Raw genomic sequence first — 111779 nt, forward strand, 5'->3', positions numbered from 1 at the left:
TTCACCTTCGCCTTCACCCGGAACCCACCGCCCGGCCCGGCACCGCGCCCACCGGGGCACCGCCGCCCTCGGCATCGACGTCACACCGCTGTCCGCCCGCTCCACCCGGCTTCCCATCCACTCGACTCTGTCCCCCAAGACGAGCCACCGGGCGAATCAGTTTCCGCATCCCGTCAACGCCCGTCACCTACGCCGGCGGGCAAGCAGTACCGGGCGGCCTCAAGGGCGCGCTTGGTGTAGGGACCATCTCGGCGATCGTGCGGCGTCGGCCTGCTTGGTGCGGACGAAGAGGGTCAGGGTCAGGTGGATGGCGACCACGCGACACCGGCCGCTACGCGACGCCCTCAGCACCTTGGAACCGCCGCACGCAAAGCCTGGGCCGACCGTGTTGCCGGTGATGCCGTGACCGAAGACGCCACCATTCTGGGTGCCGACGACATGCGGTAGGCAGGCGAGGCGGACGGTGCACGACGGGGCGCAGGCCGAGAACCAGCACCGACGAAGCCGTCGCCACCTGGACTCAGCCCCTGGCCTTCCTGGAGGGTACGACCCGTAACCAGACCCACGTCATCCACGGCGCCTGGGAGGAGGCCGCCCGACCTGGAAACAGCCGTATCAAGGATGCTGAAGAATGAAGTTCACCGTAACCCCTCAGAACGTGACCAGTGCCTACGGACTGAACGGCGTCACCTACTTCCCGCACAGCCGCATCGCCGACCTTGACCCGCGCACCGCCGGTTTCCTGAGCACCGTCGGCCTCCCGACCTCCGAGGTGTTCACCTCTCGCATGGACGTCGAAGACCCGTACGGCCCGGACGTGGACTCCATCACACTCGGCAGCCGGTTCGACCACTTCGGGCTGCAGTGCCCCCTCGAGAGTCGCTCGTGGTGGAGCCTGGGTTTCCTGTTCACCTCGCTGCTCGCTCTCGACCCGAAGTCAGGCAAGGTCTATGCCTTCCCCCAGGGCGCGGTCGACTACATCGAACTCCACCGCGATATCGAGTCGCTCGTCTTCGCCCTCATCGAACTCCGGAAGCTCGAGAACGACCACGAAGCCGATGCCGACCCCGAGGAGCTCGCCGCCCGGTTCCGCGAAGTGGTCGAAGCCTTCGACCCCACCCCGTTCGAGAACGAAGACTCCCAGTGGAACCTGTCCCTCGAAGAGCTCGAGCACGGCATCTGGTAGCGCCCCGACCGGTTCGGGGCCGAGCGGACCGAGTCCCGCACCACGTGCCGAGACAGCCACCGCGAGCGCACCCTGGCCGTGCAGCCAGGCCTGGCAGCGAGTGCGGGCGGGGAGGCACTCGGTCGTTGTGGCGATGGCCTCGGACAAGGCGCCGCGGGCGGGCTCGGGCCACCAGGCGTCGGCGTGTCCATCGTGGTGCACGACCGCTGTTCCGCCCACATGGTGGAGGCGGGATGGACTCGCTAGTGCTCTGACCGCATACCTTCGCCGGGTTGGGCGGGTGTGGGTCCATTAATGCCAGCTACCTGGCCGAGGCATCCGCCTATGCTCGGCTCGTGCAGCCGCTTTCCGACCGCAGCAATCCATTGATCACGGCGTTCCCAGCCGAGCTTGCCAGCGATGCCGAGGCAGTCCTGGCGGTGATGCCTGATTCTCGGCTCCAGCCGCCTGCCTCGTTCTCGGTCGCTGTCGAGGGCCAGCGGGTTTTGATCCCCGGGCGTCTCTACAACGACGAGCCGCCAGCTGACAGGGTGGCGTCGCTTTCGTCGCGCCAGCAACAGCTTCTGCACTGCCTGTACTCAAGGCACTGCGACGGCATGGTCAGGCAGCGCCACCTGGAGAAGATCGTTGATTCCACGGACCCATGGGTCGTCCCCTTCGTCGTGCAGCTGGTTGGCGAGTACGTCTTGGAGATCCTGGTTGTCATCTGCGATGAGCTCCGTGATCTCGCCACGCCCGGCACCTGCGGCCACCTCGCTTACGGGCAGTTCCTCGTGGACAACCCTGCTTTCTTCGCGCGCACTCAACGGCGGGTCGTGAGCTACTGGAGCTGCTACTACCGGGGCACCTACGCGAGTTTTCGGGGCTACCCGGGGTGCACGATTCTTGACCTCCTACGGTCCGCTGCCTCCGACAGAGCAGGACAGCCCTGGCCCAACCTCGCTCCAGCCGGCACCAGGGTGGACGGCTACTGCTAGGACCCGGCCGGGCAAGGTCGCCGGGCTGGTCAAGCGGCATCGGCGAGGGGACGTCCGCCCCAGCGGATGCCCTTCTCGCTGCGGATACGAGCGCGCTCGCGGCGCTGGGCTGCCAGCACGTCGGGATGACGGGCATTCGCGTGGCGCCAGCGCAGATAGGCGTGCAGGGCCCGGGTCTGCACGGTGTGGTTGCGGTGGTTGGAGTTGGCGATGGTGAACTGCCGCAGCGGCCCGAAGTGCGCTTCGATTGGGTTGGCCCAGGACGCGTATGTCGGCGTGAAGCACAGCTCGACGCGGTTCTTCTTCGCCCAGCGGCGGATCGTCTCGCCCTTGTGGGCGGACAGGTTGTCCAGGATGACGTAGATGGGGGCGCCGTCCGGTCGGGCGGCCCGGACCGATCTGAGCGCGGCCAGCGTGTTCGCGGCGCCCTTCTTCCGACGGTGGACGCCCCAGAGCGTGTCGTCACCGACCGAATAGCAGCCGTGGAAGTACCTGACGCCATGCGTGCGGTGGTAGGTCGCCGGGTGCCACTCGGGGTGACTGGCCGGGGCCCAGCTCGCACCGCCGGTGGGGCGGATGCCGAGCGGGCCGAACTCGTTGAACGCGAAGACCCGGTCCGGGAAGCGGTCCAGGACCTCCTCGATCCGGTCCAGCTTTGCTTCGCGGTCGGGGTCCGGACTCCTTCCACATCTTGGTGCGCTGGAAGGTGATGCCGCGGCAGGCGAGCAGACGGCGTAACGCCTCGCGGCCGATGCGGATGACCCGCCCATGGACTTTCCGCAGGTGGGCCAGCAGTTTGCGGATGGACCAGCGAGTGAAGGGCTGGCCGAGCTTGGTCGGGCGGGTGGTGGCCGTCTGGACAACGAAGTCCTCGTCGTCAGGACTGATCAGGCGGGGACGGCCTCCCGCCCACCGAGGGTCCAGACAGGCCAGGCCGATCTCGTTGAACCGGTGGATCACATCCCGAACGGTGTCCTCGTCGGCCTGCACCAGCTGGGCGATCACCGGGACCCGGTTCCCGCCGGCCGACGCCAGCAGCATCATCGCGCGTCGGAAGCGGACCGAACTGGTGCTGCCCCGACGCACGATCTGCTGCAGCTTCTGCCCCTCCTGGTCGGTCAACCTGCGCACGCGGACAGGCTCAGCCACCGCACCCCCAGCACTCGGATCGGACGTCACGCAACATCCAACCGCCCCGACCACCAACCCGGCGAACCAATGTGGTCAGAGCACTAACGGATTTCCTGACGACGGTGTGGGGCCACTGAGACGGGCGGGACTGGTGAACGCGTCGTCCTGGGTGGGCTCGCACCACGGAGGCTCCCACCACCACGCCCCGTCGCCCCCCTGACGTCATTCGACAGTGACCGCAGGCACGCTCCCACCGAGTCAGACAACCTCGGTCCGCCGCGGAGTCACGCAGTGGGAGTACTCGCCAACCCGCACGAAGCAGCACCTGTGGCAGCGGCACAGCGCCGAGGGCGCCTCGCACTTCGCCACACACGCAGAACGCTCCCTGCTCGCGAGACTGGGGCGCCGGGCAGGTACGCCGCGCGACACTCCGGCTCCGGAACGGAGCCGCGCGACAGCGCGCTTCGGGGCCGCGTCCACTCCGACGCCGCGTCAGTGGGATGAGTCACCCAGGCGCCGCTGCCACCAGTGGGGGCGGGTGCGAGGGCGGACGATACGTCCCAGCCGCCGGCCGACGAGCACGTAGCCGAGGAGGGCTCCCGTCGTATTGAGGAGGACGTCGTCGATATCGAAGGCGCGTCCTGTGATGAGCGCCCCCTGCACCAGTTCCACGAGCAACATGGTGACCGCAGTGACGAACGCGACCCGAAGGAATCCGCGCGCCTTGAGGGACAGAAGCGGCAGCAGGATCCCGAACGGGACGCCGAGGGCGATGTTTCCACCGAGCTGCTTGACGGTGTCCACGAAGCCCGGCTGGTTGAGGTAGTTCTCGATCGACCGGCCCGGCGTCAGATTGCTGTGGGTGAGGGCTACGGATGCCGGCGAGGACTCCAGGGTGAGTCTGGCCAGGACCACGGCGAACGCCACCATGCCGGCGAGGGCCGTCAGGGTGACCAGCGCCCGCACGAACCTCCCCGGGCCTCGCCGGACCGGGGTCGCTGTCCTCGCTCTCGCCTGCGTCTTCGTCGCACGCGCCCCCGGCTCCTCCCCACCCCGCCCCGTACCGGCCGGCTCGCCATCTCCCCCTCCTGCCTCGGCCGGCTCGGCGCCGTCCCCTGCTCTCCCACCCGACCCGGCCCCGGCCGACTTCGTCTCGGCGGGCGCCGCCGTCTTGCCCTCCGCAACTCCGGCCCGTCCCCGCAACGCTCTCCAATCGATCATGCGCCTTCTCCTCCTCCGAATCACCGCGTACGGACAGGCCCCGCGTACCCGCGACGAGGTGGCGGTATGCCATGCGGTTCATCGAGGTCCGCCCATCTGGCACACGTTCCTCAGGAACACCAACCTGGCGCGGAATAAACCGAGTTGGGAATGGAAGGCGTCGACGCGGGCACCAGGCGACCATGGGAGAAGACACCGAGAACAGGCCCTCGCCGCACCGCCGGACCTGGAAGCGGCCCGGAGGAAGGTGGCGCCTCGTCATCGGCGCTCTGCTCGTGCTTGCCGTCGCCCTCATGCTGATCGGTCAGTTCCTCAGGCTGCCCGGTCTGGACGTCTTCGGGACGCAGGTGAAGGACCGCTCCGGTCCCGCCGTCCTGCAGTCCGTCCAGGACCTGAGCCGGTACGAGGGCGCGGCAGGGACCTACCAGGTTGTGGTCGACCTGGAGCGCGACGCCCGGTTCCTGCCGGACACGATCCGCGGCACCCGCACCCTCTACGTGGCGAACGGCAGCGTCGGCGCCTACGTCGAACTGGGCCGGCTCGGGAACGACGCCGTGACCGTCGACGCGGACCGGACCGAGGCCACCCTGCGCCTCCCACACGCCAGGCTGGCCGCTCCCGCGCTCGATCCCGAGCGCTCGTACACCGTGTCCAAGCAGCGCGGTCTGCTCGACCGGCTGGGCGATCTCTTCTCGGACAACCCGGCGAGCGAGCAGGCTGTCAACGTCCTCGCAGCCCAGCGGATCAGCGACGCCGCCCGCGAGTCCGGCCTGACGTCACGGGCGGAGCGGAACACGACCGAGATGCTTCAGAAACTCCTGCGCGGCCTCGGCTTCGAGCGCGTGACGGTCACCTACGCGTGAGACGCCCACCTACCTATGAGCGGAATCCGCGCGAGCATGCCCTGGAGACGCGCCGCCGGGCGCAGGCGGCGGTCATCCGGAGTCGACAGAATCACGGGGCCGGCGCCCGCGGTGGTTGCTGAACTCGTCGCCCCGCGTGCGGCGTCGTCGCCGCCGCGTCCGAAACAGCCGTCACGGCCGCCGGCGTGCTCGCCAGCCTGCCGACGTACGACGCGAGCATGGCGTTCACGCCGGCGGACTCGGCGCCGGGGTCGTGCGCGGCGTGACAGGGTCCACCGCCACCACTGTCGTACTGCGAGGGGACCGGCACCGCACCGTCGGCCTCGCGTCATCAAGCGGTGGACACACCGCACCAGGAACAGGACGTGAGTTGCTGTTCCTCGTCACTGTGTCGTCGTCGCACCCCGCGTACGCCTCCAGCACCGGGGCGGCTCACAAGCCGCCAGATGGCAGCTCCCGCCGGTGTTCGGCCCGGCCCTGGCCCACGGTCTACCTGCGCTTCGCTCAGTGGAGTGGGAACGGGTCTGGGCCCGGCTCCATCGGGTCGTGCTCGACGAACTCGGTGCCCTGGGTGAGCTGGACTGGTCGCGGTGCGCGATCGACTCGGTCAGCGTCCGGGCTGCAAAAGGGGGCCATTGACGGGACCGAATCCGACCGATCGCGGCAAGCCGGGATCCAAGATCCACCTGATCACCGACCGCAACGGACTGTCGCTGTCCCTGGGTATCTCCGGTGCAAACATGCACGACAGCCTGGGCCTGGAGCCGCTCGTGCGCGGCATCCCGCATATCCGGTCCCGACGTGGCCCGCGCCGTCGGCGCCCGGCGAAACTGCATGCCGACAAGGGCTACGACTATGACCACCTGCGTCGGTGGCTCCGCCGGCGGGGCATCCGCCACCGCATCGCCCGCAAAGGCGTCGAGTCCTCACAAAGACTCGGCCGCCACCAGTGGGGCGTGGAGAGAACCGTGTCCTGGCTGGCCGGCTGCCGGCGGCTCCACCGCCGCTACGCACGCAAGGCCGAACACTTCCTCGCCTTCGTCGGCATGGCCGCAACCCTCATCAGCTACCGCCGGCCGAGACGAACTGCCCGGCCCAGCCACGCGCTACGGGTCGTTCGGTCCGCAGCTAGAGCGGACGATGGGTCTGATACTTGCCTTCCAGCGACGTGGCCGCTGCGTCAGCCACGTCCGTCCGCGGACCTGCCACACACCTCTCCAAGAATGCGCGAACCCGCTCACCTGGCCATCCGGCTGCTGCTGCCGCAGCCCAGAAGCGCAGTCCATCGTGAGGCTGCAGCGGTGCGAGAAAGTCGAGGATGTAGTCGACGGTCTCCGGCTCTGGCACCGCGCGCAGCATGGCGACGGCACGGAGGGCGCCGTCGGCAAGCATGGGTGTTCCACTGTCCAGGCACCAGCGCACAGGGACCGAGATTCCCTCTTCTGCGCCGCGCAGCCGCACAATCGAGTCGCCCAGGGCGACGTACACCATCGTGGCATCCAGGGGCCGCTGAGCCAGATCGCTCAGGAACGGGACCGCTGGCCGGTGATCGCACGCTCCGAGCGCCATGACCATCTGGTACTGAGTTTCCCACGTCCGCTGGTCGAGAACCTCGCGCCGCAGAGCCTCCAGCAGCGACGGGCCGGCGGTCGTGACAGCGAGTCTGCGCAGTCGCTTCGCAGCCGCACGGCGCTTCGCCGAGGACCTGTCGTCAAGCTGGACAACCGCCTCGTCCAATGTCAGCACCGCGTACGCCTCCCGACGAGATCTACTCGAACGCAAGGCTACGCGGTTCGACTGACACTGAACGGCGGGCAAGGTCTTCGGGCACCAGACGGCCATAAGAAACGACGTCTAAAAGAGCGTTTTATCCCGTCCAGGGTTTTTGGCGGTCTTCTGGGTAGCAGGCCGGGCTGGGACTGCCGAGGTCAGGGTCGCTATCCGTGACGTGAGGGGCGGCTGACGCCATTACCGGGCACGTTTCCGCCCTTTCGCTCCTGTCTGATCCCAAGACGCCCCCACTCACTCCCGTTTGCGCCCTGTGGCGGGATGTCGCTCGGCGGAACTATCGAAACATGTCTCGACAGCGCCCGTATCCGAGTGACCTGTCCAATGCCCGATGGGAACTGCTCGAGCCCATTGTGTCGGCCTGGCGGGCCGACCGGCGAGGGAAGGGCCTGGATATCGGGCGGCCGCCCGAGCACGACCTGCGCCGGATCATGGACGCGGTGTTGTATGTGGACCGGACCGGGATCCCCTGGCGCTACCTTCCCCACGACTTCGCTCCGTGGGAAACCGTCTATGGATACTTCGCCGCCTGGCAGAAGGACGGCGTGTTCGACCAGCTCAACGGCCTGCTCCGCCGACTTGTCCGGGAGGCTGCAGGCCGGGACGCCGAACCGAGCGCATGCGTCCTGGACGCCCAGAGCATCAAGACGTCCGCCAACGTCCCGGCCACTGGCCAGGGCATCGACGCGGGTAAGAAAATCGCGGGCCGCAAGCGCCATATCGGCGTCGACACCCTCGGCCTCCTTATCGCGGTCTGGGTCACCGCGGCCAGCGTCTCCGACAACGCCGGCGGTATCCATCTGCTCTCGCACATCGCCAAGGCCCACCCCAGAATCACCAAGGCATGGGCCGACAGCGGTTATCGAACCAAGGCCATCGACCACGGCGCCACCCTCGGCATCGACGTCGAGGTCACCCGCCGCGACCCGGGCCAGAAGGGCTTCAAGGTCATCCCGCGGCGCTGGGTCGTCGAGCGGACGTTCGGCTGGCTTATGAATCACCGCCGCCTCGCCCGCGACTACGAAACCCACCCGCACCGCTCCGAAGCCTTGATCCGCCTCGCGATGATCGACCTGATGAGCCGCAGGCTCACACGAGAGTCGACTCCGAACTGGAAGGACTCATAGCCGCCGGGCCACACTGACCCGCGCGTCCTCGCCCCTCATAGCCTGCGGCCAGCGGTCATCAATGACACCCGCCGCTTCCCGGCAAGCGCGACAGGCATTCCCCAGCTGCGGCAGCCATCCGTAATCAGACGGCGACATGCCGACTTGCTGGACTCCGCACAGCGTCCTGTCGAAGATGCCGAAGGCGTGGGAAACGTCGAGGGGAAGGCCGTCCGCGACCGCCCTTTCCCAGCGCATCTCCACGGGCAAATACGGCTGGAAGCCGATGGCCAGGCCCTCATCGGGCAGGTTCGGGGCGGTGCGGGGGCTCACGTCATCGGCTCCATACGGGTCGCTCGGGCAACAGGTGCCACCCCATCTACGCCCGCCCACAGCCGCCTCGGGCCCCCGGCCGCCGAGGACGCCGTGGGGCGGGAGGATGCGGCGCACAACCAGGCTGCGCCTCCCGCCCCACGGACTGGGCGGCCCCGGGCAGTGCCGCCACGCCGGGCACCGGCCGCCTCCCGGCCGATTCCGCCTGCGGGGAGGGCGGGGGCAAGTCGCGGAGCCAGAAGGTGGGACCGCGGCCACCTGCAGGCCCCGGCACTGCTGTTCCCGCTCTGCGGACCGGCACCCCAAGTTGCCGTTGCAGGCCGCGGGAGCCGGGCGGCCGAGCCGATCACCGGCCGCGACCAGATGCGCAGCTTCGACCCTGCCAGGCCACTTCCGCGCCACATTCCTCGAAAGGCTCCTCGATGATCCGTGCTACGCGCCGCGCCGGTGTGCGGTCCGCCGCCAGTGACACCCCGTGGACCGCGTGCGGTGGTCGGGGCGAGTACCGCTCGCCCCGCCGGTTACGCGCAGTTATGGCCCTCCGGGATGGCGAAGCAGCGGGGCTGCCAGCTGGTCCAGTAGCCGTTGGAGTGGCGCACACGGGCCCAGTCGTCGCCGTCCGAGCCGGTGGCGATGATGTAGAGGAGCGAAGTGCTGTTCTCCTGCTCAGGGGTCGCGTAGATGCGGCTCTGGACCCACCCGCCCATGGACATCCAGCCGTTCCAGGATCCGTCGGACCTGGTCCAGTTCGTCCACACCGCGTGATCGGCACCGACGACGAACTCCTCCTTCGTCCCGTTGGCGAATCTCATGGTCGAGACGCCGTACTCACAGATGTATGTCTGCCCCTTGGTCGAGCAGTAGGTCGCCGCCTGTGCCGGCGACGCCGCGACCCCCACCCCCGCGAAAGCGGCCAAAGCCGCAACTGTCGCGAGGGCACTCTTGAATCCGCGCATGTCCATATTCCTTTGCCGAGTGGCGTGGTCATGTCGGGGAGCGGGAAGAACCAACCCCCCTGCCACCCGACGTGGATATCCTCGCCCTCTCCTCTAACGTCCCACTGGCGCTTCGCTTACGTCCTCGAGATGGAGGGCGGCCTGCCGCAAGCCAGCAAACCGCTTGTGCGATACAGAGCCGGCTACACCCTCGCCGTACTGGACCGCATCCTCAGCGAGGACCCATCACAGCCGGGACTCCTGAAGGCCCAAGACGACAAGGTCACAGACCCCACGGGCCGCATTCCGACGCCGCGAGGGCCCGTGACGGTCGAGTCTCTTCGATCCCCCCGGCCATCAAAGGCTTCCCATCACTGATGACGAAATCGTCGACAGAGCTGTGGCAGCTCAGACATTGGCGGGCAGCCCAGTCACCCTGATCACCTACGACACCGGACAGGCCATGCGAGGACGCGCAGCCGGCCTCAAGGTGTGCAAGCTCAGGCTCGAACTCGGGGAAGAGCCTCCCTCGAACCAGAAGTAGCCAACGCCTGTGGCACGCCGACAGCGTCCTCGTGAGCGGTCACTTTCTCCCCAGTCGGAATCGGTCAGCGATTCCTCCGAAGAGGGCTTCGGCAGCGTCGACGTGGGCGGCGTTGCGCTGGCCCCGCTCTGCCGGGTCGAGCCCAAAACCGTCCCAGGCCGAGCCGTACTGCTCATCCAGGCCCAGCATCACCGCAGGGGGCCGCTCCCGATAAGCGACGAACGATGGCACATTCCGCACCCCCTCAGACGTGTTGCAACTGGTGCACAGCAGGCCCCGCACGAGACCAGTCCGGTGACAGTGGTCGACCAGTAGCCGCTCAGGGTGCGCGCTGCACATCGCGCAGGCGCCAGCTTGCCAACGCCGGACCGCCTGCGTGGCAGAAAGGTGCACTGGCACCTCTTTGCCGGGGACCCTCCATGTGTGGCAAGACGGCACTCCCTGGCGATCGAAGGTCTCGGCTTCCGAGAAGGTCAGCCGGCCCCGCGTTACGCCTCCCAGCCACTCGCGCTCGACTGCTTCTCGACGGCGCATCTCCTTCATCGCCGACTCGTGGTCCTTGCTCATGAACGCTCCAGCTCGGCGCGCGATGCAGTGGTTAGCTGCTGTCGGCGTACTTGCCAAACACCCCAGACGGGATAAAACGCTCTTTAAGGCCAGTTGTAGCCGGTGATGGCGATGTGCATCGTCACCGTCCCGGCCTAGGCTCCCCCTCATGGGACACCCCGTGCGCACCGACGACGGCCGGCTCCTGGTGGCCGAGGACTGGGGCAATCCTTCGGGGACCCCGGTGGTTCTCCTCCACGGGACGCCCGGTACCCGTCTCGGCACCCTGCTGCCCGGGCTCGCCGCCCAGCACCCCGGCTTCCGCTTCCTCTCCTACGACCGTCCCGGCTACGGAGAGTCCCGGCGCGCGCCGGGCCGCCGGGTCGCCGACGCGGCCCGGGACGCGGCGGCTGTCGCCGATGCCTTCGGCGTCGAGCGGTTCGCGGTGGTCGGCCGGTCCGGCGGGGGCCCGCACGCGCTCGCGTGTGCGGCGCTGCTGCCGGGCCGGGTCCGGGCGGCCGCCGTGCTGGTCGGGCTCGCGCCGCCGGACGCGGCCGGTCTCGACTGGTACGCGGGCATGACCCCGTTCAACGTGCGGGAGTACGGCCTGGCGCGCGCTCATCTGGACGGGCGGGACCCCGGTGGGCTCGAACGGGACCTGGCCGCCCGGGCCGTCGCCATCCGGCGGGATCCGGAGCGCCTCCTGGACGACCTGCGTGCCGATCTCTCCCCCCGTGACCTGCCGGTGGTCGAGGACCCCCGGGTGCGCGCGGTACTGCTGCGCACGTATCAGGAGGCCCTGCGGGTCTCGCACCACGGCTGGCTCGACGACTGCCTGGCCTTCGTCCGCCCCTGGGGCTTCGACGTCTCCTCCGTCACCACGCCCGTGCTGCTGTGGCACGGCCTCGACGACGCCTTCTCGCCCGTGGCGCACAGCCGTTGGCTGGCCGAACGGATCCCCGGTGCCGAACCCGTCCTCGTACCGGACGCCGGTCACTTCGCCGCCCAGTTGGCGCTGCCCGACGTGCTGCACTGGCTGGACGGTCAGGGCGTCGGGCGCTGATACGAGGTCGAGCGGGCGCCCTTCAACGCGTCGAGGATCCGCTCGTGGCTGTCCCCGACGACATCGCCGACACGGACCCTGATGTACAGCGCCTCGACCTCGTCGACGAAGCGCTGGGAGAAGGCGCCGAGCATCGTCGTCTCGTAGGAGCCGGTGCCCACCAGCGGGAATCTCCCCATGGTGACCAGTTGGAAGTCCTCCCCGACGGTGAGCCCGGCCCCGGTCAGCACCTCCGCCACGCCCTGGACGTCGGTCCACGGGGCGGCGTGCCGCGGGTCCTCGCCGCGCAGGACTGCCCGGCACTCGTACGCCTCGACCACCACTGTGTGCGAGCCTCCGTTGAGCAGCCCGACCTGCCATTCGGGTACGCCGCCCCGCAGGTGACCGGTCGTCCAGTCGGCGCGCCAGCCCAGCGCCGGCCGTACGGTGCGGGCGTACTGGGCCCTGGCGAGGACCGCGCCGGCCGCGACCGCGAGCAGGCTGCCGAGCGGCTCCATGTCGAGCAGCTGCAGCCGCCACGGCCATTCGGCTCGGGCCGCCGCCGTCATGTTGGCCCGGACGGCCTCCCAGCCGAGCACCGCAGTCAGCAGAACGAGCAGCAGGATCGGCACCGTGAAGAGCAACGGGCTTCGTCTCACCCGCCGTTGAGCGTCCATCTCGATCGTCGGCCTCCCCCGCCTGAACCTGCCCACGACCACTCCCCCGATTCTCGAACAAGGGCCCCCCGGCCGCGCGTACGACCCGGGGGCCTCGACCGGCTCATGGTGCCCGAACCCGCACGCGGCCGACTAGGGCGCGCGCCCGGCACAGCCACACGTTCCGCGGCGGACCCGAGATCGACTGTTTGGACGGGCCTGATGGTGTCCTCGCGGCATGCCCCTCAGTCCCGCCTCCGTTAACCGAAGGCAGCCGGGACAGGGGAGGTCTAGCCTGGCGGCTCTGCACGTCGTGAAGGTCGCGAGGGAGGTTGCGGTGCTTGTCATGCCTGGGCGGCGGACGTCGACGATGGAGCTGTTGGCTGTTGAGGCGGCGGGGCGGGGAATGCTGGTCCTGGCCGCGGAGCAGGCTTCCGCGGCGGTGGGACCGGCGTACTGGTACGGGGGGCCGGCAGCAGGTGCACGGTTGGCCGGACGGCTGGGGTTCGCGTTGCTCGAACCGGCGGATGACTGGCTTGCCGAACTGCCGGAGGAATTCACCGGGCGGGAGGTCCGGGCGGCAACCGTCCTGGACGCATGGGCGATCGACCGGCCGACGTTCGTCAAGCCGCCGCGGGACAAGTCCTTCCCGGCGGACGTCTACGCCGACGGTTCCCGGCTGCCCGCCGATCTGGACCCGGCGACGTCGGTGCTGCTCTCCGAGGTGGTGACCTTCGCCGCCGAGTACCGGCTGTTCCTGCTCGACGGACAGATCGCCGCGGGCAGCCGATACGCGGTCTTCGGCCGGCTCGACCCGCTCCCGCTCGACACGCACGGGCCCATCGCCGCGGAGATCGCCGAATTCGTCGACCGTCTGGTCGCTGCGGCCGGGCCCTCCCTGCCGAGCGCCGTCGTCGTGGACGTCGGACAGTTGCTCGACGCATACCGCCCTGGCCACCGATGGGCCGTGGTGGAAGCCAACATGGCCTGGTTCTCCCACGCGTACGCCGCTGACCCGGCGCGAGTGCTGGACGTGGTGCTGCAGGCGGCGGGGCCGCGCGAGCGGGTGAAACCGGCGGATCTAGCGTTCGTACGGCACTGAACCCTCCGAACTCGTGGGATCCCGCCCCACGGCGACCCGTACGAAAAGCGTCGCCGAAGCCGCTGCCCGCCTCGGCGAGGACGCATGCCGCTCACGAGCGTACGGGTCAGGACTTCCCGGTGCGCGAATGCGCCCGCCCGGTGCAACGTGCGACGGCTTCCCGGGCGGGCTCTGGTCTCATCGTCCGTCAAGGGGGCCCGAAGCGCGCGCCGAGCGGGTGTCAGCCACCTCGATTTCGCCGTCTCCTCGAAACACCAGCAACCGGACACCCAGCGACTGGTATCCCCTCTTCCAGAACCCCGTCGCCGCATCCGGACTGACGCCTGACGAGGAAGCCATCCGACAGGCGCTCAGCAGGTCGGCCCTGTTCGCGGAAGAGCTCGCCTCCGCCCTCATGGTCGCCCTGGGACTGCCCAGCGCGGCCTAGCCCTCAAGCCAGGACCTGGGGAATAGCGCGATCGTCCACAGCCTCGGTCCAGGCGCGAGACATCGCCCCGGGCGGACCGGAGAGCATCCGCCGTGCCTGGCTACGCCCCACGCCCATGCCCGCGGTCCTCTTCACACTCACCATGTTCGAGCGCCAGCAGGGGAAGAGCGACTCTCTCGCCTCCTCGGCGAACGCGGCAAGGCGTTCCGGTGGCTCCTGCTCGCGTACTCGCGATCGCCGACGACGCGAACGCTTCTGCTCCGGCGGGGTATCGCGGACGATTCGGCCGGCGCCGGCCGCGGCCTGCTCGGGGTGTCCCTCGTACCGAGCCGCCGCCCTGCGCCGCCGAGCCCCCGTTGGTCCCGTCGGCGCAGATGTGGAGAAGTTCGGGTCACCGCGTGAGTTTTCGGTTGGCGAATTCCTCTCCCACGCCGCACCGGAAACACTTTCGACCCCTTCCAACTCAATAGTAACCAGCCTCTGAACAGCCAAAATGCCCTCCTTGAGGGGGCGGTCGCGCAAACCCCCGGAATTCCGAAGGGCGGGGTATGGTCGGGCCCGCTCACCTGTCCGAGTATTCGTCGAACGGCGTGGGCGACGAAAAGCGGGGCACATGCAGACCCCACGGGCGAAGACCGACCAAAGACGTTCGAGGCGAGGCAGACCGATGGAAGCTCCGACCACCCCGTCGGCCGACGGCTACGGCCCCCGCGCCGCCGCCGCAGCCGGCGGTCAGGACGGGGGCTGGTTCGGGCGAGGTCCGACGGGAGCGCACGGACCCCAGCCGCCCGGGCAACCGGAGACCGGCCGGCCGGCCCCGGAATCCGCGCGCCCGGCGGCACCCCAACCAGCCCCGGCACCGGCCCCGGCGCGGACACCGGCACCGGCACCGGCACCGGCAGCAGCGGAAGCGGTCCCGTCCGCCACCGAGCTGTTGCGCCGTACCTTGGCCGAGATCGAGCCGATCGCCGACCGGGTCACCTCGTACTTCTACGCGCTGCTCTTCCTCGGCCACCCCGGTCTGCGAGACCTCTTCCCCGCCGCGATGGACGCCCAGCGCGACCGGCTGTTCAAGGCCCTGCTCACCGCCGCGACCCACGCGGACGACCCCGTCACCCTGACCACGTATCTGACCCACCTCGGCCGCGGGCACCGCAAGTACGGCACCCTCCCCGAGCACTATCCGGCCGTCGGCGAAGCCCTGATCGGCGCTCTCGCCCGCCATGCCCCGGAGACCTGGGGGCCACGGACCGAGGCCGCGTGGGTGGGTGCCTACACCACGATCTCCCAGATCATGATCGACGCGGCGACCGAGGACGAACTCCGTGCGCCGGCCTGGTGGCAGGCGGAGGTGGTCGCCCATGTCATGCGTACGAAGGACATCGCGATCGTCACGGTCCGGCCCGACGGGCCGTACCCCTTCCTCGCCGGGCAGTACACGGCCGTGGAGACCCCCTGGTGGCCGAGGGTCTGGCGGCACTACTCCTTCGCCTCCGCGCCCCGTCCCGACGGACTCCTCTCCTTCCACGTCAAAGCCGTACCGGCGGGCTGGGTCTCCAACGCCCTCGTCCACCGCGCCCGCCCGGGAGACGTCATCCGGCTCGGCCCTCCCACCGGTTCCATGACCGTGGACCACACCAGCGACAACGGGCTGCTGTGCCTCGGCGGCGGCACCGGCATCGCGCCCATCAAGGCCCTGGTGGAGGACGTCGCCCAGCACGGTCGGCGCCGCTCAGTCGACGTGTTCTACGGCGCTCGCCGGAACCACGGCCTCTACGACATCGACACGATGCTGCGGCTGCAGCAGTCGCACCCCTGGCTCTCGGTGCGCCCTGTCGTCGACGACGGTCCTGTCGGCCTGCTGTCCGGGGGTATCCCGGAGGCCGTACGCGAGTTCGGCCCGTGGCACACCCACGACGCGTACCTGTCCGGCCCGCCCGGCATGATCCGGCGCAGCGTCGACACCCTCGTGGGCATCGGCATACCCACCCACCGCATACGGCACGACTCCATCGAGGAACTGGTCGGGGCAACGACGTGAGTACTTTCGAACACGCCGGGCAGCAGGGGACGACGACCCTGCGTACCACCCGCCCGGGCAGTGACGGTGAACACCTGGTCCAGCAGCGCATGGGCACCACGGAGCGCGCGGACCGTTTCTACGCCGACCAGGTCCTCGACCGGCTGAACCCCCGGATGCGCGAGTTCGTGAACCGGCAGGAGATGTTCTTCCTGGCCACGGCCGACCGGCACGGCGCGTGCGACAACACCTTCCGGGCCGGCCCGCCCGGCTTCCTCCACGTCCTGGACGACGCGACGCTCGCCTACCCCGAGTACCGGGGCAACGGCGTCCACGCCAGCCTGGGCAACATCGAGGAGAACCCGCAGGTCGGCATCCTCATGGTCGACTTCCTCCGGGACCGCATCGGGCTCCATGTCAACGGCCGTGCCAGGAGCGTGGCCGACGACGAGATGCGCCGCGCCCACCCCTGGCTCCCGGCCGACCAAGTGCCCGGCAGACGGGCCCTGGTGTGGGTGGTGATCACCGTCGAAGAGGCGTACATCCACTGCGCCAAGCACATCCCCCACTTCCAGAAGGTCCCCGCGCGCGGCCACGGCCGCCCGTGGGGAACGGACGACTTCAAGCGCAAGGGGGGTGACTTCTTCGGAGCGGCCTCCGAAGCACCGGAGCGCGGCCCGTTCCTGCCGCCGCCCCGTCCGGACGCGGATGCGGCGACCTGGCGGGCGGAGGCGGAGAGGGTACTGGCGAAGGCCGAGCGGTACGCCCTCGGCGAAGACACCGGGGGCGGAGGCGGCGGGGGGACTGGCAGCGGCGGCGCCGGGGCCGAATCCACGGCGGGGACGCCGCCGTTCAGCGGCTGGTTCAGCAGAAGCGCCTCAGTCTGAGCGCTTCCGTCTGAGCACCTCACACGCACCTTTCCCTACTTGGGACCGGTCGGCTGAAACCTTCCGGCCGTCTTCTCCGTCCTCTCCTCCGGGAGAGCGTAGAGAACCGGCAAGGAGTGGCAGGACATGGGGCTGAAGGGCAAGTACACCGCGCACATAGCCGTGGCGGCTTCGGCGGTAGCGATCAGCCTGGCGGCGTGGGGGGCCACCGCGCTGACGGACACCGAGGCCGCCGCCCGCACGGGGGCGGGCTCACAAGGGACCGGGCCCCAGGGGCAGGCGAAGGGGCCGGAACAGGGCCCGCCTCCGGTGTCGAAGGTGAGGATGCCCCAGGGGATCGCCCATGCCGCCGAGGCGGGCGGGAAGGCCGTGAACATCACCATCGACGACGGGCCCGACCCGCGGTGGACGCCCCAGGTGCTGGAGGTCCTCAAGGAGCACAACGTCAAGGCGGTGTTCTGCATGGTGGGACCGCGGGCGAAGGAGTTCCCCGACCTGGTCAAGAGGGTCGTGGCGGACGGGCACCGCCTCTGCGACCACACGACGTCGCACGACACCACGATGGACAAGAAGTCCGTCGCGTACCAGAAGCAGCAGATCCTCGACGCTAAGCGGATGATCGAGGAAGCCGCGGGGGGTGCGAAGGTGGAGTACTACCGGGCGCCGGGCGGTGCGTTCACCCCCGACAGCCGGCGCATCGCCGCCGAGGCGGGGATGCGGCCGCTGGGGTGGAACGTGGACACCAAGGACTTCGAGCAGCCCGGCACGGGCGCCATCGTCAGTACGGTCAAGAACGAGCTGTCCAACGGGCCGACGATCCTCTTCCACGACGGCGGCGGCGACCGCGGTCAGACCGTCGAGGCCCTCAAGCAGGTTCTGCCGTGGCTGAAGGAACAGGGCCGCACCTTCAGCTTCCCCGTACGAACCGCCCCCTGAGGATCTACCTCCCCGTAGGTGTGTGACCGGCCACCGGCCACCGGCGACCGGCGACCCGGCGACCCGGCGACCCGGCAGCGGATCACTCCTGGCGCGTCAGGGCGAGAGGTTGCGAAAGAGAGCGAGCGCGGTGGAACCGCCGTTGCCCGGGGGTTCCACCGCGCTCAGGGCCGAGCTCACTGGCCCTGCCCCTGGCCCTAGGCGTGGTGTCCGAGTCGCCGGAGGACATGGATGACACGGATGACCGCAAGAACTCCAGCAACCGAGGCCCCGGCGACCAGGAGGAACTTCTCGACCGCAGGAGGAAGGTCCCAGACGGCGGCCGGTCCCGCGATCGTCGCGAACACGACGGCGCCGAGGAAGCACGCGCTCAGCAGCGCATAGCCGATCTCCACCGTGATCGCGTCTCGTTCGGCCTGGCTCCGGCGTCTGGTCGTCATGGCTGAAGAATTGCACTGGGACCGGCCGGGGTCCAAAAGGGGAGCCGGCTTGGCTGACGTTGCGTCGGCTCGGTTGCTCCACGGGGCCGTGAAGGTGGGGGACCCGGGTGGCCGCGAGGTGCGCCTGCCGGTGACCGCCATGGACGCCGGCCTCGTCAAGGATCTGAGGCGAGCCGCTGGGTCAGCGAACCCATTCCTTGAGCGCGTCGGCAACCTGCCGGACATCGGCCCGGCCCTCGGCCACCCGCTCGACGAGGTCGATCGCCTCCTCCGCCGTCACGTCGACCGGATACCCGCAGGCGTGGAGGTAGGCAGCCGCGACGACCACGCCGTACAGCTCGTTCGAGTGCTCCAGGGCCGGGACGCGGACGAGCTGTTCCAGCAGCGCGGCCGCGCGGTGGTGCGGTCGCTCGTAGACCGGGACGTCCATGACGCGGAAGGCGTGGCGGGCGCGGGCGGCTTCCAGTGAGCCCCAGTCGAAGATCTCCGGGTCGCCGGGGATCTCCTGCTGAGCGATTTCGAGCAGCCAGGAGAGATCGACGGTGAGAATCACGCGCAGCCCGGTCTCAGGCCGCGTCGGCGCCGGCGGGGTGGCCGAAGCGCTTCGCGAAGGCCTGGCCGTGCTGGGCGACAAAGGACCGGGCGCCTTCGACGAACCGTGCGCGAGTCAGGTCGGCGTCCAGTACCCGGCCCGCGTAGTCCTCGGCGGGAACGTGCTTCTCGGCTGCGACACGCTCCAGCGCCTCGTACGCCTCGTCGCTGATCTCGATCCTGATTTCCCGCGCCATGAGGACCACGGTAGCGGCTGGCCGCCTGATGCGGCAGAGGAAGCACCAGGTTCCGCCGCGCGGCGGGAGTGTCCGGGTCGATGCCGTCGAAGCCCTTCCAGTCGACCTCGTGGACGGCATCGGCGAACATCTCGAGGTTCAGCGGCCCGTTCGGGTCACCCGGCCACTCGTCCGCCTCACGCAGCACCCACTCCAGGAGGGCGAGTGGCAGGGCACGGCTCTCAGCGAGGAGGGCCGCGTCGTACAGGTCCTTGGCCTGGGGATACATGGCGCAGCTCAGCCACATGAGTTTCCGGGCCAGGAACACCATCCGGTCCGCGGCCGCCAGGCGGACACCGGCGACCTCGGCCGGGCTCCGCGGGGTGGGGAGGCGTTCCTGGAAGACGAAGTCGAGCTGGACCTGGCCGCCGGGCAGGCCGGGGGCTGTCCACGGCAGGACCAGTCGGTTCCCGGGCCCCCTCTTCCAGATGCGCTCGGAGACGGCGCCGGCCGCCGAGATCGACAGCTCCGTGCCGCGCTCCTCGGCCAGGCGCTCCGCCGCCTCGGCGATGCCGTCGAGCATGGCGCGGGTACGCGGCTCCTCGATCCGCCAGGTCTCGGGGACGACGGCGAAGTCGACGTCCTTCGGGGCGCGGGCGGCCTCGCCGAACCAGGCGGTCATCAGCATGCTGCCACGCAGCACGAGGGAGTCGGCCCGCGGCGAGCCGGCGACGGCCGCGAGCACGAGCTCCAGGGCCGCACGCCGTGCCGCCTGCCAGCGGGCTCGTAGCTGCGGGTCCTCGACGACGTCGTCACTGGGCTGGTACGCCTCGTCGAAGTGCTTCAGGGCGGGGTCGAAGACCACGTGCCGGACCGCCGCCTCACCGATGCCGGCGGTCCGAGTGCGTGGGAAGTCGTCCATACGGCGCGCGTAGGCGGCGTGGGCGTCCGTGGTGATGCGGGGCTCCGCGCTGGTACGGAGGTCCGCGCTGGTACCGGACTCCTCGTCGGCCCCCGGCCCGTCCGCCGGCGACGGCGTCCACTGGTTCTCGTTCGTACGGCCTCCTGCAGCCGGCCCTTGCCCAGCCGGCTCTCGCCCAGCTGGTTCTCGTCCAACCCGCCATCGCCCAGCCAGCCGTCGTCCAGCCAGCCGTCGTCCAACGACAGGTCGCTGTCGGAGAGGACAAGCTGCCGCTCCTGCGCGACCAGCTCGTGCCCGGCGGCGATCAGCGTGGCCACGAGCGCGTCGCAGGCGCGTCCCGCCGCGTCCGCGGACCCCGGGTGCCGTTGGGTCACAAAACGCTCGTGCCGCCCGCCGGGGCCCGGCAGAACCCGGCGGGCGTTCCACGAGACGTGGGCGCCGTGCGGCATGACGAGGGCCTCCAGCGCGGCCCGGTCGCACGCGGCGGGCAGCGCCAGCTTGAGGTGGTGCTCGTAGTGGCCCCCGCCGGGGCCCGCGGGCTCCGTGCTCCACGGGACCGTCTCGGCCTTGACCCTCACCGGCTCGAAACCGGCCTCCATCAGCTTGTCCACGATGGTGGTGAGCTTCGGACCCCGCTCCGCCTCCCACGCGCCGAGTCCGGCCCGCTCCCCCACGGTCCGGCACCGGACCGTCACATGCGTCTCGTAGGCGTCGTCCGCCTCGTACCTCTCGAACCCCTCATTCACCGCTGCGGTTCTGGCAGACAGGTGAGTGGGCGGGCACGGCGGGGAGCTGCGGGTGGTGGACTGGACGGCCAGGCCGCGAATCGACGCCACGAACGACGCGGCAGTCCGGCCGGGGGCTCAACGTGGGGGGCCTGGTGTCCTGGCCGGCCCGCCGTATCTCGCAGGGGATGATGGGGGTGGAACGACGGAACACGAGGTCAGGAGCTTCGATGGCAAAACGGGTTCACCAGCCCCGTGAGGACGCGGAGTTCGACTTCATCCTCAGAATGAGCGCGGCCCCGGTCCTCGCGTACTTCACCGGGACATGGCCCAAGGCCATCGAGCCCTGTCGTGCGATGGACCTCGTCGTCGGCGGCATCGCAGACGAGTTCGCGGGCCGTCTGACGGCCGTCCGAACCGACATCACACGCTGTCCGGCGGCAACCGAACGGTACGGGATCACCGCAGCCGCCTCCTATGTCCTGCTGAAGGACGGCGAGCCGGTGGCGCACGGCACGGGGCCCTCGACCACCGCCGAGGTCCGGGAGTTCCTCGACGGCCACCTCTGATACCCGGGAGCTAGCCGAGAGCAAGCGACGTCTGCCGCGCCTTCGCCGGATACAGAAGGCCGGTCTTGCCGGTGCCCGCCAGATCGGTCCACCGGCGGGCCGGGCGGACAACAACCGGCGCGCACCGGTCGGCGGAAACGGGAAGGCCCGGGAGGGCCCCGCGTAGAATGCGTCGGCGGTCACGCCCGCGTCGACAGCTCACGCCGTCGACAGGTCAGCCCGCCTGAACTCGGCCGTTGCCCTCCGGCACAAGTGCCGCCGCCCGGCATCGCCGCTGCCGAGTTATCCGTACCCCTGCCGCACCCAGCCCAGGAGCCCGCCCATGCGCCACTTCGACGTCGAGACGCTGACGCCCGGCCGGTGGCGCAACGGCGGCGGCACAACCAGAGAGATCGCCTCCCGGCCGACAGGCGCCGAAGATTTCGGGTGGCGCGCCAGCGTCGCCGACATCGACCGGGACGGACCGTTCTCGGCGTTCGGCGGGGTCGACCGGACACTCACTCTGCTGGCCGGCAACGGTGTCCTGCTGACCAGTCCCGGGGTGTTCGAACGACTGCCGGCACACGAGGGCCAGCCGGTCACGTTCTCCGGTGACCTCCCGCTCTCCGCCGAACTCCCCGGTGGCGGCTGCCGGGTGCTGAACATCATGGTGCGACGCGGGCACTGGACGGCTCGAGTGGAGCCCGTCACCGATCGGGTCATGCCGCCGTCCGGGCACGCCGGAGTGCTCTACGTCCTGCGCGGCCGTTGGCAGACGGGCCAGGACGGCCATGTCCTGGCATCCGGCCAGGGCCTGTGGTGGGACGAAGGCGACGAGGCGCCGGGGGCAGGGGTCGCGCCGGCCTCGCCCGACGCCGTGGCCCTGTGGGCGGATCTCACGCCGACAAGGTGACAGTCGGCCAGCCCGTCCGAGGCGCGCCTTGAAAGGAAGCTCTGTCCCTCAGGGCGCATGGTGATGATCGCGGCTGGGCAGACCCGGAGCCCCGAACGGGGCCGGTTCAGGAGAAGGACGGCGCCAGAGGAGAATGACTCAGGTGGCGGACGGCTCGATCTCCCCCGCGAAGACGATGACCTGGTCGATGAGGCTCCGCCGCAGATGGACCACGTCCGTTCCCGCCAGGCGGGGGCCTCCATCCGGCGTCGTGAAGACCCACTGGTACCGGGCCCACTCGTCCGGCATGTCCACCGCCGAACAGCGCACCATCGTGCCGGTCCCCGCGGGGTGGCGCCGGATGTCCAGCACGAACCGCTCGACCGCCTCGATCCCCTCACTGCGGCCCAACGGTCCCCAGAAGACCACGTCCGAGGTGAGGGCCTGGGAGAGCAACACAGTCACATGGCTGTCGTCCGAGGCGTTGAACGCGGAGATGAACGTGTCGATCGCGGACCGCGCGGTCTCTTCCTGCATGCACCAGTAATACCAGTCGCGTCGCGGAACGCGCTCGTCCCGTGAGCATTCCTCCGATCACGGTGAACCATCCCGGTCACAGCACCAGCAGGCCCGGGCGGACGAGGCAAGCCTGATCGCGGGGGAGGTCAACGTCGCCTCAACGATCTGCCGGGCCCCTCAGCACGACGCAGGCACGCCGTGACGGACAGGCCCAGAAGGACCGCCGGGCGGAGCCCGCATCGATCGAGCCCGACGACGGCCTGGGCCGGCCCCGAGGAGGGGTCAGCATCAAGATCCATCTAGCTTGCGAACAAGGCGTACCCCTCCCCCGCCGACCGGTTCCAGGCCATGTCGTATGCCTATCGGACATGGCCAGGCGGTGTGACCAGCAGAGTGTTCGGAGGCTCCTTCACCACTGCCGGCGCTGGAGTGCTGATCGTCGCAGGGATCTGACCGCCATGTGCCCGCGCATGGTCTTCGAACCTGCTGGCTGATTTCGCGGGTAGCCGCGCCTGCCCGGCTCCCGCGCGAGCGGGTGGGCCAATCCTGGCCACCGCGCGGGATTGCCTGCTCAGGGCCTTGCGGTGGGATTCGCCGTGCTCCGCGAGATCAGCATTCTCGGTAACCTGACCAGCCACCGCGTGGAGCGACCATGCGGCCCGGCCGGTCCGTACTCGGGCCTCCGGTGGAGAGTGATGGGGACGCGATGAGTGAACCGACGAAGCCCGAGATCGACCTTCCCGAGGGTGACCCTCCCACTGAGCTGACGATCCGGGACCTCATCATCGGGGACGGGAACGAGGCTAAGCCCGGCAACGTCGTCCAGGTTCACTACGTCGGAGTCACCTTCGCGTCCGGAAAGGAGTTCGACGCCTCCTGGGACCGCGGCCAGCCCTTCAAGTTCGCCGTGGGCGGCGGCAGAGTCATCAAGGGCTGGGACCGAGGGATCAGGGGGATGAAAGCCGGCGGACGACGCGAGATCATCATTCCCCCACGCCTCGGCTACGGCAACCAGTCCCCCTCACCGCTCATCCCGGCCGGCTCCACACTCGTCTTCGTCGTCGACCTCCTCACAGTCACGGCCTGAGACACACCTGGCGCGCACCGGGCGGCGCCTGCTGGGCCCATCCGCGCACGGGCGTTCAGGGGGAGATCACCGCCGTCGGCACCCGTAGGTGTACCGCCTCGTCGCCGACAGCAGCAGCCCGTTCCCCGTGCGCCGTACGGGCGGGCCTACGCCGGCCTTGCCGGGCTGAACCGTGTGCGCCGGCCCGCGGCGATCGAGCGTTTGACGCGGCCGAGCCGGAGGTGGCGTTCGCCGGTGAAGGCGCCGCCCTGCCCCTGCCAGCGGCAACCGCGGCCAAGGCATCGTCGAATTCCTGCCGTTGTTCAAGCTGGGATGCGGCGCCCCTCGCCGAGTTCCCGGTGCCGCCCGCCCAGTTCCGTGGGGGCTGCGGGTTGTGGTGCCGCGGTCAGGGCCCGGTAGAGAAGGTCGAGGACGTGCGAGGTGTCGGGGGCGCAGCCACTTCGGCCGGGAGGCCCTCGGTCTCCACCAGGCTGTACGTATCGACCACGCGGTCCTGCGGTTGCCGCCCATCGGATCGATCTGTCGACAGACAACCACTACTACCTCCGGGCGAAGCGCGTCTCACTCAACCCCAGGGACCGTCAACTGCCTTCCTCACCTGGCTTGTTACTGCGCTCGGGTGTTCGAGGCCTACGTACACTGCGCAGCGCTCCGCCGCGCCTGCGGGGGTGCCTCGCCGTGGAACGCGGGCGACAGCCGAGCACCGCGGCTTTCGCCACCGAGATCGCGACCTCGCAGCTCGCTCGCTCCACGGGGGCGGGCTGCCGCTCGCCATCACCTGGTCATAGTCACAGTCATCGACACTGGGGGAAAAGTGAACTGGTACCTCGAAGTTCTCAAGAAGTACGTGGTGTTCAGTGGACGCGCGCGCCGCAAGGAACACTGGATGTTCTTCCTGCTCAACATCGTCGCGGTGATCGTCGTCGCGACGGTCGACCTCGCCATCGGCACCTTCCCGCTGCTCTACCCGATCTACTTCCTCGCCGTCCTCCTGCCGCACCTGGGCGTGACCGTCCGCCGCCTGCACGACACCGGGCGCTCCGGCTGGTACGTCCTCCTCGCCCTGATACCGCTGGTCGGCGGCATCATCTTGATCGTCTTCCTCGCCGGCGAAGGTGAGCAGCATCAAAACGCCTACGGCCCGAGCCCGAAGCCGGCCGGGGCCTACTGACGGTCGCGTTCCTGAGTCGAAACCCCTGGAAGGTCGCCTTCCAGGGGTTTCGCGCGTGCAGGCACACGGACGCCGCGCACCGGGTCCGCCGTTCCGACTGGCGGAAGGACAGCCGTCAGGCCCGCGGCTCGTCCCTTTGTGCCCTCGCGGGCGGCACGCTCCCCCTGAACCTCCTGGCCGGGATCGCGGCCGGCCCCCGACCTGCTCATCGCGTTGTCGCCCGCCGCCAACGGGCGAGTGCGGCGCTCACGACTCGTCGGCCACGATGTCAGCGGAGGACGGGACCGCCCTTCTCCTGCGGTACACCACCACCCCGCACACCGCGAGGAGAAGGACCGCCACGGCGGACACCCCGAGGGCCGTCCGCTCGGCGAAGAGCCTTCCCAGCACTTCGAGCGCACCGAGCCCCGCGGTCGCGTAGACCAGTGCCCAGGCCGCTCCGCCCACGAACAGGGCGGGGAGGTAGCGCGGCAACGGCATGCGCATGCTGCCCGCGAGGAAGTTGGCGGCGGTCTGGAAGCCAACGGTCAGGAAGGAGACGGCGACCACCGGCGCGCCCCACCGCTGGATCGCCCGCTCGGCACGCCCGAACTTCGCCGAAGAGATCCGTCCGGCGAATCTGCTGCGCCGCGCACCGGCGCCGGCGAGCCACCCGACGGCGAACGTCCCCCCGGCACGAAGCAGGACGATGACGTAGAGGGCACCGGCCGTGAGCGCGATCTTATCCACGACGCCTCGTCCCGGTCGGGCCGGAACCCGCGCCCCGTGTCACTCGCGTGGGGCGGCGTCCCGCTTCGCCGGGCGCACGACGCGCCCAAGCCCGGTCACCGTTTCTCACCTGCGCCCCGCCTCTGTCCGATCCGTCCTCTGGGTCCCACCTGCGGCAACGGAACCCGTACCCGAACCCGCACGCCCGGGTTCACACGCCAGACAAGGGCAGCCTAACCTAATGCGTAAACGGCGGATACAGGGCACCGGACCACCCGCGGAACGACCGGCGCGGGCAGAGCATCCTGTCCGCTCCCCCACAGCGTAGGCCCATGCCGGTACGGCCACGGTGTCGGTCTCACTGCCGGGATCCGATCAGCCGCGTGCATGGCCCTGGTCCTGGGCTCGATCCAGTCGTCGACCAGCAACACCCCGATCGCAGACGAGCTGACCGGCGCCGACGCGTGTTTCTCCTGCCTGGGCGTCTCCGCGGCCGGGCGCGACGCCGCCGATTACGAGCCCATCACCTCCACCTACACGCTCGCGGCCGCCCATGTGGTCGCCGCCGGCAACCCGGACCTGACGTTCGTGTACGTCTCCGGGGAAGGCACCGACAGCACCGAACAGGGTCGCTCGGCCTGGGCCCGTGTGAAGGGCCGCACGGAGAACGCCCTCCTGGCCATGGACATGCACCCCTACTCCTTCCGGCCGCCGATGGATCCAGCCCATCCACGGCGAGACGTCGAGCACGCGCTGGTACCGCGTGATGTCCGCCTCACCTCATGGCTCTACCCGGTCATCCGCCGCGTGGCCCCTCGCTACGTGACCAGCACCGAACAGGTGGGCCGCGCGATGCTCGCCACCACCCGCCTCCACGGCGCCGACCCCCACGTCCTGCGGACCACCCAGATCAACCGGCTCGCTGCCTGACCGAGCCGAGGAACGAGGGACCGCATCACGTCTCCGGGGCCGATGACGGGTCGCGCACGCTGATGGTCGCCTCGATCGGCCACCTCCACACCATGGTCAGACACGACGGCACCTGGCTGTTCGCCGAGCGTCTCCTGATGGTCGACTGGACCGACACCCGCCCCTCCCGGCTCTGAGAACCACGTCCCTCACGGCCCGCGCACCGTCCCGCGGAGCGGGCCCTGTTCGGCTCCGTCAGCCGGGCGAAGAGCGCGCGTAGGACACGTCCTACGCGCGCGTCGCACACGTCTTAGCCCTTGCTCAGTCGCTCGTGAAAGCGATGTGCGAGGTCCGTCAGCTCCTCCGCGTTCCGCGCGGTCTGCTGGAGGTCGACGAGCACCTCGTCCGCCCCGGCCTCGTGGGCGGCGAGCAGATGGTCCGACACCTGCACGACCGTCCCCCGGTGCGGAACCGCGTCGCTCGGGGCTGACTCGGACGTCACTGTGGGGTTCACCCGGATGACGGTGCGGAGTGCCTCGGGGTCACGTCCGTTCGCCTCCGCGATCTGCCTGATCCGGCCGATGACGTGGGCCAGTTGCGGCAGCGGCATCGCCGCTCCCGCCCAGCCGTCCGCGCGACGGCCGATACGTTCCAGCGTGGCCGGGGTGAATCCGCCCAGGAGCACCGGCGGGCGGGGACGCTGCACGGGGAACGTACCGATGTGCGCACTCGGGATACGCCACACAGCCCCGTTGTGCTCGGCCGACGAACCGGACCAGACATGGTCGAGGACGTCCAGGATCTCCTCCAGCCGTGCCCCTCGCCCGCGCCACGGCACGCCGATGGCCTCGTACTCGTCGGACGACCAGCCGAGCCCGAAGCCGATGTCGAGCCGCCCCTCGCTGAGGATGTCCAGGGACGTCAGCGAACGGGCCAGCAGGAGCGGCGAGTAGAAGGGCGCGTTCAGCGTGCTGGTCCCGAGGCGCAGCCGGCGGGTGGCGTGCGCCAGGAAGGACAGCGTGACGAGGGGGTCGAGGAAGGTGCGGTGCTCCTTCGGTACGGGGCCGCCGCCGGGATACCTGTCACGGGGCTCGGTCGGGACGAGGGCCCGGTCGCCCACCCACAGGCTGTCGAAGCCGATCGCTTCGACCGTGGCCGCGAACTCCGAGATCACGGCGGGGTCGGTGAACAATCCGTACTGGGGGGATCCCAGGCCAATCTTGAGCATGTCTGTCACCTGTTCGAGGAATTGCTGCGGTCCGTTCCCGGATCACCGTGCCGAACAAGGATCGACATTCGATCAACGGCTCGTGAATGCGCTGGTCGACGCGCGGCCGTGCCCTGGGTGACCTGACCGGCCCTGGTAGCCCTGGCTGGCCCTCGCCGGCCTGGTACCCCTGGTGCCGCCGGAGATACCGGGCCGGCTTCCCGGCGGCGCGTCACCCTGCCTCGTGTCGCATGTTTGTCCGTGAGGCGCCGTGGAAGAGTTGAAACCGACGACCGGCCGGCCGTGTCGCGGCCCGGGCGGCCGGACCTCTTCGACGCACGACTCGAACGGGAGTCATCCATTGCGCTTGTACGCCCAGACACCCGCACGTCGGAGCCTCCAGGTGCTCGTGGACCTGAGCGCCCTGGCCCTGATCGCCGTCGCGGTGTGGGCGGCCCTCGTCGTCCGCGACACCATCATGCTGCTGGCCGAACCGGGGCGCAGGGTGGAGAGTTCCGGTGACCGCCTCGCCGAGGGGCTCGGCAATGCGGGAGACGCGGCGTCGGACGTACCCCTCGTCGGCGGCGTCCTGAAGAGACCGCTCCAGGCCGCGGCCGACGCCGGCTCCGGATTCGCCGACGCGGGAGTGTCGCTCCAGGAGACCGTCGGCCAGGTCGCCAACGTGATCACGACGGCCCTCATCGTCATTCCGGTGTTCTTCGTCCTGCTGCTGTGGCTCCCGCCGCGCCTCCTCTGGATCCGGCGCAGCAGCACCCTGCGCCGCCTCGCCGAGGCTCCCGGAGGCGCCGACCTGCTCGCCTTGCGTGCCCTCACCGGTCCGCCGGGCGCACTCGCCAAGTTGCCGGCACCGCCGGGCGGATGGGCCGACGCCTGGCGTCAGGGGGACCGGGAAGCCATCGACGACCTCAGCGCGGTCGCTCTCAAACACGTCGGGCTACGCCCTTGAGCAGTCGTCGGAGTCCGGGGCCGGGTGCCCTCGGCGGTGACAGCAGTGCCGGCTGTGACGGCTGTGCCGGCTGTGACGGCGATGCGGCTGACTGCGGCTGACTGCGGCTGACTGCGGCGACGGTGCACGCTTCACACTGCGGCGTTCGATGCCTCCGCGTGGGGGGTGGACGAGAAGGACGAGGAAGCGCTGGAGATGACCTCGTCGAGAACATCGCGGGAGCGGATCAGGTCCGCGATGGTCCGGTCGATGCGGTCGCGTTCCGCCCGCAGATCCTCGACCAGCCTCGGTGTCGCGATCTCGCTCGGTGCGCCGTCCGTGTCCCGCATGCAGGGCAGCAGCCGCGCGATCTTCTTGCTGGTGAGCCCCGCCGCGTACAGCGCCTGGATACGGATGACGCGGTCGACGGCCCATTCGCCGAAGTCGCGCTGTCCTCCGGGCGTTCGCTCGGACGCCAGGAGGCCCTGTGCCTCGTAGTAGCGCAGCGACCTGTCGCTGACCCCGCTGCGCCGGGCGAGTTCGCCGATCCGCATTCCCCACCCCTGTCCGCCGGTCACGGCCTTGCCCCTGACACCAGTGTCAACTTCTACCGTACGGGCATGACGAACGCACCGGTTGAATCCCGCCTCTTCGACTCCGCCCGCCTCGGCCCGCTGGAGCTCTCCAACCGCCTGGTCATGGCGCCGATGACCCGTAACCGCGCCGCGGCCGACGGCGTCCCGCTCCCCCTCATGGCCACCTACTACTCCCAGCGTGCCTCCGCCGGCCTGATCATCGCCGAGGCCTCCACGCCGAACGCCGTCGGCCAGACCTATCCGAACATCACCGCCATCCACACCGACGCCCACGTGGCCGGGTGGCGGCGGGTCACCGACGCCGTGCACGCCGCCGGTGGGCGGATGTTCCTCCAGCTCCAGCACGGCGGCCGGGTCGGCCACCCCGACAACAGCGGGCTCACGCCCGTCGCACCCTCGCCGATCCCCCTGCCCGAGCCGATCCACACGGCGAGGGGCCGCCGAACCGCCGTCGTCCCGCGGGAGATGACCGTCGAGGAGATCCGCTCCACCGTGGCCGACTTCGCCGCCGCGGCCCGCAAGGCCGTCGACGCGGGCTTCGCCGGTGTCGAGGTGCACGCCGCCAACGGCTATCTGCTGCACCAGTTCCTCGCCAAGGGCACCCACCACCGCACCGATGCCTACGGCGGATCGGTCGCCCACCGCATCCGCTTCGTCGTCGAGGTGGTCCAGGCCGTCGTCGACGCGATCGGGCCCGACCGGGTGGGCGTGCGGATCGCACCCGGCCTGACCGTCAACGGCATCGAGGAAGGAGACACCGAGGACATCTACCCCTGCCTCGTCGCCGCCCTCGACGACATCGGTCCCGCCTACCTGCACATCGTGTTCGCCGACCCGGACCAGTCGCTCTTCCAGGACATCCGCAAGGCCTGGCCACGGACCCTCATCGCCAACCCGGTTCTCGGCTGGGGCGGGCCGCTGCCCGCCGACGGCGGCCGCCACGCCGCCGAACGTCTCCTCGCCGCCGGAGCCGACCTCATCTCGCTGGGCCGCCCCTTCCTGGCCAACCCCGACCTCGTCGAGCGGCTGCGGACCGGCGCGCCCCTCAACCCCGTCCGCGAGGAAGGTCTGATGTACACGGGCGGCGAGAGCGGCTACACCGACTACCCGTACCTCCCGCGCATCACGGCGACCATCGCCTCGCCCCCTGCCCACACGGATCACCTGTAGTGGGGGGGGGGGGGGGGGGGGGGGGGGGGGGGGGGGGGGGGGGGGGGGGGGGGGGGGGGGGGCTCGACCCCCCCCCCCCCCCCCCCCCCCCCCCCCCCCCCCCCCCCCCCCCCCCCCCCCCGGCCCCCCCCCCCCCCCCCCCCCCCCCCCCCCCCCCGCCCCCCCCCCCCCCCCCCCCCCCCCCCCGTTCCCCGGTACCCGCTCCTCGCTGCCCGCTGACCGCCACGCCGCTCGTCGGTCCGCCGGTCAGGCGACCTCCTGGCGTCGGGCCGCCTTGCGTGTCCTCACGCCGCCGGCGATGAGTGCCAGCCCCACGAGGAGGATGCCGAGGTAAGCGGCGGACGGGAGGTCGACGATCTTGTGTATCCAGCCCCACTCCGTGCCGAAGAAGGTCTGCGAGGCGAAGCTGACAAGCCCCTGGGCTCCTACGACGTAGCCGATGCTTTCGAGGGTGTATCCGATGGTTGTTCGCACGGATCGAGCCTCTCGCGGCGGTGCCGCAAGATCGTCCTCCGCAGGGCCGAGAAGGCACTGGACCAAAGGATGCAGTCGCCTGTCCCTCCCCCCGTGGCACCTCGATGCGGTGCACGTCGGCTGACTTGAGGCCAAAAAAAGGAGAGGCGACGGCGCCGTGCCGTTGACAGGATGTCCGGGTTCGACACCCGCTGGGAAAGGACCCGCCGACCGTGGCTCGTGCCATCACTCTCATCCGCTCCGCTGCACTGTCCGACGTCGCCGAGTACGCCTATGCCGCGACGGCCCCCGCCGACTCCCGCCTGATCTTCCTCGCCGGGGCGTGTCCCCTGAACGACGACGGCTCGACGGCGGCGGTCGGGGACTACGCGGGCCAGGCGTCGAAAGCGGTCGAGAACATGCGGGTCGCTCTCGCCGCCGCCGGCGCGTCCCTCCAGGACGTCATCAGTACCCGGGTCCTCGTCGCGTCGGCCCGTCAGGAGGATCTGGTGGCTGCCTGGGAGGTCGTCCGGGACGCCTTCGGCGACCACGACGTCCCCAGCACCTTGATGGGCGTCACCGTGCTCGGCTACAAGGACCAGCTCGTCGAGATCGAGGCCGTCGCCGCCGTACTCGATCAGTGAGACCGGCTGACGCCGTGCGACGGCCGGCCGGGCATGCGGCAAGGCTTCGTTGTCGGAGGCCGGGGGTCACGGGCCCTTGGGGCATGGGTCCTGCGGTCGTGGGCTCTTGGGGCGTGGGGCGTCACGAGCTCCGCTGGGCGAGGCGTGAGGTGACCGTCCCGTGCAGCGCGGCCAGGCCGTCCCGGTAGATGCCGTGGAAGAGGGCGATGGCCTCGTCGTCGCCGACGCCGTCCGGCGTGAAGGTGCCGGTCCACTCCACCCGGGCCGTGGCATCGTCCGGTCCCGCGTGGACGCTGAGCGTGGAGAGGTAGCCGGTGACGGGGAACGGGGCCTGGAGGATGGAGTAGCTGTAGCTGCGGGCCTTGTCGTCGAAGGACTCGAGGCGTTCGACGATCACGCCGCCGTCCTCGTTGGTGAGGGTGCGGACGCGGCCGCCCTCCCCCAGGCGGCTGGTGGGGATGTAGGGCAGCCATTCCGGGAGTGAGTCGAAGCCGCCGATGAGCTGCCAGACGCTGTCCGGGGACGCGGGGAGGTCGATGGTCGCGGTCGTGGTGGCCACGGGTTCTCCTTGGATTCGTGCGGAGGGGGAAGAGAGAGAAAGGTCTGTCAGGCGGTGGGTGCCGGCGCGGGGGCCTCCCCCGCGACGAGCCCCTCGGCGCGGAGCTCGTTCCAGAACGCGGAGGGGATCGTCTCCTCCAGCGCGGCGACGTCCTCCGCGATGCGGCTGGGCTTCGTGGCGCCCGGGATGGCGGCGACGGTGGCCGGGTGGGCGAGGGAGAACTGCAGGGCGGCGGCCTTGATGCCGACGTCGTGGCGCCCGGCGACGGCCTTGATCCGCTCGACCTTGTCGATGACGGCCGCGGGTGCCTTCTGGTACTCGAAGTGTGTGCCCCCGGCGAGGATCCCCGAGCTGTAGGGGCCGCCGACGACGATGTCGACTCCCTGTTCCGCGGCGGCGGGGAGCAGGCGCTGCAGGGCGCGGTCGTGGTCGAGCAGGGTGTAGCGGCCGGCGAGGAGGAACGCGTCGGGCTTCGGCTCGTCGAGGTCGAGGGTGAGCTCCAGGGGCTCGACGCGGTTGACTCCCAGGCCCCAGGCCTTGATGACGCCCTCGTCGCGGAGCCGCTGGAGGACGCGGAAGGCGCCGGTGCGGGCGGTCTCGTACGCGGCCAGCCACTCGTCCCCGTAGAAGTCCTGTGCCACGTCGTGGACCCACACGATGTCGAGGCGGTCGGTCCTGAGACGCTTCAGGCTGTCCTCGATGGAACGCAGCGTGGCTTCGGCGCTGTAGTCGTTGACCATCTTGTTGGGGCGTCCGTGCTCGAAGAGGCCGCCCTTCTCGCCCAGGTCGCGGGCGGCCGGGTCCTCGATGTCGTCGAGGACGAGGCGGCCGACCTTGGTGCTGAGGACGAACTCGTCACGGGGGTGCTGGGCGAGGACGTCGCCCAGGCGGATCTCGGAGAGGCCCGCGCCGTAGAAGGGGGCGGTGTCGAAGTAGCGGATGCCCTGGGTCCAGGCGGCTTCGACGGTGGCCGCGGCCTCGTCGTCGGGGATGGCGCGGAACATGTTGCCGAGGGGGGCGGTGCCGAAGCCGAGGGCGCCGGGGAGGAGGGACGAGATGGTCATGAAAGATCCTTTTGTCTCGTAATGCAACGGATTGCAAATGAATGGGCGATCCGTCGACCTTGTGCTTCCGAGATTAGAATCCACACATGAGACTGTCCAAGACTTACTCGGGCTCACTTCAGTCCTTTGAGGTCCCACATGCTTGACCTGCGACAACTCCGCTATTTCGTGACCGTCGCCGAGACGGAACACGTCGGGCGGGCCGCCGAGCGGCTCCACATCTCCCAGTCGCCGCTCAGTCGGCAGATCGCCCAGCTGGAGAAGAACCTCGGCCTCGCCCTCTTCGAGCGCAGCCAGCAGCGCATCCGGCTGACCTCCGACGGCCACGTGTTCCTGACCGAGGCCCGCGCTCTGCTGCGGCACGCGGACCGGCTGGAGAACCTGGGCCGACGGCTCGGCCGGGGCGAGGAGGGCGGGCTGTGCATCGGGTACGTCGCCGACGCCATGCACACGGGCGTCCTGCCCACGGCCCTGCGAACCCTGCGCGAGGAACGCCCGGGGATCCACGTGGCGCTGTACGACCAGGAGTCGGGCGACCAGTTCGAGGGGCTGCGCCAGCGGAGCCTCGACATCGCACTCGTACGCACGCCCCCTCCCGAGGACGACCCGGATCTGGACGCCGCGCCCCTGCTGCGGGACCCGCTGTTGCTCACGCTGCCCGAAGACCATCCCCTCGCCGGCCGGGAGGACGTCACGCCCGACGACCTGGACGGTCAGCCGTGGATCGCGGTGGGCGACTCGCACGCCCCCGGATGGCGTGACGCGTTCGTCGCCTCGTGCACCGCGTCCGGCTTCACTCCGGACATCCGCCTCGACGCCGCCGACGCCCTCACCGCGCTGGGCCTGGTCGCCTCCGGTCTCGGCCTCGCACTCGTCCAGCGGAGCATGGTGCGCGGCTCGACCGGGGGAATCGTCGTGCGGGAACTTCCCTGGTACGACGGATCGGTGCAGCTGTGGGCGGCGTGGCACCGGGTCGATCTCCGGCCTGTGGTGGCGTCCTTCCGCGAGACGGTCCTGGTGGGAGGGCCGCGACCTGAGTAGGTGCGGTCCGTCGCGGTGGCGTCGATCACCCGGCTCCGGGCCACCGCCTTGCCGTACGCCACGGGTCCGACCGGGTGACGGTCCCGAGGCTGCGGAGCACCGCACTTCGGCCACCGTGGCGCGTTCCCTCCTATCGTGGAAGGGCACACGATGGTGGTCGACGTCGGGACGGGCAGCGGAATGAACGAACAGCGGGTCGACTACGCAGCCGTGTTCCAGGCCCTGCCCGGCATGGTCGCGCTGCTCACGCCCGACCTGGTGTACGTCGACGTCAACGAGGACTTCGCACGTCTCGCCGGGCGTTCCCGCGAAGAACTCGTCGGCCGCTACATCTTCGACGCCTTTCCCGAGAACCCCGGCGACCCGGCCGCCGCCGGCAGGCGGGAGACCGAGGCGTCGATGCTGCGCGTGGTCGCCACCGGCGAGCGCGACACCATGGCGCTGCTCCGGTACGACATCGAGGATTCCCGGCGGCCCGGCCACTGGCATGAGCATTTCTGGAGCCCGGTCAACGCGCCCGTGCTCGGCTCCGACGGGCAGGTGGTGCTGATCGTGCACCGGGTGGAGGAGGTCACTCAGCTCGTCCGTGCCCGTGGCGGCCTGGGAGGCACCACCAAGGCGGCCAGCCTGGAGGCCGAGCTCTACACGCGCTCCCGGGAACTGCAGGAGGTCAATGAGCGCCTGCGCAAGGCGCACGCCCGCGAGCGCAGGGTGGCCATGGCCCTCCAGGCGGCGATGCTCCCCTCCCCCGGCCCCGTCGGACACCATCGGGCGGCCGTCCGCTATCGCCCCGCGGTCGGCGGCCTGAACGTGTGCGGCGACTGGTACGACCTGGTCGGCCTCCCCGGGGACCGTATGGCGGTGGCCGTGGGGGACGTGGTGGGCCACGGCCTCACAGCCGCCTGTGTCATGGGACAACTGCGCAGCGCACTGAGCGCGGCCACGCTCGTCGCCGACGGCCCGGCCACTGCGCTCGAAGTCCTCGGGCTCTACGCCCGCTCCGTCGAGGGCGCCGAGTCGTCCACGGTGGCGACGACCTTCATCGACTGGAGCACGCTCACCCTCACCTACAGCAGCGCCGGCCATCCGCCGCCCGCTCTGCTCACCCCGGGCGGCGACGTGGTCTTCCTCGACCAGGCGACCGACCCGCCGCTCGGCGCCCGCCCGGAACACGTCTCCCGCCCCCAGGCGACCGCCGCCTTCAGCGAGGGCGCGACGCTGGTGATGTACACCGACGGCCTGATCGAGCGCCGCACGGAGGACATCGACGTCGGCCTCGCACGCCTCGCCGAATCCCTGCGGCGGCGTGGGCGAGACAACCCCGAGGTCCTGGCCGACGCCCTCCTCGCGGACCTCCTGAACACCAACGGCAATACCGATGACACGGCGCTCGTCGTCATCCGCCTCTGAACCGGGCGCGCGGCCGAACCGGCGATCCCTGGCGTGTACGAGCCTCCCCGTAGCGTCCATGGCCGTTCGACGACCCACCCCGTACGCTCAAGGTCGTGCAGCCCTCCACCGAGTCCCCTGAGCACGACCCCTCCGCCGACGGCCGTTCCGCCGACGGCCGTTCCGCCGACGGCCGGCCTCGCCGGCTGTTGGTGCTGCGACACGCCAAGAGCGCCTGGCCGGAGGGGGTTGCCGACCAGGACCGCCCCCTCGGTCCGCGCGGGCTGCGTGACGCCCCAGCCGTCGGGCGTTTCCTGGCCGGGGCCGGTGGGCCGCCCGATCTGGTCCTGTGCTCCCCGGCCCTGCGCGCCCGCGACACCTGGGAATCGGCGGCCGCGGAGCTGGACCGCGCGGTGCCGACCCGTCACGACCCGCGGCTGTACGGGGCGGACGGCCCGGAACTGCTCGATGTGCTCCACGGCGTGCCCGACGAGGTCGCGACCTTGCTCCTGGTCGGGCACAACCCGGGCCTGGAGGACCTGATCCTCCTGCTCGCGGCCGGTGCGGCGGGCGCGGACGAGGACCTCCTGGACCGTGTACGGACCAAGTTCCCGACGTCCGCGGTCGCCGTCCTGACCTGGTACGGCACCTGGACCGGCCTGCGCCCGGGTGAGGCGCTCCTGACGGAGCTCGCGATTCCTCGCGGGGTCCGCGGCTCCTCCTGAGCGGGGGCCCGCACCCGCGCGTCGGTGACCGTCACGTCCGGGTCCTCGCCGTCACGTCACCAGGTGCGGTCGAGCAAGTGGGCGAACAGTACGTCCAGTTCCTGCGCCGCCGCGTGCTTCAGCGGCGCCTGTCGCAACGCGTGGCGGGCGGCGTCCAAGTGCCGGCGTGCTTCCTCGCGGGTCCCGGTCCGCCCGCCGGCCCGCTCCACGAGCGCCGCGACGTGTCCGGCGGTGTCGCCGTCGATCCGCCGGCCGGACGCGAGCAGCGCCTCGAGTTCGCGTGCGGCCTCGCCTCCGCCGGCCAGCGCGATGAGGACCGGGTACGTCTTCTTGCGCTGCCGGAGGTCGGCGTGGACGGGTTTCCCGGTCGTTCCCGGGTCGCCCCAGATACCGAGGATGTCGTCCACCGCCTGGAACGCGAGGCCGAGATGGCGTCCGGCTCGGTCGAGCGTGCTCACGGTCCCGTCGGGGGCGCCGCCGAGGATCGCGCCGAGTGCGAGCGCGCAGCCCAGCAGGGCGCCCGTCTTGTGTTCGGCCATGGACCGGTACTGTTCCGGCTCGACCGCTCCGGGTCCGGACCACGGGCGGTCCTCGAAGCGCAGGTCCTCCGCCTGGCCGGACACCAGCGTCGTCAGGGTCCCGCAGAGGTGCCGCACCGCGGCCGCCGTGCGGGGGCCGGGGGCCTCGGCCAGGCTCGTCACGGCCTGGGCGAGGAGCGCGTCGCCGGCCAGGACGGCCGGGCCGGTCCCGTAGGACTTCCACACCGCCGGGCGCTGCCTGCGCAGCGCGTCGGCGTCCATGATGTCGTCGTGGAGCAGGGAGAAGGTGTGCACGAGTTCGACGGCGACGGCGCCCGGGATCGCGTCGGCGCCGTCCGCGCCGACCGCCTCGGCCCCGAGCAGGGCGAGCGCCTGCCGCACCCCCTTGCCCTCGGATCCGCCGGGGTCCCGGGTTCCGGCCGTATCGGCCCAGCCCAGCGCGTACGCCGCCATCTCACCGGTCCAGGGGTGCAGTCGGCCCACCGCCTCCACCAGCGCGGGCCGAACCCGGTCGCGGCACCGGTCCAGGACCGCGGTCGCCGGGGCCTCGTGACCACGGGAGGCGCTCGTCACGGTCACGGCCGTGGCGCCCGGCGCGCCGGTGCGGGTGCAGACCGGCCGGGCGGATGTCGGAAGGGCGTTCATCGCAGCCCCTCCACGTCGACATGCTGGAGCGCTTCCGCCCCGACCGCCGGCCGTACCCGGCCGGCTTCGCCCGCACCGTCTCCGTCGTGGTCCGGCAGGGGGCCGACGCCCAGCTCGGCCGCGGCCTTGTCCACCATGTCCCGGGCGTGCCGCAGCCCGATGCGGTCCAGCGTCGTGCGGAGTGCGGTCAGCTCCGCGGCGGTGTGCGCGGCGTCGCGGCCCAGGCGGGCGTCGGCCTTGACCAGTCCCAGTCTCGACAGGGCCGTGCCCCGCGGCTCCTCCATCTCGCGGAACTCCTCCAGTGCCTGCGCGTACAGCTCGCGGGCCTGCTCGTAGCGGGCCGCCCGGTACAGCACGTTGCCCCGCATCTTGTGGTTGTAGGCGAGCGCGCCGGCCAGCCGTATCTCCCGGCATGCCTCCTCCGCCCGCGACAGCAGCGACAGGGCGCGCTCCACGTCCCCGTCCCGTACGGACACCACGTCGGCGATGCCCCGCAGGGCCCAGGCCCACCCGCGTCGGTCCTCGGCGCGCGACGCCGTCTCGGCCGCCTCCTCGAAGAGGGCGAGGGCCTTGTCGTAGGAGCCGGTGTTGCGGTGCATCTGCGCGATGCCCTCCAGGGCCCAGACCGTGTGGCGGGCCTCGCCGCGACGGCGGGCCTCGGCCAGCAGCTGCTCGTGCAGCCGTCCCACCGCCTCGTAGTCGCCCTGGATGCGCCCTGTCTCGGCGAGCCCCGCCAGCGAGTAGCCCCGCACGACGATGTCCCCGCCCCGCTCACCCGCCTCGGCCGCGAGCCCGAGCAGCCGGTACGCCAGCCTGAGCGCGCCGCGCTGACGGGCCAGGGTGCCACCGCTCCACAGCGCCCACGCCATGGCCCCCTCGTGACCGGCCGCACGCGCCGCCCGGTAGCTCGCCTTCCACGCCCGGTCGGCCTCCTCGATCCGGCCGAGCCTGCGACACGCCTCAGCCACGGCGAGACCGCAACGCGCGGCTTCCCGCAGGTCGCCGGCCTCCTCGGCCGCCCGGAGTTCCTGGACGCCCCGGGCGAGCACCTCGGGCAGGGAGGCGTTCACCGACAGCGACCCCAGCGCCCCTTGGTACTCCGGAGCCGACGCCCTCGCCGGCCTCTCCGTCACCTGACCTGCCATCAGAACCTCCTCGGGTCGGCTCGACGATCAAGCCGACGCGAGGGTCAAGACGGTTGTCCCGGGACCAGGTTGCCCCTCGGCGACAATGTCCGTCTCCGTATGGGGCTCTGGATCATCCTCAAGTACTACGCGGTGGGGGGAGATCCTCAGCGAGACGGACGTCGGAGCGGACGGCCGCGTGTGAGGGCCGCGGTGGGGCGGCCGGGCGCGGTGGTGCGCCTCGGCCGCCGGGCGCGTCAGCCGGCCGGGCACTCCTTCCACGCCAGGTGGTAGACGGTGCTGATGTCACCGTCCGTGGAGTCCATGGTCATGTAGCTGGTGGTGCCCGGGCTCGACGTGCCGGCGTTCACCCGGAGTTCGGTGTTGATGTTGAAGTTGCGCTGGACGCCGCAGGGCGCCCACACCAGTTGGGCCCAGTCGGTGTCGTCGGTCGCCTGCCAGTTGTCCTCGTACGGGCCGCGGAAGGTGTGCGTGCGGGAGGCCGTGCTGGGCGAGCCCTGGAAGTAGTACGAGGCCTTCTCCGTGCTGCTCGCCCCGCGTTGGAGCGAGGCGTAGCCCCGGTAGTCGGCGCTGGCGATCGCGTACGTGAAGCCCTGCGGCACGTGCACCAGGAGGTTCAGCTGACAGTTCCTGCGGGCCGCCGTGGGGGACGATCCGCCGCCCACCTGCGCGAGGTACTCGCTGTAGGTGACGGTGAAGGCGGTGTTGTCCTCGGACACGGCGATGGCGGCGGTGCCCAGGGGGCAGCCGGATCCGTTCACGGTGGCGATGTCGATGACGATCCTGTCCGGCGGCGGGTCGACGATCGACCCGGGGCCGGCCTGGGCGGGCAGGGCCGAGGCGAACAAGGCGGCGGCCGCCGCGCTCACGAGCAGAGGACCTCTCATGTTTCTCCCATCCGGTGCTTCGGTTCCCGACGGCGGGGACGCACGGGTGCGTCCCCGCCACGGGCTGGTATGCGGCGCGCCACGTTCGAGGGCGGCGGCCGCCACGGACCTCCTGCGGTGGAGACCTGGTGCGAGGTGCGAGAAATCGAGAAGGCCGGAAGCACGCAGTGGGGTAGTCCAACTGGCAATGGTTGAACTATCATGCGTATGAACTCTGTCCGACCACCCCGCCGTGGTGAGCGGGGATGGTCGAATGCTAGGTGTCCGCGCACGCCGGGACAGGGTGGCGCCCAGCCATTAACCGCATCGCTGACCACCCTCTTTTTGGCGTGGAAGCGCCCATGCCCCTTCTTGACCCCATGTCATAGGGCTACGGCCCCGGGTCGGCCCGCCCGCCGGCGTGTACACCGGCCGGCGGGCGGGGGAAGCGATCAGTCGACGGGGTGGACCAGTTGACTGGTCAGTTCGTAGCGCGCGCCGACGATCGCCAGTCGTCCCGCGCCGATCCTCGAAGCGAGGTCGGGCTCCGCCGCGAGCTGCGCCCGCACACGCCGCACCTGCTCCGAAACGGTCGCGTCGACGCGGGCGGTGCCCTCCTGCGTGTGGTCGATCGCGGGTCTGATCCGGTCGGCGATGTACTGGATGTGCGCGGGGAGCGGTTCACCGGTCTGCTCCGCCCGGACGGCCGCGGACACGGCGCCGCACGACTGGTGTCCGAGCACCACGACGAGCGGGATGCCCAGCTCCAGCACTCCGTAGGCGACGCTGCCGAGCACCGCCTCGTCGAGGACCTCTCCGGCGGAACGTACGGTCAGCAGATCGCCCAGACCTTGGTCGAAGACGAGCTCGGGCGCGACACGGGAGTCGATGCAACCGAGGATGACGGCGAACGGATGCTGCCCGGAGACCATCTCCCTCCGGACGGCGAGCGACTCGTGAGGGTGGCGCTCATGGTGGGTGCGCCAGCGCCGGTTGCCCGCGTTCAGCTCGCGTAAGGCCGCCGCGGGGGTGGTGGGCCGCGGCTTCTCGTCGGGGCGCGGCGTGGCCGAAGCCGCCGGAAGGTCCCATGCCCAGGACCCTGCGGTCAGCGCCGCTCCGGTGAGGGCTGTGCGCAGCAGAGTGCGGCGCGAGGAGGAAGTGGCCGCGGAAGGGCCGTGGGATATGTGAGGTTCAGAAGAAGAAGGAGTCACAGGAGGAACGTACGACCACGTGAGGTCGCCCGGTCTTCCCTTGCTCAACGCTCAGAACGTCTTTGACAACTCTTGAAGCCACACTGCCGGAGGGCCCCTGAGCCTTCCCGACCGTGCTCGGCTCAGGAGGCCTGTGGGGGGACGACCGTGAGGACGATCTTGGCGGTGGTGCGGCCGGTCTCGCCCAAGGCGCGGGCCCGTGCCGCCTCTTCGAGGGGCAGGATCTCGTCGACGATCACACGCAGGCGGCCGTCCTCGACCAGGGAGGTGATCTCGCGCAGCCCGGCGTGATCGGGCTCGACGAGCATGAACACCGCCCGCACTCCGGCGCGTTCGGCCTCCTCGGCGGGGAAGGAGTCGTCCGGCGGCAGGATCGACACCAGGGTGCCGCCGGGGCGGAGTGTGCGCGGGGAGCGGATCCGGTGGGGGCCGCCGAGGGGATCCAGGACGACATCGACCTCGGCGTCCCGCAGGAGCTCTTCGAAGTCCTGGGTCCCGCGACGGTGCGGGCGACCGGCTCTACCGGGTGACCACCTGCAGCCTGGACGGCGGCCCGGTCCGTACGGAGGCGGAACACGAGGTCACCGTCTCCCACGACGCCGGCCTCCTGCCCGCCGTCGACACCGTCGTCATCCCGCCCTCCCACACCCTGGGGCCGGTCCGTGACGAGTGCCGCCTCCCCGATGCCCTGCCTCCCGCGCCGACGTCAGCGTGCGCACCCTCACCCGGCGGTTCCGCGCCGAGGTCGGCATGAGCCCCGGCCAGTGGCGGATCCTGCGGCGCGTCGACCTCGCCCGGCATCTGCGGGAGACCGCCGACCGGCCCGTCGATGTCGTCGCGGAGCGAGCGGGATTCGGCACCGGCGTCTCCCCGCGCACCCACCTGCACGCCGTGCTCAGGACCACACCCCAGGCCTGTCGCCGTACCTTCCGGCCGACACCCGTCACCACCTGACGAGGGGCCTGGTCGGCACGCGTGCCGCCCGGCGGTGTCCCTGACCGGGATCGTGGCGCCTCAGGGAGAGACCCGGTCCTGAAGGGCCGACTGCCAGGCGGGAGCGGGGATGGTGGGCTTGCTCTCCGGGCGTCGGCCTCCCTGGGCGAAGAAGTCGACCAGCGGCAGCAGGGCCGCGCCGACGGTGACGGCCTCCGGGCCGAGGGTGCCGAGGCCGATGCGGGTACGGCTGGCCGGGTAGGTGAGCGCGTACTCCTTCGCGTAGCCGGACACGGTGTCGAGGAAGCGGGCGCCGAGTTGGAGTCCGGCCCAGCCGCCGACCAGGATGCGCTCGGGCTGGAAGAGGTTGATGAGGTCGGCGAATCCGGCGCCCAGGTACTCGGCGGTCTCCGCCAGGACGGCGAGCGCCGTGGCGTCGGGCTCCGCCCCCGGTTCCGGCGGATACGCCGCCGCCAGCATCGCCGTCAGCGCCGTCTCCTCGTCCGCATCGGCCGGGGGCACTCCACCCGCCTCCCGCCACCGCTCCAGGAGGGCTTCGGCTCCGGCGTACGCCTCCAGGCAACCGGCGGATCCGCAGCGGCAGCGGCGGCCCCGTACCCGCACCGTCAGATGGCCCCACTCGATCGCCCGGCCCGGACCCATCGGGTCGGTGACCACGCACGCGCCGACGCCCGAGCCGAAGAGGACGACCACCGCGCTGCGCGCGCCCCGGCCGGCGCCGAACCACATCTCGGCCTGGCCCAGGGTCTTCGCGCCGTTGTCGATCCAGTACGGGACGGACTCGGGCAGGTCGACGGAGGCGCGGAGGAGGCGCTCGAAGGGGACGGCGTCCCAGCCGACGGTCTGGCCGTGCACGACGGCACCGTCCTCGGCGGTGCGGGCGACGATGCCGGGGACGCCGACGCCGACGCCGATGAGGCGGTCGGCGGGTACGTCCGCGGTGCGCAGCACCTCGGCGATGCCCTCGCGGAGATGGCCGACGACGAGATCGACGTCGTAGCGGGCCGTGCGGGGCCCGGAGCAGGCCAACGGCCTTTCGGTGCGGGCGAGTTCGGTGAGGGTGAGGTCGAACAGCTCGATCCTGACCCGGGTTTCGCCGATGTCGACGCCGATCATGAAACCGCTGGCGGGACTGATCCTGACGAGGGTGCGGGGGCGCCCGCCGGCCGAGTCGACGCTGCCGGCCTCCTCCACGAGGCCGTCGGCGACGAGTTCGGCGACCACGTTGCTGACGGAGCCCGAGCTGAGACCGGTCGCCGGGCCGAGCATGAGGCGGCTCATCGGTCCGTCGAAGTACAGCCTGCGCAGAACGGCGGTGCGGTTCTCGCGCCGCAGGTCACGCACCGTGCGGCCAGTTCTCGCGTGCACTTTGGTCCCCGTCTCTGAAGTCGTTCGTTGCAACATACCCGCAGTACAAGCCTTGACGCGACCTTCTCATGGGGTTTAACTCACATCCTAAATTAAGCCGATGTTACGGCGAGGCCTCCAGCCGCCCACCGCATCGGCGATCCCCTCGTCCCCGAAAGGGCCCAGGAGCCATGCGCAGAGTCAGAGCCGCTGTCACCGGTGTCGTCACCCTCTCCCTCGCCTTCACCGCCACCGCCTGCGGCGGGGGTGAGGGGAGCGAGTCGTCGCCGAAGACCCTCACCTACTGGGCCTCCAACCAGGGCGCCAGCCTGGAGGTCGACAAGAAGGTCCTGCAGCCCGAGCTCGACCAGTTCGAGAAGGAGACCGGGATAAAGGTCAAGCTGGAGGTGATCCCGTGGTCCGACCTCCTCAACCGGATCCTCACCGCGACCACCTCCGGCCAGGGCCCCGACATCCTCAACATCGGCAACACCTGGAGCGCCTCGCTCCAGTCCACCGGCGCCCTCCTGCCGTGGGACGCGAAGAACCTGGAGGCCATCGGCGGCAAGGACCGCTTCGTCGACTCCGCACTCGGCTCCACCGGCGTCCCCGGCACGGACCCGGCCGCCGTCCCGCTCTACTCCATGGCCTACGCGCTCTACTACAACAAGCAGATGTTCAAGGACGCGGGCATAGCCAAGCCGCCGACCACCTGGGACGAGGTGATCGCGGCCGGCAAGAAGCTCAGCAAGGACGGCAAGGCGGGCATCGGGGTCGAGGGCTCCAACCTCTCCAACAACATCCACCAGGTCTTCGTCCTCGGCAAGCAGCACGGCGCCGACTTCTTCACCGCCGACGGCAAGCCCGACTTCACCTCCGACGGGGCCGTCGCCGCCGTCAAGCAGTACATCGACCTGATGGCCGTGCAGAAGATCGTCGCCCCCGGCAACGCCGAGTACGCCCAGAACCAGTCCCTCAGCGACTTCGCCAAGAACAAGACCGGCATGGTCCTGTGGCAGACCCCGTCGCAGACCTTCTCCTCACAGGGCATGGGCCCCGACGAGTGGGGCGTGGCGCCCGCCCCGGTCCCCTCGGGCAAGCCCGGTCAGGGTGCCCAGACCAACTCGATGGTCGCCGGCATCAACCTGGCCGTCTTCAAGAACACCAAGAACCTCGACGGCGCGCTGAAGTTCGTGAAGTACATGACGAGCGACGAGGAGCAGATCGTCCTCAACAAGGCGTACGGCTCCGTCCCGCCGGTCAAGAGCGCCCAGAAGGACCCCGCCTTCTCCGACCCGTCGCTCACCGTCATCCGTGACACCCTCGCCACCAGCGCCGCGGCCCTGCCGCAGGTGCCCGAGGAGTCGCAGTTCGAGACGGTCGTGGGCACCGCGGTCAAGGAGCTGTTCGCCGACGCCGCCGCCGGCCGCCCGGTCACCACGGAGTCCGTGAAGGCCAAGCTCGAAAAGGCCCAGCAGCAGATGCCCAAGAAGTAGGCCGCCCCACCATGACCGAAACCGCCGTCGCTCAGCCGACCGAGCCGGCGGTGCGCAAGGCCACACCCGGAGAGGCACGCGCACCACGCCGCTCCGGGCGTCGCCGCATCGCACTGCCCTACCTGCTGCTCCTGCCCGCCCTGCTCCTCGAACTCCTCGTCCACCTCGTGCCGATGCTCATGGGCATCGCCATGAGCTTCAAGGAGCTCACCCAGTTCTACATCCGGAACTGGGGCGACGCTCCCTGGTCGGGTCTGGACAACTACACCGTCGCGATCGACTTCGACGCCCCCGTCGGACAGGCGCTCCTGAAGTCCTTCCTGACGACGTGTCTGTTCACCGCCTGTTCCGTGGGGCTGTGCTGGCTCCTCGGAACGGCCGCCGCGATCTTCCTCCAGGAGAACTTCCGGGGCCGCGGCTTCCTGCGGACCCTGTTCCTCGTCCCGTACGCCCTGCCCGTCTACGCCGCGGTCATCACCTGGGCGTTCATGTTCCAGCGGGACAACGGGCTCATCAACCACGTCCTCCACGACCAGCTCGGCATCGGCGACAGCCCCGCCTTCTGGCTCATCGGCGACAACGCCTTCTACACGCTGCTCGTCGTCTCGGTCTGGAAGGGCTGGCCCTTCGCCTTCCTCACCGTCATGGCCGGGCTGCAGAACATCCCCCGGGACATGTACGAGGCGGCGGCGCTCGACGGCGCCGGCGTCTGGAAGCAGATCCGGCACATCACCCTGCCGTCGCTGCGCTCCGTCAACCAGGTCCTCGTGCTCGTCCTGTTCCTGTGGACGTTCAACGACTTCAACACGCCGTTCGTGCTCTTCGGCAAGGCGGCCCCCGAATCCGCCGACCTGATCTCGCTCCACATCTACCAGTCGTCCTTCCAGACCTGGAACTTCGGCACCGGCTCGGCGATGTCCGTGCTCCTGCTGCTCTTCCTCCTCGTCGTCACGGGCGTCTACCTCCTGCTCACCAGCCGCGGAAGGAAGACCTCAGATGTCTGAGCACGCATCCCGGCGCGTGGCTCCGCGCTCCCCCATGGCGGCGCCCCGCTCCTTCCTCTGGGCGCGGCGGATCTTCCTCACCCTGCTCACCGCCTTCGTGGTGCTGCCGGTGTACGTCATGGTCTCCAGCTCCCTGAAGCCGCTGGAGGACGTCTCGGGGAAGTTCGAGTGGATCCCCTCCGGGCTCACGCTCCGCCCGTACGTCGACATCTGGGAGACCGTCCCGCTCGCCGACTACTTCATGAACTCGATCGTCGTCGCGGGCGCGGCCACGGTGTTCTCGGTGGTCGTCGCGATCTTCGCCGCGTACGCCGTCAGCCGCTACACCTTCCGCGGCAAACGGGTCTTCACGGTCACGGTGCTGTCCACGCAGATGTTCCCCGGCATCCTCTTCCTGCTGCCGCTCTTCCTCATCTACGTCAACATCGGCAACGCCACCGGCATCGCCCTCTTCGGCTCCCGGGAAGGCCTGATCCTCACCTATCTGACCTTCTCCCTGCCGTTCTCCATCTGGATGCTGACCGGCTACTTCGACTCGATCCCGCGCGAGCTCGACGAGGCCGCCAAGGTCGACGGCTGCGGGCCGATCAGCGCGCTGTTCCGCGTCATCGTCCCGGCCGCGTCCCCCGGCATCATCGCCGTCGCCGTCTACGCCTTCATGACCGCCTGGGGCGAGGTCCTCTTCGCCTCCGTCATGACCAACGACACCACCCGCACCCTCGCCGTCGGTCTCCAGGGGTACGCCACCCAGAACGACGTCTACTGGAACCAGGTGATGGCCGCCTCCCTCGTGGTCAGCGTCCCCGTCGTCGTCGGGTTCCTGCTCCTCCAGCGCTATCTCGTCGCCGGCCTCACCGCAGGCGCGGTCAAGTGACGTCCCTCTCCACACCCATCACGAAGAGGTTCCCCGTGTCCGAATCCACCGACTCCCGCACCACGCTCGACCTGGAGGCCTTCCCGCCGGACTTCTCCTGGGGCACCGCGACCTCCGCCTACCAGATCGAGGGCGCCGTCGCCGAGGACGGCAGGGCTCCGTCCATCTGGGACACCTTCTCCCGCGTACCCGGGGCGATCGACAACGGCGACCACGGCGACACCGCCTGCGACCACTACCACCGGTGGCCCGAGGACATCGCCCTGATGAAGGGCCTCGGCACGGACGCCTACCGGCTCTCCGTCGCCTGGCCTCGTGTCCTCCCCGGCGGTGACGGCCCGGTCAACGCGCCCGGGCTCGACTTCTACGACCGGCTCGTCGACGGACTCCTCGACGCCGGCATCACCCCCTCCGTCACCCTCTACCACTGGGACCTGCCGCAGGCCCTCCAGGACCGGGTGGCGGACAGCCGCGGCGGCTGGACCGAGCGGGCCACGGCCGAACACCTCGCCGCCTACGCCTCCGTCGTCGCCGAGCGCCTCGGCGACCGCGTCACCCAGTGGGCCACGCTCAACGAACCGCTCTGCTCCGGCTGGATCGGCCACCTGGAGGGGCGGATGGCCCCGGGCCTCACCGACCTCACCGCCGCCGTCCGCGCCTCGTACCACCTCCTCCTCGCCCACGGTCTCGCCACCCAGGCCATCCGTGCCGCCGCGCCCGGCGCCCAGGTCGGCCTGGTCACCAACCACTCGACCGTCGCGCCCGCCTCCACCCGGCCCGAGGACATCGCCGCCGCCGCCCGCGCGGACGGCCACACCAACCGCTGGTGGCTCGACCCGGTGTACGGCCGCGGCTTCCCCGCCGACATGCGCGAGCTGTACGGAGTCGAACTGCCGGAGAAGCCCGGAGACCTGGAGACCATCGCCGCCCCGCTCGACTGGCACGGCCTCAACTACTACTTCCCGGTCACCGTCGCCGACGACCCGACGGGACCCGCCCCGTACGCCCGAGAGGTACGCCTCCCCGACGTGCCGCGCACCGGCATGGACTGGCAGATCGACGCCGGCGGCCTGGAGGCCTTCCTGCTGCGGCTCACCGAGGACTACGGCGTACGGAAGCTGTACGTCACCGAGAACGGCTCGGCCTTCCCCGACGCCGTCGGCCCCGACGGCGAGGTCCACGACCCCGAGCGCACCCGCTACCTGGAGCAGCACCTCGCGGCCTGCGCGAGCGCCCTGCGCAAGGGCGCCCCGCTCGCCGGGTACTACGCCTGGTCCCTCCTGGACAACTTCGAATGGGCCTACGGCTACGACAAGCGCTTCGGCCTCGTCCACGTCGACTACGCCACCCAGCGCAGGACCGTGAAGACGAGCGGCCGCCGGTACGCGGACATCGTCCGCGCCCACCGCGAGGCGAACGCGGGCTGACCGCAGGCCTCGTCGCGTTCCTCCGGAAGGCCGCCCCGACACCACCGGGGCGGCCTTCCTGAGTCTCCACTTTCCCTGCCTTCGCCGCCTTTCCATCGCCGTCTCCCCGTCGCCGTCATCCCCTGAAGGAGTGCCCCATGTCCGCCGGCGCCGTGCCGTCTCCTCCCCCGAGGTCCGACGACGGCGACGAGCTCGCCGCCGAACGGCTCCGTCACGTCTCGGGCCGGCGAGGGCCGTCCGCGGCACCGCCCCGACCCTCGACACCGGCGCCCGCCTCCCGCTCTACCGCGTCTACCTCGCCCTCGTGATGCGCGTGGACTCCGTCCCCCGGGCGTACGGCGGGGATGTCGCGGTCTGGCTCGACACCTGGTCCGCCGACCGCGTCAGGGTGCAGCTCGCCGTGCCCGACGCCTGGGAGACGTGACGCCGGGTCGTTCGGCAGGGACGGTCTCCGTGCTCAGCGCGTGCCGCCGCCACCGGGACGCTCAGGTGGACTCGCGTACCACCAGCACCGGTTCGAACACCTTCACGGCCGTCTCGGACGGGGCTCCGTCGAGCTGCTCGACGAGCAGCGCGGCCATCGCGGCCGCCATGCGCTCCACCGGCTGGCGCACAGTGGTCAGTTGAGGCCGTGCCTTCCGCGCCGCCACCGAGTCGTCGAAGCCCACCACGGCCACCTCGCCCGGGACGGAGACCCCCTGCTCGCGCAGGTACTGGCAGGCGCCCTGGGCCATCAGGTCGTTGGCGGCGAACACGGCGTCGATCTCCGGGTGATCCTTGAGGAGTCTGGCCATGGCGCGCCTGCCGCTGTCGACCGTGAAGCGGCCCCGTACGACCGGGACCGATGTCACCCCGTGCGCCGCGAAGGCGTCCCGGAAGCCGTCGAGGCGTTCGTCCGCCGTGGGGGCGGAGACCGGTGCGGCGATGGTGGCCGGGCGCCGCCGGCCGGTGGTCCACAGGTGCTCGGCCGCAAGTCGCGCGCCGGCCGGGTTGTCGAGGTCGACGTAGCCGCACCGCTCTCCGTCGCGGGGGCGGCCGAACAGCACCGTGGGCAGGCCCGCCGCCACCAGCATCGAGGGGAGCGGGTCGTGCTCGTCCAGCGGCACGACCAGGGCTCCGTCCGCGCCACCCTGCCGCAGGTACTCGACGAGTTGGGCCCTGGCCTGCTCCGACTCGGCGACGAGCAGTACCGGTTGGATCGCGCGGCGGCGCAGGACCGGCAGGACGCCGTCCACCACGCGTCCGAAGAACGGGTCGGAGAACACCCGGGCGGTGAAGGACCTGCCCGTGGCGGAGAGCACCAGGGCCACGGTCCCGGCGCGCCGGGTGACCAGGGAGCGGGCGGCCTGGTTGGGGGCGTAGCCGATGCGGGCGATGGCTTCGCGCACGCTCCGCTGGATGTCGGGAGCCACGTTGCGCACGCCGTTGACGACGCGGGACACCGTCGCGCGCGATACCCCCGCCTCGCGTGCGACGTCTTCCAGAGTCGGTCCTCGATTCCCCACCAGCGCACCTTAACGGTGTCGTGTGTCCGGTGGGAGGACGGTCCGTTCCTGGCCGGAAGCGGTTGGCGTCGACACTTAATGAAAGCCAAAAGAAAAGTCGTGTCATACGCCTTGACCGTCAACTCGCCCTGCGGGCAAGGTTTCGGGAGAGCGCTCTCCCACGTTTCCCCCATGTATCCAGAGGAGACCCCATGTCTTCCGTCGGGTCCCCGCCGGTCTTCCGGCGACCCGCCTCACGCGTCCGCCGGGCCACCGTCGGCGCGCTTGTCACCTCCCTGGCCGGCAGCCTGCTCGCCCTCGCCCCCGCCACGACGGCGCAGGCGGCCCCCACCCTGCTCTCCCAGGGGAGGACCGCGACCGCCTCCTCCACCGAGGGCGGCGCCTTCTCCGCCTCCGCCGCCGTCGACGGCGACCTCACCGGCACCCGCTGGGCCAGTGCCTGGCAGGACGCCCAGTGGATCCAGGTCGACCTCGGCAGCAGCGCCACGCTCAGCCACGCCGTCCTCACCTGGGAAGCGGCCTACGGCAAGAGCTATGACATCCAGGCCTCCGAGAACGGCACCGACTGGCGGACCGTCACCACCGTCAGCGCGGGCGACGGAGGCACCGACAACGTCACGCTCTCCGGCACCGGCCGCTACATCCGCATGAACGGCCTCACCCGGGCCACCGGATACGGATTCTCCCTCTGGGAGTTCCAGGTCTTCGGCACCACGGGCGGCACCGGCCCGACGCTCCCCGGCGGCGGCGACCTCGGCCCCAACGTGCACGTCTTCGACCCGTCCACCCCCGGCATCCAGGCCAAGCTGGACCAGGTCTTCCAGGAGCAGGAGTCGGCCCAGTTCGGCAGCGGCCGACACGCCTTCCTCTTCAAGCCCGGCACCTACAACGGCCTCAACGCCCAGATCGGCTTCTACACCCAGATCGCCGGCCTCGGTCTGCGCCCCGGCGACACCACCATCAACGGTGACGTGACCGTCGACGCCGGCTGGTTCAACGGCAACGCCACCCAGAACTTCTGGCGCGGCGCGGAGGGCCTGACCCTGAACCCGGTCAACGGCACCGACCGGTGGGCCGTCTCGCAGGCCTCCTCGTTCCGCCGCATGCACGTCAAGGGCGGCCTCAACCTGGCGCCGAACGGCTACGGCTGGGCCAGCGGCGGCTACATCGCCGACTCCAAGATCGACGGCCAGATCGGCAACTACTCCCAGCAGCAGTGGTACACCCGGGAGAGCACCATCGGCGGCTGGTCCAACAGCGTCTGGAACCAGACCTTCTCGGGCGTCGAGGGCGCCCCGGCCACCTCCTTCCCGGAGCCCCGCTACACCACGCTCGACACCACGCCGGTCTCCCGCGAGAAGCCGTACCTCTACCTCGACGGCAACGAGTACAAGGTCTTCGCCCCCGCCAAGCGCGTCAACGCCCGCGGCACCAGCTGGGCCAACGGCGCGCCGCAGGGCGAGACGATCCCGCTGAGCCAGTTCTACGTGGTCAAGCCGGGCGCCACCGCCGCCACGATCAACCAGGCGTTGACCCAGGGCCTGCACCTGCTGTTCACCCCGGGCGTCTACCACGTCGACCAGACGATCAACGTGAACCGGGCGAACACCATCGTGCTCGGCCTCGGCCTCGCCACGATCATCCCGGACAACGGCGTCACCGCGATGAAGGTCGCCGACGTCGACGGCGTCCGCCTCGCCGGCTTCCTGATCGACGCCGGCCCGGTCAACTCCCCGACCCTGCTGGAGCTCGGGCCGCAGAACTCCTCCGCCGACCACGCGGCCAACCCCACCACCGTGCAGGACGTGTACGTCCGCATCGGCGGCGCCGGCGCGGGCAAGGCCACCACCAGCGTGGTCGTGAACAGCGACGACGCCATCATCGACCACACCTGGGTGTGGCGCGCCGACCACGGCGAGGGCGTCGGCTGGGAGACCAACCGGGCCGACTACGGCGTCCGCGTCAACGGCGACGACGTGCTCGCCACCGGTCTGTTCGTCGAGCACTTCAACAAGTACGACGTCGAGTGGTACGGCGAGCGCGGCCGCACGATCTTCTACCAGAACGAGAAGGCGTACGACGCCCCGAACCAGGCCGCCATCCAGAACGGCGCGACGAAGGGGTACGCGGCCTACCGGGTCGACGACTCCGTGAACACCCACGAGGCCTGGGGACTCGGCAGCTACTGCAACTACAACGTGGACCCGAACATCCGCCAGGACCACGGCTTCAAGGCACCCGTCAAGCCGGGCGTGAAGTTCCACAGCCTCCTGGTCGTGTCCCTCGGCGGCATGGGCCACTACAACCACGTCATCAACGACACCGGGGCGTCGACGGTCCCCGCCGGCACCTCGACCGTGCCGTCCACCGTCGTCTCCTTCCCCTGACGGCCTCGCCGGGACGCGCCCCGTGCGGTGCGTCCCGGCCCCCCGCCCCTTCCGGGCGGCGCCCAGTCCCCGCCGTGCCGCCCGGAAGGCGATCCCCCTCCCCCTCCGTCCAGGAGCCGCCATGAACACGGCCGACACCCCCACGACACGAAGGCGCGCACGCGACCGCGCCCGCACGACAGGTTCACTCGTCTCCCTGGGTGCCCTGCTCCTCTCCTCCGCCACGGTGCTGACCGCGGCACCGGCCGATGCCGCGGAGACCCTCCTCTCCCAGGGGAAGACCGCCACCGCCTCCTCCAGCGAGGGCGCCGCCTGGGGCGCCTCCGCCGCGGTCGACGGCGACCTCACCGGGACCCGCTGGGCCAGCCAGTGGAGCGACGCCCAGTGGATCCAGGTCGACCTGGGCAGCAGCGCGAACATCAGCCGTGTCGTCCTGAACTGGGAGGGCGCCTACGGCAAGGCGTACGACATCCAGCTCTCCGACAACGGGACCGACTGGCGCACCGTCAAGTCGGTGACGGCGGGCGACGGCGGCACCGACGAGCTCGCGGTCACCGGCACCGGCCGCTACGTCCGCCTCCAGGGGATCACCCGGGGCACCGGCTACGGCTACTCCCTGTGGGAGTTCCAGGTGTACGGCGGCGGGTCCACGCAGCCCGAGCCCGGCGGCGCCGTCCGCGTCAGCGGCCCGCAGGGCGACTGGCGGCTGACGGTGGGCGGGCAGCCGTACACCGTCAAGGGCGTCACCTGGGGCCCCGCGATGGCCGACGCCCCCCGCTACATGCCGGACGTGAGGTCCATGGGCGTCAACACCGTCCGCACCTGGGGTACGGACGCCGGCACCAAGCCGCTGCTCGACGCCGCGGCCGCCAACGGCGTCAAGGTGATCAACGGCTTCTGGCTCCAGCCGGGCGGCGGCCCGGGCTCCGGCGGCTGCGTCAACTACGTGACGGACAGCGCGTACAAGAGCACCATGCTCACCGAGTTCTCGAAGTGGGTCGACACCTACAAGTCCCACCCCGCCACCCTCATGTGGAACGTCGGCAACGAGTCCGTCCTCGGTCTGCAGAACTGTTACGGCGGCACCGAGCTGGAAGCCCAGCGCAACGCGTACACGACCTTCGTCAACGACGTCGCCAAGAAGATCCACTCCATCGACCCCGACCACCCCGTGACCTCCACGGACGCGTGGACCGGCGCCTGGCCCTACTACAAGCGGAACGCGCCCGACCTGGACCTCTACTCGATGAACGCCTACGGCGACATCTGCGGGGTCCGCGAGGACTGGGTGGAGGGCGGCTACACCAAGCCGTACATCATCACGGAGACCGGGCCGGCCGGCGAGTGGGAGACCCCCAAGGACACCAACGGCGTCCCCGACGAGCCCACCGATGTCCAGAAGGCCGACGGGTACACCAAGGCCTGGAACTGCGTCACCGGCCACCAGGGCGTCGCCCTCGGCGCGACCGTCTTCCACTACGGCACCGAGCACGACTTCGGCGGCGTCTGGTTCAACCTGCTCCCCGACGGCCTCAAGCGCCTCTCGTACTACGCCCTCAAGAAGGCGTACACCGGCTCCGTCGCCGGCGACAACACCCCGCCGGTCATCAGCGACATGACGGTCACGTCCGCCGGATCCGCGCCTGCCGGCGGCGAGTTCACGGTCCGCGCCGGCGTCCGCGACCCCGACGGCGACCCCGTCACCACCAGGATCTACCTGAGCGGCAACTACGCCAACGGCGACAAGCGCCTGGTCGACGCGCAGTACCGCTCCCTCGGCAACGGCACGTTCGCGGTCACCGCGCCCGAGAAGCTCGGCGTGTGGAAGGTGTACGTGCAGGCCGAGGACGGCCGCGGCAACGCCGGCATCGAGACGAGGTCCGTCAAGGTCGTCGCCCCGCCGGTGGCCGGGACCAACATCGCCCTGAACCGGCCCACCACCGCCTCCTCCGCGCAGGCGTCCTACGGCGACTGCCCCTGCCCGGCGACCCACGCGACCGACGGCAACACCGCCACCCGCTGGGCGAGCGACTGGAGCGACCCGCAGTGGATCCGGGTCGACCTCGGTTCGGTCCGCTCCTTCAACCGGATCCAGCTGGTCTGGGATCCGGCCTACGCCCGCGCCTACGAGGTCCAGGTCTCCGACGACGGCGGCACGTGGCGGACCATCCACGCCACCACCACCGGAAACGGCGACATCGACACCATCGAGACCGGTGCCACCGCACGGTACGTCCGGCTCCAGCTCACCGCGCGCGGCACCGGCTGGGGCTACTCGCTCCACGAGTTCGGCATCTACAGCTGACCCCCTGAGGAGAACGAGGAGATCACGATGAGAATCCGCGGCCGGACCCTGTCCGCCTTACTGCTCAGCGCGGCCCTGGGCGTCTCCGCCCTGACGGTGAACACCTACACCGCGACCACCGCCCTCGGGGAGACCACCGCCCCGGCCGCCGGCGCCCACGGGGCGCACGCGGCGGGCGCCGCAGGCGGCCACGTCATGGCGGCCTCCGCGCTCCCCTCGGGGGACGACGCCGACGGCGACGGCTACATCCCGGCCGTACCCCAGGTCACCGGGGTGACCCCGTCCACGGCCACCCCGCCCCCGGCCTACCACCACGAGTTCCAGGCCGGCTGCTCCGTCACCCACACCGCGCCGGACGACCCGATCGTCTACCCGGGCCAGTTCGGCAAGTCCCACGACCACACGTTCATGGGCAACACCTCCACGAACGCCGCCAGCACCACCGGCTCGCTCTACGGAGGCAGCACCACCTGCAAGGCGCCCGCGGACGCCTCCGCGTACTGGATGCCCTCGCTGTACAAGGGCGACCAGAAGATCCTGCCCGTCGGCCCGCAGGTCATCTACTACAAGGCGGGAGTCACCGACTACCGGAGCGTGCGGCCCTTCCCCAAGGGTCTGCGGTTCGTCGTCGGCAACCCGACGCAGACCGCCGAGGAGTTCCGCGGCCACAAGGGCTTCGTCGAGGGCTGGGAGTGCGGTGACAGCTTCTTCAACACCGACATCCCGGCGAGCTGTCCGAGCCGGCCCGACGTCCAGCTCAACCTGCGCATGCAGGCCCCCAGCTGCTGGAACGGCCTGTACCTCGACACCCCCGACCACAAGAGCCACATGGCGTACCCGGTGGTCAAGCCCGGCACCAACGACAACATGTGCCCGGCCTCCCACCCGGTCGCCCTGCCGATGATCGAGTTCAAGATGGCGTGGCCGGTCAACGGCGACATGAGCCAGGTCCGCCTGGCCAGTGGCCGGGGCTACTCCTTCCACTACGACTTCTTCAACGCGTGGGAGGAGCGCACCCTCAAGGCCCTCGTCGACCACTGCATCGTCGGCGGCCTGCAGTGCGACACCCGGGGCTTCGACCTGTACCGCCCCGAACGCGGTGTCGTCCTGAACGAGGACCACCGCCTGCCCTGATCCGTCGCAGGTACACGGCCCGGACGCCCGCGAGGGCGCCCGGGCCGCTTTCCCGTCCGCCCCTCGGCACCAGGAGGATCCCGTGACCGCCCCCGCCCCGTCCGTCGCCGCCCACCACGACGCGCTCATCGACCTCCTTCCCCCGCACTTCCGATTCGGCGCCGCCACCTCCGCCTTCCAGATCGAGGGGGCCACCGCCGAGGACGGCCGTACCCCGTCCATCTGGGACACCTTCTGCCGCGTCCCCGGGGCCGTCGACAACGGCGACACCGGAGACGTGGCCTGCGACCACTACCACCGCATGCCCGAGGACGTGGCCCTGCTCGCCGCCCTCGGCCTCGACACGTACCGCTTCTCCGTGTCGTGGTCCCGCGTCCAGCCGCACGGGCGCGGACCGGCCAACCCGGCGGGGATCGGCTTCTACGACCGCCTCGTCGACGAGCTCCTCGGGCACGGCGTCACCCCCTGGCTCACCCTGTACCACTGGGATCTGCCCCAGGAGCTCCAGGACGCCGGCGGCTGGCCCGCACGCGACACCGCCCACCGCTTCGCCGACTACGCGGAACTCGTCCACGAGCGCCTTGGCGACCGCGTCACCCACTGGACGACCCTCAACGAACCGTTCTGCTCGGCCGTCCTCGGCCATGTCGAAGGAGTCCACGCGCCCGGAGGCCGCTCCTTCGCCGACGGGGTGCGCGCCGTGCACCATCTGCACCTCGCCCATGGACTCGCGGTCCAGCGCCTGCGCTCCGCCGCCCGCCGGCCGCTCGACCTGGCCGTGACCCACCTCCTCGGCACCAGCCGGCCCGCCACCGACTCGGCGGCCGACCGCGAGGCCGCGCGCCGGGCCGACGCCCTCGGATTCCGCTTGTACCTCGACCCGGTCCTGCGCGGCCGGTACCCGCGGGACCTCGTGGACGACCTGGCGGCGCGCTCCGTGGAGATCCCCGTCAGGGACGGCGACCTGGAGATCATCAGCAGCCCCGTCGACACCCTGGGCGTCAACTACTACCGCTCGATGCGCACCTCGGGGGTCGACGAGAACGGCTCCACGACCGACGCGCGCGGCCTCCCCGTCACCCGGAACCTGCCGCACGGCGGCCTGCCGGTCACCGGCCTCGGCTGGGAGGTGATGCCGCACGACCTCACCGATCTGCTGCTGCGCATCTCCCGGGACTATCCCGGCACGCCGATGGTGGTCACCGAGAACGGCGCCGCCTACGAGGACGTTCCCGACTCCGACGGCTTCGTCGAGGACTCCGACCGCACCGCCTACCTCGCGTCGCACCTCGCCGCCGTGGCCGAGGCCCGCACCCGGGGCGCCGACGTCCGCGGCTACTTCGCCTGGTCGCTCCTGGACAACTTCGAGTGGGCGTACGGCTACGACAAGCGCTTCGGTCTCGTCCGCGTCGACTACGCCACCCAGACCCGTACGCCCAAGCGCAGCGCCCTGTGGCTGCGCGACACGGCCCGGCGCGTCCGGGGCGGCGCACCAGGGTGACGCCCCCCGGGGTGGCTCGGGGAGGCCGGGCGTCACGCCTCCTGGTCCCGGGTCTGCTCCTCGCGGCCGAGGCCCGGGCGCTGCCGCTTGGCCCGGTGGCCGTCGGCGCCCTCCCGGTCGGTGTCACCGGCGCGGTGCGTCACGGCCGCCTCGGCCTCCTCGCGCGCCTCCTTGTCGCCGCTCTCACCCTCGGCGCCCCCCGGAGTGGTGGGGGCGGTGCGGCGCTGCCGCCGCTCGTCCTCGTTCGCTCGTTCCTTCACGGGGTCCTCCTCGGGGGATCCTCATCGGTCCGGCCTCGGGGCGTCCTCACTGGTCGGGCCGCTCGTCCGGCGCGGTCCAGGAGTCCCGCCTCGCCTCGGCCGCCGGCGGCTGGGCGACGGGGGCGGACGCCCGTCTGCGGGCCGCGCGCCGGGACCCCCACCAGAAGGCGGCGATCAGCAGGACGGCGATCACCACGCCGACCAGCATCAACAGCAGGGCGGGTGAGCCGGAGGCGGCCAGTTCGGAGGCGGTGACAGTCGAGAGAATCATGGGGGCCCTTCCTGTCGGGAACGGATCGAACCGTCTGAGTTCGGCGGCTACCCCCCGAGATCGGAATCAATCACACGGTCCTCCGGGACCACCGACACGAGCGCTTCGGCCGGCTCCTCAGCTCGACCGCTGCGGGCGGCCGCTCCGCCCCGCCGTCGAGGTGCGGGAAGCGGAGCTCCGTAGGCCGGTGTGCGGTCGCGCCGGGGCGCAGCACCGCGCTCGGGGATTCGGGCCGGTTCGGGGCGTCGGGGTAGTGCCGCGTCCGCCCCGCGAACGGCTCCGTCCCGAACGTCGCCTCCCCGCCCCGTACGCCACCCTCTCCGGCCGGCGTGCGGGGCGGAGCCGTGCCCCCGTCGTCCGACCGGATCGGCGATCGCCCCAGGACGGCCACGCCGCCGCCGGCCGTCAGAACGCGAAGGCCGCCCCTCCGTTCAGGCTGGCACCCATGACACAGGCGTTGCCGAACGTGTACTGCCACGAGGTGCGGGACCCCTCCCACACGCCGTCCACGGTGACGGTGACCGGGTCGAAGTGCTGCGGGCACATCCGGTCCGGGGCCGGTGAGGCCAGCAGCCCCTCGAAGGCGCCGTCCTGGGAGCCGGCCTTGAGCTCGGCGCAGGCGGCCTCGGGGGCCGGGTGCGTTCCGTGGGCGGTCGGCGCGCAGCTGAGGGTCACCGCGCGCAGGACGGTGGACCCACTCGCGTCGGCGCCCTTGCTGATGCTCAGCACGACGGCGGAGGGGGTGTACAGGCTTTCACCCCGGGCCTCCGCGACACCGGCGGTGCCGGCGAGACAGAGGAGAGCGGACGCGGAGACCGCAGCGAAACGACGAAGCATGACAGGGACTCGCTTTCAATTCGAAGGGTTGAGGCGTCATCTACCTTTGGATCACCGCCCCACTTGCGCTTCGGAGTGTGTCTGACACGCAGAGCGATCGCATCTCTGTGGTCGATATCCGGACAGACGCGCCCACATATCGTTGATCGAATGAACGTTCAGCAGGTCAGGGCCCGCCCCGGACGGCTTCGCCGCGGCCCCGCACCCGCCCGCTCCAGCCCCTCGGCGGCCGCCGGCCTGCGCAAGGACGCCTCAGGTTTACCGACCGGTCGTTCAGTACGACCGATAAGCGACGCTCACCCGGACCCCGCACGGAGCGCGCCCCTCCCATTGCCCCAAATGAGAGATATGCCGCATGCGGGTATGTTCTTGCACCGAGGCCTGTGGGCATACCTGCAGGGGTCATCTCATCGGTACGTCTGGGCGGAGGAAATCCGTGGGAACGGTCACGACACAAGACGGCACCAGCATCTTCTACAAGGACTGGGGGCCACGCGACGCACAGCCGATCGTGTTCCATCACGGCTGGCCTCTGAGCGGCGACGACTGGGACAACCAGATGCTCTTCTTCCTGGGGCACGGTTACCGGGTCATCGCCCACGACAGGCGCGGGCACGGCCGTTCCGGCCAGAGCGCGACCGGCCACGAGATGGACACCTACGCGGCCGACGTGGCAGCGGTGACCGACACGCTGGACCTGCGCGACGCCGTCCACATCGGCCATTCGACCGGGGGCGGTGAAGTCGCCCGGTACGTCGCGCGCGCCAAGCCGGGACGGGTGGCCAAGGCCGTGCTCGTCGGGGCGGTCCCACCCATCATGGTCAAGTCCGACTCCAACCCGGGCGGCTTGCCTATCGAGGTCTTCGACGGCTTCCGGGCCTCGCTCGTCGCCAACCGCGCCCAGTTCTACATCGACGTCCCGTCGGGGCCGTTCTACGGCTTCAACCGCCCCGGCGCCGAGGTGTCCCAGGGCGTGATCGACAACTGGTGGCGACAGGGAATGAGCGGCGCGGCCAACGCCCACTACCACTGCATCAAGGCGTTCTCCGAAACGGACTTCACCGAGGACCTGAAGCAGATCGCCGTGCCTGTGCTGGTCGCCCACGGCACCGACGACCAGATCGTCCCCTACGACGACTCGGCGCCGCTGTCGGCGAAGCTGCTGCGCGACGGCAGACTGAAGAGCTACGAGGGTCTCCCCCACGGCATGCTGACCACGCATCCCGACACCGTGAACCCCGACCTCCTCGCGTTCGTCAAGGAGTGAGGGAGCGAGACCGCCTGAGGCAGGGAGACCGCCAGGGGCGGCCACCGCTCTCCGGGAGTGGGCTGAAGGTCGAGACCAAAGTCCTACTCGTCCAGCCGACTCGGAGACTCTCGGCCGATGTCCGGCCCCGTCCCGGCCTGTGAAGCTGGCCGGGAGAGCTACCGGGTCGGCCCCTTCGTGAGGGGACGGAGACCGAGAGAGTGAGAGCGACGATGGTCGAGCAGGAACCCCCGGTCACCGTGCGACTGCCCGAGGCGTGGCTGTGGGTCGTCATCCTGATCGGGGCCGGGCTCGGCTTCGGTGCGGCGTTCGCCGCGGGCCCGGTCGCCGAGTGGATGATCCGCCTCTTCGACGGTGCGCCGGGCCCGCTCAGGCTGGCGGCCGCACTGCCCCTCGTCTGGTCCGTGCCGGCGCTGACGCTCCTCGGCGCCTCGGCCGGGGCGTGGGTGGCGGGCGTCTGGCGCGCGGAGAACCCCGTGGTCGAGGTGGGCGCAGACCGCGTCGTCGTCCATGCCGACGGCGGCGGTCACCACGTCGAACGGGCGCAGCTCGCCGAGGTGTTCACCGACGGCCGCGAGCTGGTGCTGCGCGGTGCCGACGGTGGCGAGCACGTCCGGACCAGGGTCGACAGCGGCCTCGCGGAGCGCCTCCGGTCCGCTTTCGAGCAGCACGGCTACCCCTGGCGCGGCACCGTCGACCCGCACGAGTCCGCCTTCACGGTCTGGGTCGACAACACACCGGACCTCGACGAGCGCACGCACGCGCTGCTGCGACAGCGCCGACGGGCGATCGCCGACGACCGCACGGGGGCCGCCGACGATGCCCGTGAGGAGTTGCGGACACGGGGCATCAGCGTGAGGGATCGCGGCAAGGCCCAGCAGTATCGCAAGGTGTGACCGCGAGGCTCAGGGCTGGGAGGCGGCGACCTTGATCCCGAACCCGATCAGGACGACTCCGGTGACGCGGTCCAGGGCACGTCGTACCGGCGGCTTCTCGAAGAGGGACCGGGCCCTGGCCAGCACCATCACATAGCTGCCGAGCCAGCTGAGCGTGAGGGCCGCGTGGACGAGGACCAGCAGGGCCATCCCGAGGCGTGGTGAGACCCCGGACGGCGCGAGGGCGGGCAGCAGGCCCGTGTAGAAGACGGCGATCTTCGGGTTGAGGACATTGCTGACCAGCCCGGTGCGCCACGGGTTTCCGACCGGGGAGGGAATGTCGCGCGTCGCGGCCACGGCGGGACCGCGCCGGCTCTGCCACAGGGCCTGGACTCCGAGGAAGCCCAGATAGGCCGCACCGACGAGCTTGACGACCGTGTAGGCCGTCGCGGACGCCGCGAGAAGGGCGGCCAGGCCGACGACGGTGAGTGTGCCCCAGACGAGGAGCCCCGCCGTGATGCCGCCGACCGTGCGCAGACCGTCCCGCCACCCGGACGCGATGGCACGCTTCGTCACCACCGCCATGTCCGGTCCGGGAACCAGGGTCAGAACGGCGAGCACACCCGTGGCCGCGAGGAGCTGAACGAACATGGGGGGCAGTCTCGCATCCCGCCCTGGCGACGAGCGCCCGGGGGACCGGGCCGGAGGAGACGGGGAGGGCGCCCGGGCGCGTGGCGGAGTGCTGCCGAGAGGGACACCTCTCCGCTCCGTGCGGCGCACGGAGGACGTCGTGGTGACGCGACGCCGTCAGGCCCTCGGATGAGGCACGTCGGAGCCATGGGCTCCCAGCTACGCAACGGTCCGCACGGCCACGGGATCGTCACCAAGACCATGCGCCGGACGCTGTTCGCGGCCCTCGCCGCGCAGTTCGCCGTGGGCCACCTCCTCCGTGCTGCTGTCCGGTGACGACCTGCTCCCCGTCCACATCGCCGCCCAGGTGCTCCTCCACGCCGCCGTCGGGGCCCATGTCGCACTGGTGCACAAGCACCAGCTGATCAACCGTGACCACCTCCTTGCCCGCCTGCTGTGAGCCCGAAAGGGGGCTTCTCACCGGGGTGGTGTCGCGGCGTCAGCCGCCTTCCGGCAGATACCAGCGGTGGGGCTGGATGAGCCGGCGCAGGCTGTCCGGCCCCCAGGATCCCGGTGCGTACGGCTCGACCGGCGGTGGGGACTCCAGCAGGGGCGCGGCTACCTCCCACAGACGTTCGATGCCTGACGCGTCGGTGAAGAGGGACTGGTCACCGAGCATCGCGTCCAGGATGAGGCGCTCGTAACCCTCCAGCGCGTGGTCCTGGGTGAAGGAACCGGCGTAGTCGAAGACCATCTCGGCTTGGGTCAGGCGCATGTCGGGGCCGGGCCGTTTGGCGAGGAAGCGTGCGGTGATGGTTCCGGGGTCGTCGAAGTCGATGACCAGTTCGTTGTGCCGGCCGTCGGCGGACTCCCGGGCAGCCAGCGGGAACATGCGCAGGGGCGGTTCGCGGAAGCCGAGGGTGATGACGTGGCGGCTCGCGGCGAGGGCTTTGCCGGAGCGGAGGTAGAAGGGGACGCCGGCCCAGCGCCAGTTGTCGATCTCGAGGCGCAGGGCCGCGAGGGTCTCGGTGTCGGAGGCCGGGTCGACTCCGGGTTCGTCGCGGTATCCGTCGTACTGTCCGCGGACCACCCGGGCCGGGTCGAGGGGGCGCAGGCTCTGGAAGACCTTGTCCTTCTCCGCGCGCAGGGAGTTCGCGTCCAGGGTGGCCGGCGGTTCCATGGCGACGAACCCGAGGAGCTGGAACAGGTGCGTGACGATCATGTCGCGGAAGGTGCCGGTGCCTTCGAAGAAGTGGGCGCGGCCTTGGATGTCGATGTGTTCGGGGACGTCGATCTGGACGTGGCTGATGTGGTCGCGGTTCCAGACCGGTTCGAGGAGTCCGTTGGCGAAGCGCAGGGCGAGGATGTTGTCGACGGACTCCTTGCCGAGGAAGTGATCGATGCGGAAGACGCGGGATTCGTCGAAGACGGTGTGGATGGCCTGGTTGAGGGCACGGGCGGAGGCGAGGTCCGTACCGAAGGGCTTCTCCACGATCACGCGGGCGTTCTGGGCGAGCCCGGAATCACCGAGCATCTGTACGACCGACGCGCACGCCTGCGGGGGTACGGCGAGGTGGTGGAGGAGTCGTGGACCGCCGCCGATCTCCCGCTCGGCCTCTTGTACGGCGGCGAGGAGCGGGCCGGGATCCTCGGGGTCGGCGGCCCCGAAGGTCAGCCGACTCTCGAAATCCCGCCATTCCTTGCCCTCGGGCTTGGTCCGGCCGAACTCGGCGACTGCGTCGTGCGCGTGCTCGCGGAACGCCTCATCGCTGAGGGCGACCGCGGCGGGGGCTGATCCGATGATCCGGTAGCGGTCGGGGAGCAGTCCCGCTCTGGCCAGGTGGTACAGGCCCGGCAGGAGTTTGCGGCGGGCGAGGTCGCCGGTGGCGCCGGAGATGACGACGACGTGGTCATCGGGGGTGGAACCGCCGGAGCTCGGGGGTGTGGCCACGTCAGATCTTCCTTTCCCCACGGCCGCCGAGCTCGCCGTGCATCGCGGAGTGGGCCTTGCCGGTGAACCCTCCGAGGGGGCACACCCGGTGGAGAACGGCCCGGTTCACCGAGTCGTCGATCGGATCGCCTCCGCACCTGGTGCCCCGGTGCTTCTCCGGCCCGGAGCCTCGGGCGCGCTGGAACGGCGGACGAGGGACGGGCATGGACGATCCTCCTGCGGGATTGCCGTGGTCACGTGATCAGTCTCCGCGCGCGTGTCACCTCGGTGGCGCGTGCGTCGGCCGGAGCGACGCGTTCACCAGCTGAAGCCCGGCTCCGCGCGAGGCGGCCTCCTCGGCTGCCCGGTCGACCGCCGCCAGGCTCCCGCCGGACCCGTTCACTCCTTCTGCGCTCCGCCTCATGGGGCCCACTGTGGAGCCGCCACGGACGTCCGGCACGCTCCGGCAGGCCGACCGGGCGACCGCACGGGCTGGTCCCCGCCCTCCCCGTACCCCGTACAAGCCACGCGCCGTCACGGGCGCTCCTGGTCGGAGAGGCGTCAGCGTGGCGTGGTGGGCTCCTCGCGGGGCGGGAGAGCCGCCATGGCCCACCGGATCGTCCCCGTCAGCGCCCGCCCGGAGAGCCGTACGAGGTCTTCCGGCAGGTACGGCGACGTGCGGAGGTCCAGCAGCGTGCGGGCCCACGGCGGCAGCAGCCGGACCGCGTTCGAGGCGAGTACGGCGTAGGGGCCGCGGGCGACCCACGGCAGCGGAGGTTCCCGGAGTACGAAGCGGGCCGCGTCCCGGGCCTGCGACGTGGCGCGCAGTTCGGGGCGGTAGCTCGCCAGCCGGGCCGCGAGGGCGGTGCGGTCGCGCGGCGGATCGGGAACGCCGAGCGCGAGGGCGACCCGAGCCGCGTCGGCGATGTACGCGTCGTAGCCGGCGGCGTCCAGCGGGTCGGCCCCGAAACGCTGGTGGGCGCGCAGGAAGCTGTCCACCTCCGCCACGTGCACCCAGCACAGCAAGTGCGGGTCGGCGGCGTGGTACGGCTCCCCGGAAGGGGTCGTGCCCCTGATCCGCTCGTGCACCGCACGGACGTGGTCCACGGCGTGCTGGGCGTCATCGGCGGTGCCGTAGGTCGTGAAGGCGAGGAAGGTGCTGGTCCGCTGAAGGCGTCCCCAGGGATCGCTCCGGAAACCGGAGTGCCCGGCGACGGCGGCCATCGCGCGCGGGTGCAGGGACTGCAGGAGGAGCGCGCTCAGGCCGCCGATGAACATGGACGCGTCCCCGTGGACGGTGCGGATGGGCCGCTCGGGCCCGAACCAGCGCGGGCCGGGGGCACCGTGGATGCGGGCCCGGTTCTGTGCTCCCGAGGGCCCGGCGACATGACTGAACAGACTGGTGCCGACCCGCTCACGCAGGCGGCCAGGCCCCGACTTCTCGGACGTGTTCACGCTTCCATCCTCGCGCGCGGACGCACGGAACGGAGGCTCGGGCCTGAGGACCAGATCCGTCGGCCCTCGTTCCCGGCCCCGGCGCGTCCGGCCCGACTCCCCCGCCGGGCCGGCGACCCGGGCGCCCGGCAGCCTGGACGCCCCTGGCGGCGGCTCGGCGGGTGCGGAAGCACTCGGGCGTTCGTACGGTCGTGTCGGAGCCCTCAGGGCGGGTAACCCTGGGCCGGTCCTCGCGTCCCCGCTCGTGCGCGAGGACCGGCGACCCTCCACCACGAGACTGCGGCCGGGGTGGGCTGTCCGTGACCGTGCGTCGTCGGCACGGCGGCTCCGGGGCCGGGCCTCGGCGTCCGTCCGGGGATCAGTCGGTTGTCGGCTCGCCGGCAGCCGAGCGACGCCCGCCGATGGAGGCGACCAACGCGTCTGCCACGAGCGACGCGTCCGCCTCCGCGACGTCCGCCGGGTACTCCGGCAGCAGGTCGTCCCAGACCGGCATCCATGACCCGAACAGCTGGGACTGTCCCTCGGGCCGGGCGAAGAACCAGATGTGCAGGTGCGCGCCGCCGTCCCCGATGCGGTAGACGTGGGCTCGCGAGATGTGGGGCAGGGCCTGCACATGGCGGACGATGTGCGTGGACAGGACCCCCAACTCGGCCGCCAGTTCGTCGGGCAGGTCTGCCATGTCGTAGTGGTCGAGCGGATGCAGCATCAGCACCAGCGGCACACCGACTCCCTCGATCCGGGTGAGCCGCCACCTGTCGTCGAACCAGATCCCCTCGCCCCGGTCACGGCACGACTCGCAGTTCGACGGGTCCTCGCCGTGTCGCGGAGGCTCGGGCAGAACGGGCGGGCGCAGGGCCGAGACGCGCAACCCGTCCGCTTCGAAGGGGCTGATGCTCCACCCCGTCATGCGCGCGAGGGGGAGCCGACGCTCAGCATCGGCGGCGGCGAGCGCGTGGTCGTAGAACTCTTCAGGTCGCAAAGCCATGGGGCGCATACTAGTTCGACCCGCTCGGCGAACAGCGGCTGGACCAGGGTCTCCTCAAGATCAGCGCAGTCGGCGGGCGCGCAGCACCAGGTCGTCCGTGTGGTGCGCGCCGGCACCGCCGTCGGGTGCCACGCGGGCGCGTTGCTCGTCCACCTCCACCACCCAGTCGTCGCCGAGGAGGGCCGTGACCGTCGAGGGCCAGACGTAGTCGGCCGGGTCGAAGCCGCTCTCGTCCGGCTGCCGGGTGTCCATTCCCGCGTGGTGGACGAGCAGCAGCACACCGCCGACCGCGACGGCTTCGGTCAACGCCCGCTCGGCGGCGGCGTCGGGAGTGCGCAGCAGGGCCGGGTACTGAGCGGAGACCAGGTCGAAGGAGGCCGGCGGGAGCGCCGCGTCCGTCAGTGTGGCGTGGACCCACCGGACGGCGACGCCCGCGTCCCGTGCGTGCCCGGCCGCCCGCTCCAGGGCCACGCCCGAGACCTCGAGCGCGGTCACGTCCCAGCCGCGGCGTGCGAGCCAGACGGCGTCGGCGCCCTCACCGCAGCCGACGTCGAGCACACGCCCGGGGGTGAGTCCGGCGACCTCGGCCACGAGCGCGCCGTTGGGCCTGCCGCTCCAGAGCTGTTGCCGGTCGAGGTACCGGCTGTCCCACTCCGCCCGCACGGCGGGGTCTCCGACGTAGGCGTCGACGAGGGGCGAGGGAGCGGCGGACGCGGGCGATCCCGCTGCGATGTTTTCGGTCACGCACCCACCATGCCCATCCGGCCGCTCCCCTGGCGCGACTTTTGCCGGTCCGGCAAATACGGCGGTCGGGAACGCAGGGATCGAGTCTGGCCGCACTGGACGTCATGTGCACGCGCGGCCGACGGGGGTGCGCAAGGTGTCGACCCGGCGGCGGAACCTTCTTGAAATTCTCCATTCAGAATCTTGATACCTGTTCACCCCTATGCCAGATTCGGCGCACGCAGCACGTGTCAACGGCGGCTGCGCTTCATCCGGACAACCGGAATCGCTGCGGGAGAGGTCTCCACCATGCCGGTCCAGCACACCCCAGGGGAGCGACTCTCGATGGAGACTCGCACCATCGAGGTCATCCCCGACGCCGAGCGGCACGGCACGCCGCGTAGCCAGTTCACTCTGTGGTTCGGCGCCAACATGCAGATCACCGCGATCGTCGACGGCGCTCTCGCCGTCGTCTTCGGCGCCGACGCGCTGTGGGCGATACCCGCGCTGCTCATCGGCAACCTGCTCGGCGGCATCGTGATGGCGCTGCACTCCGCGCAGGGGCCGCGGCTCGGCGTCCCGCAGATGATCTCCAGCCGGGCGCAGTTCGGCGTCCACGGGGCCGTCCTGCCCCTGCTGTTGGTGATCCTCATGTACCTCGGCTTCGCCGCGACCGGCAGTGTCCTGGCCGGCCAGGCGCTGTCCGAGATGCTGCACATCGACAACACGAACGCCGGCATCCTCGTCTTCGGCGCGCTGACCGCCGTGGTCGCGGTGACCGGGTACCGGCTCATCCACATCGCGGGCCGCGTCGCGACCGTCGTCGGCGTACTCGGCCTCGGCTACCTGCTGGTGCGGCTGTTCACGCAGTACGACGTCGGCGCGCACGTCGGCAACAAGGGCTTCGAGACGGCGACCTTCCTCCTCGCCGTGGGCCTCGGCGCCGGATGGCAGCTGACGTTCGGCCCGTACGTCGCCGACTACTCGCGCTACCTGCCGCGCGACACCAGCACGCGCGCGACGTTCTGGTCCACGTTCGCCGGTTCCGTCATCGGCTCCCAGTGGGCCATGACGCTCGGAGCGCTCACCGCCGCCGTCGCCGGCAAGACCTTCCTCAGCGACCAGGTGGGCTTCCTCGGCGACCTCGCCGGGCCCGCGGTCCTCGCCTTCCTCATCTACCTGGTGATCGTGGTCGGCAAGCTGACGGTCAACTGCCTCAACGCCTACGGCGGCTTCATGTCGATCCTGACCACCGTCACCGCGTTCGACGGCCGCTCGCGCATCTCGGCCGCCGCCCGCGCCGCCTACATCGTCGGCTTCACCGCGGTGTCGATGGTCATCGCGCTGGCCGCCAGCGACGACTTCCTGAACAACTTCAAGAACTTCGTGCTCCTGATCCTGATGGTGTTCACCCCGTGGAGCGCCATCAACCTGGTCGACTACTACCTGGTCTCCCGCGAACGCGTCGACATCCCCGCCCTGTACGACCCGGACGGCCGCTACGGCCGATGGAACGCCACCGCTCTGACCTGCTACGTCGTGGGCGTCGCCGTCCAGATCCCGTTCCTGGCCACCAAGCTGTACACCGGCGCGCTCACCAAGCGGCTCGACGGCGCCGACATCTCGTGGATCGTCGGGCTCGTGGTCACCGCGGCCCTGTACTGGCTCTGGGTACGGCGCACGGCCGACCCGCCCGCCGAGACCGTCCACCCGACCGTCGCCGAGGCCGACGACACGGCCGCGCCCGTCGGCTGACCCGTACGACATGCGCCCGCAGTGCGGCGTCGTCGGGCGGGAGCGGTGCGACCGCTCCCGCCCGACGCGTCGTCAGAGGGCCCACCAGCAGTACAGTCTCCGGTCGGAAGCCAGAGCTCGCCGAGTCGGTCCGGCCAGGGCCTCCAGGACGTCGGCCGTGGCCTCGACGCCGATCCCGATCTGCCGGAGTTCGTCGGTCATCGACCACGGCACGGCGAAGCGGACGAGGTCGTCCGGCGATGCCGCGGCGAGCGCGTCGACCAGCGTGTCCGTCAGGCCGACCACGAACGGCGGGCCGTCCTCCGGCTCGGACAGCAGTTGGCCGGACCGCGGGGCCCCCGCGGGTCCTGGGATTCTCCGGCGTTTCGATCATGCGAACTACGCGCGTCGACCTGCCCGTACGCCGTTGACGCCCCCGTCCGTCTCGACAAGACTCCTGCCCCATGCAGCCCCTGCGTGACCCGTCGGTCACCCGCGTCCAGCGCCGACACGTGGACCTCGTCCGTGTCGCGAGCGCTGTCTGTCGCTGCCCCTGACCGGCCGCGCCTTCCCACTCACCCCGCACCCACGCTTCCTCCGCTCACCCCGTCCACCGAGCCCGGAGGCATGCCCGTACGCCCTCCTGGAGACCTCCATGTCCACGCCCCTGTCCCGCCGTGCCCTCGGCGGGGTCGCCGCCGGTGCCGCAGCCGCCGCAGCGCTCGGAGCCACCGCGTCCACCGCACAGGCGGCCGCCGCGGCCGACCCGCGGGAGCGGCCGTTCCGCGCCGCGCAGCCGCGCCGCCACTCGCGACGACCCAACATCCTCTTCATCCTGGGCGACGACCTCGGCTGGGCCGACCTCTCCTCGTACGGTTCCCCGCACATCCGCACCCCTCACCTGGACCGTCTCGCCCGCGAGGGCGTCCGCTTCACCGACGCCTACTCGGGCTCCGCGACCTGCTCCCCCACCCGCTTCAGCCTCTACACCGGCCGCTACCCGGGTCGTACGAAGGGCGGGCTGGCCGAACCGATCGCCGACAAGTCCGTCGGCCTGGAGCCCACGCATCCGACGCTCGCGTCGCTCCTCCGGGACTCCGGCTACGCCACCGCCCTCATCGGCAAATGGCACTGCGGCTACCTGCCCGACTACTCCCCCACCCGATCCGGCTGGGACGAGTTCTTCGGCAACTTCGGCGGGGCACTGGAGTACTACTCCAAGCTCGGCCTCGGCGGCGAGTACGACCTCTACGAAGGCGACGCCGAGTACAAGGACCTGCGCTACTACACCCGGATCCTCACCGAGCGGGCCGGCGAGTACGTCAGCCGCGACCACGACAAGCCCTGGTTGCTCAACCTGAACTTCACCACCCCGCACTGGCCGTGGATCGCCGACGGCGACAAGGAGGCGAGCGACGAGATCGTCCGCCGCATCAAGGCCGGCGACCGCTCCGCCCTCTGGCACCAGGACGGCGGCTCCGTCGGAAAGTACAAGGAGATGGTCGAGGACCTCGACCGCTCGATCGGGCAGGTCCTCAAGGCGCTGAAGCGTTCCGGCCAGGAGCAGGACACGCTCGTCTTCTTCGCCAGCGACAACGGCGGCGAGCGCTTCTCCTACAACTGGCCGCTCGCCGGCAACAAGGGCTCGCTCCAGGAGGGCGGCATCCGCGTCCCCTCGATCCTGCGCTGGCCCGCCCGGATCGACGGCGGCCAGGTCAGCGACCTGCCGGTGTTCACCCCCGACTGGACGGCGACCCTGCTCGACCTGGCCGGAGCCCGCCCCCATCCCGCGTACCCCCTCGACGGCACCAGCCTCGCCGGACACCTGCTCCGCGGCTCCGACGTGCCCGAGCGGGATCTCTTCTGGCGGGTGCGGGGCGAGCGGGCGCTGCGCCGCGGCGACTGGAAGTACTACCGGGGCAAGTCCGGCCGCGACCAGCTCTTCCACCTGTCCGAGGACTCCCGCGAGCAGGCGGACCGGGCGCCGTTCGAGCCGGATCGGCTCGCCGAACTGCGGGCGGTCTGGGAGCGGATCGACGCGGGGCTGCTCCGCTACTGAGCCTTGACGGCCCGCGCGGCGGGGTCCGCTCCCGAACGGGACGCACGCGTCGGCGAGCCCGTCCCCGGACCTGTTCAGTGGAGCACCTCACGCTCCCACTGTCCCCGCGGCTGGGTGTGCAGGCGCCAGTAGTGCTCGGCGATGTCGTCGGGGTCGTACGCCGTCCCGGGTGCGACGACCCCGCCGACGGTGACCGTGGCGACGTGCACACCCGACGGTCCGTACTCGGCGTCGAGCAGTTCGACCAGAGCCCGCACCCCGGCCTTGCCGAGGGACAGACTGACGTACTGGGGCTTCATCGCGGGCATCCCGCCGGTGACGACGAAGGTTCCCCGTCCGCGCCGTGCCATCCCGGGCAGGAGGTGCGCGGCGGCGGTGAGGGCACCGAGGACGTTGACCGCGTAGGTGTCCGCGTGGTCGCGGAGCGGGAGTTCACCGACGGCGTCGGGCCGGATGACGGCCGCGTTGTAGACCACGACGTCGGGTTCCCCGAGTTCGCCGGCTGCGGTGTCCAGGGCGGCGCGCAGGGCCTTCTCGTCGGCCGCGTCGGCGGTGAGGGGCACGGTCCGCACACCCAGCGAGCCGATGGACTCGGCCGCCGCCACCACCGTTTCCCTCGTCCGCGCGATCAGGGCGACCGGCAGCCCCTCCCGGGCGAACCGCCTGGCCACCGCCTGCCCTATCCCGGGCCCCGCCCCGACGATCAACGCTCCCGCCATGACCGCTCCTTCTCCTCCGAGTGCAACGTCAAGGAGGTCAACTCCGTTCGGCCACCGTGTCTTCCCACCCGGGCACCCGGAGCAGCGGCCGTCGCGGCCGAGCCGAAGCGCCGCTCCGCGCCGAGTGGGCCGTACGAAGGGTGGTGCGGGGTTTCCTGATGCTCTCCGGCACAGGGCGGGTAATGGGGTCAGGTCGGGTGACCGACGCACTCGTCGAATTCTGTGAGGAGCCCGTCCGGCCATGCTCATCGATCTGACACGACGTACCGCGCTGGTCACCGGCTCCACCCAGGGGATCGGCGCCGCCATCGCCACCGGTCTCGCTCGGGCCGGGGCCCGCGTCGGCGTCAACGGGCGGACCGAGGAGCGCGTCGAGCAGGCCATCGCGAGCATGCGGGCCGAGGCCCCCGACGCGGATCTGGTTCCGGTGGTCGCGGACGTGGCCACCGAGCGCGGCGCGCGGCTGGCCGCCGAGGTGCTGCCGCACGTGGACATCCTGGTGAACAACCTCGGCGTCTTCGGCGAGGCCGACCCGCTGGAGATCAGCGACGACGAGTGGCGGCGCTACTTCGAGGTGAACGTCCTGGCCGCGGTGAGGCTCATCCGTCAGTACCTTCCCGGCATGAGCGAGCGCGGCTGGGGGCGGATCCAGAACATCGCGAGCGACTCGGCGGTGGTGATCCCCGCCGAGATGATCCACTACGGCATGTCCAAGACGGCCCTGCTGGCGGTCACGCGCGGTTTCGCCAAGCAGGCGGCGGGGACCGGCGTCACCGTCAACTCCGTCATCGCCGGCCCCACGCACACGGGCGGCGTGGAGCAGTTCGTGTACGAGTTGGTGGACCGTGCCCTGCCGTGGGACGAAGCGCAACGCGTCTTCATGCGCGAGTACCGTCCGCAGTCCCTGCTGCAGCGACTCATCGAGCCCGAGGAGATCGCGAACATGGTGGTGTACCTCGCCTCCGAGCAGGCGTCCGCCACGACCGGTGGCGCGCTGCGCGTGGACGGCGGGTACGTCGACTCCATCCTGCCGTAGCGGAGGTACCGGCGGCCGTGCGCCGAGTCGCCCGTCGCTGCCGTTGCCGGTCCCGGTCGGGGTCCCGGTCGGGGATTCGTGAGCCTCTTTCTGCGCTGGGCGCACCCGTGGGCCGCGCCGTCGCGCTGTGCGCTCGCCGGTTCAAGTGAATACGGGCGGGGGCGGGTTGGTCCGGTGCCACCATCGGGCACCTTCCGGTCAGCGGACCTCACCGTCGAGAAGGACACGAATGACGAGCCAGGTTACCGAAGTTGAGCTGGAAGGTCTCCTCCGCAAGGCGCTGCACGCCACGGGTTCGGAAGCGCGTTGGGCGGCCGACTCGGACGAGATGTGGTGCCGTGTCACGCCCTCGTCGGCGACCCGGCGCGAGCAGGGGTGGAAGCTGCATCTGTCGGCGACGGCCGCCTCCGCGCCGGCTGTCCTGGAGAAGGCCCTGGAAGTGCTGCTCCGGGAGGAGTCGGCGTTCAAGTTCGCCCGGTCACTGGACCAGGTGAGTGCGCTCAACTCCCGTGCCACGCCCCGGGGAAGCTCGGGCAAGTTCATCACCGTCTACCCACGCTCCGACGCCGAGGCGGCCCGCCTCGCCCACGACCTGCACGAAGCCACGACGGGGCTGGCCGGCCCTCGGATCCTGTCCGACCAGCCGTACGCCGTGCACTCCCTGGTGCACTACCGATACGGCTCGTTCGTCGGCCGGAGGCGGCTGTCGGACGACGGCCTGCTGGTGTGGTTCATCGAGGACCCCGACGGCAATCCCGTGGAGGACAAGCGCACCGGCCGGTACTCTCCGCCCTCTTGGGCGGTCTGCCCCTTCCCCGCCACGGTTCCCGTCGTGCCGCGACCTACGGAAGGGGCGGACGGGGCGAGTGCTCCGGTGCTGCTCGGTGGTCGTTTCGCCGTACGGGAGGCCATTCGGCACACCAACAAGGGCGGCGTCTACCGGGGCAGCGACGTCCGTACGGGCGCCCTCGTGGTGATCAAGGAGGCCCGCCCGCACGTGGAGGCCGACGCCTCCGGCCACGACGTCCGCGACTGGCTGCGCGCCGAGGCCCGGACGCTGGAGAAGCTCAAGGGCACGGGACTGGCTCCGGAACCGCTGGCGTTGTTCGAGCACGGCGGGCACCTCTTCCTGGCCCAGGACGAGGTGCCGGGCGTCACCCTGCGTACCTGGGTCGCCGAGCACTTCCGCGACGCCGGAGCGGAGCGCTACCGCGCCGACGCGCCGGCGCAGGTCGGGCGCCTGGTGGACCTGGTCGCGGCGGCGCACGCGCGAGGCTGCGTCCTGCGGGACTTCACCCCCGGCAACGTCATGGTCCGTCCCGACGGTGAGCTGCGCCTCATCGACCTCGAACTCGCCGTCCTGGAGGACGAGACCGCCCTGCCCACCCGCGTGGGAACCCCCGGCTTCAGCCCGCCCGAACGCCTGACCGGCGCACCCGTCAGCCCGACGGGCGACTACTACAGCCTCGGTGCCACCGCGTGCTTCGTCCTGGCGGGGAAGGTGCCGAACCTGCTGCCGGAGGAGCCTGCCACCAGGGCCATGGAGCAGCGGCTCGCGGCATGGCTGGCCGCCTGCGCGGGGCCGCTTCGGCCGGCGGACGGCCTCGCGGAGATGGTCCTCGGGCTGATGAAGGACGACCCCGCCGAGCGGTGGGACCCGGCCCGGGCGCGCGCGGCCCTCCGGAAGGCGGCCCCTTCGCGGACGCGGAACCGCTCCGCCGCCCCACGCACGCCGCGGAGCGACCACCCGGCCGACCACCGTGACGACCACAATGCCGACCACCGTGACGACGGCCGTGACGGCACCCCCAGCGAGTGTCCGCACGACGGTGTCATGGGAAGCGTGGACCATGTGGTGGCCGGGGTCGTGGACCATCTCATCGATTCGATGACTCCCGCGGACGCGCGCCGCCTGTGGCCCGTGTCCACGATGGCCGGGGAGGCCGACCCCTGCACCGTGCAGCAGGGCGCCGCCGGTGTCCTGGCCGTCCTGACGCGGTACTGGGAACTCACCGGTGACGACCGTCTGCCCGAGCTGATCTCCACCGCCGGCCGCTGGATCGCGGACCGCACCGATCTCCGCTCCCCACGCCCCGGCCTGCACTTCGGCGGACGCGGGACCGCGTGGGCGCTGTACGACGCCGGGCGCGCCGTGGACGACCACGCGCTCACGGACCACGCGTCGGCTCTGGCACTGGCCCCGCAGCAGTCGACGCCCCATCACGACATCACCCACGGCACCGCGGGCAGCGGGCTGGCCGCGGTCCACCTGTGGCACCGCACCGGTGATCCGCGCTTCGCCGAACTGGCCGTCGACGCGGCCGACCGGCTGGTCGCCGCGGCGCGGCGTGATCCGTCCGGAGTGAGCTGGCCGGTGCCCGCGGAGGCCGTCTCCCCGGAGGGCGGCAAGCGCTACCTCGGCTTCGCCCACGGAACGGCCGGCATCGGCTGCTTCCTCCTCGCCGCCGCGACCGTCTCGCGGCGCCCGGAGCACATGGACCTCGCGGTGGAGGCCGGCGAACAGCTGCTGGCCGACACCGTACTGACCGGCGAGGCGGCCCACTGGCCCGCCCAGGCCGCGGACCCGCCCACGGCCCCGTACTGGTGCCACGGCGCGGCGGGCATCGGCAGCTTCCTCCTCCGGCTGTGGCAGGCCACCGGGGACGACAGGTTCGGCGACCTCGCCCGCCGCAGTACGTACGCCGTCACCGAGCGCGCTTCCCGCGCCGCCCTCTCCCAGTGCCACGGCCTGGCGGGCAACGGTGACTTCCTCCTCGACATGGCCGACGCCACGGGTGACCCCGAGCACCGCGCCATGGCCGAGGACCTGGCCCGCCTCATCGTCAGCGAGAGGGCCCACCGCCGTGCCCAGGTGGTCTTCCCCAACGAGTACGGGGACGTCTCGACCAGCTGGAGCGACGGATCTGCCGGAATCCTCGCGTTCCTCCTGCGGATCCGTCACGCCGATCCCCGGCACTGGATGGTCCAGCTGCCGGTCTGAGCGGCAGGAAGTCTGTCGCCAGTTCAACAAACGAAGGAGAGACCCATGGAGAACCACCACGACATCGAACTGCTCGCCCACCTCCACGCCCTTCCGGAGACCGACCCCGTCGGTGTCGACGGAGCGCCGTTCGCCGCGACGTGTGAGTGCGTCGGCCTGCTGACCCTCCTCAACACGGTCTGTATCGGCATCAGCTGCGCGTAGGACAGGCACCCACCATCCGGCCGGCGGCCCACCCGGGAAGCCGCCGGCCGGATGTTCCCCCTTCCACGCGCCCGCGTGGCCACGAACGGCCACGGACGGCGAACCCGCAGACGAGGACGCGACAGCATGCAGCCACCCGCCGGTGACGAGGACCGACCCGATCCCGTGCACGCCATCAGCACGCGCGGCCTGGTCAAGAGCTACCCGGGCCCGCAGGGCACGACCACCCATGCGGTACGCGGCGTGGACCTGGACGTGGCGCAGGGCGAGACCTTCGCCTTCCTCGGGCCCAACGGCGCGGGAAAGTCCACCACCATCGCCGTGCTGTGTGCCCTGGCCCGCCCCACCGCCGGTCACGCCACCGTCGCCGGCGTCGACGTGCTCAGCCGGCCCCACGAAGTACGGCGGCGCGTCGGCATGCTTTTCCAGCACAGCGCTCTGGACGCGGACCTGACAGCCGAACAGAACCTCCACATTCACGCACGGCTCTACGGGTTGCCCCGCCTCGATGCCCGCTCGCGCACCGCGGAGGTACTGGAGACGGCCGGGCTGACCGACCGGCGGCGCTCCCCCGTACGCACCCTGTCGGGTGGCATGCGGCGCCGCCTGGAGATCGCCCGGGCCCTGCTGCACTCCCCCCGTGTGCTGTTCCTGGACGAGCCGACCACCGGACTCGACCCCCACGCCCGCGCCCAGGTCTGGGAGCACCTGCGTGCGCTGCGCGACCGGCACGGCAGCACGCTCTTCGTCACCACCCACTACCTGGAGGAGGCGGAGAACTGCGATCGCCTCGCCATCATCGACCGCGGCCGCGTGGTGGCGCGGGGCACACCCCTCGCGCTGAAGGCCGCGATCGGAGACGACCTGGTCGTGCTACGTACCAGTGACGACACCGCGGCAGGACGGGTCGTGCGCGGCATCGTGCCGCCGGACCGCGCCGTCACCGCGGACAGCGACGGAGTCTCCCTGCGGGTGCCGGACGGCAGCGCCTGGATTCCGCGCCTCTGCGCGGCACTGCAACGCCACGGCATCGCCGTGCACGCCGCTTCCGCCGCCCCGCCCACACTGGACGACGTCTTCTTCCACCACACCGGCCGCAGCCTCGACGCCACCGAGCCCGGCCACGCACCGGCCGGCCCCACCCCGCCGTGCGCGACCACGTCAGAGACCGGCGGCAGCCGATGACCGACATCACGGTGAAGACCCCCGGCGCTCCTCACACTCCAGCCGGCCCCGGCGCGCCGGGCGCCTCGGGCGCCCTTGGCGTCTCCGGCGGGTCCGTCGGCTCCGGCATCCACGGCAGCGGGCGGGCGGCCCGTCTCCGGGGCGAACTGCGCGCGATCCACGCCTTGGTCCACCGCGACCTGCTGCGCCTGGCGGGCCAGCGCACCCACACCGCGCTGATGCTGCTCCACCCGATGCTCTACCTCATCGTCCTGGGCGGCGGACTGGCCGCCCTCATCCCCCGTACCTCCCTGGGCGTCGGCTACCAGGCCTACCTCTTCCCCGGCATGCTGATGATGACGGTGCAGACACCGGCCATCATGGTCGGCATCCGTCTGATCACCGACCGGCAGAGCGGCTATCTGCGGGAACTCCTCATGGCCCCCGTCAGCCGAGCCACCCTCCTCCTGGGACACTGCGCCGGCGGCACCCTGACCGCCACGGTGCAGGGCGCCGTACTCCTCGGCCTCGCCGGCACGGTCGGTCTGCCGTACGACGCTGTCCTGCTCGTCCTGCTCCTCGCCGGGATGATCCTGGCCTCGTTCACCATCACCGCTCTGGCCCTCGCCCTCGCCGTGACGCTCCGCAGGGCGGAGACGTTCCACACGCTCCTCGGTCTGATCATGATGCCGCTGCTGTTCCTGTCCGGCGGCTTCTTTCCCCTGCACACCCTGCCGGGCTGGGCTCACACCCTCGCCGCCGCCAACCCGCTCGCCTACGCGGTGGACCTGCTCCGCCGCTGCGTCACCCACCGCGTACCCGACCAGCAAGCCGCCACCGGCATCGAATGGGCGGGCCGGCAGCCGCCCCTGCCCCTCGAAGCCGGCCTCCTCCTCGCCACCGGCCTCCTCGCCCTGCTCTGGGCCGCGCGACGCTTCAACCGTCCGGAGTGACCCACCGCCGTCCGGCGGATGACACCGCCGGAGTACGTGGTCAGGACGTGCCGACGCCGCTACGAGCCAGCGCGAACACCCCGAGGACGATCAGTGCGATCCCCGCGAGCTGCGGAAGCAGCCACCAGCCCGCCCGTACGTGCTCCTCGTACAGGAGCACGCCGAGGCTCAGGCTCACGGTGGCGTCGCCGAGGGTCAGGGCGGGCTGCGAGGCGACGAGCGGACCGCCCTGCATGGCGTGTTCGAGCAGCAGGAGGGCCGCGATCCCCGCCGCGCAGAAGGCGTAGGTCTGCCAGGCCGTCAGGAAGGCGCCGATGCCGCCGTCGCCGAGGATGTGCATGGACGTCTTCATGAGGGCGGCGGTCAGGGCGTAACAGATCGCCGTCGCCGCGCCGAGGCAGCCGGCCCGCGCGCGCCCGGGAGGTCTGCGCAGTCCGACGGCCGCGAGGGCCACCACGGCGACGGCGCAGACCACCAGGACCGGCACCCAGCGGTCCAGTGCGACATGGGTGCGGTTGCCGGTGGGCGAAGCGGCCGCGAGCGCCACTCCGAGGCCGACCACGACGCCTGCCACGGCGGCCCAGAGCCGGGCGGGCAGGCGTTCGCGCGTCAGGAGGGTGGCGATCAGCAGGGCTAGGGGAAGTTCGAGTACGAAGAGCGGCTGCACGAGGGCCAGCGGCCCGGTCGCGAGGGCCGCCGCCTGTCCGACACCGGCGGCGATGACGGCGAGGATGCCGGCCAGCCACAGGGGGCGGTGCAGCAGGTCGAGGATGAGTCCGGGCCGGAAGGAGTCGGACTGGGGGACGGTGAGCGCCGCACGCCGCTGCAGCACCGTGGCCAGCGCGTTGCTGAACGCGGCGAACAGCGAGAAGAGGACCGGCAGGACGACGCCCATGGATCGATCCTCACCGGGGCGGCGGCCGGCCGGGGGGCGACACCGGCGGGCGCCCGTACGGAGGACCCGGTCGGGTCAACGCCTCTCTCGCACCGACGCGCCCGGCCCCCGCTCCGATACGAGCGGGGGCCGGGCGGTGGGGTGTGTCTCCGGTGCGGCGCCGAGCGCGCCTAGGGCGCGATCTCGAACTGCGGCGGCTGCAGGCCCGCCAGGCAACGGGTGTCCGGCGCCGCCGGGTCGGCGAAGAACGACGTGGTGATCGTCTGCGCGCAGGGCGAGTCGGCGAAGACCACGTGGGCCACGTAGGGGACCGTGACGGCGTGGGACCGGCTCAGCGTACGGGCCACGTAGGCCCCGTTGCTGGGCGCGGTCTGGGCGTCGAAGCCGCCGGACAGGGCGAGGGTCGGGATGTCGCTGCGGGTCACGTCCCGGATCGAGGGAGGCGCGGCGGGGACGTCCCAGGCGCGGCAGTCGTCGTGGAGCAGGCGAGTTGCGGGGCGTTGGCCAGCATCGATCGGGGGAACGACGGGAACGCGCGGCGGCCACCCCGGATGATGTCGGCCCGGCTCTCGTACGGGGTCCACTGACTGCAGAACACGCCGTAGACAAGACCGTGGGCGACCCTGCCGATGGCCTGCGGGCTGTACTTGCCGCCCGCGAGCTGCTCGGCGATCCGCTGCGGGTTGCCGTGGGCGAGTTCGTCGAGGGAGCGGGGCACTCCGGCCGCCACGTGGGTGGCCGAGGTCAGCCAGGCGACGAGGTTGCCCCCGTCGAGCACGACCTTCACCGGCTCCGGATGGACCGGGACCGTGACGGTGGTGGTGATCGGGTCGGCCTCCAGCTCACTGACGAGGCGGAGGAAGGTGGCCTTCAGGTTCGGGTAGCGGGTGTTGCAGGCGGGCTGCTCCGCGCAGGCCTTGAACAGGCCGTCGAAACCCTCTCGTGCGGCCTTCCAGGTGACGGCCCCGCCGCCCAGGGACGGCGGCAGGACGCCGTCGATGCCGACCGAACGGATGCCCTTCGGGTGCAGGCGCATGTAGTTGAGCGCCAGGTGGGTGCCGTAGGAGATGCCGAAGACGTTCCACTTCTTGACGCCCAGCGTCTTGCGCAGGGCGTCGTAGTCGGCCGAGCTCTCGATGTCGTTGTACGCGCTGCGGTCGGCGCCCAGGCCGTCGACCCGGTCGCGGCAGGCCCGGGTCGCCTCGACGTGCAGGCGGCCGGTGGACGGCGCGTTGGAGACGAGACCCAGGGCGCGGGCGTTGAACTCGTCGATGTTCGGACAGGTGAGCACCGGGTCGGCCGAGTAGGTGCCGCGCTGGGACATGAAGATCACGTCGCGGTCGCGGTTCAGGTCGCCGGCGAGCGCCATGGGGATCTCGGAGATCGCGTCGTCGCCCGGTCCGCCGGCGAACCACACGATCGGGTCGGGCGCCGGGGTGCTCGACTCCGCGAGCATGATCGCGACGGCGAGGGTGATCCTGCGTCCCTGGTGAGCCCAGGGCTCCTTGGGCCCCTTGGGGCCTTCTGCCTCCTTGGGGCCCTGGGGCTCCTTGGGGCCCATGGGTCCGTTGGGCCCGTCGGGCCCCTTGGTCCGGGAGCGGTTCTCAGGAACGGTGAGGGTGCCGCAGCGGGCCCGCGCGAGATCGGGGATCGGGTCCGCCGTCCTGGGACAGGGGCCCGGTTCGAAGCGGGCGTCGCCCGCAGTACGGGCGACCGTGCCGATCGGACCGCTCGGACCGTCGCTGCCGGACTCGGCGTGCGCGGGCATCGCGGCGAGGCCGACGACGAGGACTCCGGCCGTGGCTCCTGCCAGCGTCGCGGGGAGCCGTCGGGCGGGGCGCCGCCGGGGGGTCGTGCGAGGGGACATCGTGCGTCCTCCGGGTCAGGGGATGATGGTGAACGGCTTGGGCGCGACACCCGCCACGCAGCGCGTGTCGGGCGCGGTCGGCCTGGCCAGGAAGGAGACCAGGACCGACGCGGCGCAGGGCTCCTGGGGCACCACCCAGTGGGTGATCCCGGGGACCACCACGGCGGTCGAGCGGGGCAGGGTACGGCCGGCGAACGGCCCCCAGCTCGCGCCGGTCTTCGCGTCGAAGGTCCCGGTGATGATGAGGGCGGGCACCTCGCTGTGGGTGGCGACCCGCTGGACCGCGGTGCGGTCCGGCACGTTCCAGGCCCGGCAGAGGTCGTGCTCGAAGGGCAGCTGCGGTGCGTGGGCGAGCACGGAGTCCGGGAAACCGGGGAAGGCTCGTCGGCCCGCCTCCAGGACGTCGCGCTTCGAGTAGCCCGGCGCCCACTCGGCGCAGGCCACCGAGTGCGTCAGCCCGTGGGCGAACTCGCCGATGGCGGGCGTCGCGCCGGCGGCCTGGGCCCGCGCGAGGCGTTCCGGATCGCCGGCGGCGAGTTCGTAGAGCGCCGCGGGGACGTCGACGGACGGGACCAGTCGGCCGTTGGTGACCAGGAGGTTCACCAGCGTGCCCCCGTCGAGGACGACCTTCACCGGGGTGCCGCCGCCGGGCGGCGGCACGGTCAGCGCCAGGGGGTTCGCCTCCAGCCGCCGGACCTGCCGCGTGAGCGTGCGGGAGAGGTCCGGGTAGCGGGACTCGCAGGCGGGCTGGGCCTCACATGCCGCGAAGATCGCGTTGATCCCCTCCTGGGCGCTGTCCCAGGCCCACGGCAGGCTGACGGTCTGGGGCGGCACGACCGAGTCGATCGCCAGCGTGCGGATGCCCTGGGGGTGCCGGCGCAGGTAGGTGAGACCCAGGTCGGTGCCGTACGAGTAGCCGTAGACGTTCCACTTCTTGATGCCCAGGGCCTTGCGGAGGTCGGCGAAGTCCGCGGCGTTCTCGGTGGTGTTGTAGGCCGAGAGGTCGTTGCCCTCGGCCGTCAGACGGTCCCGGCACTGCTTCGCCGCGCGTACCAGTCCTCGTCCGGTGGACGGCGCGTCGTAGGGCAGTCCGACGGCGGTGGCGTTGAACCGGTCGATCTCCGGGCAGGCGAGGTTCGGCTGCGAGTGGAGGGCGCCGCGCTGGGTCATGACGATCAGGTCGCGGTCCCGGTTCACCTGGGACGCGATCAGGAAGGGGATGGCCCCGATCGCGTCGCCGCCGGGACCGCCCTCCATGAACACCACGGGGTCCGCGGCGGGCTTCGCCGAGGCGGCCGGGATGATCGCGACGGCCGTCCGGATGGTCCGGGTCTTCTTGCGGGTGCGGTTCTCCGGCACCTCCAGGAACCCGCACCGCCCGGGGATCGGCTCCGGCGTCTCGGGGCACGGGCCGGGCACGAACCGTGCCGGGTGTCCCGGCCGGGGCCCCTCGGCAGGGGGTGACAGAGCGCTGCCAGGGGTGGCGCTGAGCGCGCCGAGCACGGCCAGGCCGGCCGCGACGAGCGCCGTTCTGGTACGCGTGCGCCGGGAGCCCCCCGCCAGGGGGATGCGTGCCGTCGGGCGCCGTACGGTGCCGGCGGTCCCCCGACCGGGCGGCAGGTCGTCAGGACCGATGTTCTGTTCCGCCATGTGATCCCATTTCTCGGACGTCCCCCGCCGCTCTGGACCGGGGGGCGTGGGCGTGGCCGCCCGCCGCGTGGTCCGGGCGAGGTCGGCGCACGTCAGCTTGCGTCCGCGCCGGGAGGCTCACCACTCAAGGACTCCACTCGGAGCAGGCGTTCGTCGCGCGCACAGAGGAACGTCGCGAGGGGGGGGCAGGCCCCCTGTCACGGGTCCGGCTCCCCTCGGTGGGACGGGGGAGGTCGCCGGTTCGAGACCGCTGCGGTCGGTGGACGCCGACGGTCACGGCGGCTCAGCCGGGCCACGGCGCGGTCGGCCTGGGCGTCGGGCGCGTCGCCGAAGGGGATCCGCCGGGCGTCCTCGTACGGCGAGGTCGGCCCGTGCCGTCGTCCGGTACGGGCGTACCGAGGAACGTGAACATCCTTGCTCCCGCATCCGGTTGGAACACGGCAAGGCACACCGCCCGTACCGCGTTCGCGGCGTACTCCCCAGGGCCTCCGGATTCCCATGAGCCCCTTCCGTAGGCCGGGTTCAGCACCGCGCCCGGTTTCCCTCTTCCCCGGGGAACCGGCCGTGGCGAGAATCTGTCCCTGTCAGGGGGAAAGTCGGCCACGGCGTCAGGGGGATGGGCATGGGCGCATGGGTGGTGCCGGGGTACGCCGAGGCCCGGGAGCTGGGTGCCGGTGGCAGCGGGCGCGTGGTGCTCGCCACGCACGAAGAGACCGGCCTGCCGGTGGCCGTGAAGTACCTGAGCGAGCGGTTCCGTTCGGACGAGGCGTTCATGCGCGGGTTCCGGGCCGAGGCCCGGCTGCTCGGGGCGCTGGACAGTCCGCATGTCGTCGGGTTCTACGAGTACGTCGAGGCGCCGCGAGGCGCAGCCATCGTGATGGAGCTCGTCGACGGCGTCGCGTTGCGTGCCCTCATCGCGCGGGAGGGCTCGACGGGTCCCGAGGCCGCTCTCGTCGTGCTCAAGGGCTCGCTCCTGGGCCTCGCCGCCGCTCACCGCGCGGGCGTCGTGCACCGCGACTACAAGCCCGAGAACGTTCTGGTCGCCGCCGACGGGTCGTCCAAGCTGGTCGACTTCGGGATCGCGGCCGGCCGGGGCGCCACACCGGGTGTCGCCGGAACACCCGCCTATATGGCGCCCGAGCAGTGGAACGGCGCTCCCGCCTCACCGGCGGCCGACGTCTACGCGGCGACCGCGACCTTCTTCGAGTGTCTGACCGGCCGCAAGCCGTTCTCCGGCGACAACTTCGCGGAGCTCGCCCTGCACCATCTCGACTCGCCCGTTCCCGACGGTCAGGCGCCGGAGCCGCTGCGCCCGTTGATCCGAAGGGGTCTGGCCAAGTCCCCGCACGAGCGGCCGGAGAACGCGGCCGCGTTCGTGACCGAACTGGAAGCGGTCGCCACGGCGGCCTACGGGCCGGACTGGGAAGAACGCGGCCGGGGGCGGCTGGCGGCGTTGGCCGCGCTCCTGCCTCTCCTCTTCCCCTCCTCCGGCGGCGCGTCGGAGGCCACGACCGCGTTCGCCACCACCACGTTTCCGGCGCCGCCCCCGCGCCCTCGGTGGCGTCTCCCTCGTGGGGTGCCGGCGGGTGCGGCCGCGCTCGTCCTGGCGCTGCTGCTCGCACTCGCCGCGCGGGCCGGCGTCGAGGCGACGAACGGTGACGAGGCCGCCCAGGCCTTCGCGACGACGAGCACGGGGCCGGACACGTCTCCGCCCGGGCCCGACCCGGCACCGCCATCGCCGTCGGCGTCGTCCCCGGGCCCGGAACTCTCTCCGTCGGCGACGACCCCGACCCCCTCCTCGTCCGGGAGCACCGGGCCGAGCGCCACCTCCGACGGGACTCCCACCGACGACACGACGACGGCGCCGACCGTGACCTCTGCCCCGACGCCCACGTCCGGCGCGACAACGCCCACGACGACCACGTCCCCGCCCACTCCGACCGTGACGCCCACGACCACGACTCCCACTCCTCCTCCCGTCGCCGTGACCGCGGTCTCCGTCACGAGCCTGCGCCAGACGGGGTCGACCACTGCCGCGGGCACCGTCGAGGTCACGACGGACGGGACGGGGCCGGTGACCATCCACGTCGAGTGGTTCACGGGGGACGAGAAGGGCGTGCCGGGAACGCCCGACGGCTCCGAGAGCTACCGGCGCGAGGGAGCCACCCGGTACACCCTCACGCTCGCCCACGACGTCCGGGGCGCCGGATGCTACTGGGGGCTGCGCGCGACCACGGACCCCGCCGCCTCGAACGGCGGTTCCCTTCAGCAGATCTTCGTCCGGCGGTGCCAGATCTCATGAACGACGACGACTACAGCGCCACCGAGCTCGGCAGCCACTGGTTCGAGCGTCCGACGCCGGAAGCGGCACCCGACCGGGTGGAAGGCGAGGTGCTGCGGTTCGGGCCGGGCGTGACCGCCGCGGCCCTCCGGCGGGCCGAGAACAGTCCCACGGTGGTCGAGATCTGGCACGGCACGCTCCCCGGCGTCCCCGCGCCCCGGCCCGCCCGCTCCCGATGGCCGTGGCGCTACGGGTTCGCCGCCGTCGTGCTGGTCGCCGTGCTGCTCTTCCTCGCCTGGCGGCAGTACGGGCCCGGCGTCGCGGTGCGGGACGTGACCGTCAGCGCCCCGGGGCACAGGCTCGGCTGCGACGGCACGGCGGACGTGGTGGGCAGGGTGCGCACGGACGGGCGACCGGGCACCCTCGTGTACCGCTGGGAACGCAGCGACGGAACCCGGTCCGGGGCGCTGCGCGAGAAGCTGGCCCGCGGACAGAAGGAGGCGAGTCTCCATCTCCTCTGGACCTTCCAAGGGCCCGGAACACACCAGGCCGTGGCACGGCTCGTGATCACCTCACCCGGCACCCACTCGTCGGCCGCGACGTTCACGTACGACTGCGGGTGACGCGGTCGACGTGCGGCGCGTCCCGTACGGAGTGCCACGGGTGGTGCTCAGGGGGTACGGAAGTCCTTCGCTTCCGGGTAGGTCACGTGGGTGCAGCCGCGGCGCTTCGTGATGTCGCCGACGTACGCGCGGAACAGGGCCGACAGCGTCTGGGGGCCGAGCACGTCGTCATAGGTGTAGCTGGCGCTGAGGGTGTGCAGGGCGGGCTTGCCGTCGCAGATGGAGGAGGCCCACCAGGCACCGCGCGCGTGCCCGGCCGTTCCCGGTGTGATGATCTTGTCGTGGCTGCCGCGGTCGTCGTATCCGACCGTGTTCGCCTCCGTTCCGAAGTAGGAGGCGGTACGCAGCCACCACGGCGAGTGTGTGAGCGCGCCGCGGGCGTCATCGCGCGTGTCGTCGGGCAGGTCGTCGGCGATGCGGCCCACCTGGTCGGGGCCGACCGCGAGAAGGCAGCTTTCCACGGGGGCCGCGTCCGGGGCCGGTGTCGCGAGAGCACGGTCGGGCAGCCGGCCCTGCCCCTGCCGCTGAATGTGTCGGGCGAACCAGCGGCATGAGCCGTCCGCCGCCCGCGCGGGGCGAAGGCCGGACGGAACGGAGGGCAACGGCTGTTCGGGCAGGGCGGGCAGGGCGCTCTCGCAGCCGATCCGGCCAGTGAGCGCCTCGGCGGCCGAGCGGGCGATGCGGGCGAGGCGCTCCCGGTCCGCCGCCGACACGTCGTCGTAGTCGGCGCGGGCCGTGACGTTCAGCAGCTTCGGAGCCGTCGCGCGGCTGCCGGGGCCGCACTCGGCGCGGACGGTGGTGTACCAGTCTCCGTAATGGCCCAGGGTGCCGTCGCCGATGGGCCGTGGTTCGGGGCGCCGGTCGGCGATCGCGGTGACGTCGGCCTTCTGACGGCCGGAACTGTCACGGAACGGCTCGAGATCGCTGTCGTCGCCTATCCGGTGCAGCGGCTCGGAAGGGCTGCTGACCCGCACCGTCAGACCGAACAGGGCCTTGGTCCTGCCGGGACCGGGCACCTTGTAGACCGTGCAGGAACCGGGCAGCGCGTCCACGTCGAGCCGGTCGGGGTGGTCGCCGGCTTTCGCCCGGACCATCCCGCCCTGCAGGTCCATGACCGCGGCCCCGGACACGAGCTGATCGCATGCCGCGCTGATGTCACGCTCGCTGGAGGCGCGGTCCCGGATGTCGTCGAACGTCAGCCAGCCCGCGTACAGACTCAGCGCGATCCCGCCGCACGCCGTCCACTGCCACAGCCTGATCCACCCCGCGCGCATCGCGCACTCCTCTCGCAACCCGTCCGGCGCGATCACCGCCGCCCGGCCACCGAGCGTAGAGGTCCGGTCGCGGGCGACCCGACGCAGGGTGTGGGCCGCCGGTCACCGCCATCGAGGAGGGTGGGAACCTGTCCTCGGTGACGGCGGCCCGGCCGGCGCCTACCGTTCGCCGCCCGCCGGACGGACTGGCGTCACTTCAGGTGTCGGTCCAGGAACCGGCACCCGTCCTCCAGCTCGAACCACGGGGTGCCGGTGTGCCCTCCGAGATTGGCGTGCAGCGTCTTCTCCTCGCTGCCGAAGGCGTCGAAGAGGTCCAGGGCCCGTTGCCGGGGGTTTCCCTCGTCGTCCCACTGCAGCAGGAACAACAACGGAACGGTGACCTGGCGGGCCTCCTCGCGCTGGGCGCGGGGTACGTATCCCCCGGCGAAGAAGCCGGCGGCCGCGATGCGAGGCTCGGCCACCGCGAGCCGGATCCCGAGGGCGGTCCAGCCCCCGGAGTACCCGACCCGGCCGCCGATCCCGGGCAGCGCGAGGACGGCGTCCAGGGTGGTCCGCCATTCCGGGACCGCGTTCTCGACCAGCGGGCCGATGAGGGACTCGAAGATCTCGTCGACCGGCTCACCGGCCCGCATCGCCCGGCGGAGCTCGGCACGGACCTGTTCGTCGGCGGCGGAACGGGGACGGTCGCCGCACCCGGCGGCGTCGATGGTGGCCACCGCGTAGCCGCGCGACGCGGTGTACCGGGCCCGGGCCACCAGCCGGGGGTCCGCCTTGGGCAGGCCGTTGTTGTGGGACATCAGGACCAGCGGGGCGGGTGCGGATCCAGGCGTCCACAGGGTGCCGGGGATCTCGCCGAGGGTGAATTCGCGCTCGAGGACGCCGTCGTCGAGACGCTGTTCAGAAGTGAATTGCACGGTCGTGCCTTTCGGGAGGGCTCGTGAACGGCGCTCCCGGACGACCTATCGCCCGACCGTGACCCCGGAGGGGAGCACCCATGTCGATTCTGCGTTCACGGGTACCACCTCCTCGTTCTCTCGCACGGCCTCCGCGAGGCTAGCAATGGTGGCCGTGGTCCGACAACGGGTTTTCGCGGAGGCTCCGTGACCGGACTGGCCTGGCACGGCGGCGGCGAGGTGCCGTCGTACCGACATGCGCGGGGACCCGCCCGGTGTTGCAATGGATCCACTGAGAGAGCCACGACACCAGGGGTTACGCCGTGAACGACGAAGCCGAAGAACTGGGACCGATCGACTACCTGATCGTGGAGTTCCCGGGCAGCCGAATGACCGGTGAGGGCCTGCCCCTCCTGGTCGATCTCGTGGACCGTGGCCTCATTCGCATCCTCGACCTGACGTTCGTCAGGAAGGAGGAGGACGGCTCCGTGAGCGGCCTGGAGCTCGCCGACCTCACCGGTGACGGTGAGCTCGACCTGGCCGTCTTCGAGGGTGTGTCCTCCGGACTCCTCGGTCAGGACGATCTCGAAGAGGCCGCGAGCGCTCTGCAGCCGGGCAGTTCCGCCGGCGTCCTGGTCTACGAGAACCGCTGGGCCGCGCCGTTCGCGGCGGCCCTGAACCGCGGCGGTGCCCAGGTCGTCGCCTCCGGGCGCATCCCGGTACCCGCCCTCCTGGCCGCGCTCGACAGCACGGACGACGCTCGCTGAGCGCCGGCGGACGTCAGTCGAGGAAACGAAGGGAATTTCCATGCCAGGCCTCCTCCGCGGCGTCGCGCGTACGGCCGTCGTCGCCGGAACCGCAACCGCCGTGTCGAACCGAGTGAGCCGCCGCCAGCAGGGGCGGTGGGCCGCACAGCAGGAACAGGAATACGCAGCTCCGCCACCGCCGCCTGCGGCCGCGCCGACCCCCGCAGCCGCGCCGGCCGCCTCCGACATGTCGAGCAAGATCGACCAGCTGAAGCAACTCGGCGAGCTCAGGGACCAGGGCGTCCTCACCGACGGTGAGTTCGAGGAACAGAAGCGCAGGCTTCTCCAGGCCTAGGTTCTGTCGCCGAACGTCCCGCCCGCACCCCCACGGGCGTCTCGGGCGGGAGCCCGGCTACCGGCAGGACACCCTTCAGGAGCGGAGGAACGCGCGGACTCCCCGGGAGACGGTGTCGTCGCCGAGGAGGTCGTTGTGGGCCAGGCAGCCCGCGGCGTTGTTGGTCGCGCCGGTCAGGGGAACGCTGCTGTCGGGGTTGATGACCTCGTCGCAGTTGGACCACCAGGTGGCGTAGCGCACGGTCCCGGGCGTCTCGTCGCCCGCCGCGAGCCCCTTCTGGACGTACGAGCCTGGAGTCATGTCGCGGCACGCCTGGTCCCACAGCGCGCAGGCCCACGCGGTGCTCGTGCCGTGGTTGGGACCGGCGAGGGAGGCCCAGTGGTCGACCGAGGCCTGGCCGGCGGGGTCGTACTTCGCGTACCAGCGGGTGACCAGGCTGCCGAAGGAGTGGGAGACGAGGTCGACGCGGGAAGCGCCGGTCTGCCGCTTCACTCCCTCGACGTACGCGGCGAGTTCGCCGGACAGGGCCTCGTTCACGGACCGGTGGGTGTCGTAGCCGAAGGAGAACAGCTCGCCGTCCGTGTATCCGTCGGCCTTGAAGTCCTCACGCAGGCCGCCCCACACGCCGGGGTCGGCGTTGTAGCCGTGGACGAACACGACCGGCGTTCGGGCGACCGCGCTCCGGACGGGCACCTGGGCCCGGACCGTGGATGTGGCCAGCAAGGACACGACGGTGGCGAGCATCGGAACGGCGATCCTGGCGGCGATCCGGGAACCGGGCTTCAACACACTTCCCCCTACGACGTGTTACGCACGAGTAGTCAGGAGCATGGTGGGGCCTCGGGGCCGGGAAGAACAGCCGTCGTACGCCAGGAGATCTCGGTGAGCCAGGAGATCTCGTGCCACGCGACGCGCCACCTCGGCCGTTCAGTCGCGCTGCCGGGCCGCGCATCTGCGTGACTTCGTCCGGTTGCCGCACACGCGCATCGAGCACCAGCGGCGACCGTGGTTCTTCGAGGCGTCCCAGAAGACCGATCCGCAGGTGTGTTCCGCGCAGCGCTTGAGCCAGCCTCCCTCACCGGTCGTGGGCCGCCGGTGGCGTCCAGTTCGGGTCTCGGCCGCTCAGGCCCACCGCCCGGTCCAGGAGCGGGGCGTCGTCCGGGACGGGCACCGCGGCGCCGAAGATGCCTCCGCCGCGGCTCTCGTCCGCCGCGGCCTCCAGCAGGAACGCGTGCGAGGCCCCCAGCGCGGTGTCGTCGGGAACGTACTCCTGGCCGGTGGCCCGGGCCAGGTCCCAGCCGTGGATCACCAGTTCGTCGACGGCGACCGCCGCCGCGATCTCACCGGGCAGGTCCACGCCGCCCGCACGGGTCGTGCCCGTCCAGGCGGACGGATCCCTCCAGGCCTCGGCCAGTTCGTCCAGCACCCGCGGCAGCGCCTCGCGCCAGTCGGCGGGGAGGGAGGGTACGGCGGTGTCGGGGGCCGTGTCCGTCGTGTGCCCCAGGTCCTTGCGGGCCGCGTCGCGGAAGGCCGTGGCAAGTCCGGTGAGGTGGCCCAGGAGGTTCCGGACCGCGTAGTCGGGGCAGGGCGTCGGGCCGGCGAGCCTCGCGTCGGGGACGGCCGCCGCGAGACGGGCGACGACGCGGGTCTGCGGCCCGAGGTCGAATGTCGTCGATTCGGTCATCTGCCGCTCCTTGGACGCACGGGTGGTGAGGGGTAGACCTGGCGCGGCGGGCGGACTCATCGGTCGTCGCCGTCCCGATCGTGGCGATGGCCATGGAGCGGTCCCGCGCACGACGGCGGAAGGTGGCGCCTCGGCTCACGGGCTCGTCGGCTTCGGCATGGGCCTTCATCGTCGCCCGCGGCGGCCCGGGGGGCGCGGCGAACCGCCGCGCCCCCGCCCTCGTCAGCTCATCGGCCCATCGGCCCATCAGGTCAGACAGCCGGCGATCCGCTCCGCGAAGGCCTCCGGGGTGAGGACTTCCACGCCGAGTTCGGCGGCCTTGACCGCCTTCGAGCTCGGCTTGCCGTTCGCGGACGGGGCTGCCACGAGTATGGATGTCTTCGCGCTGACGCTGCTTCCCGCGCGACCGCCGGCCTTCTCGATCAGGGCGTTCATCTCGGAGCGGCCGAAGCCGTCCAGCGGGCCCGCCATCTTTCCGGTGACCACGACGACCTTGCCCTCCAGCGGGCCGCCGCCCTGGGCCGCCGAGGGGTCCTCGGGCTCGGTCATGTTGACGCCGGCCGCTGTCAGCTTGTCGATGACGGGCGCCAGCGCTGCCACCTGCTCGACGATGACCGGGGCCTTCTCGGGGCCGATCCCTTCCACGTCCTGCATCTCGGTGGCGTCGGCCTGCCGGATCGCGTCCATGGTGCCGAAGTGCCGGGCGATGCGGCGGGACATGCTGCGCCCGGTGCCGAGCACTCCCAGGGCGCAGAAGACGCGGTTGAGAGGGCGGCCCTTCGCGGCCGTGATCTGCTCGGCGAGCTTCGCTCCCCGCTTCGCGCTGCCGGACGCGGCGGTCAGCTGCTCGACGGTCAGCGTGAAGAGGTCGGCGACGTCGCGGACGTCGCCCGATTCCACCAGAGCCGCCACGTACGTCTTGCCGAGGCCGTCGATGTCGAGCATCTCGCGCCCGGCGGCGTACTCGATCAGGGCCGGGAGCGCGCACGCCGTGCCCTTCGCGCAGCGCCACCGCTCCTGGGCCGTGTTGATCTCGCCGCCGCAGCGGGGGCACGCCTCGGGCAGGGGCACCGGCGTCGCTCCGGCCGGGCGGAGCGGGACGACCGCCGCCTGGACGCGGGGGATGATGTCGCCCGCCTTGTACACGGTCACCGTGTCGCCGATGTGGAGGTCGCGGCGGCGGATGTCCGCCGGGTTGTGGAGGGTGGCCCGGGTGACCGTCGATCCGTCGATCTCGACCGCGGCGAGGAGGGCGGTGGGGGCCAGGACGCCGGTGCGGCCGACCTCCCACACGACGTCCTCGAGCACCGTCTGCCGTTCGATCGCGGGCAGCTTGACCGCGATGGCCCAGTGCGGGAAACGGGAACCGAGTCCGGCCGCCTCCTGCTCGACCGTGTCGTTCAGCTTGATGACCAGGCCGTCGATTCCCACGGGCAGCTCCGTACGCATCGCGGCGACGGCGTCGGCCTGGGCCTGGGCGGCGGCCAGGTCGGAGACGACGAGGAGGCCCGCCGGGGAGGCCGCGGTCGTCTGCACCCCGGCGTCGGCCACCGCTGCCAGCGCCTCGGCGTGGGTCGCTCCCGCCGGCAGGAACGGAACGCCGTCCAGCTCCACCACCCCGTACGCCCAGAACGTCATCCGGAGCCGGTACGGGCGGCCCTTCGCCCTCAGCGTGCCCGCCGTGCCGTTGCGGGGGTTGACGAAGACCTGCGCGCCATGGGCGGTGCGGACCTCGTTCGCCGTCTCGAACTGCTCCTGGGTGAAGGCGACCTCGCCGCGGACCTCGACGGTGACCGGCTCGGCGAGCTGCTCGGGCAGGCCGTCGATCTGACCGATCACATGGCTGACGTCCTCGCCGTGTCTGCCGTCGCCGCGGGTGATGACCTGCGCCAGACGGCCGTCACGGTAGCGGGCGGCCACGGCCGCTCCGTCGATCTTCGGCTCGACGGTGAAACCACCGGCCGGGGCGCGGCCGAGGCGACGCTCGACGGAGGCGCCCCAGGCCACCAGGCCCTCGGCGTCGAAGACGTTGTCCAGACTGAGCAGTCGGGTGGTGTGCGCGACGTCGCCGGCCGGGGCGGCACCGTCCGCCACCAGGCCGGTGGGGCTGTCCGGGGAGACCTCCGCCGGGTTCGCCTCCTCCCAGGCCAGGACGGCGAGGCGAAGGCGGTCGTACGAGGTGTCGTCCATCGCGCTGTCGCCGTCCCCGTAGTAGGACCGCGAGGCCTCGCGGAGGCGCTGGAGAGCGGCCTCGTACGCGGCGCGGTCATACAGGGCAGACAGGTTGGGCAGGCCGGACAGCGCCTCATCGGCGGGAATCGTCGTCATGAGGAGATCCTCTCGCGAGGGTCTGACAATGGCCGGTGAGCCGGGTGGGAGCCCTGCGGGCACCGGGCCGGGCACCTCGTCCGACGGTCGGTGCACCTCGGTGGAGGGCGTTGTCGGTGGCTCCCGGTACGTTGTGGTCAGCTGCTCGAACTCCTGGGGCGGCGGTGCACGACGGGGGTACAGACGATGAGTTCGAACGGTGTGTGGAGGGCTGTCGGGGAGCACGAGGTGACGCTCGATCCCTGGGCCGGGCCGAAGCCGGTGCTGCGGTGCCGGACCTTGGCGGGGCGTGAGCTGAAGAAGGTGCCTGCCGCGCTCGGTGCCGAGCCGGTGGTGCGGGAGCTGGCCGCGCTGGCGGAGTGGATCGGTGACCACGCCGACGGGGCGCTCACGAGCGTCGAGCGGTGGATGACGCAATCCCTGCCGGTGTCAGCCGCGTTGATACGGGAGGTGTGGCCCGACCCGTACTGGCGGCGCGTCTTGCGGTACGCGGTGGTCGCGCCGTGCGGCGGCGCCGAGGCGGACGTGGAGCGGGCCGGGGTGCTCACGGGCGTGGTGTCGCGGCCGGGTGGTGCGCTCGTCGTGGTGGGGCTCGACGGGGAGGAGCGCGAGCTCGACGACACGGTCGTCGTGATCCCGCATCCGGTGCTCCTCGATCCGCGGGGCACCGGCCTGCTCGAGCGGTGGCGAAAGGTGCTCGCCCCGCTCGGCGGGGAGCAGGGGATCGAGCAGCTTGACCGTGTGGTGTACGTGAGGCCGGACTGCTCTCCCGCGCCCGGAACTCGGGGCCCGCGAGACGGGATCTCCGCTTTCCACGGCGCCGTGTACGCCTCCGGTGCGCACGTCGAGCGGGTCGTGCGGTCCTTCGGCGGGCGGCTCGGCGGGGAGCGTGCGGGCTTCTCCTTCGGGCACGGCGGACGGATGTACGGCATGGTGGCCGACCTGCGCCATCAGGGCCCCGCGGCGCCGGTGAGCCTGTACGACTTCCGGTTCACCGAGGCGCGGGGGCGGCAGGGGGCAGGGGCGTACGACGCGGTGCCCCGGCCCGTCTGGTCCGAGGGGATCAGAGCGTTGGCGGCCCTCTACGACGAACGGGAGGCGGCTTCGGGAGCGTCGTCCGCGAGCTTGGCGGTCGGCCCCGACTCCCACTCCGTCTATCAGGCCTTTCTCGTGGCGTGCGCCGACCACGCCACAGCCGGTGCACCGGTGGCCGGCGGCCCCGAGCCCCGGCGGCCGGCCGGCGCGCGCCGACTGCTCGACGCGGGCGCGGTCCTCTCGGGTCCCCCTGCCGGTCAGGACGAGGAGTCACTGACCGCGCGGCGCTACGGCTCGCCGCTGCTGGAGGGCGACGAGCGCTTCGTGCGCATTGTCGTGGCACGCGCCGTCGGGGCGCAGGACGCGGTGGCGCGGTCGCTGGGTCTGGAGCCGGACGCGGGTGACGCCACCCCGGTCGGCAGGGTGCCGCTCCGGCCTCTGGACCTGCTGACCCGGGTCTGCCGTGCGCACCCCGGGCTCGCACGGGAGGCGATGGGACTGCTGGCCCCGTTGCGTGCCTGTGCGAAGACCGCGGGTACGAAGCCGGGCCGGGCCGCGGCGCAACTCCGGGCGAGTCTGCGGAAGCTGACCACGGCTCACCCCGAGCTCCTGCCGTACGCCCTGGACGAAGGAGCGCGCATCGTGGCCGCGGAGGGCAGTGTCGCCATGGCCAGGCCGCTGTACGTCGAGGCACGGACGGCCGAGCGGCGACTGGGTGGCATCGACGAGGACGCTCTGCGGGAGCTCGTCTCGGAGTTCCGCGGGCTCGGGGTCGTCGACGAGAAGCTGCTCGGGCAGTACCGCACGGACCTCGCCGCACGCGCGTCGGAGGGCGACGCGTACGAGAGCTATCGCCGGCTCGTCCTGGAGTGGTGCCGGGCCGAGAGCGAGATCCCGGTGTCGGTCGTCCGCGACGGGGTCACGCACCATCGGCGGCGGGACGTCCCGTCGTCGTTCGCCGTCGAACTCGCGCAGGGGGTGGGCGGCCCGCCGGCCGTCGACGACACGCAGACGGAGATCTTTCATCTGCTGCTGCGCAACGGCGGATTCGCGCGAGCAACGGCGTCCCTCTGGGAGGCGTGGGCCGTGCCGCTGGAGCGGGACCTGGCGGAGCACGCCGACACCGCCGACCACCTGAGGACCCACTTTCCGGAGCCCGGGGGTTCTTCCGCCGCGGCGAAGACGGCGGCCGCGGAAGCGTGGCTCGCACTGATGGCGCGCGTCGGACTGCTGGAGCGGTTCACCGGGACGGCCGAGCCTGTCTCCGTCGCGGCGGCGGAACGGGCGAACGTCTGGCTGACGCGGTTCTTCGGGCGGTACGCGGGCCTGCGTCAGCCCGTCGGCGGCCTGGAACCGGTCGTGGCGTCGGTTGCCGCCCTGATGCGCGCTGCGGGTCAGACCCGTGACCCGCTGGTCGGGCTGAAGACCCGGTCGTTGGGAGGCGACTTCTGGGGCGTCGGGTTCGACCTCGGGCTGCTCGCCCTGATGAAGCGGGTGGGGATGCCGCTCGGGGAGCCGGCGGGCGAGCGGGGCGTCCACGCCCTGCAGTGGATACAGCGGCGAGGAACCACCGGTGTCGAGTCCGTGCTGGCCGACCCCGGTTTCCGGGAGCCGATCCGCGGCGAGCTGACCGGAGCCGTACGGGGAAGCCTGGGGTACACCGTGACACGGCACTGTCTGACGCCGTTTCCGAAGGTGACCAGGCAGGTGGCCGCGTCGGAGCCTTTGCGGGAACTGATGGCCGGGATCCTGGACGAGCGTGCGCGGCGTGTGCGGGTCGGTGGCGCGGGCGGCCTGTTCGCGCTCCAGGATCTGCTGCTTCATGTGGAGCCGTTCGTCGTCGCGGGTGCGGTGAAGCACTTCGACGGGTACGTGCGGGAGGCGTTGGCCGCCGACCCGGCCGTGCTGCTCGCGGAGACCCTGCGCGCCGGCTGCCTCGCCCACCCACACGAGGGCGAGAGCGACGGCGAGAGCGGCAACCGGACCACGGCCTGCGGACTTCGGGAGGTGACCGCCGATCAGGCGCGGCAGCTCCTGGAGGCGACGGACGAGGCCGTCAGGGACCGCCATGCGGAGATGTTCGACGTGGAGCCCGCCACCCGCAGGAGCAGATGTCTCGACTTCCGCCCGGGGAGCGCGTTCGCGCAGGACCTTCTGCCCGGCGTCGAGAAGGCGCTGCCGGGGATCGCGGAGGACTCCTGCCGGTCGCGTGCCCTGGGGGTGGTGCAGGGCGTGCTGTGGTGCGAGAGGTGGCAGGCGACGCTCCGGGGGTTCATGCCCTGACGCCCGCCGACCCCTCCTTCACCGGGCCTCGCCCGTGGAGGACGGGCGCCCGAGCGTCGGGACCATCTCGACCGTCCTGCGCGCGTCCACCGCCAGGGGTGGCGGCAGGGGTGGCGTCCCGTTCGTCCGGGCGCCATTGGCCCGACAAATGACGCCTGCTCCGGCGTGGTTGACGCGCGTCGACCGGGCCGTCAGTCTCGGGGGGACTCTTACCCCTGGGTCACCTCGGATCCGTGAGGCCATGGAGGATCGATGTTCCGACGCCCCCTGCGTTCCCTACCACTCCGCCTGCTCCTATCACTTGTCATGATCATGGCCGCTTCCTTGGGCGGGGTGGTCGCCACCGCCGGCACCGCCCAGGCCGACGGCTGCTACACCTGGTCCCGCACCCTCTCCCAGGGCGCCTCCGGCGCCGATGTCACGGCGCTGCAGATTCGGGTGGCCGGATATCCCGGCTACGGCGGGGTGCTGGCGATCGACGGCGCCTACGGCCCCGGCACGGCGGCCGCCGTCAAGCGCTTCCAGGCCGCCTACGGCTTGGCCGCCGACGGTGTCGCGGGCCCCGCGACGTTCAGCAAGATCTACGCGCTCCAGGACGACGACTGCACCCCCGTCCACTTCTCCTACGCCGAGCTCAACGACTGCAACACCACCTGGGCCGGCGGCGCCGTGAGCGCGGCCACCGCCAAGTCCAACGCCCTGCGCACGATGTGGAAGCTGGAGGCCCTGCGGCACGCCCTCGGTGACCAGAGCATCCGCGTCACCAGCGGATTCCGCAGCCAGGCCTGTAACGACGCGGTCGGCGGCGCCGCCTCCAGCCGTCATCTCTACGGAGACGCGGCCGACCTCGGCGCCGGACCCCACTCGCTGTGTCTGCTGGCCCAGCAGGCCCGTAACCACGGCTTCAACGGGATCCTCGGCCCGGGCTACCCGGGACACAGCGACCACACCCACCTCGACCACCGGTCCAGCCGCTTCTGGTCGGCGTCCGGCTGCGGCATCTGACGACGCGACGGCGTTCCTCGTACGCGGGCACCTGAAGGCCCGACATCGGATCGCGGGACGCCGTCGACCGCTGCCACCCTGCCCGTATGGACAACGCGGAAGTGCTCCTCGTCGGCGGTCGGGCAGGGGTAGGCAGGACGACCGTGGAGGGGAGGTCTCGGCGCTGCGACATCCCATAGTGACGGGGGTTCGTTCCTGGGCCTGGGTCGGGTCGGGTCGGGGGTGTTACGCGCCGAGCGGTGGGCTCGGGGTGCGGTTCCAGGGCATCCGGGACCAGGGAAGGGCGAGTTCGGTCTGGTCGGCGATGTCCTGGGGAGCGAGGCGGGCGAGGGGCGCCGCCTCGCGATGGCGCGCGTAGACGGTGTCGGTGTAGCGGTGGCCGGTGTCGGGGGCGATGAAGAGGACGGTGCGTTCGGGGGCGCGGTCGCGTTCGTGGCGTGCGGCGAGGTAGGCCGCGCCGGTCGACAGGCCGGCGAAGACGGCGTGGCGGCGCAGGAGGTCGACGGCGCCGGAGAGGGCGGCGTCGAACGAGATCCAGTGGAGGGTGTCGTACAGCTCGTGGGACACGTTCCCGAAGGGGATGGAGCTCCCGATGCCCGCGATGATGATCTCGGGGTCGGAGGTGTGCTGGGCGCCGAAGGTGAGGCTGCCGTAGGGCTGGACGCCGACGAGTTCGACGTCGGTCCGGGCGCTGCCTGAACCATGGCGTGACACGTTCCCCGGCACGCCGCCCGAGGCGTCGCGCAGGTAGCGGGTGAGGGCGCCCGTGGAGGCGCCCGAGCCCACTCCGCCCACGACGGTGAGCCGGTCCGTGCCCGTCTCCTCGCGGATGCGGTCGGCGATACCGCGGTAGCCGAGGTAGTGGATGTCGTCGTGGTACTGCCGCATCCAGTGGTACTCGGGGTGTGCGGCGAGGATCTCGTGGATCCGTTCGACGCGTCGCTTCTGGTCGAGTTTGAGGTCGTCGCAGGGTTCCATCTGTTCGAGCGTGGCGCCGAGTACGGCGAGCTGGGTGCGCAGCGTCTTGTCGACGGTCGTGGAGCCCACGACGTGGCAGTGCATGCCGTGCCGGTGACAGGCCAGGGCGAGGGCGTACGCGTAGATCCCGCTGGAGCTGTCGAGGAGCGTGTCCCCGCGGCGTACGGCTCCGGTGTCGAGGAGGTGGCGTACGGCGGCGAGCGCGGAGACCACCTTCATCGTCTCAAAGCGCAGGCAGACGAGACCGTCGTCGAGACGTATCAGGTCGGGCCGGCCGATCGCCTCGGCGACGTGCTGGTCCATCGAGCGACTCCTTGGTGGTGAACGTGCGGGTGGTGGGGATGCCGTGGGTGCGGAGGGCGTGGCGGCAGGCGCGTACGCGATGACGCGGGTCCCCGGGTGCGGCCGGGTCGAACAGGACGCCTGCCACGGCTCCGCTGTGCGCGATCTGCACACCCGCCGCTCCGGTGCGCCGGGCGATCGCGGTCAGCGCGTCGAACTCCGGGTGTCTCAGTGCCTGTTGTCCGCGTCGTGCGCTGGCCGTGGCGACCTTTCCCAGGAGGGGCACGTCGCCCGTGGCGATCGCACGGCGCAGGAGGGTGCGCAGCCGCTCGTACTCCTGGACGTCGGCGTCGGTGGCCTCCCGTACGGGCAGGGCGAGCGTGTCGACGGGCGCTCCCCCGCCGAGGACGCAGCCCACGACGAGCAGGGGCGGGAGGGCCGGACCCAGGACTTCCAGGATCCGGCCCTCCCGCTGGGCGAAGAGGACCGGGCGGGCGTCGAGCATCAGCGGATCGCTGGCCCGTTCCGCGCGGACGGCGAGGCGGGCGACGGCGTCGGGGGCGAGGCGAAGCCCGTACGAGTCGGCGACCGCGCGCACCGTCGCGATCACGTCACTGGTGGAGCTGCCCATGCCCAGGCCCACCGGCACGTCGCCGGTGAGCCGCAACTGCCCGCCGCTGGGCGGCAGTCCGGTCTGTCGCGCGCATTCCGTCACCGCGAGGCCCGCGGCGCGTGCGGCTTTCCCGCGGTCTGCGGGGACGACCGTGAGCGCCTCGGGGGGTGTGCCGGGCCGGCGGACGAAGTCGGCCCTGCTGTCGGGGCCGGTCAGGGGGAGGGTGACGAGGCCCGCGCACCTGCGTCCGTCGGCGTCGAGGAAGACGCCCTGGAGGAGTTCGCCGTGGTGGCAGGGGGCGTGGCCGGTGCCGGTGGCGAGGGGTTCGGAGGCCGGAACGGTTTCGGTCGCGGCGCCGAGCGTGGCCGGGTGGGTGGCCGGTGGGGCGGGAGCCCGGTGCGTGGCGGGTGTCATGCGCAGTCCACCGTGCGGTACCGGTACAGGACGGTCTCCTCGGCGCTGAACTGGGAGAAGGGGAACGGCTCCGCCGACAGGGCGGTCACTCCCGAGCCGAGGAAGGCCCGGGCGACGGCGCTGCCGCTCTGCGCGTACACGATCAGCGGGATGCCGCGGTGGCGGCAGCGCTCCAGGATCGCGTCGAAGGAGCCGTTGCTCAGGGTCATTCCCGTGGCGACGACCGCGTCGGCCCGGTCGAGCACCTCGTGCATGTCGTCGGTGACGGGGTCGCCCCACTGGGTCGCCTTGAGGTTGAAGTCGCAGGGAAGGGGTTCGCCGCCGCGCTCGCGGATCGCCGCCACCAGCGGGTTGACCACACCGATGAGGCCCACCTTCGCGCCCTCCTCGATGTCGAGCAGCCCGGCGATGGCCGCGTCGCGGGCCGTCGCGCGGGTCTCCGGCGTGCCGCTCGGGAGGGTGACCGGTTCGGCGTCCCCTTCTTCGGCGGCTTCCCGGTGCGGTCGGGTGTGGGCGAGGTAGGCGTCGAGGGCGGCGATCCGGAGGGGTCGCGGGGCGTCGCGGAGCAGGACGTCGAGCGGCGTACCGGAGTAGTCGCGGCAGATCGCCGGGGTGAGTTCGCCGGCCTCGAACGCACAGCCGCCGAAGGTGCCGCCGACGCGGACCAGGACGTACTGGTTGAGGTAGGTGGTGTCTCCGCCGGCCAGGCGGGTTCCGTGGTGGATCCAGAACACGCTGGTCGCGACGAGTTCGGCGGGGAGCGGTCCGTGTTCGCCGGCCAGGGCGGCCTCGATGAGCCTGTCGACGGAGTGGGACAGCGAGACGGGGGCGGTGGCAGGCGCGGGGGCAGGGCGAGGGGTAGGCAGAGCGGCGACGGGCTGGGGCTCGGTGCGCGTGGGAGTGGAAGCGGACGTGGGGGTGGTCAAGGTCGTGTCCTCTCAGAGGGTGGGTCGGGGCGCGGGAAGGGGTGTGCCGAGGGGGCGGCGGTAGCTGACGGTCGGGTGCCCCAGGGCGTCGGTGGTGAGTTCGGCGTCGACCTCGAAGACCTCGGCGAGTCGATCGGCCGTCAGGACGGACTCGGGAGTGCCGGCCGCGATCAGCCGGCCGTGGTGCAGCAGCAGGAGCCGGTCGCAGTACCGGGCAGCGAGCGACAGATCGTGCAGGGCGACCAGGACGGTCCGGTCGGTGCCGGTCAGGAGTTCCATCAGTTCGAGCTGGTGTTTGACGTCGAGGTGGTTGGTGGGTTCGTCGAGCAGCAGCGCGTACGGCTGCTGGGCCAGCGCGCGGGCGATGTGGGCGCGCTGGCGCTCGCCGCCCGACAGGGCCTTCCAGGAGCGTCCGGCGAGCGCGGTGAGGCCGACGACCTCCAGGGCGGCGGCGATCACCGCCCGGTCGGTGGCGTCCGCACCGCGCCAGCGGTCCCGGAACGGGGTGCGGCCGAGACCGACGACGTCGGCGACCCGGAGATCGCTGTCGGCCCCCGAGTCCTGCGCGACGAAGGCGACATGGCGGGCGATCCTGCGCGCGCTCCACTCCCCCACCGATGTGCCGTCGTACTGGACCGAGCCCGCGTCGGGGGCCCGGAGCCCGGCCAGGCAGCGCAGCAGGGAGGACTTGCCGGAGCCGTTCGGGCCGAGGAGGCCGACGGTCTCGCCGGGGGCGATGTTCGCGCTGACCTCCCGTACCACCGGTGTGCCGGCCACCGACCAGCTCAGGTTCTCGGCGGTGATCCTCACAGTTCACCCCTCCTGCGCAGGACGAGGAGGAAGAGCGGTACGCCGAGGAGTGCGGTGATGACGCCGACGGGGACCTCGCGGGGTGCGAAGGCGATCCGTGCGAGCGCGTCCGTCCACACGAGGAACACCGCGCCGGCGAGTGCCGCGTACGGCAACAGCACCCGGTGCAGCGGCCCGACGAGGAACCGCACCCCGTGGGGCACGATCAGCCCGACGAAACCGATGGCGCCGACGGTGGCCACGGCGACCGCGGTCAGCGCGGCCGTCACCACGAGCAGCAGCATCCTGGTGTGCCGCACCCCGATGCCGAGGGAGGCGGCGGTGTCGGTGCCGAAGGCGAGCCCGTCGAGGGCGCTGGAGCACAGCCACGCCACGGTCAGGCCCAGCGGGGTGACGATCGCGCAGACCACGACGGTGTTCCAGCGGGCCGGTGCCATCGATCCCAGCAGCCAGTGCGTCACGGCCCGCGTCGTGTCCGCGTCCGCCGACGCCATCAGGATCAGCGAGGTCATCGCGGTGAGCAGCTGTCCGACGACCACGCCGGTGAGGACGATACGGACGGAGTCGAGGCCGGTGCGCCGCAACAGGAGGAGCAGCAGCGCGAAGGAGAGCAGCGCGCCGACGAGCGCGCCGCCGGTGACCCCTAGCGTGCTCGCGCCGATCCCGAGGACGACGACGGCGACGGCTCCGGTCGACGCGCCGGAGGAGACGCCGAGCAGGTAGGGGTCGGCGAGCGCGTTACGGGTGACCGCCTGGAGCACCGTGCCGCACACGGCGAGCGAGGCGCCCACGAGCGCGGCCATCAGGACGCGCGGCAGCCGCAGGTCCCAGATGAGCGAGTCCACCAGCGGGGGCAGCGGCTCGACGTCCAGGCCGAGGTGGGTGGCGAGGGCGCGGGCCAGGTCGGTCCAGCCGGTGTCGGCGGTGCCGATGCGGACGGCCGCGCCGATCGAGCCCACGAGGGTGACCGTGGACAGGAGCAGGAGGAGGGGGCGCGCGCCTCCACCAGGGCCCGCGCCTTTTCCAGGGCGCGCACCTCCTCCAGGGCCGAGGCCTCCAGGGCGAGAGCCTCCGGTGGGGGAGGCTGTGGCCTGGCCAGGCCTCCAGGTTGGGCCGCCCGGTACCGACAGGACCGGCGTCGGATGCCCGGAACCGGCGGTCTCCGCCGTACGGCCGCTTCCGCGGGCCGTCGGGAGCAGGAGGTCGGCCGGGCTCGTTCCGGCGGGCGGATCAGCGGGCATGTCCGAGGTCCTTCATGCCCTGGGCGAGCAGTCCGAGGGCGTGTACGGAGCGGACCGAGGGGTCGAGTTCGATGCCCGGCACTTCGAGGATCCTGTTGTCGCGGACGGCCGCCAGCCGTGAGATCACCGGGTGTGCCGTCATCGTGGCCCGCTTCTCGGCGGCGCTGTCGCCGGGGCGGCCCCGCTCGGACAGGTCGCCGATCACGATGAAGTCAGGGTCGCGCCGGGCGACTTCCTCCCAGGAGACCTCGGGCCAGTCCTCCTGGACGTCGTCGAAGGCGTTCTTGGCGCCGACGATCCGGCTCATCTCGCTGGGCAGGCCGGTCCTGCCCGCCACGTACGGCATGCCGTTGAAGACGGAGTAGAGGTAGACGACGGTAGGCCGGTCCGCGTCCCGCGGCACCTTCGAGGCGTTCGCTCCCGCCCGGGCGACCGCGGCGCGCTGGTCCGCCGCGAGCTTGCCCGCGCGTTCCTCGGCGCCGAAGAGCTTGCCCAGGTTCTCGTAGTCGGAGAAGAGCAGCTCGAAGGGGGTCCGGCCGGGCGGGTTGTGCTGCGGGCAGTCCACGGCGCTGACGAAGGTGGGGACCTTCAGGGCGTCCAGTTCCTCGCGGGTGCCGGCGCGGTCCTTGGTGTAGAGGTCGGCGGAGCCCGCGACGACGAAATCGGGTGTGGCGGCGCGCAGTTGCTCGCCGGTGGCGATCTTCGGGGCGATGACGGGGATCTTCGCGTACGCGGCTTCGTACGGAGCGGGGATCTTGGTCTTGAGGTTGGCCGTGCCGGCCATCCGGTCCTGCAGCCCGAGTTCGAGCAGGGTCTCGGTCGAGCTCTGGTCCAGGGCGACGGTCCGCCGCGGCGGCCCGGCGAGGGACACCTGGCGGCCGCAGCTGGTGACGGAGGCCGACTGCCCCGCGCCGGGCGCGGCGGCGGGCTCGGTGTCCGCCGCGGACCCACCGCCGCCCGCGGTGGAGCAGCCGGCGGTGGCGAGGGCGAGGGTCAGGGCGATGCCGAGACGGACGGGGTGGCGCATGGGTTCTCCGGTCTGGGAGGGGCGGGCATGGGTGTTGTCGTGCACCGGGCAGGAGTGCCGCGTTCGAAGGGTACTGTAATGGCAATCATTTTCATTAACGACCCCGGGGGCGGTTCGCCGAACCGCTCCCCCACCTCCGAGGAGCACCACACCGTGGCCACCACACCCGCGCCCACAGCGTCCAAGTCCCTTGCCCCGCCCCGCCGTTCGATCCTGCGTGACCCCGCATTCCTGCGTCTGTGGGCGGGCACCACCGCATCCGGCCTCGGGACCTGGGCCCTGCCGTTCGTGCTCGGGCTCGCCGTACTGCACCGCGACCTCGGCGCCGCGGGACTCGGTCTTGTCCTCGCCGCCCGCACCGCCGGATTCCTCGCCGCCGTCACCGTCGGCGGCGTGCTGGCCGACCGGCACTCCCGCCGCGCGGTCGTCCTCTGGTCCACGCTCGCCGCGGCGGCCGCCGCACCCCTGCTCGCCGCGGGTCTCGGCCGGTCGCTCGTGCTGATGACGTTCGCCGCGGCCCTCGCCGGCGCCGGGCAGGGCGCCTGCCGGCCGGCGTTCCAGGCCCTCACGGCGGAGACCGTCGAACCGGGGCGACGCCAGCAGGCCAACGCCGCCATGACCATGGCCGTACGCGGCTCCACACTCGCCGGACCCACGCTGACCGCGCTGCTCGCCGCCTTCCTCGACGTCCGCACGCTGCTGCTCGGCATCGGAGTCCTGTGGCTGGTCGCCGCGCTCGCCCCGAGCAAGGGCGGCGCCGTCGCCGCGAGGACGGAGACGGGTCCGGGCACGAAGCCCGGCGCTCAGCGGGGCTCGACAGACAAGGCGAGGGGCACGGAGGTGACGTCGGCGGAGGCCACGACGGCGGCGGCGCCGGAGGCCACGGAGACGACCGCGGAATCCGTCCCGGGTCCGTCCTCGCGCGCCGGGTTCCGCGCCGAATTCCTGGAGGGCATACGGGAGGCACGCCGCCACCCGTGGTTCCTCGCCGGACTCGCCGCCCTCGTCGCCGTCATCGCGCTCGGCTACTCGGCCACCAGCGTCGCGCTGCCGCTGATCAGCCGGGACCGCTACGGCACCGAGTGGGTTCTCGCCGCGGCGATGACCGCGTACACCGTGGGCGCCCTCGCCGGGGCCCTCGTCATCGCACGCCTGCGGCCCCGCTCCCAGGGCTGGGCCGCGTTCGCCGGGCTCGGTGCGTACGGTGTCGCGCCGTTGAGTCTGATGCTACCCGTGCACCCGGTCGTGGTCGTCGCGGCGTACGCCGTCGCCGGGGTCGGCATCGAGCTGTTCAACGTGCCCTGGTTCACCGCCACGCAGCGGGAGGTCGCGCCGGACAAGCTGGCCCGCGTCTCGTCACTGGACTTCCTGGTGTCCTACGGCCTCGCACCCGTCGGCCTCGCCCTGATCGCACCCGCCATCGACCGCTTCGGCGTCACCCCGGTCCTCGCCGTGTGCGCCGCCGCGTGCTTCCTCGTACCGGCGGCCGCGGCGCTCGTACCCACGGCCCGCCATTTCGCACGAACGGCCCCGACGGAGGCTCGGACCGACTGATCGGCCGTCCGGCCGACCCGGGAGTCGCGGACACGACGCACACGACCGACGCCGACGCCCCCTCCTGGGGGGCGTCTTGGCGCGGTGTCGGCCGCGTGCTCAGGCAAGGGCGGTGACCAGCAGGGCGAAGGCGCCGATGATGACGGCGACGCGGACGTAGTGGTAGCGGTTCCAGCGCTGCAGCTGCTCCTTCCAGTCGGCGGGCCGGTTGTCGGGGGTCCAGGTCTTGTTCCGGTTGTTGATCGGGACGAGCAGCAGGATCGACATGACCACGCTGAGGATCAGCAGTCCGCCGGCGGTGACGACGAGTCCGGCGCCGTGGTGGTGCCGGCCGGCGACGGCCCAGATCGCGACGAGGACGAGCGAGCCTATGTACCAGACCGGCATCAGGGCGCCGAGCATCCGGCCGCCGTGGGCGTGGCCGAGCTGGCCGCTGTCCTCGGGAAGCGCGTCCAGGATCCGGTTCATGATGAAGGCGACGGAGAACTCCACCCCCACCATCAGGCCGACGACCACGGTGGTGACGACCTCAAGTGCGTTGAGCATGACTGCCCCTCCTGGGATCTAGCGTTGCTAGCTGTTGAGGCAACGCTAGTACTACTGCCGCTCGAATGTCTAGCAGTGCTAGAATTTCTTCATGTCGGTACAACAACGCAAAGAACGCGAACGGGCGGACCGCGAACGTCTCATCGTGGCGACGGCCCGCGAACTCGCCGAGCAGCAGGGCTGGGACGCCGTCACCACCCGCCGGCTCGCCGAGCGCATCGAGTACAGCCAGCCCGTCCTCTACAGCCATTTCCGCGGCAAGCGCGAGATCATCGGCGCCGTCGCCCTCCAGGGCGCCACCGAGATGGCCGCGGCGCTGCGGGCCGCGACCTCCGCCGCGGACGGCCCCCGCACCCGCGTCGCCGCGCTCGCCCACGCCTACCTCGACTTCGCCCGGCTCAACCCGGCGGTCTACGACGCCATGTTCCAGCTCGACGGCGGCCTGGCGTTCGCCCACGAGGACACCCCGAAGCCACTCAAGGACGCCTTCGCCGCCCTCCTGGAAACCCTCGGCGAGGTCGCCGGGGACGGCGTCCACCCGGGGCTGTTCACCGAGGTGTTCTGGGCGGCGCTGCACGGGCTGGCCACTCTGACAAGGGCGGGGCGCCTGCCACCGGAGCACACCGAATGGAGGGTGGAACTCCTGGTGGATCGGCTCGCGATCGTCTGACACACCGTCCCGGTGGGCACACAGCCGGGGCGTTGGGACACCCTGCCCGCGGCATCGCGTCCGGGAAAGCAGCCGCCCGCCTCCCGGCCGGACCGCCGCGGCGGTCGGGTGGGAAGCGGGCGGAGGGAGGGGCGTCGCCTTCGGGGCACGCCGGGCAGCCGTCATGCCGGGCAGCCGTGGCGCCGGACAGCCATGGTGCCGCCAGGTCGGCTCCGGTTCAGGCGGGCAGCGGCCGCCCGTTCGGGGCGGTCTCGGCGAGCAGGCGCTTCGCGGCCGTCGTCGCGCCGTCGGTGTCGATCGTCGCCGCCACGATCCGGGACCGCGCACGCGTCGCCGTGGACAGGGCCGTTTCGAGGCCCGCGACGAGGGACGCGACGGTCGGGGTCGGGCCGTCGTGGGCCACGCCTATGCCGAGGTCGACCACCCGACCCGCCCAGTACGGCTGGTCCGCGCCCTGGGGCACCACCATCTGAGGCGTGCCCGTCCGCGCTGCCATCGTCGTGGTGCCCGCGCTGCCGTGGTGGACGACGGCGGCCACCCTGGTGAACAGCGCCTGCTGGTTGACCTCGCCGACGGCGAAGCAGTCGTCCCCGTCGTCGATCAGGTCCAGGCCGGCCCAGCCGTGGGCGACGACCACACGGCGCTCCTGGGCCCGGATCGCCTCGACGGCCACCCGGGCCATGTTCTTCGAGGCGTCGGCGCCCATCGGCGTACTGCCGAAGCCCACGTACACCGGCGGGGCTCCGGCGTCCAGGAACTCCCCGAGGCCGGGCGGAAGCGGGCGGTCGTCCGGCCGTATCCACGCGCCGGTCTGCACGACATCGAGGCCCGACTCCTCAGGCCACGGGCTCAGGACGGGGTCCGTCGCCAGCCACGGCCGGTCGGTGAAGGCGTAGTCGCGGACGTCGTCCACCGGCGGCAGGCCGATGGCCGCCCGGTGTCCGTTGATCTCCGCGCCGAACATCTCGTTCGCGTTCCTGGCGTCCCTCTCCCAGAGTTCGCGGTTGTCCGTCACCCCCGGCGGCATCGGCCGACCCCGCCGCGCGGGCGGCGGCTGGTGCGGGGAGGGCAGGATGATCGGCTGATGGCTCGCGTGCACGTAGCGGATGCCCAGCTTCTCCGCGACCGACCGCGCGCCGGCCGTCACCGGCAGCGGACCCGTCGCCACGATCGCGTCGCATCCCTCGGCCGTCGCGGCGACCGTGCCGAACTGGGCGGCGATCAGCTCCGCGGCCCGCTGCGCCAGGCCCGCCGTCGACCCCGGTTCCACCGAGGCCACCAGGGGACGCACCGGCCGGCCCACCGGCACCGGCGACACTCCGATGCCGGCGAAGAGGTCCACGAACTCCTCGTCCGGGGGTGCGCACACCCGGACCTCCGCGCCGAGTTCCCGCAGCCGGACCGCGAGTCCCACCATCGGTTCGACGCTCCCGCGTCCTCCGTACGTCGACAGCACCACACGCATCCCGCAGCTCCCTCTTCCGTCTCTCCGTCAGCACGCCCTGGCAAGTGGTCGGTGATTCCGCGGCATGCCGCCGGCCTTGCCACACGTCCCCCGCCCACCACTCAGTGGATCATGAGCGGTCGGGGATCCACGAGCCGTGGATCCCCGCGGTGACCCGGCGGGGCAGATGGACCGTCGCGATCCGGTCCAGGCCCGAGGCGTCCATGACCAGGAGCTGCGAGGCGTCCTGCTTCAGGTCGGAGACCACCGTGAGCAGGTAGCCGTCGTCCTCCCGGGTGGCCCCCGCGGCCGGCACGAAGACCGCCTCGCTCGGCAGCCGCGCGTCGCCGACCTCGTGGACGCTCCGGGCACCCGTCGTACGGTCGTACTTGACGATCCCGTATCCGCCGAGGCCGTTCCGGTCGGGGAAGGACACCGCGTACTGGTAGCGGTGCTCCGCGCCGAGGAAGTCCTCGTTGAGGGTGGGGAACTCCACCGCCAGGTCGTCGATGATCTGCTCGCCGACTCTGCCGGCCGTCAGGTCGATCACCCAACGCCGCGTGTAGGAGCGCGTGTTGGGCTCCGTGCCGCGCCCGGGGGCGCCGACCCACCAGTTCCAGGAGAGCCGGAATCCCTCGCGGTCGACGGTGGGACCCTCCAGGACGATACGGCCCCTGTCGTCCTCGTAGGCGTTGGCGGCGTGCAGCATGCTGCCGGGCTCGATGGGGAACCAGCGGATGTGGGCCGTGCCGTCCGCGCCCCTCGGCATGACGCCGATCCGGGCGGGCTGGGCGTCGTTCCAGGCGTAGGGGATGCCGGAGTGCTCGCCCGGGTCGAAGGACACCGTCCCCTCGACGAAGACGACGTGGTGGCGGGTGAGGGCGAAGTCGTGCTTGAGGGAGGCGGTGGCCCCGGGGACCTCGACGGCGTGAGTGAGCGTGCCCGTCGGGTCGGCGACGTAGTACATGAGGTACGGAGGGAAGGGCGAGGAGCCGAAGAAGTGGAGCTCCCCCGTGACCGGGTCGGTCTTGGGGTGTGCGGTCATCGCGCCGCGCAGCTCGCCCCCGAAGTCGTAGGCGCCGACGGTGTCCAGATCCCGGGTCAGCTCGAAGGGGACGTTGGCCTCGCACAGGGCGAGGAGTCGTCCGCCGTGCTCGATGACGTGCGTACCCGCGGTGCTGGCTGTCAGGTCGGGACCCGTCTCGGTCATGTACGGGGCGCCCTCCAGTGCGGGAGTGTGCACCCAGCGGTTGCGGTACCACTCCGCCCGGCCGTCCCGGAGCCGGATCCCGTGGACCATGCCGCTGCCCTTGAACCAGTGGGTGGGTGTGACGCCGGGCTTCGGGTTGTGGCTGTTGCGGACCAGCCGGCCGGAGAGCTCCGGGGGCAGGCTGCCCTCGACGGTCAGCCCGGTCGCGGTGATCTCGTCGACGGCGGGCGTGTAGTGGCCGGTCAGGAAGGGCTTGCTGGTCATGGCTGGAACCTCGCTTCTCGGTGTGTCCGGTCTTGTCTCGACGTGCCTGCGTGCGGACGTGCGGTGGGTCGGGGTGCGGGGAGCGGCGGGGTCGTGCGGGCCTCAGATGTCGCTTTCCGCGCGGTCCTTCAGGCAGGTCAGCCAGCTCCGCAGGGAATGGTCGAGGGCGTGGCCGAGTTCCTCGGTCGCGGCGTCGACGGGCGCACCGCTCCAGGACTCCTCGGTACGGACGGTGACCCGGTCGCCGGTCCGCTCGAAGGTCCACACGTGGATGCCGGTGATGCCGTCGGCGGGACCGCCCCACACGATCCGCTCGCCGGGGACGAGTTCGGTGACCGTGGAGGTGATGTCCAGGCCGTGGGTCTTCCAGGTGAAGGAAGTGCCGGTCTCCAGTGGGCCGTCGAGGGTGGCCTCGTCGACGTCCGCGTTCCAGGCCGCCCAGGCGTCGATGTCCGTGTGGAGCTGCCACACCCTCTCGATCGGGGCGTCGATCACGGTGGACAGGCGGACGACGACGGGGGCGTTCTCGTCGATGGTGCGCATGGTGGGTCTTCCTTCTCTCGTGATGGGTCGTACGGGGGGAACGGGGTTGCCGGTGGGCGGCGGGGCCGCTGCGGGCGTCAGGACGTGTGCGTCAGAGGGACGGGAAGCGGGCGGCGGCTCGCCCGGCGGGCGAGGATCAGGGCCAGGGTCGCTGTGACGACGAGGACCGCGGCCGAGATGCCGAAGGCGGTGCGGTAGCCGGCGGTGAGTGCCTCCACGTGAGGTCGGCCACCGTTCTCCGCGTGGGCCGTGACGGAGCCGGCCGCGGTGGTCAGGACGGCGAGGCCGACGGCTCCGCCCATCTGGCGTGTGGTGTTGACCAGGCCCCCGGCCAGGCCCGCGTCGGTGCGGGGGACTCCCTCGACGGACAGGGCGGTGAGCTGGACGAAGGCGATGCTCAGGCCGAGCCCGATCAGCAGGATCGGGCCGAGGACGTCGGCGGCGTAGCTGCCGTCGGCGCTGATCCGTGCGAGCCACAGCAGCCCGCCGGCCTCGACGAGCAGGGCCGCCGTCACGGTCGCCGTGGGTCCGGTCCGCCGGGCGATCCGCGGCGCCAGGGCCGAACCGAGCATGATCGCCCCGGCCAGCGGAAGCTGACCAAGTCCCGTGACCAGGGGGCTGGATCCGAGCACCTGCTGCTGGTGGAGCGGCAGGAAGAAGAACAGGGCGATCCACACCGACCCGAGCAGTGCCATGAGCGCGTTCCCGGCGCCGACCCTGGCTTCGGTGAACAGTCGTGGCGGCAGGAGGGGGTGGGGATGCCGTCGCTCGATCAGGGCGAAGACGAGGAGGAGTACGGCGGCGAGGGCCAGGGCTCCGAGGACCTGGGCGTCCGCCCAGCCGGAACGGCGGGCGCCGGTCAGTCCCCAGACCAGGGCGGTGAGGGCGAGCGTCACGCTCGCGGCGCCCGGCAGATCGAACCGGTCTCGCCTCGGCGGCTCGCCGTCGGACGGGGACACCGCGGGCACGGCGACCGCCACGCCGCCCAGGACCAGCCACGTCCCCCCGGCCACCGCGTGGAAGATCCACGGCCAGCCCCACGCCTGTGTCAGGGCACCGCCCAGGAGGACACCGGCCGCGCCTCCCGCTCCGGAGACAGCGCCCCAGACCCCCAGCGCCCTCCCCCGCCCCGGACCGGGTGGGAACAGTTCCATCAGGAGCGCGAGCGCCGCCGGGGCGACGGCCGCCGCCCCGAGGCCCTGCACGGCGCGAGCGGCGATCAGCAGCTCCGGTGTGCCGGCGAGTCCGGCCGCCAGTGATGCCGCGCCGAAGAGCCCGAGTCCCGCGAGCAGGACCCGCCGACCGCCCAGGAGGTCCGCGGCGCGGCCGCCGGCCAGGAGCAGCGCCCCGAAGGCGAGACCGTAGGCGTTGACGACCCAGGTCGTCCCGCTGTCCGACAGGCCGACTCCGGCCCGGATCTGAGGCAGGGCCACGTTCACGATCGACGTGGCGAGCATGACGGTGAACTGCGCTCCCGCCAGTGCTGCGAGCGCGGCCCGGGGGTGGCGGGTGATGGTTCCGGGATGCTTCCGCACGACACGCTCCAGCCTCATGTGTGGTCAACCACTCACATCTGTGCCCGAAAAAACAGGCGGGGCCGCCACACCCCGCCAACCGCTCCCCACCCGCCGAAGCGGGCTCGCGCGCCCGCCGAAGCGCGCCCGGGGTCAGTAGTGCCTGATCCCCGCCGACAGCGTCCGGCTCCAGGGGGCGTCCACCTCGCTTGCCCCCATCGACACGATCAGATGACAGAGCGTCCCCAGCGCGAAGAACTCCTGGACCTGCCGCTCGTTGCCGCCGGAGGCGCCGCGTACGTACTCCACGAGCCGGGCGTAGCCCTGCCGCACGGCCTCGCGTACGGCCGGCTCGGACGTCGCGGCCGCCTGCGCCTGGAGCTGCACGAGCATCAGGTCGCTATCGCCCTCGCTGCCACTGATCAGCCTGGCGTACGAGTCCCCCATGGCCGACAGGACGACCTCCGGAGTGCTGCCCCGCGCCTCTGCCGCAGCCCGTTCCAGGCTGGCCCGCACCTGGACGAAGCTGTGCTCCACGACGGCGACGAACAGCGACTCCTTGTTCGGGAAGAGCCGGTAGACGTACGCCTGGGAGATGCCGGCGGCCTTGGCGACCTCGGTCGTCGTGGTGCCGAAGTAACCGCGGGCGGCGAAGGCGCCGATGGCAGTACGCAGCACCGTCGCGCGGCGCTCCTCGGCGGTGGACAACTGGCGGGGACGCTCTGACTTCATGTGAGTACTTAACCACTCACACTTTGTCGGCGTCAAGCGCCGCCACGTCGCTCACCCCCCGTCGGCAAGCCCGCCGGCCCACCTCTCTTCACCGAACCGCACCCGCACCGTCAGCCCGCCGCCCTCCGCGTTCGGGAACGCCTCAGTCGTCGCGCCGTGGGCCCGGGCGATCGACTCGACGATCGAGAGGCCGAGGCCCGCGCCCTCGCCGGGGGCGTGGGTGCGTTCCGTCAGGCGACGGAAGGGCTCGAAGAGCAGCGGGACCGTCTCGGGCGGGACCTCGGGTCCGGTGTTCGACACCTCGATGCCTCCCGGGCCCGTACGGACCTCGACCCGGCCGCCGCGGACGTTGTGGCGCACGCCGTTCACGACCAGGTTGTGCACCAGGCGGTCGAGGAGCACCGCATCGCCGTCGACCGTCAGGGGCAGGGCCCGGACCGACACCGTCACCTCGTGTTCCGCGGCCTCCGCCGCCAGGGCGTCCGCCGCCTGGCGGGCCACCTCGTGCACGGCCACCGGACGCCGCTCCCGGAGGCCCTGGTCGGACGCGGCGAGCAGCAGCAGGCCCTCGATCATCCGTTCGCTGTCGTCCGCGACCTCGATCAGCTTCGCCCGGATGCGGGCGACGCGCTCCGGCGAGGGTTCGCCCGCGAGCCCGATCTCGGCGGCCGCGCGCTGCACGGCCACCGGCGTGCGCAGCTCGTGGGCGGCGTTCGCCGCGAACCGCTGCTGGGCGGAGACCAGCCCCTCCATCCGGCCCAGCATCCCGTCGAAGGTGTCGGCGAGCCGCTTCAGTTCGCCCGGCGGCCCGTCGAGCGCGATCCTCTCGTGCAGGTTCTCGCCCGACAGTCGGCGGGCCGTCTCCGTGATCACGGCCACCGGCCGGAGCACCCGGCCGGCCATCCACCACGCGAGCACGACGGAGAGCACCGCGTACACGAGGAGCACGATCAACGACACCGTCAGAAGACGCTCCAGCGCGGCCGACTCCGCCGCGCCGCTCACCGAACGCGTGATCGCGAGCACCTCGCTGGGGAGGCGCGTGGCGCCGCTCGGGGCCGGGCTGGCGGGTACCGGGCTCAACGGTTGGACACTGGCCGGAAACGGGCTGGCGGGAGCGGCGCTGGTGAGCGCGGACGGATACGGGCTCGGCAGCTCCTCCAGCCGTTGCGCCGGTACGGTCCCGGTGACGGCCAGGCTGATCGACGAGTACAGGCCCTCCTTGACGAGGAAGTACACGACCCCCGTCAGCAGGGCGCCCGCGAGCAGCAGAAGCCCGCCGTACAGGGCGGTCAGCCGGGCCCGCTCCCCCGTCATGACCTGCTTCCTGACCCGCTTCACGGCCCGCTTCATGACCTTCTTCACGACCCGATCCGGTAGCCCGAGCCCGGGACCGTCTCCACGACCGGCGGCTCGCCGAGCTTCGCGCGGAGTTTGCTCAGCGTGACCCGTACCGCGTTCGTGCGG

At 71.6% G+C, this 111779-nt stretch carries 106 protein-coding genes and 4 pseudogenes (1 of these 110 only partly in view); 51 read left to right on the plus strand and 59 right to left on the minus strand.

Annotated features, from left to right (window positions below):
* Positions 1–631: 631 nt before the first annotated feature.
* Both ACIP8Z_RS05685 and ACIP8Z_RS05690 read left to right on the plus strand, forming a co-directional pair.
* On the plus strand, positions 632–1186 hold the full coding sequence (locus ACIP8Z_RS05685) for an SUKH-4 family immunity protein (RefSeq protein WP_402079159.1): 555 nt from the start codon (positions 632–634) through the stop codon (positions 1184–1186).
* Between the two features lie 335 nt (positions 1187–1521).
* On the plus strand, positions 1522–2163 hold the full coding sequence (locus tag ACIP8Z_RS05690; RefSeq protein ID WP_402079161.1) for a hypothetical protein: 642 nt from the start codon (positions 1522–1524) through the stop codon (positions 2161–2163).
* Positions 2164–2192: 29 nt separating this feature from the next.
* Here the strand turns inward: ACIP8Z_RS05690 and ACIP8Z_RS05695 are convergent.
* Positions 2193–3312 (minus strand): annotated as a pseudogene (locus tag ACIP8Z_RS05695) (IS630 family transposase).
* 474 nt (positions 3313–3786) lie between these two features.
* A complete protein-coding gene (locus ACIP8Z_RS05700) occupies positions 3787–4260 on the minus strand; it encodes a VanZ family protein (protein ID WP_402079164.1) in 474 nt (157 codons plus the stop codon).
* A gap of 437 nt (positions 4261–4697) precedes the next feature.
* Between ACIP8Z_RS05700 and ACIP8Z_RS05705 the strand changes: the two genes are divergently transcribed.
* Both ACIP8Z_RS05705 and ACIP8Z_RS05710 read left to right on the plus strand, forming a co-directional pair.
* Complete coding sequence (locus ACIP8Z_RS05705; protein ID WP_402079167.1) at positions 4698–5378, plus strand: DUF4230 domain-containing protein; 681 nt, start codon at positions 4698–4700, stop codon at positions 5376–5378.
* 450 nt (positions 5379–5828) lie between these two features.
* Positions 5829–6454 (plus strand): annotated as a pseudogene (locus tag ACIP8Z_RS05710) (IS5 family transposase); the annotation flags it as partial.
* A gap of 52 nt (positions 6455–6506) precedes the next feature.
* Here the strand turns inward: ACIP8Z_RS05710 and ACIP8Z_RS05715 are convergent.
* Entirely contained in the window at positions 6507–7124 is a 618-nt protein-coding gene (locus ACIP8Z_RS05715) for a HEAT repeat domain-containing protein (protein ID WP_402079169.1), read from the minus strand.
* A gap of 329 nt (positions 7125–7453) precedes the next feature.
* On the opposite strand from ACIP8Z_RS05715, the gene ACIP8Z_RS05720 reads away from it, so the two are divergent.
* Positions 7454–8293: an IS5 family transposase gene (locus tag ACIP8Z_RS05720; RefSeq protein ID WP_402079171.1), complete on the plus strand. Its 840-nt coding sequence runs from the start codon at positions 7454–7456 to the stop codon at positions 8291–8293.
* Here the strand turns inward: ACIP8Z_RS05720 and ACIP8Z_RS05725 are convergent.
* From ACIP8Z_RS05725 to ACIP8Z_RS05735, 3 genes are all read right to left on the minus strand, one after another.
* Positions 8288–8605, minus strand: a complete 318-nt coding sequence (locus ACIP8Z_RS05725) for a hypothetical protein (RefSeq protein WP_240660044.1) — start codon at positions 8603–8605, stop codon at positions 8288–8290. The two genes, ACIP8Z_RS05720 and ACIP8Z_RS05725, sit on opposite strands and share 6 nt — an antisense overlap.
* 521 nt (positions 8606–9126) lie before the next feature.
* Complete coding sequence (locus ACIP8Z_RS05730; RefSeq protein ID WP_402079174.1) at positions 9127–9522, minus strand: hypothetical protein; 396 nt, start codon at positions 9520–9522, stop codon at positions 9127–9129.
* Between the two features lie 601 nt (positions 9523–10123).
* Positions 10124–10651, minus strand: a complete 528-nt coding sequence (locus ACIP8Z_RS05735; RefSeq protein WP_402079176.1) for an endonuclease domain-containing protein — start codon at positions 10649–10651, stop codon at positions 10124–10126.
* A gap of 148 nt (positions 10652–10799) precedes the next feature.
* Between ACIP8Z_RS05735 and ACIP8Z_RS05740 the strand changes: the two genes are divergently transcribed.
* Positions 10800–11693, plus strand: coding sequence for an alpha/beta fold hydrolase (locus ACIP8Z_RS05740; RefSeq protein WP_402079179.1), 894 nt, complete (start codon positions 10800–10802; stop codon positions 11691–11693).
* Here ACIP8Z_RS05740 and ACIP8Z_RS05745 read toward each other — a convergent pair.
* Positions 11675–12331 carry a hypothetical protein gene (locus ACIP8Z_RS05745; protein ID WP_402079181.1) on the minus strand — a complete coding sequence of 219 codons (657 nt, stop codon included), beginning with the start codon at positions 12329–12331 and terminating at the stop codon, positions 11675–11677. The genes ACIP8Z_RS05740 and ACIP8Z_RS05745 overlap by 19 nt on opposite strands.
* A 367-nt stretch (positions 12332–12698) precedes the next feature.
* Between ACIP8Z_RS05745 and ACIP8Z_RS05750 the strand changes: the two genes are divergently transcribed.
* From ACIP8Z_RS05750 to ACIP8Z_RS05765, 4 genes are all read left to right on the plus strand, one after another.
* Positions 12699–13430 (plus strand): ATP-grasp domain-containing protein, encoded by a 732-nt coding sequence (locus tag ACIP8Z_RS05750; RefSeq protein WP_402079184.1) that lies wholly within the window; start codon positions 12699–12701, stop codon positions 13428–13430.
* Positions 13431–14803: 1373 nt separating this feature from the next.
* On the plus strand, positions 14804–15898 hold the full coding sequence (locus ACIP8Z_RS05755) for a globin domain-containing protein (protein ID WP_402079187.1): 1095 nt from the start codon (positions 14804–14806) through the stop codon (positions 15896–15898).
* The gene (locus ACIP8Z_RS05760) at positions 15895–16764 is read left to right on the plus strand and encodes a pyridoxamine 5'-phosphate oxidase family protein (protein WP_402079189.1); all 870 of its coding nucleotides are present in this window, start codon (positions 15895–15897) and stop codon (positions 16762–16764) included. Before ACIP8Z_RS05755 ends, ACIP8Z_RS05760 begins: the two co-directional genes overlap by 4 nt.
* 126 nt (positions 16765–16890) lie before the next feature.
* Complete coding sequence (locus ACIP8Z_RS05765) at positions 16891–17700, plus strand: polysaccharide deacetylase family protein (RefSeq protein WP_402079192.1); 810 nt, start codon at positions 16891–16893, stop codon at positions 17698–17700.
* A 197-nt stretch (positions 17701–17897) separates the two neighbouring features.
* Here ACIP8Z_RS05765 and ACIP8Z_RS05770 read toward each other — a convergent pair whose 3' ends face one another.
* The 4 genes from ACIP8Z_RS05770 to ACIP8Z_RS05785 form a co-directional block, all read right to left on the minus strand.
* A complete protein-coding gene (locus ACIP8Z_RS05770; protein ID WP_402079195.1) occupies positions 17898–18140 on the minus strand; it encodes a DUF6332 family protein in 243 nt (80 codons plus the stop codon).
* A 181-nt stretch (positions 18141–18321) separates the two neighbouring features.
* On the minus strand, positions 18322–18693 hold the full coding sequence (locus tag ACIP8Z_RS05775; RefSeq protein ID WP_402079198.1) for a fic family toxin-antitoxin system, toxin component: 372 nt from the start codon (positions 18691–18693) through the stop codon (positions 18322–18324).
* The gene (locus ACIP8Z_RS05780) at positions 18690–19829 is read right to left on the minus strand and encodes a nucleotidyl transferase AbiEii/AbiGii toxin family protein (RefSeq protein ID WP_402079200.1); all 1140 of its coding nucleotides are present in this window, start codon (positions 19827–19829) and stop codon (positions 18690–18692) included. Before ACIP8Z_RS05780 ends, ACIP8Z_RS05775 begins: the two co-directional genes overlap by 4 nt.
* Positions 19751–20575, minus strand: a complete 825-nt coding sequence (locus tag ACIP8Z_RS05785; protein WP_402079202.1) for a hypothetical protein — start codon at positions 20573–20575, stop codon at positions 19751–19753. The genes ACIP8Z_RS05780 and ACIP8Z_RS05785 overlap by 79 nt, the downstream gene beginning before the upstream one ends.
* 209 nt (positions 20576–20784) lie before the next feature.
* Here ACIP8Z_RS05785 and ACIP8Z_RS05790 point away from each other — a divergent pair, with 209 nt between their 5' ends.
* Together ACIP8Z_RS05790 and ACIP8Z_RS05795 are read left to right on the plus strand one after the other, a co-directional pair.
* Positions 20785–21123, plus strand: coding sequence for a thioredoxin family protein (locus tag ACIP8Z_RS05790; protein ID WP_402079204.1), 339 nt, complete (start codon positions 20785–20787; stop codon positions 21121–21123).
* Positions 21124–21445: 322 nt separating this feature from the next.
* On the plus strand, positions 21446–22015 hold the full coding sequence (locus tag ACIP8Z_RS05795; RefSeq protein ID WP_402079206.1) for a HutD family protein: 570 nt from the start codon (positions 21446–21448) through the stop codon (positions 22013–22015).
* A 138-nt stretch (positions 22016–22153) separates the two neighbouring features.
* Here ACIP8Z_RS05795 and ACIP8Z_RS05800 read toward each other — a convergent pair whose 3' ends face one another.
* Entirely contained in the window at positions 22154–22531 is a 378-nt protein-coding gene (locus tag ACIP8Z_RS05800; protein ID WP_402079209.1) for a nuclear transport factor 2 family protein, read from the minus strand.
* A 688-nt stretch (positions 22532–23219) separates the two neighbouring features.
* Here ACIP8Z_RS05800 and ACIP8Z_RS05805 point away from each other — a divergent pair.
* On the plus strand, positions 23220–23600 hold the full coding sequence (locus ACIP8Z_RS05805; RefSeq protein WP_402079211.1) for an FKBP-type peptidyl-prolyl cis-trans isomerase: 381 nt from the start codon (positions 23220–23222) through the stop codon (positions 23598–23600).
* An 814-nt stretch (positions 23601–24414) separates the two neighbouring features.
* Positions 24415–24771, plus strand: a complete 357-nt coding sequence (locus ACIP8Z_RS05810; RefSeq protein ID WP_402079213.1) for a DUF805 domain-containing protein — start codon at positions 24415–24417, stop codon at positions 24769–24771.
* A 246-nt stretch (positions 24772–25017) separates the two neighbouring features.
* On the opposite strand, the gene ACIP8Z_RS05815 is transcribed toward ACIP8Z_RS05810, so the two are convergent.
* Positions 25018–25500, minus strand: a complete 483-nt coding sequence (locus ACIP8Z_RS05815; protein WP_402079216.1) for a DedA family protein — start codon at positions 25498–25500, stop codon at positions 25018–25020.
* A gap of 366 nt (positions 25501–25866) precedes the next feature.
* On the opposite strand from ACIP8Z_RS05815, the gene ACIP8Z_RS05820 reads away from it, so the two are divergent.
* Complete coding sequence (locus ACIP8Z_RS05820; RefSeq protein WP_402079219.1) at positions 25867–26409, plus strand: epimerase; 543 nt, start codon at positions 25867–25869, stop codon at positions 26407–26409.
* A gap of 289 nt (positions 26410–26698) precedes the next feature.
* On the opposite strand, the gene ACIP8Z_RS05825 is transcribed toward ACIP8Z_RS05820, so the two are convergent.
* Complete coding sequence (locus ACIP8Z_RS05825; protein ID WP_402079221.1) at positions 26699–27616, minus strand: TIGR03619 family F420-dependent LLM class oxidoreductase; 918 nt, start codon at positions 27614–27616, stop codon at positions 26699–26701.
* Positions 27617–27998: 382 nt separating this feature from the next.
* On the opposite strand from ACIP8Z_RS05825, the gene ACIP8Z_RS05830 reads away from it, so the two are divergent.
* A complete protein-coding gene (locus ACIP8Z_RS05830) occupies positions 27999–28562 on the plus strand; it encodes a hypothetical protein (RefSeq protein WP_402079224.1) in 564 nt (187 codons plus the stop codon).
* A 131-nt stretch (positions 28563–28693) separates the two neighbouring features.
* On the opposite strand, the gene ACIP8Z_RS05835 is transcribed toward ACIP8Z_RS05830, so the two are convergent.
* Positions 28694–29095, minus strand: a complete 402-nt coding sequence (locus tag ACIP8Z_RS05835; RefSeq protein WP_402080785.1) for a MerR family transcriptional regulator — start codon at positions 29093–29095, stop codon at positions 28694–28696.
* A 66-nt stretch (positions 29096–29161) separates the two neighbouring features.
* Between ACIP8Z_RS05835 and ACIP8Z_RS05840 the strand changes: the two genes are divergently transcribed.
* On the plus strand, positions 29162–30307 hold the full coding sequence (locus ACIP8Z_RS05840; protein ID WP_402079227.1) for an alkene reductase: 1146 nt from the start codon (positions 29162–29164) through the stop codon (positions 30305–30307).
* A 246-nt stretch (positions 30308–30553) separates the two neighbouring features.
* Here ACIP8Z_RS05840 and ACIP8Z_RS05845 read toward each other — a convergent pair whose 3' ends face one another.
* Positions 30554–30781, minus strand: coding sequence for a hypothetical protein (locus ACIP8Z_RS05845; RefSeq protein ID WP_402079229.1), 228 nt, complete (start codon positions 30779–30781; stop codon positions 30554–30556).
* A 212-nt stretch (positions 30782–30993) separates the two neighbouring features.
* Here ACIP8Z_RS05845 and ACIP8Z_RS05850 point away from each other — a divergent pair, with 212 nt between their 5' ends.
* Positions 30994–31404, plus strand: coding sequence for a Rid family hydrolase (locus ACIP8Z_RS05850; RefSeq protein WP_319317694.1), 411 nt, complete (start codon positions 30994–30996; stop codon positions 31402–31404).
* 121 nt (positions 31405–31525) lie between these two features.
* On the opposite strand, the gene ACIP8Z_RS05855 is transcribed toward ACIP8Z_RS05850, so the two are convergent.
* The gene (locus ACIP8Z_RS05855) at positions 31526–31963 is read right to left on the minus strand and encodes an SRPBCC family protein (protein WP_402079232.1); all 438 of its coding nucleotides are present in this window, start codon (positions 31961–31963) and stop codon (positions 31526–31528) included.
* Positions 31964–32010: 47 nt separating this feature from the next.
* On the minus strand, positions 32011–33027 hold the full coding sequence (locus ACIP8Z_RS05860; protein ID WP_402079235.1) for an aldo/keto reductase: 1017 nt from the start codon (positions 33025–33027) through the stop codon (positions 32011–32013).
* A gap of 138 nt (positions 33028–33165) precedes the next feature.
* Here ACIP8Z_RS05860 and ACIP8Z_RS05865 point away from each other — a divergent pair, with 138 nt between their 5' ends.
* From ACIP8Z_RS05865 to ACIP8Z_RS05875, 3 genes are all read left to right on the plus strand, one after another.
* Positions 33166–34068 carry a LysR substrate-binding domain-containing protein gene (locus tag ACIP8Z_RS05865; RefSeq protein ID WP_402079237.1) on the plus strand — a complete coding sequence of 301 codons (903 nt, stop codon included), beginning with the start codon at positions 33166–33168 and terminating at the stop codon, positions 34066–34068.
* Between the two features lie 180 nt (positions 34069–34248).
* Positions 34249–35478 (plus strand): PP2C family protein-serine/threonine phosphatase, encoded by a 1230-nt coding sequence (locus tag ACIP8Z_RS05870; protein ID WP_402080787.1) that lies wholly within the window; start codon positions 34249–34251, stop codon positions 35476–35478.
* Between the two features lie 185 nt (positions 35479–35663).
* Entirely contained in the window at positions 35664–36182 is a 519-nt protein-coding gene (locus ACIP8Z_RS05875; protein ID WP_402080790.1) for a SixA phosphatase family protein, read from the plus strand.
* A gap of 56 nt (positions 36183–36238) precedes the next feature.
* Here the strand turns inward: ACIP8Z_RS05875 and ACIP8Z_RS05880 are convergent, their stop codons facing one another.
* The 5 genes from ACIP8Z_RS05880 to ACIP8Z_RS05900 all read right to left on the minus strand — a co-directional run bounded on the left by ACIP8Z_RS05880 (position 36239) and on the right by ACIP8Z_RS05900 (position 41061).
* A complete protein-coding gene (locus ACIP8Z_RS05880; RefSeq protein WP_402080792.1) occupies positions 36239–37300 on the minus strand; it encodes a polyprenyl synthetase family protein in 1062 nt (353 codons plus the stop codon).
* Between the two features lie 62 nt (positions 37301–37362).
* On the minus strand, positions 37363–38511 hold the full coding sequence (locus ACIP8Z_RS05885) for a tetratricopeptide repeat protein (RefSeq protein ID WP_402079239.1): 1149 nt from the start codon (positions 38509–38511) through the stop codon (positions 37363–37365).
* Positions 38512–38747: 236 nt separating this feature from the next.
* The gene (locus tag ACIP8Z_RS05890) at positions 38748–39398 is read right to left on the minus strand and encodes a DUF4360 domain-containing protein (protein ID WP_319317672.1); all 651 of its coding nucleotides are present in this window, start codon (positions 39396–39398) and stop codon (positions 38748–38750) included.
* Positions 39399–39829: 431 nt separating this feature from the next.
* Positions 39830–40588 (minus strand): carbonic anhydrase, encoded by a 759-nt coding sequence (locus ACIP8Z_RS05895; RefSeq protein ID WP_402079242.1) that lies wholly within the window; start codon positions 40586–40588, stop codon positions 39830–39832.
* A 122-nt stretch (positions 40589–40710) separates the two neighbouring features.
* Positions 40711–41061, minus strand: coding sequence for a zinc-binding dehydrogenase (locus ACIP8Z_RS05900; RefSeq protein WP_402080794.1), 351 nt, complete (start codon positions 41059–41061; stop codon positions 40711–40713).
* A gap of 238 nt (positions 41062–41299) precedes the next feature.
* Between ACIP8Z_RS05900 and ACIP8Z_RS05905 the strand changes: the two genes are divergently transcribed.
* A complete protein-coding gene (locus tag ACIP8Z_RS05905) occupies positions 41300–41542 on the plus strand; it encodes a helix-turn-helix domain-containing protein (RefSeq protein WP_402079245.1) in 243 nt (80 codons plus the stop codon).
* 60 nt (positions 41543–41602) lie between these two features.
* On the opposite strand, the gene ACIP8Z_RS05910 is transcribed toward ACIP8Z_RS05905, so the two are convergent.
* Positions 41603–42910 carry an ROK family protein gene (locus ACIP8Z_RS05910; RefSeq protein ID WP_402079247.1) on the minus strand — a complete coding sequence of 436 codons (1308 nt, stop codon included), beginning with the start codon at positions 42908–42910 and terminating at the stop codon, positions 41603–41605.
* A 170-nt stretch (positions 42911–43080) separates the two neighbouring features.
* On the opposite strand from ACIP8Z_RS05910, the gene ACIP8Z_RS05915 reads away from it, so the two are divergent.
* The 5 genes from ACIP8Z_RS05915 (at position 43081) to ACIP8Z_RS05935 (ending at position 48114) form a co-directional block, all read left to right on the plus strand.
* Positions 43081–44385, plus strand: coding sequence for an extracellular solute-binding protein (locus ACIP8Z_RS05915; protein WP_402079250.1), 1305 nt, complete (start codon positions 43081–43083; stop codon positions 44383–44385).
* Positions 44386–44396: 11 nt separating this feature from the next.
* On the plus strand, positions 44397–45389 hold the full coding sequence (locus ACIP8Z_RS05920; protein WP_402079253.1) for a carbohydrate ABC transporter permease: 993 nt from the start codon (positions 44397–44399) through the stop codon (positions 45387–45389).
* Positions 45390–45423: 34 nt separating this feature from the next.
* Positions 45424–46263: a carbohydrate ABC transporter permease gene (locus ACIP8Z_RS05925; RefSeq protein WP_319317965.1), complete on the plus strand. Its 840-nt coding sequence runs from the start codon at positions 45424–45426 to the stop codon at positions 46261–46263.
* Positions 46264–46298: 35 nt separating this feature from the next.
* Complete coding sequence (locus ACIP8Z_RS05930; RefSeq protein ID WP_402079256.1) at positions 46299–47690, plus strand: GH1 family beta-glucosidase; 1392 nt, start codon at positions 46299–46301, stop codon at positions 47688–47690.
* Positions 47691–47820: 130 nt separating this feature from the next.
* The gene (locus ACIP8Z_RS05935; RefSeq protein WP_402079258.1) at positions 47821–48114 is read left to right on the plus strand and encodes a hypothetical protein; all 294 of its coding nucleotides are present in this window, start codon (positions 47821–47823) and stop codon (positions 48112–48114) included.
* A gap of 61 nt (positions 48115–48175) precedes the next feature.
* On the opposite strand, the gene ACIP8Z_RS05940 is transcribed toward ACIP8Z_RS05935, so the two are convergent.
* Positions 48176–49195 carry a LacI family DNA-binding transcriptional regulator gene (locus ACIP8Z_RS05940; RefSeq protein ID WP_402079261.1) on the minus strand — a complete coding sequence of 340 codons (1020 nt, stop codon included), beginning with the start codon at positions 49193–49195 and terminating at the stop codon, positions 48176–48178.
* Positions 49196–49386: 191 nt separating this feature from the next.
* Here ACIP8Z_RS05940 and ACIP8Z_RS05945 point away from each other — a divergent pair, with 191 nt between their 5' ends.
* The 4 genes from ACIP8Z_RS05945 (at position 49387) to ACIP8Z_RS05960 (ending at position 56522) form a co-directional block, all read left to right on the plus strand.
* Complete coding sequence (locus ACIP8Z_RS05945) at positions 49387–51582, plus strand: discoidin domain-containing protein (RefSeq protein ID WP_402079264.1); 2196 nt, start codon at positions 49387–49389, stop codon at positions 51580–51582.
* A 121-nt stretch (positions 51583–51703) separates the two neighbouring features.
* Positions 51704–53887 (plus strand): discoidin domain-containing protein, encoded by a 2184-nt coding sequence (locus ACIP8Z_RS05950; RefSeq protein WP_402079267.1) that lies wholly within the window; start codon positions 51704–51706, stop codon positions 53885–53887.
* A gap of 27 nt (positions 53888–53914) precedes the next feature.
* Positions 53915–55021 (plus strand): DUF1996 domain-containing protein, encoded by a 1107-nt coding sequence (locus tag ACIP8Z_RS05955; protein ID WP_402079270.1) that lies wholly within the window; start codon positions 53915–53917, stop codon positions 55019–55021.
* A gap of 82 nt (positions 55022–55103) precedes the next feature.
* Positions 55104–56522 carry a GH1 family beta-glucosidase gene (locus tag ACIP8Z_RS05960; RefSeq protein WP_402079272.1) on the plus strand — a complete coding sequence of 473 codons (1419 nt, stop codon included), beginning with the start codon at positions 55104–55106 and terminating at the stop codon, positions 56520–56522.
* Positions 56523–56554: 32 nt separating this feature from the next.
* Here the strand turns inward: ACIP8Z_RS05960 and ACIP8Z_RS05965 are convergent, their stop codons facing one another.
* From ACIP8Z_RS05965 to ACIP8Z_RS05975, 3 genes are all read right to left on the minus strand, one after another.
* The gene (locus ACIP8Z_RS05965; protein ID WP_402079274.1) at positions 56555–56782 is read right to left on the minus strand and encodes a hypothetical protein; all 228 of its coding nucleotides are present in this window, start codon (positions 56780–56782) and stop codon (positions 56555–56557) included.
* Between the two features lie 46 nt (positions 56783–56828).
* Positions 56829–57053 (minus strand): DUF6479 family protein, encoded by a 225-nt coding sequence (locus ACIP8Z_RS05970; protein WP_402079276.1) that lies wholly within the window; start codon positions 57051–57053, stop codon positions 56829–56831.
* A 405-nt stretch (positions 57054–57458) separates the two neighbouring features.
* The gene (locus ACIP8Z_RS05975) at positions 57459–57890 is read right to left on the minus strand and encodes a subtilase-type protease inhibitor (RefSeq protein ID WP_402079278.1); all 432 of its coding nucleotides are present in this window, start codon (positions 57888–57890) and stop codon (positions 57459–57461) included.
* Positions 57891–58326: 436 nt separating this feature from the next.
* On the opposite strand from ACIP8Z_RS05975, the gene ACIP8Z_RS05980 reads away from it, so the two are divergent.
* Positions 58327–59157, plus strand: a complete 831-nt coding sequence (locus tag ACIP8Z_RS05980) for an alpha/beta fold hydrolase (protein WP_402079281.1) — start codon at positions 58327–58329, stop codon at positions 59155–59157.
* 200 nt (positions 59158–59357) lie between these two features.
* The gene (locus ACIP8Z_RS05985) at positions 59358–60053 is read left to right on the plus strand and encodes a hypothetical protein (protein ID WP_402079284.1); all 696 of its coding nucleotides are present in this window, start codon (positions 59358–59360) and stop codon (positions 60051–60053) included.
* A 9-nt stretch (positions 60054–60062) separates the two neighbouring features.
* On the opposite strand, the gene ACIP8Z_RS05990 is transcribed toward ACIP8Z_RS05985, so the two are convergent.
* Positions 60063–60683, minus strand: coding sequence for a LysE family translocator (locus tag ACIP8Z_RS05990; protein WP_402079286.1), 621 nt, complete (start codon positions 60681–60683; stop codon positions 60063–60065).
* Positions 60684–60869: 186 nt separating this feature from the next.
* On the opposite strand from ACIP8Z_RS05990, the gene ACIP8Z_RS05995 reads away from it, so the two are divergent.
* Both ACIP8Z_RS05995 and ACIP8Z_RS06000 read left to right on the plus strand, forming a co-directional pair.
* A complete protein-coding gene (locus ACIP8Z_RS05995; RefSeq protein ID WP_402079289.1) occupies positions 60870–60998 on the plus strand; it encodes a hypothetical protein in 129 nt (42 codons plus the stop codon).
* Positions 60982–61122 (plus strand): hypothetical protein, encoded by a 141-nt coding sequence (locus ACIP8Z_RS06000; RefSeq protein ID WP_402079291.1) that lies wholly within the window; start codon positions 60982–60984, stop codon positions 61120–61122. The genes ACIP8Z_RS05995 and ACIP8Z_RS06000 overlap by 17 nt, the downstream gene beginning before the upstream one ends.
* Before the next feature lie 39 nt (positions 61123–61161).
* Here the strand turns inward: ACIP8Z_RS06000 and zwf are convergent, their stop codons facing one another.
* The 5 genes from zwf to ACIP8Z_RS06025 all read right to left on the minus strand — a co-directional run bounded on the left by zwf (position 61162) and on the right by ACIP8Z_RS06025 (position 65776).
* Complete coding sequence (gene zwf / locus ACIP8Z_RS06005) at positions 61162–62613, minus strand: glucose-6-phosphate dehydrogenase (RefSeq protein ID WP_402079294.1); 1452 nt, start codon at positions 62611–62613, stop codon at positions 61162–61164.
* Between the two features lies 1 nt (position 62614).
* Positions 62615–62818 carry a hypothetical protein gene (locus ACIP8Z_RS06010; protein ID WP_402079297.1) on the minus strand — a complete coding sequence of 68 codons (204 nt, stop codon included), beginning with the start codon at positions 62816–62818 and terminating at the stop codon, positions 62615–62617.
* A gap of 335 nt (positions 62819–63153) precedes the next feature.
* Positions 63154–64047: an oxygenase MpaB family protein gene (locus ACIP8Z_RS06015; protein ID WP_402079300.1), complete on the minus strand. Its 894-nt coding sequence runs from the start codon at positions 64045–64047 to the stop codon at positions 63154–63156.
* 358 nt (positions 64048–64405) lie between these two features.
* Positions 64406–65032, minus strand: a complete 627-nt coding sequence (locus ACIP8Z_RS06020) for a hypothetical protein (protein WP_402079302.1) — start codon at positions 65030–65032, stop codon at positions 64406–64408.
* A gap of 60 nt (positions 65033–65092) precedes the next feature.
* On the minus strand, positions 65093–65776 hold the full coding sequence (locus ACIP8Z_RS06025; RefSeq protein WP_402079304.1) for a class I SAM-dependent methyltransferase: 684 nt from the start codon (positions 65774–65776) through the stop codon (positions 65093–65095).
* Between the two features lie 324 nt (positions 65777–66100).
* On the opposite strand from ACIP8Z_RS06025, the gene ACIP8Z_RS06030 reads away from it, so the two are divergent.
* Positions 66101–67510: a purine-cytosine permease family protein gene (locus tag ACIP8Z_RS06030; RefSeq protein ID WP_402079306.1), complete on the plus strand. Its 1410-nt coding sequence runs from the start codon at positions 66101–66103 to the stop codon at positions 67508–67510.
* Between the two features lie 72 nt (positions 67511–67582).
* Here ACIP8Z_RS06030 and ACIP8Z_RS06035 read toward each other — a convergent pair whose 3' ends face one another.
* A complete protein-coding gene (locus ACIP8Z_RS06035; protein ID WP_402079308.1) occupies positions 67583–67795 on the minus strand; it encodes a hypothetical protein in 213 nt (70 codons plus the stop codon).
* A gap of 158 nt (positions 67796–67953) precedes the next feature.
* On the opposite strand from ACIP8Z_RS06035, the gene ACIP8Z_RS06040 reads away from it, so the two are divergent.
* Positions 67954–68046 (plus strand): putative leader peptide, encoded by a 93-nt coding sequence (locus ACIP8Z_RS06040; protein ID WP_353963885.1) that lies wholly within the window; start codon positions 67954–67956, stop codon positions 68044–68046.
* A 98-nt stretch (positions 68047–68144) separates the two neighbouring features.
* Positions 68145–69548 (plus strand): sulfatase, encoded by a 1404-nt coding sequence (locus tag ACIP8Z_RS06045; RefSeq protein WP_402079311.1) that lies wholly within the window; start codon positions 68145–68147, stop codon positions 69546–69548.
* A 74-nt stretch (positions 69549–69622) separates the two neighbouring features.
* Here the strand turns inward: ACIP8Z_RS06045 and ACIP8Z_RS06050 are convergent, their stop codons facing one another.
* Positions 69623–70267 carry an SDR family NAD(P)-dependent oxidoreductase gene (locus ACIP8Z_RS06050; RefSeq protein ID WP_402079313.1) on the minus strand — a complete coding sequence of 215 codons (645 nt, stop codon included), beginning with the start codon at positions 70265–70267 and terminating at the stop codon, positions 69623–69625.
* Positions 70268–70508: 241 nt separating this feature from the next.
* Here ACIP8Z_RS06050 and ACIP8Z_RS06055 point away from each other — a divergent pair, with 241 nt between their 5' ends.
* The 5 genes from ACIP8Z_RS06055 (at position 70509) to ACIP8Z_RS06075 (ending at position 76625) form a co-directional block, all read left to right on the plus strand.
* On the plus strand, positions 70509–71303 hold the full coding sequence (locus ACIP8Z_RS06055; protein WP_402079316.1) for an SDR family NAD(P)-dependent oxidoreductase: 795 nt from the start codon (positions 70509–70511) through the stop codon (positions 71301–71303).
* 229 nt (positions 71304–71532) lie between these two features.
* Positions 71533–74304 carry a class IV lanthionine synthetase LanL gene (gene lanL / locus ACIP8Z_RS06060; protein ID WP_402079319.1) on the plus strand — a complete coding sequence of 924 codons (2772 nt, stop codon included), beginning with the start codon at positions 71533–71535 and terminating at the stop codon, positions 74302–74304.
* Positions 74305–74349: 45 nt separating this feature from the next.
* Positions 74350–74508, plus strand: a complete 159-nt coding sequence (locus tag ACIP8Z_RS06065) for a VenA family class IV lanthipeptide (RefSeq protein ID WP_402079321.1) — start codon at positions 74350–74352, stop codon at positions 74506–74508.
* Positions 74509–74634: 126 nt separating this feature from the next.
* Positions 74635–75693 carry an ATP-binding cassette domain-containing protein gene (locus tag ACIP8Z_RS06070; RefSeq protein WP_402079324.1) on the plus strand — a complete coding sequence of 353 codons (1059 nt, stop codon included), beginning with the start codon at positions 74635–74637 and terminating at the stop codon, positions 75691–75693.
* Complete coding sequence (locus ACIP8Z_RS06075) at positions 75690–76625, plus strand: ABC transporter permease (protein WP_402079327.1); 936 nt, start codon at positions 75690–75692, stop codon at positions 76623–76625. Before ACIP8Z_RS06070 ends, ACIP8Z_RS06075 begins: the two co-directional genes overlap by 4 nt.
* A gap of 40 nt (positions 76626–76665) precedes the next feature.
* Here the strand turns inward: ACIP8Z_RS06075 and ACIP8Z_RS06080 are convergent, their stop codons facing one another.
* From ACIP8Z_RS06080 to ACIP8Z_RS06090, 3 genes and pseudogenes are all read right to left on the minus strand, one after another.
* Positions 76666–77520 (minus strand): DMT family transporter, encoded by an 855-nt coding sequence (locus ACIP8Z_RS06080; RefSeq protein WP_402079330.1) that lies wholly within the window; start codon positions 77518–77520, stop codon positions 76666–76668.
* Between the two features lie 170 nt (positions 77521–77690).
* Positions 77691–79387, minus strand: a pseudogene (locus ACIP8Z_RS06085) (alpha/beta fold hydrolase).
* Between the two features lie 15 nt (positions 79388–79402).
* Positions 79403–81037, minus strand: coding sequence for an alpha/beta hydrolase (locus ACIP8Z_RS06090; RefSeq protein ID WP_402079333.1), 1635 nt, complete (start codon positions 81035–81037; stop codon positions 79403–79405).
* A 622-nt stretch (positions 81038–81659) separates the two neighbouring features.
* On the opposite strand from ACIP8Z_RS06090, the gene ACIP8Z_RS06095 reads away from it, so the two are divergent.
* Complete coding sequence (locus tag ACIP8Z_RS06095; protein ID WP_402079335.1) at positions 81660–83339, plus strand: protein kinase; 1680 nt, start codon at positions 81660–81662, stop codon at positions 83337–83339.
* Entirely contained in the window at positions 83336–83941 is a 606-nt protein-coding gene (locus ACIP8Z_RS06100) for a hypothetical protein (protein ID WP_402079337.1), read from the plus strand. Before ACIP8Z_RS06095 ends, ACIP8Z_RS06100 begins: the two co-directional genes overlap by 4 nt.
* A gap of 47 nt (positions 83942–83988) precedes the next feature.
* Here ACIP8Z_RS06100 and ACIP8Z_RS06105 read toward each other — a convergent pair whose 3' ends face one another.
* Together ACIP8Z_RS06105 and ACIP8Z_RS06110 are read right to left on the minus strand one after the other, a co-directional pair.
* Positions 83989–85215: a hypothetical protein gene (locus tag ACIP8Z_RS06105; protein ID WP_402079339.1), complete on the minus strand. Its 1227-nt coding sequence runs from the start codon at positions 85213–85215 to the stop codon at positions 83989–83991.
* Positions 85216–85406: 191 nt separating this feature from the next.
* A complete protein-coding gene (locus ACIP8Z_RS06110; RefSeq protein ID WP_402079341.1) occupies positions 85407–86129 on the minus strand; it encodes a dienelactone hydrolase family protein in 723 nt (240 codons plus the stop codon).
* A 302-nt stretch (positions 86130–86431) separates the two neighbouring features.
* Between ACIP8Z_RS06110 and ACIP8Z_RS06115 the strand changes: the two genes are divergently transcribed.
* Positions 86432–86875, plus strand: a complete 444-nt coding sequence (locus ACIP8Z_RS06115) for a DUF6325 family protein (RefSeq protein ID WP_402079344.1) — start codon at positions 86432–86434, stop codon at positions 86873–86875.
* 40 nt (positions 86876–86915) lie between these two features.
* Positions 86916–87209 carry an SHOCT domain-containing protein gene (locus ACIP8Z_RS06120; RefSeq protein ID WP_402079347.1) on the plus strand — a complete coding sequence of 98 codons (294 nt, stop codon included), beginning with the start codon at positions 86916–86918 and terminating at the stop codon, positions 87207–87209.
* A gap of 75 nt (positions 87210–87284) precedes the next feature.
* On the opposite strand, the gene ACIP8Z_RS06125 is transcribed toward ACIP8Z_RS06120, so the two are convergent.
* The 4 genes and pseudogenes from ACIP8Z_RS06125 to ligA all read right to left on the minus strand — a co-directional run bounded on the left by ACIP8Z_RS06125 (position 87285) and on the right by ligA (position 91221).
* Positions 87285–87995 (minus strand): esterase/lipase family protein, encoded by a 711-nt coding sequence (locus tag ACIP8Z_RS06125; protein ID WP_402079350.1) that lies wholly within the window; start codon positions 87993–87995, stop codon positions 87285–87287.
* Positions 87996–88136: 141 nt separating this feature from the next.
* Positions 88137–88292: pseudogene (locus tag ACIP8Z_RS06130) on the minus strand (CGNR zinc finger domain-containing protein); the annotation flags it as partial.
* Entirely contained in the window at positions 88285–88893 is a 609-nt protein-coding gene (locus ACIP8Z_RS06135) for a TIGR03086 family metal-binding protein (protein WP_402079353.1), read from the minus strand. The pseudogene ACIP8Z_RS06130 and the gene ACIP8Z_RS06135, both read right to left, overlap by 8 nt.
* A 246-nt stretch (positions 88894–89139) precedes the next feature.
* Positions 89140–91221, minus strand: coding sequence for an NAD-dependent DNA ligase LigA (gene ligA / locus ACIP8Z_RS06140; RefSeq protein WP_402079355.1), 2082 nt, complete (start codon positions 91219–91221; stop codon positions 89140–89142).
* A 228-nt stretch (positions 91222–91449) separates the two neighbouring features.
* Between ligA and ACIP8Z_RS06145 the strand changes: the two genes are divergently transcribed.
* Positions 91450–94539, plus strand: a complete 3090-nt coding sequence (locus tag ACIP8Z_RS06145) for a DUF4132 domain-containing protein (protein ID WP_402079357.1) — start codon at positions 91450–91452, stop codon at positions 94537–94539.
* A 252-nt stretch (positions 94540–94791) separates the two neighbouring features.
* Complete coding sequence (locus ACIP8Z_RS06150) at positions 94792–95544, plus strand: D-Ala-D-Ala carboxypeptidase family metallohydrolase (RefSeq protein ID WP_402079359.1); 753 nt, start codon at positions 94792–94794, stop codon at positions 95542–95544.
* 225 nt (positions 95545–95769) lie between these two features.
* On the opposite strand, the gene ACIP8Z_RS06155 is transcribed toward ACIP8Z_RS06150, so the two are convergent.
* From ACIP8Z_RS06155 to ACIP8Z_RS06180, 6 genes are all read right to left on the minus strand, one after another.
* A complete protein-coding gene (locus ACIP8Z_RS06155) occupies positions 95770–96825 on the minus strand; it encodes a pyridoxal-phosphate dependent enzyme (protein ID WP_402079361.1) in 1056 nt (351 codons plus the stop codon).
* On the minus strand, positions 96746–97831 hold the full coding sequence (locus ACIP8Z_RS06160) for a GHMP kinase (RefSeq protein WP_402079364.1): 1086 nt from the start codon (positions 97829–97831) through the stop codon (positions 96746–96748). The genes ACIP8Z_RS06155 and ACIP8Z_RS06160 overlap by 80 nt, the downstream gene beginning before the upstream one ends.
* Positions 97828–98649, minus strand: a complete 822-nt coding sequence (locus tag ACIP8Z_RS06165) for a Rossmann-like domain-containing protein (RefSeq protein ID WP_402080796.1) — start codon at positions 98647–98649, stop codon at positions 97828–97830. The genes ACIP8Z_RS06160 and ACIP8Z_RS06165 overlap by 4 nt, the downstream gene beginning before the upstream one ends.
* A 120-nt stretch (positions 98650–98769) precedes the next feature.
* Entirely contained in the window at positions 98770–99567 is a 798-nt protein-coding gene (locus tag ACIP8Z_RS06170) for an ABC transporter ATP-binding protein (protein WP_402079367.1), read from the minus strand.
* On the minus strand, positions 99564–100808 hold the full coding sequence (locus ACIP8Z_RS06175; protein ID WP_402079370.1) for a FecCD family ABC transporter permease: 1245 nt from the start codon (positions 100806–100808) through the stop codon (positions 99564–99566). The genes ACIP8Z_RS06170 and ACIP8Z_RS06175 overlap by 4 nt, the downstream gene beginning before the upstream one ends.
* Entirely contained in the window at positions 100798–101835 is a 1038-nt protein-coding gene (locus ACIP8Z_RS06180) for an ABC transporter substrate-binding protein (protein ID WP_402079373.1), read from the minus strand. The genes ACIP8Z_RS06175 and ACIP8Z_RS06180 overlap by 11 nt, the downstream gene beginning before the upstream one ends.
* Before the next feature lie 153 nt (positions 101836–101988).
* On the opposite strand from ACIP8Z_RS06180, the gene ACIP8Z_RS06185 reads away from it, so the two are divergent.
* On the plus strand, positions 101989–103389 hold the full coding sequence (locus tag ACIP8Z_RS06185) for an MFS transporter (protein ID WP_402079376.1): 1401 nt from the start codon (positions 101989–101991) through the stop codon (positions 103387–103389).
* A gap of 99 nt (positions 103390–103488) precedes the next feature.
* Here the strand turns inward: ACIP8Z_RS06185 and ACIP8Z_RS06190 are convergent, their stop codons facing one another.
* Entirely contained in the window at positions 103489–103935 is a 447-nt protein-coding gene (locus ACIP8Z_RS06190) for an anthrone oxygenase family protein (RefSeq protein ID WP_402079379.1), read from the minus strand.
* Positions 103936–104026: 91 nt separating this feature from the next.
* Here ACIP8Z_RS06190 and ACIP8Z_RS06195 point away from each other — a divergent pair, with 91 nt between their 5' ends.
* A complete protein-coding gene (locus ACIP8Z_RS06195; protein ID WP_402079382.1) occupies positions 104027–104605 on the plus strand; it encodes a TetR/AcrR family transcriptional regulator in 579 nt (192 codons plus the stop codon).
* Between the two features lie 217 nt (positions 104606–104822).
* Here ACIP8Z_RS06195 and ACIP8Z_RS06200 read toward each other — a convergent pair whose 3' ends face one another.
* From ACIP8Z_RS06200 to ACIP8Z_RS06230, 7 genes are all read right to left on the minus strand, one after another.
* Positions 104823–106070 (minus strand): glycosyltransferase, encoded by a 1248-nt coding sequence (locus tag ACIP8Z_RS06200; protein WP_402079384.1) that lies wholly within the window; start codon positions 106068–106070, stop codon positions 104823–104825.
* Positions 106071–106179: 109 nt separating this feature from the next.
* On the minus strand, positions 106180–107523 hold the full coding sequence (locus ACIP8Z_RS06205; protein WP_402079386.1) for a carotenoid oxygenase family protein: 1344 nt from the start codon (positions 107521–107523) through the stop codon (positions 106180–106182).
* Between the two features lie 102 nt (positions 107524–107625).
* Entirely contained in the window at positions 107626–108066 is a 441-nt protein-coding gene (locus ACIP8Z_RS06210; RefSeq protein WP_402079389.1) for an SRPBCC family protein, read from the minus strand.
* Positions 108067–108143: 77 nt separating this feature from the next.
* Positions 108144–109601 (minus strand): MFS transporter, encoded by a 1458-nt coding sequence (locus ACIP8Z_RS06215; RefSeq protein ID WP_402079391.1) that lies wholly within the window; start codon positions 109599–109601, stop codon positions 108144–108146.
* A gap of 132 nt (positions 109602–109733) precedes the next feature.
* Positions 109734–110312 carry a TetR/AcrR family transcriptional regulator gene (locus ACIP8Z_RS06220; RefSeq protein ID WP_402079393.1) on the minus strand — a complete coding sequence of 193 codons (579 nt, stop codon included), beginning with the start codon at positions 110310–110312 and terminating at the stop codon, positions 109734–109736.
* A 51-nt stretch (positions 110313–110363) separates the two neighbouring features.
* Positions 110364–111629: an ATP-binding protein gene (locus tag ACIP8Z_RS06225; RefSeq protein ID WP_402080798.1), complete on the minus strand. Its 1266-nt coding sequence runs from the start codon at positions 111627–111629 to the stop codon at positions 110364–110366.
* Between the two features lie 44 nt (positions 111630–111673).
* Positions 111674–111779: the final stretch of a response regulator transcription factor gene (locus ACIP8Z_RS06230; protein ID WP_266972756.1), read on the minus strand. Its footprint extends 554 nt past the window's final position; only the last 106 of its 660 coding nucleotides appear in the window; its start codon lies off the right edge, out of view — the gene reads right to left on this strand; it ends in the stop codon at positions 111674–111676.

This window comes from Streptomyces sp. NPDC088553 (assembly GCF_044752965.1).
Lineage (GTDB): Bacteria > Actinomycetota > Actinomycetes > Streptomycetales > Streptomycetaceae > Streptomyces.

What these genes read in the sequence shown, in the direction of transcription:
- ACIP8Z_RS05780 (WP_402079200.1), bottom strand. Translation starts at nt 19,829, where the DNA reads ATGGACGACTTCCCACGCACTCGGACCGCCGGCATCGGTGAGGCGGCG.
- ACIP8Z_RS05820 (WP_402079219.1), top strand. Translation starts at nt 25,867, where the DNA reads ATGGCCCTGGTCCTGGGCTCGATCCAGTCGTCGACCAGCAACACCCCG.
- ACIP8Z_RS05955 (WP_402079270.1), top strand. Translation starts at nt 53,915, where the DNA reads ATGAGAATCCGCGGCCGGACCCTGTCCGCCTTACTGCTCAGCGCGGCC.
- ACIP8Z_RS06195 (WP_402079382.1), top strand. Translation starts at nt 104,027, where the DNA reads ATGTCGGTACAACAACGCAAAGAACGCGAACGGGCGGACCGCGAACGT.
- ACIP8Z_RS05735 (WP_402079176.1), bottom strand. Translation starts at nt 10,651, where the DNA reads ATGAGCAAGGACCACGAGTCGGCGATGAAGGAGATGCGCCGTCGAGAA.
- ACIP8Z_RS05890 (WP_319317672.1), bottom strand. Translation starts at nt 39,398, where the DNA reads ATGAGAGGTCCTCTGCTCGTGAGCGCGGCGGCCGCCGCCTTGTTCGCC.
- ACIP8Z_RS05800 (WP_402079209.1), bottom strand. Translation starts at nt 22,531, where the DNA reads ATGCAGGAAGAGACCGCGCGGTCCGCGATCGACACGTTCATCTCCGCG.
- ligA (WP_402079355.1), bottom strand. Translation starts at nt 91,221, where the DNA reads ATGACGACGATTCCCGCCGATGAGGCGCTGTCCGGCCTGCCCAACCTG.
- ACIP8Z_RS05835 (WP_402080785.1), bottom strand. Translation starts at nt 29,095, where the DNA reads ATGCGGATCGGCGAACTCGCCCGGCGCAGCGGGGTCAGCGACAGGTCG.
- ACIP8Z_RS05805 (WP_402079211.1), top strand. Translation starts at nt 23,220, where the DNA reads ATGAGTGAACCGACGAAGCCCGAGATCGACCTTCCCGAGGGTGACCCT.
- ACIP8Z_RS06070 (WP_402079324.1), top strand. Translation starts at nt 74,635, where the DNA reads ATGCAGCCACCCGCCGGTGACGAGGACCGACCCGATCCCGTGCACGCC.
- ACIP8Z_RS06045 (WP_402079311.1), top strand. Translation starts at nt 68,145, where the DNA reads ATGTCCACGCCCCTGTCCCGCCGTGCCCTCGGCGGGGTCGCCGCCGGT.
- ACIP8Z_RS05720 (WP_402079171.1), top strand. Translation starts at nt 7,454, where the DNA reads ATGTCTCGACAGCGCCCGTATCCGAGTGACCTGTCCAATGCCCGATGG.
- ACIP8Z_RS06175 (WP_402079370.1), bottom strand. Translation starts at nt 100,808, where the DNA reads ATGCCCGCTGATCCGCCCGCCGGAACGAGCCCGGCCGACCTCCTGCTC.
- ACIP8Z_RS05865 (WP_402079237.1), top strand. Translation starts at nt 33,166, where the DNA reads ATGCTTGACCTGCGACAACTCCGCTATTTCGTGACCGTCGCCGAGACG.
- ACIP8Z_RS05925 (WP_319317965.1), top strand. Translation starts at nt 45,424, where the DNA reads ATGGCGGCGCCCCGCTCCTTCCTCTGGGCGCGGCGGATCTTCCTCACC.
- ACIP8Z_RS06095 (WP_402079335.1), top strand. Translation starts at nt 81,660, where the DNA reads ATGGGCGCATGGGTGGTGCCGGGGTACGCCGAGGCCCGGGAGCTGGGT.
- ACIP8Z_RS06190 (WP_402079379.1), bottom strand. Translation starts at nt 103,935, where the DNA reads ATGCTCAACGCACTTGAGGTCGTCACCACCGTGGTCGTCGGCCTGATG.
- ACIP8Z_RS06155 (WP_402079361.1), bottom strand. Translation starts at nt 96,825, where the DNA reads ATGGACCAGCACGTCGCCGAGGCGATCGGCCGGCCCGACCTGATACGT.
- ACIP8Z_RS05795 (WP_402079206.1), top strand. Translation starts at nt 21,446, where the DNA reads ATGCGCCACTTCGACGTCGAGACGCTGACGCCCGGCCGGTGGCGCAAC.
- ACIP8Z_RS06055 (WP_402079316.1), top strand. Translation starts at nt 70,509, where the DNA reads ATGCTCATCGATCTGACACGACGTACCGCGCTGGTCACCGGCTCCACC.
- ACIP8Z_RS05870 (WP_402080787.1), top strand. Translation starts at nt 34,249, where the DNA reads ATGAACGAACAGCGGGTCGACTACGCAGCCGTGTTCCAGGCCCTGCCC.
- ACIP8Z_RS06040 (WP_353963885.1), top strand. Translation starts at nt 67,954, where the DNA reads ATGCAGCCCCTGCGTGACCCGTCGGTCACCCGCGTCCAGCGCCGACAC.
- ACIP8Z_RS05765 (WP_402079192.1), top strand. Translation starts at nt 16,891, where the DNA reads ATGGGGCTGAAGGGCAAGTACACCGCGCACATAGCCGTGGCGGCTTCG.
- ACIP8Z_RS05945 (WP_402079264.1), top strand. Translation starts at nt 49,387, where the DNA reads ATGTCTTCCGTCGGGTCCCCGCCGGTCTTCCGGCGACCCGCCTCACGC.
- ACIP8Z_RS05840 (WP_402079227.1), top strand. Translation starts at nt 29,162, where the DNA reads ATGACGAACGCACCGGTTGAATCCCGCCTCTTCGACTCCGCCCGCCTC.
- ACIP8Z_RS06100 (WP_402079337.1), top strand. Translation starts at nt 83,336, where the DNA reads ATGAACGACGACGACTACAGCGCCACCGAGCTCGGCAGCCACTGGTTC.
- ACIP8Z_RS05885 (WP_402079239.1), bottom strand. Translation starts at nt 38,511, where the DNA reads ATGGCAGGTCAGGTGACGGAGAGGCCGGCGAGGGCGTCGGCTCCGGAG.
- ACIP8Z_RS06135 (WP_402079353.1), bottom strand. Translation starts at nt 88,893, where the DNA reads ATGACCGAATCGACGACATTCGACCTCGGGCCGCAGACCCGCGTCGTC.
- ACIP8Z_RS06220 (WP_402079393.1), bottom strand. Translation starts at nt 110,312, where the DNA reads ATGAAGTCAGAGCGTCCCCGCCAGTTGTCCACCGCCGAGGAGCGCCGC.
- lanL (WP_402079319.1), top strand. Translation starts at nt 71,533, where the DNA reads ATGACGAGCCAGGTTACCGAAGTTGAGCTGGAAGGTCTCCTCCGCAAG.
- ACIP8Z_RS05990 (WP_402079286.1), bottom strand. Translation starts at nt 60,683, where the DNA reads ATGTTCGTTCAGCTCCTCGCGGCCACGGGTGTGCTCGCCGTTCTGACC.
- ACIP8Z_RS06020 (WP_402079302.1), bottom strand. Translation starts at nt 65,032, where the DNA reads ATGGCTTTGCGACCTGAAGAGTTCTACGACCACGCGCTCGCCGCCGCC.
- ACIP8Z_RS06120 (WP_402079347.1), top strand. Translation starts at nt 86,916, where the DNA reads ATGCCAGGCCTCCTCCGCGGCGTCGCGCGTACGGCCGTCGTCGCCGGA.
- ACIP8Z_RS05950 (WP_402079267.1), top strand. Translation starts at nt 51,704, where the DNA reads ATGAACACGGCCGACACCCCCACGACACGAAGGCGCGCACGCGACCGC.
- ACIP8Z_RS05825 (WP_402079221.1), bottom strand. Translation starts at nt 27,616, where the DNA reads ATGCTCAAGATTGGCCTGGGATCCCCCCAGTACGGATTGTTCACCGAC.
- ACIP8Z_RS06160 (WP_402079364.1), bottom strand. Translation starts at nt 97,831, where the DNA reads ATGACACCCGCCACGCACCGGGCTCCCGCCCCACCGGCCACCCACCCG.
- ACIP8Z_RS06205 (WP_402079386.1), bottom strand. Translation starts at nt 107,523, where the DNA reads ATGACCAGCAAGCCCTTCCTGACCGGCCACTACACGCCCGCCGTCGAC.
- ACIP8Z_RS05740 (WP_402079179.1), top strand. Translation starts at nt 10,800, where the DNA reads ATGGGACACCCCGTGCGCACCGACGACGGCCGGCTCCTGGTGGCCGAG.
- ACIP8Z_RS06090 (WP_402079333.1), bottom strand. Translation starts at nt 81,037, where the DNA reads ATGGCGGAACAGAACATCGGTCCTGACGACCTGCCGCCCGGTCGGGGG.
- ACIP8Z_RS06075 (WP_402079327.1), top strand. Translation starts at nt 75,690, where the DNA reads ATGACCGACATCACGGTGAAGACCCCCGGCGCTCCTCACACTCCAGCC.
- ACIP8Z_RS05750 (WP_402079184.1), top strand. Translation starts at nt 12,699, where the DNA reads ATGGAGCTGTTGGCTGTTGAGGCGGCGGGGCGGGGAATGCTGGTCCTG.
- ACIP8Z_RS05790 (WP_402079204.1), top strand. Translation starts at nt 20,785, where the DNA reads ATGGCAAAACGGGTTCACCAGCCCCGTGAGGACGCGGAGTTCGACTTC.
- ACIP8Z_RS06225 (WP_402080798.1), bottom strand. Translation starts at nt 111,629, where the DNA reads ATGACGGGGGAGCGGGCCCGGCTGACCGCCCTGTACGGCGGGCTTCTG.
- ACIP8Z_RS05770 (WP_402079195.1), bottom strand. Translation starts at nt 18,140, where the DNA reads ATGACGACCAGACGCCGGAGCCAGGCCGAACGAGACGCGATCACGGTG.
- ACIP8Z_RS05685 (WP_402079159.1), top strand. Translation starts at nt 632, where the DNA reads ATGAAGTTCACCGTAACCCCTCAGAACGTGACCAGTGCCTACGGACTG.
- ACIP8Z_RS05995 (WP_402079289.1), top strand. Translation starts at nt 60,870, where the DNA reads ATGGGCTCCCAGCTACGCAACGGTCCGCACGGCCACGGGATCGTCACC.
- ACIP8Z_RS06105 (WP_402079339.1), bottom strand. Translation starts at nt 85,215, where the DNA reads ATGCGCGCGGGGTGGATCAGGCTGTGGCAGTGGACGGCGTGCGGCGGG.
- ACIP8Z_RS06050 (WP_402079313.1), bottom strand. Translation starts at nt 70,267, where the DNA reads ATGGCGGGAGCGTTGATCGTCGGGGCGGGGCCCGGGATAGGGCAGGCG.
- ACIP8Z_RS05975 (WP_402079278.1), bottom strand. Translation starts at nt 57,890, where the DNA reads ATGCTTCGTCGTTTCGCTGCGGTCTCCGCGTCCGCTCTCCTCTGTCTC.
- ACIP8Z_RS06210 (WP_402079389.1), bottom strand. Translation starts at nt 108,066, where the DNA reads ATGCGCACCATCGACGAGAACGCCCCCGTCGTCGTCCGCCTGTCCACC.
- ACIP8Z_RS05860 (WP_402079235.1), bottom strand. Translation starts at nt 33,027, where the DNA reads ATGACCATCTCGTCCCTCCTCCCCGGCGCCCTCGGCTTCGGCACCGCC.
- ACIP8Z_RS06065 (WP_402079321.1), top strand. Translation starts at nt 74,350, where the DNA reads ATGGAGAACCACCACGACATCGAACTGCTCGCCCACCTCCACGCCCTT.
- ACIP8Z_RS05705 (WP_402079167.1), top strand. Translation starts at nt 4,698, where the DNA reads ATGGGAGAAGACACCGAGAACAGGCCCTCGCCGCACCGCCGGACCTGG.
- ACIP8Z_RS05915 (WP_402079250.1), top strand. Translation starts at nt 43,081, where the DNA reads ATGCGCAGAGTCAGAGCCGCTGTCACCGGTGTCGTCACCCTCTCCCTC.
- ACIP8Z_RS06180 (WP_402079373.1), bottom strand. Translation starts at nt 101,835, where the DNA reads ATGCGCCACCCCGTCCGTCTCGGCATCGCCCTGACCCTCGCCCTCGCC.
- ACIP8Z_RS06010 (WP_402079297.1), bottom strand. Translation starts at nt 62,818, where the DNA reads ATGCCCGTCCCTCGTCCGCCGTTCCAGCGCGCCCGAGGCTCCGGGCCG.
- ACIP8Z_RS05920 (WP_402079253.1), top strand. Translation starts at nt 44,397, where the DNA reads ATGACCGAAACCGCCGTCGCTCAGCCGACCGAGCCGGCGGTGCGCAAG.
- ACIP8Z_RS06200 (WP_402079384.1), bottom strand. Translation starts at nt 106,070, where the DNA reads ATGCGTGTGGTGCTGTCGACGTACGGAGGACGCGGGAGCGTCGAACCG.
- ACIP8Z_RS06080 (WP_402079330.1), bottom strand. Translation starts at nt 77,520, where the DNA reads ATGGGCGTCGTCCTGCCGGTCCTCTTCTCGCTGTTCGCCGCGTTCAGC.
- ACIP8Z_RS06030 (WP_402079306.1), top strand. Translation starts at nt 66,101, where the DNA reads ATGGAGACTCGCACCATCGAGGTCATCCCCGACGCCGAGCGGCACGGC.
- ACIP8Z_RS05970 (WP_402079276.1), bottom strand. Translation starts at nt 57,053, where the DNA reads ATGATTCTCTCGACTGTCACCGCCTCCGAACTGGCCGCCTCCGGCTCA.
- ACIP8Z_RS06150 (WP_402079359.1), top strand. Translation starts at nt 94,792, where the DNA reads ATGTTCCGACGCCCCCTGCGTTCCCTACCACTCCGCCTGCTCCTATCA.